Here is a 101,943-nt window from a genome sequence, read left to right on the forward strand (position 1 = left end):
TGGCGCACGGCGGGCTTCTCGCGGCCGGCTGGGCCGAGTCTCATCAGTTCCATGAACAGTCCTTCGGGTCGAGGGGACGGTGGCGTCCGGGCGGGACGGCCCGGGAGCGACGGGGTCAGGTGGCCGGGCGCAGCAGGAGGTCGTGCATGCCGCTGTCCACGGGCAGCGTGGTGCCGGAGGTCGAGCCGTTGGCGGGATCGGCCAGGAAGAGGATGGAGGCGGCGACCTCCTCCGCGGTGACGAGCCGCCCGTGCGGCTGCCGGGCCTCCAGGGCCTTCCGCTCGGCCACCGGGTCCGCGGCGGCCGCCAGCAGCCGGCCGACCCAGGGGGTGTCCGCGGTCCCCGGGCTGACGCAGTTCACGCGGATGCCCTCCCGCAGGTGGTCCGCGGCCATGGCGCGGGTCAGGGCCGCGACCGCCCCCTTGCTCGCCGAGTACAGGGCCCGGTCGGGCAGCCCGTGGGTGGCGGCGATCGAGGAGGTGTTGACGATCGCCGGGATCCGGGAGCGGCGCAGGTGCGGCAGGGCGGCGGCCGAGACGCGGGCGATGCCGGTGACATTGACGTCGAGCACGCGGGACCACTCGTCGTCGTCGTTGTCCTCCACCGTGCCCAGCGCGCCCACCGCGGCGTTGTTGACGACGACGTCGATGCCGCCCAGCGCCTCGGCCGCGGCCTCGACGGCTGACTGCACCGAGGACCGGTCGGCCACGTCGCACCCCAGCCCCACGGCCCCGTCCGGCAGGGTGTCGACATTGAGGTCCAGGACGGCGACGCGGGCGCCGCGGGCCAACAGCTCGGACGTGACGGCGGCGCCGATGCCGGAGGCCCCGCCCGTGACGATCACGCGCAGATCGGTGAAGGTGTTCATGCGTGCTCCTTGCTCGTTCCGTGGCCTGCTCAGGTCAGCCGGGCGGCCGTCGCCGGGCGGGGACCGGGATCGTCCTCCGCGGCGAACGCTCCGGCGAACCGGTGGTAGGCGCCCATGAGGTGCTCGTGCATGGCGTGCTCCGCCGCGTCGGGGTCGCAGTCGCGGATGGCCTCCACGATCGCCCCGTGCTCCTGGATGGTCTGCTCCCCGGACCAGTCCGCCGGGTAGAGGCGGAAGAGGTGCAGGTGGCAGTGCGTGGCCCGGATCGCCTGGTGGGCGAACTCGTTGTGGCCGGCGCCGAGGATCTGGTCGTGGAACTGCATGTCGTGGGCCACCAGCAGATGGCGGGTGCTGGCCTCGGTCGCGGTGCCGGAGATGAAGTTCTGCAGTCCGGCCGCCAGGGCACGGCCGGGGTTGCTCAGCCGGTTGACGGCCGCGGCCCGGGCCGCCCACGGTTCGATGAGCAGCCGCAGTTCGAACATCTCCCGCAGCTGGTCCATGTCGAGCAGGGGGGTGGTGCGGTACCCCTTGCCCGGAGTCTTGAGGATGAGGTTGTCACCCTCCAGCTGGTGCAGCGCCTCGCGCACCGGGGTCTGGGACACGCCCAGCTCCCGGGCGATGGCGTCGATGTTGACCTTGCTGTCCGGGGGCAGCTGGAGGTCCAGGATCCGGGCGCGCAGGACGGCGTAGACGTCCGTGCGCGCCCGGCCGGAGGGGGATGGGGCTTCGGTCATGAGCGGAGGGTTCCTTCGGGCAGAGAGTCGTCCCTGTCCACCCCTTCCGGTCGAGACCCGTGGGTGGACACGTAGTGCACGAGGCGCCCGATCCCGTAGGTCCACGGCTGCAGCTCTTCGGTCGGCGCCACGGTGTTGCTCAATGTTCCCAGGCGCGGGCTGCTGATCTCGACCACGTCGCCGTGCTGGTGCGTGAACCCCTTCCCGGGCTCGTCGCGGTCCTCCGTGGGAGCGAAGAGGGTGCCGGTGAACAGCACGAAGCCGTCCGGGTACTGGTGGTGGGCCCCGTGGGCGGCCCGGACCAGCTCCTCGAAGGGCCGGCTGAGGCGGGAGACGTTGTTCGTGCCGTGCAGCACGTAGCCGTCCGCGCCCCGCACGGTGAGCTCGATGGTCTCGGTCCGCGCGTCGTCGAGGGTGTAGGACTCGTCGAAGACCCGGACGAACGGGCCGATGGCGGCCGAGGCGTTGTTGTCCTTGGCCATGCCCAGCAGCAGCGCGCTGCGGCCCTCCACGTCCCGCAGGTTCACGTCGTTGCCCAGCGTGCACCCGCGCACGGTGCCCCGGCTGTCCACCACGAGCACCAGTTCCGGCTCCGGGTTGTTCCAGGAGGAGAAGGACGGGATCCCGATGCGGGCCCCGGCCCCGACGGCCGAGAGCACCGGGGCCTTGGTGAAGACCTCCGGGTCCGGGCCGATGCCCACCTCCAGGTACTGGGACCAGAATCCCTCCCGGAGCAGGACCTCCTTGACCCGGGCGGCCTCCGCCGAGCCCGGCTTCAGGCCGGCGAGGTTGCCGCCCAGGGCCTCGAGGACCTGGGCCCGGATCTGCTCGGCCTGGGCGAAGTCCCCGCCGCAGCGCTCCTCGATGACGCGTTCGATCATGGAGTCCACGAACGTCACCCCGCACGCCTTCACGGCCTGCAGGTCCACCGGGGCGAGCAGCGTCGCCTCCCCGGTCGAGCCGGCGGCGGTCGCGGCCAGGACCTCGGCCAGGTCCCAGCTGCGGGCCCCTCCGGTGGCCGCCGCCTCGAGCACGGCCGCGGGGTCGGCGGAGTCCAGCAGCTCCGCCACCGTCCGGGCGGCGGGGAACAGGTCCACGAGCCGATCTCCGTCCACCCGCACCGGACGCGGGCCTCCGGTCTCGGGGTCCCAGACCCGGCCCACCAGCAGCGCCCGCTCGTGGTCCCGCGGCAGCACGCTCGCCGGGTCGAGGCGGGGCGACGGGGCGGTCTCCGGGGTGCTGTGCTGCGGGCTCATGCGTGGGCTCCTTCGGTCGTGGCGGGTTCGAACCGCCCGTCCACCCGGCGGGCGATCCCCCAGGGATTGGCCTCCTGCAGGGCCGGCGGCAGCGCGGCGTCGGGCAGGTCCTGGTAGGACACCGGACGCATGAACCGCCCGATCGCGGCCGTGCCCACCGACGTGGTGTTCGACGTCGTCGCCGGGTAGGGCCCGCCGTGGTGCTGGGCGTAGGAGACGGTGACGCCGGTGGGCCACCCGTTCCACAGGACCCGGCCGGCCTTCCCGGCCAGGGTGTCCACCAGCGCGGCGCTGTCGTCGCCCTCGTCGCCGTGGACGGTGGCCGTCAGCTGCCCCTCCATCAGCTCCGCCAGCTCGGGCAGCTGGGCGGCGTCCCGGTAGCGGACCATGACCGTGGCCGGGCCGAACATCTCGCGGTGCAGCACCTCCGGGTCCTTGCGGACCTGCTCGGCGTCGACGGCCAGGACGGTCGGTGCGGGCACCTCCTCGTCGGAGCCTGGCACGAGTGTCTCCACGCCCTCGAGGGCGGCGACCTCGTCGCGGGCCTGGCCGAAGGACTCGCGCAGCCCCGGGGTGAGCAGCTTGGCCAGCGGGGCCTCGGCCAGGGCTCCGGTCAGGGTGTCGCGGACCTGCTCCGCGTCGCCCTCCTCCGGGACGAAGAGCACCCCGGGCTTGGTGCAGAACTGACCCATGCCCATGGTGAAGGACCCGGCGTAGCCCTTGAGGATCTCCTCGGAGCGGTGCTCCCAGGCCTCGGGCAGCACGAACACGGGATTGATGCTGCCCAGCTCCCCGTAGAAGGGAATGGGCTCGGGCCGGGCGGACGCCCGGTCGAAGAGCGCCCGGCCGCCGGCGGTGGAGCCGGTGAAGCCGATCGCCTTCACCAGGGGGTGGTCCACCAGCGCGGTGGCCGCCTCCCGGCCGTCGAGCACGGCGAACAGTCCCTGCGGGGCGCCCGCCTGCTCCAGCGCCTCGACGACGACCTCGGCGGTGCGCAGGCCGAGCCTCTTGTGCCCGCCGTGGATCTTGTGCAGCACGGCGCACCCGGCCGCCAGGGCCGAGGCGCTGTCCCCGCCCATGACGCTGAAGGCGAAGGGGAAGTTGGACGCGCCGAAGACGCCCACCACGCCCAGGGGGACGTTCACCCGGCGGATGTCCGGGCGCGGGCCCATCCCCCAGTCCGGGTCGGCGTGGTCGATGACGGCGTCCAGGGCCACCCCGGTGCGGACCTCCTCGGCGAAGAGGTCCAGCTGGAAGGCGCTGCGCTTGAGCTCCCCGCGCAGGCGCCCCTCGGCGAGATTGGTCTCCTCCGCGCCGATGCCGACGAGCTCGTCGTCGTGGGCGCGCAGGGCCTCGGCCAGGGCGGTGAGCCAGGAGGCCCGGGTGGCGGGCGTCTGGGCGGCGGAGATCAGGTACGCCTCGTGAGCGGCCCGGGCGACCCGGTCCACTTCCTCGGCGGTGGTGGCTGGGCTGACGGCGGTGTTCATGGTGCCTCCTTGAGAAGTGTCGGGATCAGCGGGCCAGGACGTCCTGCCATCCGGCGCCGGAGGAGAAGGTCCAGCGCTCGACCGAGGGCCGCAGCATCTCCGCGCCGTTGCCGGGCAGCGTGGGCGCCTGGTACCGGCCGTTGGACACCACCACGGGCTCGGCGAAGTGCTCGTGCAGGTGGTCCACGAACTCGATGACCCGGTTCTCCATGGACCCGGTGACGGCGGCGTAGTCGAAGAAGGAGAAGTGCTGGACCAGCTCGCACAGCCCCACTCCCCCGGCGTGCGGGCAGACCGGGACGTCGAACCGCGCCGCCAGCAGCAGGTTGGCGATGTTCTCGTTGACCCCGGCCACGCGGGTGGAGTCGATCTGCATCACGTCGATCGCCCCGGCCTGCAGCAGCTGCTTGAAGATGATGCGGTTGTGCACGGCCTCGCCGGTGGCGACCTTGACCGGGTGGACGCCCTTGCGGATGGCGGCGTGGCCCAGGATGTCGTCGGTGCTGGTCGGCTCCTCGATCCAGTAGGGCTGGAAGTCCTGCAGCTGGTTGACCCAGTCGATCGCCTCCTGCTCCTCCCAGCGCTGGTTGGCGTCGATGGCGATGCGCACGTCCGGGCCCACGGCCTCACGGGCGAGGCCCAGGCGGCGGCGGTCGTCCTCGATGCTGCCGGCCACCTTGAGCTTGATCATCCCGAAGCCGGCCTCGACGGCCTCCTTGGACAGGCGCACGAGCTTCTCGTCGCTGTAGCCCAGCCACCCGGGGGTGGTGGTGTAGGCCGGGTAGCCGTCCCTCTTCAGCTCGGCGATGCGCTCCGCCTTGCCCTCCTGGCCGCGCGCCAGGATCGCGGCGGCGTCCTCCGGGGTGAGGGCGTTGCGGATGTGGGTGAAGTCCACCGCGCTGATCAGTTCCTCGGCGGACATCTCGCTCAGCAGCAGCCACAGCGGCTTCTGCTCGCGGCGCGCCCGGATGTCCCACAGGGCGTTCACCAGGCCGCCGCAGGCCATGTGGGAGACGCCCTTCTCGGGGCCGAGCCAGCGCAGCTGCGAGTCGTGGACCAGCCGGCGGGACGCGTCGCCGAGGTTGTTGACGAGCTCGTCGGTGTCCCGCCCCACGAGCAGCTCCCCGTAGCTGTCCATGGCCGCGGTGATCAGCTCGTTGCCGCGGCCGCAGGTGAAGACGAGGCCGTGGCCGGTCTCGCCCTCGTCGGTGCTCACCTCGACGTAGGCGGCGGAGTAGTCGGGGTCCACGTTGACGGCGTCCGAGCCGTCGAGCTCGAGGGAGGTGGGGAAGCGGACGTCGGTGGTGCGGACGGAGGAGATCTTGGACATGAGGTGGTTCCTTATGTGGTCGAGAGGGGAAGGGGCTTACAGGAAGCCGAGGACCGTCGGCAGGCCGAGGGTCATGACGGGCAGGAAGGTGATGACCAGCAGGGTGACCACCATCGGGGCGAAGAAGGGCAGGATGCCCTTGATCACCGTGGGCACCGAGGCCTTGGTGACGCTCGAGAGCACGAACAGCACCAACCCCACGGGCGGGGTGATCAGCCCGATGAGCAGGTTGAAGATCACCATGATGCCGAGGTGGATGGGGTCGATCCCGAAGGTCTCGGCGACCGGGGCGAGCACCGGGACGAGGATCAGGATCGCGGCAGTGGGCTCGAGCACGCACCCCACGATCAGCAGCAGGACGTTGACCAGGATCAGGAAGACGATCGGCTGGTTGGTCAGGTCCAGGATGAGGTTCGCGGCGACCTGCGGGGCCTGCTCGCGGGCCAGGACCCAGCCGAAGAGCGCGGCCGCGGCCACGATCAGCAGCACGGACCCGGAGGTCTCCACTGTGGTGAGCAGGGTGCGGTACATCTTGCGCCAGGTCAGGGCCTTGTACACCAGGGCGAGGACGAGGATGTAGACGACCCCGATGCCGCTGGCCTCCGTGGGGGTGAAGATGCCGCTGAGGATGCCGCCCAGGATCACGACCGCGGAGCCCAGGGCAGGCAGTGCGGCGACCGCGGTCCTCCCGCGGGTGCCCCAGGTGGACCGGGGGAGCCGGAGCTGCTCCTGCTTGCGGGTCAGGAACCAGACCGTGACGCACAGGGCGGTCACCAGCACCAGCGCCGGGACGATGCCGGCCATGAACAGCGCACCGACCGAGACACCGGCGGTCACCGCGTAGATGATCGCGGGGATGCTCGGCGGGATCATCGGCGCGATGAGGCTCGAGGCCCCGGTCACCCCGAGGGCGAACTCCGGTGTGTAGCCGCGCCGGACCATTGCCGGCACCTGCACCCGGCCCATGGCCGCGGCGTCGGCGATGGCCGCGCCGCTCATCCAGGAGAAGCCGAAGCTCGTCGCCACGTTGACGTAGCCGAGGCTGCCGCGCAGGTGGCCGATGGCCGCCACGGCGGCGTCGTAGAGCTTGTCGGTGACCCCGGAGACGTTCGCGAGGTTGCCCAGCAGGATGAACATCGGCACGGCCAGGATCGCGAAGCTGTCCACGCCCGAGACCGTCTGCTGGACGGCGGTGCCCATGCTCAGGGCGGGGTCCGAGACCACGTAGACCAGGGACGGGATCAGCAGCGCGAAGGAGACGGGCACGCGCAGGGCGAGCAGCAGGAGCAGCCCGATCAGCATCAGCAGAAGAGTCATGGGGCCTACACCGCTTCCCGCTCGAGGTTTTCCATGGCGTCCGGCACTAGTTCCGGGTGGCGGATGTTCAGATAGACGTGCAGGACGGCGTGCAGACAGATCAGCCCAAAGCCCACCACCGCCGAGGCGTAGACCACGCTCATGGGCATCGAGGTCGCCGGAGCCGCGAGCCGGCCGGCGCCGGCGGCGAACCCCGCTCCGGCCCACGCCATCACCCCGGAGGTGGCGACCACCGTGACCAGGGCGAAGGTGTCCATCACGATGGCCCCCCTCCGGCCGAGCTTGCTGGCCACCAGGTCCACGGCGATGTGGATGCGCCGGGCCATGACGAAGCCGGCCGAGACGAACGCGAACCACAGCAGCGCGAAGCGCGCCAGTTCCTCGGTCCAGGTGAACGGCGTGTTGAAGACGTAGCGGCTGACGACCTGCACCATGATCAGGCCCAGCGTGGCCACCAGGAAGGTGCACGAGGCCGCGCGTTCGGCCACCACGAGCCAGCGGTAGACCCTGCTGCGCTGCTCCAGGTAGTCGGGCTCGTCCGGCTCCTGGGGCACGTGCAGGCCCGAGGCGAGGTTGTGCTCGTGCTGCTGCGGCGTGGGGTCCGCCCCTGCGCGCTCGCTCACTGCCGGTCCTGGATCCGCTGGTAGACATCGGCCCAGGGCTGCTCGCTCAGGGCCTCCTCGGCGGCGGCGGCGAACGCCTCCCGGTCGACGTTCTCGTTGACCTGGATCCCCTCGCCGTTCTTCCACTCCTCCAGCACGGACTGCTCCTGCTCCTCGATGCACTGGCGGGTGGCGTCCGCCGCGGCCCCCATCGCCGAGTCCAGCGCGGTGCGCTGCTCCTCGGAGAGGCCCTCGTAGACGGAGCGGCCGGTGGTGATGTGGACGCCCTGGACCATGTGGCCGGTGAGGTTGATGTAGTCCTGGACCTCGTTGAACTTGGCGGTGGCGATCGTCGGGATCGGGTTCTCCTGGGCGTCGATGACCCCCTGCTGGAGGGCCAGGTACACCTCGTCCAGGGCCATCGGCGTGGCGGTGCCGCCCATCGCCTTGATGTTCTCCAGGTACAGCGGCGCGTTGGGGGTGCGGATCTTCAGACCCCGGAAGTCCTCGGGGCCCGAGATCTCCTTGTTGGCGGTGACGTGGCGGGTGCCGTAGTACCAGCTGGAGAGCACCTTGATGTCGGAGGCCTCGTAGAGGTCGTCGAAGACGGTCTGCATCGCCTCGCCCTCCACCGCCTCCACGTAGTGGTCGGCGTCCTCGATGAGGTAGGCGGCATCCAGGACCTCGGCCGGCTTGTGCCACACGCCCAGGAAGGACGGGCCGGCAATGGCCATGTCGAGGCTGCCGTTCTCCACCTGCTCGAGGGACTCGGCCTCGCTGCCCAGCTGCGCGGCCGGGAAGCTGTCGACCTGCAGGCCGCTGCCCTGCAGCTCCTCGTTGAGCGTGCTGACGCCGCACTCCTCGACCGGGTGGCCGGCGTCGTAGACGTGCGCGAGGCGGAGGGTCGTGGCGTCGGGGTCGGCCGGCTCCACGGTGCTGCGGTCCACCGGCTCCCCGACCCCGCACCCGGTGAGCAGGAGGGTCGCGGTGGCGGCGACGCCGAGCGCGGCCGCCGCTCCACGTCGGGAGGTCGTCTGGCGGGTGCGCGAGGTCTTGCGGGTCATCGCTGGGTCCTTTCGGAGGAGGTGGCTGCTGAGGTGGGAACGGGCTGGATCGGGTCGAGTCCGAGCCGGGCGGCGAGCTCCGCCAGCTGGTCGGCGGTGGACGTGGGCAGGGAGACGGTGGCGGCGTGCTCCTGCTCGCGAAGACGTTCCGGGTCTCCCGGGGCCAGGACGGGGCGGCCACCGGGGCCGGAGCCGCGGACGCGCTCCTGCAGGGTCTGCACCCGCGTCTGCGTGTGCTCCCGGCCGCCGAAGGCCGCGGTGTCGAGGCCGATCAGCAGATGCCCGTTGTTCATCCGCGAAGCGGGATTGGACCAGATGTCCACGGTCTCGAAGGCATAGGTCGCGTCCGTCAGCGAGGCGGCGAACGCCTCGAGCAGCACGGCGACGGCGGATCCCTTGTGCCCGCCGAAGGGGATCATGGACCCTTCGGCCGCGGCCACGGGGTCCGTGGTGGGCCGGCCCTCGGAGTCGACGGCCCACCCCTCGGGCAGCTGCGTGCCCTCGTTGCGGGCCGCGATCACCTTTCCGTAGGCGCCGCTGCTGGTGGCGAGATCGGCGGTCAGCGGCCACTCCCCGGCGCTGGGAGCTCCCAGGGTCAACGGGTTCGTGCCCAGGACCTTCTCGATCCCGCCGTGCGGCGCCACGACCGGACCCGTGGTCGACGTGAGGACCGTCAGGAAGCCGGCAGCCGCCAGCTGGTCGCTCCAGAAGGCGCCGGCGCCGTAGTGGCTGCTGTTGCTGACGGCCACGGCCGCGATGCCGTGGGCGGCACCGCGCTCCAGGACGTGGTCCACGGCGGCCTGCATGGCCACCTGCCCCAGCGCCGCGTCCGCGTCCAGGGCGGCGACGCTGCCGGTGTCGCGGGTCCACGTCATGGACGGAGCAGCGTTGATCCCGCCCAGCCGGAGGGCCTCGGCGTAGAGCGGCAGCCGCAGAAGACCGTGGGAGTAGATTCCCCGCTGATCCGCCTGCACCAGCGATCGCGCGGTCAGCAGGGCATCGGCCTCCGGAACACCGTGGGCCGCGAGGACTTGGGAAGCCAGGCGAACGAGGCCTGGGACGTCGAACAGAGTAGATGCGGACATCGCCACCATCCTTACCTATATGGAATGTTTGAATCCTATATGTGATCTGCCTCATAGACAATGGTGTGACGCAAGATTGCTCCCTGCCGGCTTGCCGGTGGGGGCGAGTCGCCAGGGACCCGGAAAAACGTTGACCACGCCATTCCAGCTCTATAGGATTCGGACTATTCCTACAGGACGTGTGCCGTGGATCACAAGAATATGACGGTGACACTCGAGCCCACTGACTCCTAGAGAGGCACGCAGCATGCGAGCAGCCACCTACATCGGCAACAGCACCGTCGAGGTCACCACCCGGGATCCGCGCGCCCCCGGGGCGGGAGAGGTCCAGATCGAGGTCGCCTACACGGGGATCTGCGGCACCGACCTGCACGTGCTGCACGGCAGCATGGATGCGCGGGTCACCCTGCCGGCGGTCCTCGGCCACGAGATGTCGGGGCGGATCGCGGTGGTCGGCGAAGGAGTCGAGGACTGGGCGGTCGGAGATCCCGTGACCGTCATGCCCCTGGACTGGTGCGGGCGGTGCCCCGCCTGCCGGGCAGGCCACCAGCACATCTGTCAGAACCTCGACTTCATCGGCATCGACTCCCCGGGCTCCCTGCAGGGGCGGTGGAACGTCCCCGCCCACGTCCTGGTCCGGCTGCCCGAGTCCCTGCGCCTGGACCATGCGGCTCTGGTGGAGCCGGTGGCGGTGTCCGTCCACGACGTGCGGCGCTCCGAGCTGCGGCCGGGCGAGAAGGCCGTGGTCATCGGCGGCGGACCGATCGGGGTCCTCATCGCCACCACCGCCCGTCACCTGGGCGCCGACGTCGTGGTCGTCGAGCTCGACGCCGGCAGGCGCCGGATGATCCAGGAACTCGGCTTCGAAGTGCTCGACCCGTCGGCCCAGGACCAGGTCGAATGGGTCGAGGAGTGGACCGGCGGCGCCGGCGCCGACGTGGTCTTCGAGGTTTCCGGAGCAGCCGCCGCCGTCCTCGGCGCCACTGCGCTCGCCAAGGTCCGCGGACGGCTGGTCGTCGTGGCCATCCATCCGCAGCCCCGCCCGGTGGATCTCCAGCGGGTCTTCTGGCGCGAGCTGACCATTGTCGGAGCCCGCGTCTACGAACGGGCCGACTTCGAGACCGCCGTGGACATGCTCGCCGCCGGCGCCGTGCCCGCGGAGCAGCTGATCACGGCGATCCTGCCGCTGGCCGAGACCGCCGATGCCTTCGACAAGCTGGCCTCCGGCCAGGCCATGAAGGTCCTCATCGACTGCCAGGCGGGCGCGGAATGAGCCCGGACATGTTCGACCTCACCGGCAAGCTCGCTGTCGTCACCGGGGCCAAGCGCGGCATCGGCAGGGCGATGGCCGAGGCGCTGGCCGCCGCCGGGGCGGACATCATCGGCGTCAGCGCCACCCTGGAGCAGGAGGGCAGCGCCGTCTCGCGAGCCGTAGAGGCCCTGGGCCGGTCCTTCTCCGCCCGCACCGTGGACTTCACCGACCGCGGAGACGTCACGGCCCTGGGGCGAGAGCTGGCGGCGATGGAGCGGCCGGTCGACATCCTGGTGAACAACGCCGGGACGATCAGGAGAGCCCCCGCCGCGGAGCACCCCGACGAGCTGTGGGACGAGGTCATCCAGGTGAACCTCTCCTCGCAGTTCGTGCTCACCCGAGAGGTGGGCAGGGCGATGCTCGCCCGGGGCACCGGCAAGGTGATCTTCACCGCCTCCCTGCTGAGCTTCCAGGGCGGCATCAACGTCCCCGGCTACACCGCCTCCAAGTCCGGCATCGCCGGGCTGACCCAGGCCCTGTCCAACGAGTGGGCCGGCCGCGGGGTCACGGTCAACGCCATTGCTCCGGGCTACATCGCCACGGACAACACCCAGGCCCTGCGCGACGACCCGGACCGCTCCCGGGCCATCCTCGACCGCATTCCCGCCGGGCGCTGGGGCGCCGCGGAGGATCTTGCCGGAGCCACCGTCTTCCTCTCCAGCGCGGCCTCCGACTACGTCTCCGGCATCGTCCTGCCCGTGGACGGAGGCTGGCTGGGCCGATGAGCCGCCCGGGCCCTCGTGTCCGACGACCCGTCGGGCACGTCCGGTCATCTCCGTCCCGGCTTCGTGCCACGGCCTCCGAACTTCCCGGCCGTCAGTGAAAGGAAAACCCATGCTCCCCGTGCACGACCACGGCGGCACGTCCCGCCCGGCTCCCTCCTCCCTCCTGAGGACCACCAGGGTGGTGGCCGTGCTGCGAGCCGCCCACGCCCACGAGTACGCTCCGGTCATCGAGGCTCTGGAACGTGGTGGGGTGCGCAGCATCGAGCTCACCCTCAGCACCGCCGGCGTCTTCGAGGAGCTGCCCGTGCTGCTCGAGCAGTTCGGGTCCGCCGTGGAGATCGGCGTGGGCACCGTCACCTCGGTCCAGGAGGCCGAGGCCGCCCTGGACGGGGGCGCCGCGTTCATCGTCACCCCGACCACCGACCCTGCCGTCGTCACGACGTGCACCCGTCGCGCGGTGCCGGTCTATCCCGGCGGGCTCACCCCCACCGAGCTGCACACCGGGTGGCAGGCCGGGGCGACCGCGGTCAAGGTCTTCCCCGCCTCCGTCGTCGGGCCCGGTTACCTCGCCCAGTTGCGCGGTCCCTTCCCGGACCTGGAGATCGTGCCCTCCGGTGGGGTGAGCATCGACGACGCCCCCGCGTGGATCGCCGCCGGCGCCCTGGCCGTGAGCCTGGGCGGGCCGCTGCTCGGTGACGCCTTCGCCGGAGGGGACCTCGAGGACCTGACCGCCCGGGCTCGGCGGGTGCGCGCCCTCGTGGACCGAGCCGGGGAGGACCGGTGACCGTCCCGGGCACGCCCCTCCCGTACGTCGTCACCTTCGGCGAGACCATGGCGCTGATGCGCGCCGATCGGCCCGGGCCCCTGGCCCACTCCTCCAGCCTGAGCCTGAGCATCGGGGGGTCCGAGTCCAATGTCGCCATCGGTCTTCACCGTCTGGGCATTCCCGTGGCGTGGTGCGGACGCGTCGGCGACGACTCCCTCGGGATCCTGGTGGAACGGGAGATCCGCGCCGAGGGCGTGGACACCCGCGTCACCGTCGACCCCACCGCCCCCACCGGTCTGATGATCAAGGAGAGCCGCACGCCCTCGGTCCAGCGCGTCACCTATTACCGCAGCGGCAGCGCGGGATCGCGGCTGGCACCTCAGGACATCGACGAGGATCTCATTGCCGGGGCAGGGCTGCTGCACGTCAGCGGCATCACCGCCGCCCTGTCATCCCAATGCCAGGACACGCTTCGCCATGCCCTCGCCGTGGCGCGCGCAGCCGGAACCCTCGTCTCGTTCGACTTCAACTTCCGGGGCAACCTGTGGGACCGCGACACCGCCGGGGCGTTCTACCGGGACGTCATCGCCCAGACCGACATCGTCTTCGCCGGTGACGACGAAGCGGCCATCGCCGTCGGAGCCGGCACTGATCCGGCCGATCTCGCCGACCGGATCGCCGCCTACGGCCCCCGCCAGGTCATCATCAAACTGGGTGGCGAGGGTGCTGTGGCACTGATCGACGGGGAGCTTCTCCACCAGGCGGCCGTGCCGATCGAAGCGCTGGACACGGTCGGCGCCGGCGACGCCTTCGTGGCCGGCTACCTCGCCGAGCTGATCTCCGGCCGCCGGCCCAGCGAGAGGCTCGAGACCGCCGGGAAGACGGGAGCCTTCGCCTGCCTGGTCCCCGGCGACTGGGAGGGGTTCCCACGCCGGCACGAGCTGGGGATCCTCGACGCCCCGGAACCCGTCATCCGCTGATCCACCGACGCGGCCCGCATCACGGACTCGACCGCGCCGAGCACCCAGCAGCTCGCTGGGCCGCCGGACGCGCCACACCGACCAGGAGAGCACGACCCGATGAAGATCCTGATCCCCGACAGCACCGACATCGACCCGGGCGACCTCACCGACCACGAGGTGATCCGCTATCCGGCCGAGGATCCCGTCCCGCCGGAGCATGCCGATGCGGAAGCCGTCGTCGTCTGGGGCGCCCCCCTCGACGTCCTGCAGGAGTCGGCCCGCCGCCTCCACCGAGTGCAGCTCGTCCAAGCGCTGGCGGCCGGGCCGGACAGCGTGCTGAAGGCCGGGTTCCGTGACGAGGCGGTCATCTGCTCCGGCGTCGGCCTGCACACGCAGCCCGTGGCCGAGCACGCGCTGGCGCTGATCCTGAACCTGGTGCGCCGGCTGCCGGCCGCGGCCCAGCGCCAGCACGAGCGCCACTGGGACCCTCAGCTGGGCGGCCTGCAACCGTTGCACCCCGAGGACCGGGTCACCACACTCATGGACGCCCGCGTCCTCATATGGGGGTTCGGCGCCATCGGGCAGCACCTGGCGGACCTGTGCGGGGCTCTGGGCAGTCAGGTCACCGGCGTCGCCCGGAGCCCCGGCGAACGAGGCGGGCACCCGGTCATCACGCCGGAGCAGCTGCCGGAGCACCTGCCCGGGACGGACGTCCTGGTCCTCGTCCTGCCTCACGACCCGGCGACGGAGCGTGCGCTGAACCGCGAGAGGCTCGACGCCCTTCCGCAGCGCGCCCTCGTAGTCAATGTGGGCAGGGGTTCGACCGTCGACGAGGACGCTCTCGTGCACGCCCTCGAGACCGGGTCGATCGCCGGCGCGGCGATCGACGTCGCTGCCCAGGAGCCCCTGCCGGCGGAATCCCCCCTGTGGTCGGCTCCCCACCTGATCGTCACCCCGCACATGGCCGGTGGCCGGCCCATCGGGGCCGTGCACCTGCTCCGCGAGAACCTGAGGGCACTGGCCGAAGGGGGCGAGTTCACCAACCGCGTCGACCGATCGTGAGCCCGGCAGAACACGGCCGGTGTCGCAGAGCAGGCAGGCGGCGCCGCCGCTGAACGTGGGCAACGCACGCTCCGTTGCTAGAGCAGGCGGCTGTAGAAGACGGTGGGCAGCGGCGTGAACCCTCCGGCGGCGTAGGCGGCACGGGCGGCGGTGTGCGCCTCGTCGCCGCCGGTGCCCGCCCAGGCCACGACGCAGCCGGCAGCGCGCATCGCCTCGCAGGCCCCGTCGATCAGGGCGCGGCCGAGGCCGGCCCGCTGCTGCCGGGGGTCGACGGCGAGCAGCGTGATCTCTCCCTGCGGCCCGGCGGGGCCGGGGTGGGTGGTCCAGGCGGCGTAGCCGACGGGGGCGCCGCCGAGCTCGGCGACGAGAAACCGACCCTGGTTCTCCGGGCCGGTCAGCCCTCTCAGGGTGTCGCGGTAGTCCTGCCGCCACTGCCCGTTCTGCCGGGCGAACAGCTCGTCCCCCAGCTGGTGCCGGATGCCCTCCTGGATGGGCTCGAAGGCGCGGACGGTGAGGTCGACCAGCGCCTCGAAGTCGTCGGTGTTGAAGGTGCGAAGGAACATGGTCCGTCTCCTGGAACGTGGGGAACTCCGCGACCGGAAACAGGTCGCGGGATGGGCCCGTGTCCGAGGCACGAGGGCCTCGGGGCGTTCAGGAGCGGGTGCGCGCAGCGGCGGAACAGATCACGCCCCCACCATAGCCCGGCGACCGAGCAGTGACTCGGGTCAGAAGGCGCTCAGCACCGTCCGGAAAGGCTCTGCTCCGACGAGGAGGGTCAGCACAGCGGTGGTACCTCCGAACTGCCACAGCCCGCGCCGGAGTCGTGCGCTCCGCACCGACGCACGGAGCTCTGCGAAGCGCTCCTGCAGCTCCACCGGATCCTTGGGCGGCGCTGGGTTGTCGTGCCAAGTACCGGGGACCACGGCCGCGGCCGTGATCCGGGCGGCCTGTTGGGGTGTCAGGATGGGACGCCGCCGCTTCAGCCAGCGCAGCAGCTCCCGGTCGGTGACGACCCTGACGTCGGCGGGGCGCTGTTTGATCGTCAGCTGCTTCGGTCCGATCAGCACCAGCACCGGCGTGACGGGGACCGCCTCCCCCACTGCGGCGCTCAATCGCTTCGCCGCTCGGGATGCCTCGTGACGGGCGTGGCGCAGGTAGTGCTGCTTGTGCCCGTCGATCAGGATCGAGTGCTCCGCGAGCCACACCTTCTTGCCGGCGTGGTTCTTCGTGTTGAGCGTGAACACCCCTGCCGGGCCGATCAGCACGTGGTCGATGTCCGAGGTCCCGGCGCCGACGGGCACGGCGTGCAGCACCGTCCAGTCCGGGCCCAGACGGCCCAGGATCTGCCCGACGGCGATCTCCCCCACCGCGCCCCGGAACCACGAGGTGCTGTCGGCGCTGAGCGGGCTGGTCCCGACGAGACGACCCCACCACGAGCGGGGCGGATGCCCGTCCTGGATCCGCAAGGTCGCGGCGATCACCTCATGACCTGCTCCCCGGACCGCCAGAGATGACGGCGGTCGCGGTGCGCTCGCTCCGGCCGGCGAGCCGAGCAGCCGGAAGGCGGCGAACCCCAGGGAGCGGATCGGCGCAGCAGCCCCTGGCGGACCGACCTCGCCAGGGTGCTCGGAGGAGGTCACGGTCGGTCCTCGTGCGAAGCGGGAGCGGGCGGACATCGGCGGTCCCTCCGGTCGCAGGCTAGAGCCGGGCGTAGGCCACGAAGGACCCGCCCTGCGTGCGGGAGCAGGACCAGGAGGGCACCGTGGCGCCGCCCCGCTCGGCGGGCGCCCGGGTGCACTCGGTGTCGTCGAGGACCTGCGCATTACTGTCGGCCGGTGCGCCCCTGCCCTCGAGGAACGGCTGGAGCATCCCCTTGGCCTCCGGGCAGGTGAGGCCGTCGACCTCGGTGAACTCGTAGTTGATCCCCACGCAGTCGACCGCGGCCTCGACCACCTCCGCGGGCATCTGCTCATCGGAGCTGTCAGCGGAACCGGCCTCGACGTGGAGCAACGGGTGATCCGCCGTGATGATGGCCGGGTCGAGAAGGAACCGGACGTCCCCGGCGCCGTACACCCCACAGGCGTACATCGGATCATGATGCACCGTGGGATCGACGCCCTCACCGGCGCAGAAATAGCGGTCCGACGTCACAAAGTCCTCCCCCTCGGCACTCCCTTCGTAGGCGATCTCGTCCACGACGTCCTGCGCCTCGTCACAGCCCAGACCCTGCAAAGAGGTGTAGACGTAGTTGTCGTCCCGGCAGACGCTTCCCGTCACGGAAGTGTCCACGGTGAGACTGGAGATCATCGCGAGTACGGACCGTCCCTCGGCCGACGCCGTATACGCGGCCAGCTCCCGGCGGACCTCATCCTCCGACAGCTTCGTGGAGCCGTTGCCGATCTTCCGAGTTCCACCGAAGTAGAGGAAGGAGGCGTCCGCCGACCGCACCCGCCCGTAGTTGGCGGTGGGATCTCCGCCGTCCGCCAGGCCAGTGGCGATCGCCTCGCTGCCGATGCTGTGACCCGGGTACAGACCGACCGCCGCAGACATGGTTCGCCCCAGCGGACCGGCGAGGCCGGGCACCTCCACGGCGGTGTACGAGGAGAGGGGGTAGACCGGGCTGGCGACCGGGTCGGCCGCGCCATTGATGGCGAGTCCGGCCACGAGCTCCCCGTCGTCCCGACGGACGGCAAACACGCCGTCCTGAGACGGGTCCTCGGTCACCGTCCACCCGACGGGGTACTCGAAGCTGTAGGCGCCGTCCGGGGTGGTGAACGTCCTCGTCGCCGCCGGCTCGGGCGCGGCCACCGGCCGGGGAGCCACCGCGTCCGGCGACGGCGCGGGTGCCGCTGCGGCAGGAGCGCCCTGTTGCGGGGAATCGACCGCGACCTCCACGCTCGTGCACCCGGCCAGGAGCAGCGGGACGACGAGCGCCAGCACGCGCAGGCCGCGCCCCCGGCGAGAAGACGGGGCAGCCTCGGTGGCAGAACGGCGGATCATGGAACCTACTTCGGGTGGGGTTGCACAGGACGGCTGCGGAGAGCAACGGACGGCCGACCAGGAGCGTCGACAGCCGGGAACCGCTGCCGCCCGTCCGAGCACTGCCCGCGCCTCACGGGATGCCGTCCCTGCAGGAGTGAGGGGATCTCTCGGATCCTATGCAGATGCATTTGCTGTCGGAAATAGCCACTTGTGATGACAAACCCACCCCAGGGCGCCACACCGACCTCAGGCAGCCACCGGCAGGAACCGACTCCGAGGTCTCATGCGGTCCAGCCGAGGACCGATCCCCCGAACGTCATGAGCCCGAACCATGTCGCCATGGCCACGACGGGAACCAGCAGCACCAGATAGGACCGGCGCTGCACCAACCGGACCCCGATCAGCGTGAGCACCACCCACCACACACCCAGGAGCACGATGGCCCACAGCGGGGCCATCAGGCCGCTGGCCAGGTAGTAGAACCCCACCACCAGCTGGGCCAGGGCCGCGATCACCACGGCCACCACGAACCACGGACGCGTCGTCCTCATGCCCACACTGTGCGCTCCCGTGCACGCAACCGCAATAGCAAATAGACCTTCCCCGTGAAGCCGTCCGCACCGCCGAGACTGCCCCCGCTCTGCCTTCAGCGCCGAACGTGCCGCACCCCCGAAGTGGGGACACCAGCCTCCAAGGTGATTGCTTCTGCATGCATAAGCTGGAGGGGAACTGACGTTTTCCTGAAGGATTTCCGTGACGCCTCCCCCCGCCCCTTCCCGCCTGGGCGCCGCCGCGCTCGCCCTCCTCCTCCTGACCGGCTGCGGCGGAACGGCCGCGTCCAGCGACACGACGTCGTCGTCGAACGCCTCCTCGGCCGAGACGTCGGCCGCCCCGGAGCTGCGCGGCGAGCGCGCCGTGGTGGAGCGCGTCATCGACGGCGACACCGTGGACGTCCGGCTGGGCGGCGAGGTGGTGCGCGTGCGGCTGCTCAACATCGACACCCCGGAGACCAAGGACCCGAACGAGGTCGTCGAGTGCCTCGGCCCGGAGGCGACCGTGCTGCTGGAGGAGCTGCTGCCGCCGGGCACCGTGGTGGGCCTGGAGTACGACCAGGAGCGCACCGACTCCTACGGCCGCACTCTGGCCGGGGTCTTCCTGCAGGACGGGGCGCTGGTCAACGCCGAGATCGCCCGCCAGGGCCTGGGCACACCGCTCTACATCGCACCGAACGACCGGTTCCTGCCGCCCGTCGAGGAGGCCTTCGCCGAGGCCGAGCAGCAGCAGGCCGGCCTGCTCGACCCCGCCCACGGCTGCACGATCCCGGCGCAGCTCCAGCAGGCGACGAGTGCGCTGGCCGACGCCACGCCGGCGGATCTGGCCGACGCGGCCGGTGAGGCCGCGGCCGCCGTCGCGTTCCTGGCGGCCATGGACGCCGTCGACGGCGACGCGCACCCGCACGTCCGCCATGTGGTGGGCTTGCCCTCGCTCACGAGCGGGATCTCGGGCCTCCGCAAGGACGTGGCCGCCCTCCAGGAGCGTGCCGCGGAGCAGCGCCGCGCGGCGGAGGCGAAAGCCGCGCAGCGCGCGGAAGCCGAGGACCGGCGCCGCCAGGCGGAGGCTGACGCGGCACGTCAGGTGGAGTCCACCCGGCAGGCCGAACTGGCCCGCCAGGCGGAAGCGGCACAGCAGGCGGCGGCCGACGCCGCCCGCCGGGCGGTCGTACTCGCACCCGCGCCGGCCCCTGCACCGGAGCCCGCTCCCGCGCCAAGACCCGCGCCGGCCCCCGCCCCTGCGCCGGCGCCCGCCCCGAACCCGGGTGCCAACATCGTCAACCAGGCGCCTCCCGGGTACTACGCCGACATCCCCGGCTACACCGGTCCGCGCTGCTACGCGCCCGGCGGGAAGTTCTTCAAGCCCTGCTGAGCATGAGGGCGGAGCCGAGGTCCTTCACGGCCGACGCCGCTGACGTGCACCAGCCTGCGATCCCCACTCCGTGCGCAGCCCGAGGCATCAGCAGCACCGGCACGTGTCGCTCCAGCGGTCACCTGCGGTGCGCGCCAGATGCCACTGGGCGTTGCGGTCCCGGTCCCGGTCGACCAGAGCCGCGTAGGTGGTGGCGCCGGGCCTGGACCGGTGTGCGCACAGGCCCCCCGCTGCCGTGTCGGACGGGCCGAGGACCCTGGTGCCTGAGACGATCGTCGTTCCAGCAACCCCGAGGAGCCCGCCGTAGAGAAGACAGGACAGCCGGTCGAGGAGTACCTCGCCGGCGTCACGCCGAAGAGGCGGCGGGAGGACGCCGAGCGGCTCGTTCCGTGGTTCGCCCGGATCACCGGGCAGCCGGCGGAGATGTGGGGCACCGTCGTGGGCTTCAGCCAGTACCACTACCAGTACGCGAGCGGGCACGAGGGCGACGCCCCCGCGGCGGGCTTCTCCGCGCGCAAGGCGGCGACGACGATCTACGTGTACGACGGTGTCGACGCCCACCAGGAGAACCTGGCCCGGCTGGGCCCGCACACCACCGGCGTTGGCTGCATCTACATCAAGGACCTCGACGCGGTCGACCTGGACGTCCTCGAGCAGATCGTCGCCACCTCCTACGCCAGGCTCGGCGACGACCCGTGGACCTCCCGCGCCCGCGACGGCGCCCCGGGCTGAGCGGGCGCCACGGACACGGAAGCGACATGAGTCACGGGCCGGCGACGATCCGGCGGATTCCCTTGGGCGCACCGGCGCCGGAAGCCTACGGTCGGCACAGTCCCGGCCGAATCCGGCGGGACGGTCACGAGGGGACGGAACGATGCCGCTCTACCTGTCCAAGTTCAGTTACACCCCGGAGGCCTGGGCGCGGCTGATCGCCCACCCGGAGGACCGCCGCCAGGCGGCCCAGGACTACATCGAATCGGTCGGCGGGAAGCTGCACGGCTTCTGGTACGCCTTCGGCGAGCACGACGGCTACAACCTGTGGGAAGCACCTGACAACGTGTCCATGGCCGCGGTCGCCCTGGCCATCAGCGGGGGCGGCGCCCTGAGCTCCCTGGAGACCACGGTGCTCATGAGCGTCGAGGACACACTGGAGGCCCTGCACCGGGCCGGGCAGATCAAGTACCGGCCTCCCGGGAGCTGACGCGGTCCGAGCACTCACCCGGGTCCGCCGACGACACAACATCGCCCCGAGCAACGATCCGGTGTCACCGCGAGGACCCGGCGCACCGGAGTCCTACCGTGGAGGCACCCGGCCCGTCGCGCACCGGTGATGCCCGGGCCGTACCGCTCGGAAACAGCACGGAGGACCACCATGCAGACCCTGGGCCGCGCCGAGGAGTCCGTCCACGTCGAGGCGCCGCCGCAGGTGGTCTACGACCTCGTCGCCGACGTCACCCGCACCCCCGAGTACAGCCCCGAGGTCGACCAGGTCGTCTGGCTCGACGACGGTGGCCCCCGTGTCGGCGCACGCTTCCGGGCCCGCAACCGGGTGCCGGAGGACTCGAAGTTCTCCTGGCACAACAAGCCGGTCGTCATGGCTGCCGAGCCCGGCCGGGAGTTCGCCTTCGCCCGGACCGAGGCGTTCTTCGGCACGATCGTGTGGCGCTACCGGTTCGAACCCGAGGGCACCGGCACCCGGGTCACGGAGTCCTACGAGGTCGCCCGCCCGGTCGGGCGCGTCGGCTGGTTCGTCATCGGCACCCTGCTCCGGGACCCGGACCGGATGACCACGATGCGCGAGGGCCTCCGCGAGAGCCTGCACCGGCTCAAGCGCGTGGCCGAGGCCGACGCCGCGTCGTCGTCCTCCGCCTCGTGACGGACGGAGCGGAGCACCTTCTTCGTGCACCATCGTTTCGGTCCACCGAAACCGGCTGAACGAGAAACTGGATACGGTGAGGGAGTCGAAGGGGAGTAGTTCCCGCCACCTCCTGGGTGGATGCAGAGGCGTGTCGACATGCTGGTCTCCCCGGATGGGGGACCCGGCGCGCCACCCGGGCACCCGTGGTGTCGGGGCGAGCGAGACCTTCGGCCGGACACCGCTCCGGCCGACCTCTCCCTGCTCCAGGGCGCTGAGGCCGGGGCCCTGCCTCGAGGACCACCATGACTGCCCTCTCCGACACCCCAGCACCCCACGCCCCGACCCGGGCGGAGGTCCGCCGCTGGCGCCGCTACCTGGCCGACGAGCGCGCCGAGGCCGCCGTCTACCGCGACCTCGCCGCCCGGCGCACCGGCGAGGAGCGCGAGATCCTGCTGGGACTGGCCGAGGCCGAGGCCCGCCACGAGCAGCACTGGATCACGCTCCTGGGCCACCAGGTGGGGCATCCCCGCCGGGGATCCCTGCGGTCCCGGCTGCTGGGCTTCCTCGCCCGCCACTTCGGTTCCGTGTTCGTCCTGGCCCTGATGCAGCGCGCCGAGTCCCGCTCCCCGTACGAGGCCGAGGTCCACGCCACCGACGCGATGGCCGCCGACGAGCAGATCCACGAGGAGGTCGTCCGGGCCCTGGCCACCCGGGGGCGCAACCGGATGGCCGGCAGCTTCCGGGCAGCGGTCTTCGGGGCCAACGACGGGCTGGTCTCCAACCTGGCCCTGGTGATGGGCATCAGCGCCAGCGGGGTCTCCAACGCCATGGTGCTGCTCACCGGCATCTCCGGCCTGCTCGCCGGGGCCCTGTCCATGGGGGCCGGCGAGTACGTCTCCGTCCGGTCCCAGCGCGAGCTGCTGGAGGCCTCCACCCCCAACGCGGACACGCACCGGAAGGTGCCGATGCTCGACGCCGAGGCCAACGAACTGGCCCTGTTCTACCGCGCCCGCGGCATGGACCCGGAGGCGGCCGAGGCCAAGGCCGCCCGCGTCCTGCAGACTCCCCAGGCCGAGCCCACCGGCCCGGTCCCGGTGGTGGGGGCCGACGAGCACGAGGCCGTCGGCACCGGCCTGGGCGCGGCCGCGGCCAGTTTCTGCTTCTTCGCCTCCGGGGCGATCCTGCCCGTGCTGCCCTATCTCTTCGGCCTGGGCGGGACGCCCGCGGTGGTCGTCTCGGCCGTCGTCGTCGGCCTGGCACTTCTGGCCACCGGCACCGTGGTGGCCCTGCTCTCCGGCGGCTCCCCGCTGCGGATGGCGCTGCGGCAGCTGGCCATCGGCTTCGGCGCCGCGGGCGCCACCTACGCCCTGGGCCTGCTCTTCGGCACCGGCATCGCCTGAGCCGGGCCCCCCGTCTGGACCTCAGGGCGAGGGCACCGGCCTCGAGCGGCTCGAGCTCTACGAGGACGGGCTCGACGGGGACGGGCTCGGTGCGCTGCTGTCGTCGGCGCGGTCGGCGCAGGGGCGCCGGCCGTCTCCGGGCGGCCGCTGCTCGCCGACGGTTTCCCCGAGGGCGTCGACGGCGCGGATGAAGCCGAGGTGGCTGAAGGCCTGGGGGAAGTTCCCGGCGAGCCGGCCGGTGGCCGGATCGTACTCCTCGGCGTAGAGGCCGAGGTCGGTGGCGCAACCGGTCAGCCGGTCCAGCAGGTCCTGCGCCTCGGCACGGCGGCCGCTGTGGGCGTACTGCTGCACCAGCCAGAAGGAGCAGATCAGGAAGGGGTATTCCTTCCCCGGCAGCCCGTCCAGCCCGGCGGCAGTGCGGTAACGGTGCAGCAGTCCGGACCCGTCCAGCAGGTCCTCCTCGATGCGGGCCACGGTGCCGAGCATCCTGGGGTCGTCGTAGGCGACGAACCCGGTGTGGGGCAGCTGCAGCAGGGACGCATCGACCTCGGTGGTGGAGTACGTCTGAATGAAGCAGTTCCGCCGCTCGTCGAACCCGCGCTCCAGGACCTCTGCCCGCAACCGGTCCCGCAGGCCCCGCCACCGGTCCACCGGGCCGTCCAGGCCGTGGTCCTCGACGGCGCGCACGCCCTGGTCGAAGGCCGCCCACATCATGACCCGTCCGTGGACGAAGAACGCCGGCTCCCCGCGCATCTCCCAGATCCCGTGCCCCGGGCGGTTGTAGTTGGCCTCGGCGAAGCGCAGCAGGTTCTTCTGCAGCCCCCACGAGTACTCGTCCTCGGCCACCCCGGCCTCGCGCAGGGCGGCCAGGGCCAGCATGACCTCTCCGACGACGTCGGCCTGGTACTGCCCCGCCGCGCCGTTGCCGATGCGCACCGGGGTGGAGCCCTCGTAGCCGGCCAGGTGGCCGAGCTCGGTCTCGGGCAGCTGCCGCTCACCGGCGATGCCGTACATGATCTGCAGGTCCTCGGGGTCCCCGGCCACCGCGCGCAGCAACCAGTTGCGCCAGTGCAGCGCGCCGTCGGTGAAGCGGTGGGCGATGAGGGTCTCGATGGTCAGGGCGGCGTCCCGCAGCCAGGTGTAGCGGTAGTCCCAGTTGCGCACCCCGCCGAAGAACTCCGGCAAGGAGGCGCTGGGGGCGGCCACGATCCCGCCGGTGGCCTGGTGGGTCAGGGCCCGCAGCACCAGCAGGGACCGCAGCACCAGTTCGTCGTGGCCGTCGTGGACCTCCACCCGCCGGGACCAGTCCTGCCAGTAGGCCATCGTCCGCTCGAGCACCTGCCCGGCGTCCACCGGGGTGGGCGGGTACCGGTGGGACTTGTGCCAGGTGAGCACCCAGTCCAAGGACTCCCCGGCCGTCAGGTGGAAGACCCCGGTGAGCCGGTCGGAGACCGCGCCCTGGTAGTCGTCGGGATGGCCCTTCCGGGAGGCCTGGTGGCGGTCCTCCATGCCCTCCTGGGGCTCGGCCCGCTGGGCCTCGTGGGGGTGCAGCAGCGGCCCGGCCAGCAGCAGGGCGTTGGGCCCGGCGACCGACAGCAGCCCGTCCCGGGCGGTACCGCGCAGGTCCACCCGCCGGGTCCAGGGCTTGGACCGGTTGTAGTCGAAGCGGATCCGCAGGTCGTGCTCGACAGCCACCGTGCCCCGGGTGCACGTCACCTGGCGCACCAGGTCCGCCTGCCGGTCACTGGGAGGCATGAAATCGATGACCACCACGGTCCCCGTGGGGGTGGCCCAGGTGGTCTCGAGCACGAAGGTGCGCGGCAGGTACCGGCGGGAGACCACCGTCCCGTCCACGGCGAAGACCCGCCAGCGGCCGTCCTCCGGGCCCCCGAGCAGGGCCGCGAAGACGGACGGGGAGTCGAAGCGCGGGAAGCACAGCCAGTCGATGCTGCCGTCGCGGGAGACCAGCGGGCCGGTGTGCAGGTCGGAGAGCAGCGCATAGTCCTCCAGCGGAGTGGAGCGGGTCTCCGCCCGGTCGTCGCTCATGCGCCCATTCAACCAGCGACCGGCGTCCACCGGCAGGGCGGCTCAGCCCTGCGGGGTGCTCAGGTGCTTGAGGTGCGCGGCCTTGAGCTCGCGGTAGTGGACCATGAGCTCGGCCGGGGCGTAGGTGGCCGTGGCGGTCACCGGTGTGCCGGGATGGCCGTGCTCGGCCAGGATCTGCTGCAGTGCGGCCTCGTGCTGGGCGAGGATCGTCTGGTTGAAGTAGCCGTGGTGGAGCAGGGCGGCGATCCCACCGGCATAGGCCCAGGTCGGGGAGCCTTCTTCCATCGGCGCCCGAGGGTCGTCCCAGTCGGCGGGCCCGCCGGTGGAGGCCAGCTCGGAGGCCAGCACGTTGTGCAGCACCTCGTCCTGGAAGGACAGGGCGAGCTCGGCGACCTCGTCGACGATCTCGAACCGGTCCACACGTACCCCGGTCGGGGGCGGGGTCTGCACCAGGTCCTTGACGGCCTGCAGGATCTCGGGGGTGGTCATCGTCGTCTCGCTTCCTGAGAGAGGGGGGAGAAGCACAGTCGATGCGTTGTCATCAGCGTACTGGCTACCCGCGAGTCACAATCTGGCCGCCTTGTCCCCAAAAGGGGCTACGCCGGGCCGTCAGCAGCTCCATGGCGTTTCAGCGGCGACGTCCAGGCCGTCAGCAACCGAGGCCCGGTTCCACCGCCGGGAACGGCGGACCGGCCGACCGGACCCGTGAGCGGGAACAAGGTCCATCACGGTTGCAGCACAACCGGAGGGTAGGCGCGTCATGTGCTGGCGCCGAGGCCCGGGCGCGGCCCACCCTGTGGGCATGGACGCTCAGGACTACGGGCCGGTGGGCCCGGACGCAGGACAGGCGCACAACATCGGCGGCTTCGTGACCAACCGGACGCTGCTGCACGGGGACGCCACCGGTGGCCGGTTCTCCGTGGTGGAGACCCGCATCGAGCCGAGGCAGAGCGCGAACCCGCCGCACCGCAACAGCCGCGAGGACCTGTTCCTGGTCGTCGTCGAGGGCCGCGTCGGGGTCCAGCTCGGCGACGAGGTGTTCCAGGCCGGGCCCGGGGAGCTGGTGCGGATGCCGCGAGGCCAGTGGCACTGCTTCTGGAACGCCGGGGAGGAACCGGCGCGGGCCCAGGTGATCATCTCCCCGGCCGGGTACGAGACGTCCCTGGAGCAGATGGCCCAGCACATCCCCGAGGGCGCTCCCCCGGACATCGAGGCCGTGACCGCGATCGCCCAGGGGGCGGGGGTGGAGCTGGACGTGCCCGGCTGGATGCAGCTGGTCCAGCGGCAGGGGCTGGACCAGCCCCCCGGGTGGCCGGCCCCGCCGGCCTGAGCCGGAGCAGCCGCGGGTGCTGCCGGCGCCCGGTCCCGCGCCCTCCACCGGATGGCGGCCGGGCCCAGGAGCAGCGCCTTGCCCCGGTCAGCTCAGCCGGGCCGCCGCGGCGGCCACGGCGTTGCGCACGGGCAGCAGGTGCCGCGCCGTGCTCATGCTGTTGGCCACGCGCGCCAGGCGCACCGTGCGGATGGTTGGCCGGCGGCGTGCGGCGTCGTACCGGTGCAGGGCCCCCGGGACGTCGGAGGCCGCGCTCAGCGCCCCGACGAGGGCCGTGGCGTCGAGGAGGGCCTCGCAGGCGCCCCGACCGAGGTTGGGTGCCATGCCGTGGGCGGCGTCGCCGAGGAGCACGGTGCGCCCCTGGACGTAGGACGGCAGCGGGGGGACGTCGAGCAGCGTGCGCCAGTCGATCGGCGTGTTCCCGAGGGCGTCCAGGACCCGCCGCACCTCCGGGTGCCAGTCGCCGTAGAGCCGGCGCAGGACCTGCGGGTCGTCGTGCCCGGCCCCTGCCGAGGCGAGCACGTCGGAGCGGACGCTCGCGAACCAGTTGGTGCGCCCGGCGTCGTGCGGGGTGATGCCGAAGAGCCGGGCCGGTCCCCAGGTCTCCGTGGCGCCCTGCGCGGGCCCCGGCACGGTGCCGCGCAGGGCGACCGTGCCCAGCGGCCGCGGGGCGACGCCGAAGAGCGCGGCGCGGACGGGGCTGTGGACGCCGTCCGCGGCGACGACGACATCGGCCGCGGGCAGGGCGCCGTGGTCCGTCACCGCTGTGTTCCACGCGATGACGTCCGGGGGCAGGCCCTCGGCCAGCGCCGCCAGGAGCACCGGCCGTGGGACCAGCCGGACCGTGCGCCCGGCTCCGAGGTGGCCGATCTCGGTGCCGTCGGGCCGCAGGAGCCGCGCTCCGCGCAGCTCGACGGAACCGGCCCGGACCTGCTCGCCGGCGCCCAGCCGGTCGAGGGCTCGCATCGCCTCCGGCCACATGCCCAGTGCCGTGCCGGTGCCGGGCAGGCCCGGCGAGCGCTCGAACACGTGGACGGCCCAGCCCGCGCCGAGCAGGCCGCGGGCGGTGGCCAGCCCGGCGATGCCGGCGCCGATGATGACGGCTGAGCCGGGCATGGCGCCTCCTGTGGTCGGTGGTTCCCGGCACGCGTCCGGGGCGGGAGACCGTGTCGGCAGGGCGGTGGGCGTCCGTGGACTCCCTGCTCCCAGTGTCTACGCCCAGACAGTCCAGACAGTCCAGTGTCTACGCCCGGGCCGCCCAGACGGTACGGTCGGCCCGCAGACGCAGGTCCCGGCGGTGCTGCAGGGCGCCGGGATGCTCCGGGGTGAGGAGCTGGTCCAGGACGGCGCGGTCCTCGGCGGCCAGCCGGTCCCGGAGCGCCGGGCGCATGTGGGTGAGCCAGGCCTGGGCGTAGTGCGCCGTGACCTGCGGTTCGTGCTGCGCTGCGGTGCTGACGGTGTGCGGGCCGTGGACCTCGAACCCGGTCCGCTCCAGCAGGGGCCGCCAGTCCGGGTGGGCGTTCCATCCGGCGTCGGCCAGGGCCCGGTGGCACCGGGACTCCAGACCGGGGCGGCCGATGCCGAGGTCCTCGGGCAGGAAGCGGGGCAGACCGTCCATCTCGACGACCGCCAGCAGCCCACCGGGCCGCAGGGCGGCCCGGACGTCCTGCAGCACCGCGCCGGGATCGGCGACCTCGTGCAGGAACGAGGAGGCCCACACCAGGTCCGCCGCCCCGACCGCGGGCCAGGCCGTGTCCAGGTCCGCGTGCACGACGTGCACCCGCTCGCCCAGCTCCTGCTGCCGGGCCGCGGCCCGCACCCGGTCGAGCATCACCGGGGAGCGGTCGACCGCCACCACCTCCGCGGCGGGGAAGCGTCGGGCGAGGGCCAGGGCCCCGGCACCCGCACCGGTCCCCAGGTCGATGATCCGGCTCGGGCTGGCCACGGCGTACCGGGTGGCCCACGCGGCCACCTCCGCCCAGGAGGTGCGGGACATCGCAGCGTCCAGGTCCAGAAGTTCGGCCAGGCCTTCTTCGTGCCGGTGTCCGTGGGAGTGGCCCGGGACGGTTCGGGTAGGTGCGTGCTCGGTCATGCTCCCACCGTAACGGCGTACTGCTCTCCAGGCATGCGTTCTTGCCTCATAAGCAAGAATCACTGGGGACCAGGAAGGCGGACGGCCTGGCTACCCTGGTGACATGCCCGGCGCCGGGCGACCCGTCACGAGCACCGGCCTCGCCGAGACGGCCGGCTCGGCGAGGCCGGTGAGAACGGAGGTCACCGATGGACGAGCTGGAGCGGATCGCTGCGGCCTTCCCCGGTCTGACGTGGTCGAGGGCGCGGCGGATCACGGAGGGCTGGGACCACGTCGTCGTCGTCCTGGACGACGCCCTGGTGTTCCGCTTCCCGCAGGAGGAGCCCTACACGGAGGCGCTCGCCCGGGAGGTGGCGGTCCTGGACCACCTCGCCCCGCTGCTGCCCGTGCGGATCCCGCGCTACGACCGCGTGGCGCCGGACGGGTCCTTCGCCGGATATCCCCTCCTGCCCGGCCGCACGCTCGCCCCCGAGGTGCTGGCCTCCCTGGACGGGACGGCGCACGAGGCGCTCGTGGGGCAGCTGGCCGGCTTCCTCTCCGCCCTGCACACCGCACCGGTCCGCGGCACACCGCTGGAACGCGTGCCGGCGTCGTACCTGGCCGAGGACCAGGACGACGTCCGCCGCGCGGCCACCAGCCACCTGCCCGCCGTGCTGAGCCCGGAGGAGCTCGCCGAGGTGGAACGGATCCTCGCCGACGTCGACGTCCTCCTCGCCGCCGACCTTCCCCAGGTGGTCGTCCACAACGACGTCTACAGCCGGCACCTGCTCTGGGACGACGACGATGCCCGGCTGGGCGTGATCGACTTCAGCGACATGTGCCTCGGGGACCCGGCCGTGGACTTCGCGGAGCTGCACGAGTACGGCGAGGCCTTCGTCCGCGCGGTGTACGAGCGCTACACCGGCCCACGGGACGCCGGGCTCCTCGACCGGTCGTGGACCTACCAGCGCTGGATCGGGGTGTACATGCTCACCGACCACTTCGACGTCGGCAAGACCTCGTGGCAGGTCGCCCGGGAGACCTTCGACCGCGTCCGCCACGGCCGGCGCCGCCCCGCTCAGCACCGTCCAGCACCGCCCGGCACCGAGGAACGGCCATGACTGCCACCGCGTTCACGATCCGACCGGCGACGAGCGAGAGGTTCGACGACGTCGCCACCATCCTGGGCCCCCGGAACCCCGACTCGGCGGTCTGCTGGTGCCTCACCTACCGGCTCCCGTCCCAGCAGAACCGCGCGCTGAGCGCCCGGGAACGGGCTCAGACGGCCCGGGAGCTGTGCGCCCGGCCGATCCCCCCGGGCATCCTCGCCTACGACGGCGGAACGGTGGTCGGCTGGTGCGGCGTCGCCCCGCGGGCCGAGCTGCACGCCTTCACCCACGGGAGAACGATCCCCCACGTCGACGACCTCCCGGTCTGGGCCGTGTGGTGCTTCCGGGTGCGCGGCGGCCACCGGGGCCGGGGCGTGGCCCAGGCCCTGCTCGAGGGCGCCGTCGAGCACGCCCGCGGCCACGGCGCACCGGCCGTCGAGGGGTATCCCGTCGACAACGGGGACCGGAAGGTCGACACCACGATGGCCTATGTCGGCACCCGGGGCATGTTCGAGCACGCCGGCTTCACCAAGGCCGCCGACACCACCTCGACGCTCAACAGGTTCCCGCGGGTCCTCATGCGGCTGCCGCTGCGCTGAGCCGGGCCCGCGGACGCCCAGCAGCCCGGGCACAGGAGAGGACGGTCAGACGACGACGCGCAACCGTGATGCCTCGCGGCCGTAGGGCTGGACCTCGATCTCGAACTCGACCCGGGCGCTCTCCCCGAGCCCGCAGGACGCTCCGCCGTCGACGACCGAGAGGTTCACGAACACATCCTCGGATCCGTCGTCGGGCCGGACGAAGCCGAAGCCCTTCTCCTCGTCGAACCACGTCACGACTCCAGTCGCCATGTCGGCACCTGCTCTCTGCTCTCGGTCGGGTCGTCCCGGTCCTCGGTCGGCCCAGGAGGGGCCGACCGCCCCCGGACGGGACGCGGACGCACACCGATGCTCCTGCCCCGCCGCCCACGGTCCTGGAAGCACCCCACGGAGGACGAGATCCCGCACACCGTCCCCGTTCGGCGCCCGCTCCACTTGCCCGAGCCGGCATTGACAACCGCGAATGTGCGTTGGTGAACACCCCATCAGGGGACACCCGGCGGGCACAGCCCGCCCAAGGGGGGACAGACAAGCCCGCGGAGAACCCGTACAAGCCCCCTGCCCCGCGCCGCGGGCAGCACGGGCCGATCACGGCGGGGACATCACCTCGGCTGCCCTCCGGGCGAACACGAATCGCCGCGTGACCTGGTGCTTCGACGTCACATTGCGCTCCAGCAGGACCACTGGGTGTGAGAGTTCCCACTCGCGCTGGGCTTTCCCCGGTCGGTCCGGATAATGGGAAAGGCTGGCCCGAGCATCGTCGCGGGGACCAGCACCCCCTTCCCCGCAAGCGAAGCAGGACATCATGACTCTGGAAAAACCACGCACCGAGGCGTCCGCGCCCGACGACCACCCCCAGCCCGGCAAACCGGCCGAGGAGCAGACCGAGAAGAAGAGCTCGACCCTGAACATCCCCGGCCTGCTCGCCGGCGCCGCCACCGCCGCGACCATGTCCGTGATCGGTGGCCACCTCAGCGTCGTCGGCACCGTCCTCGGCGCCGCCCTGACGAGCATCGTCTCCGGTATCGCCGTGGTCATCTACTCGACCTCGCTCGAGAAGAGCCGCCGCGGCCTGAAGAAGGTCAAGACCACCGTGGCCCAGCACGTGCTCGCGCGCCCCGGCCTGGACGCGCCCGACTCGGACGGCAGCACGGCCGTGGCCACGGGCAGCCGCTGGAGCGCACTGCGCCCGCGCCTGAAGCCCGTACTGGTCAGCGCCGGCGCCATTCTCGGCCTCGCGGTCGGGGCGGTCTTCGGCATCCAGGCCCTCACCGGCACCGAGCTCTCCGGCGGCACGGGCACGATCCAGCGCACCGTGACCGGCAGCGAGTCGGTGTCCGTGCGCAGCGCGGTCACCCCTGTCCCGGCCGAGGACCCGGCCGCCGGAACCGGTGAGCTCGCCCCCGCCGAGGGGACCGTCCCGACCGCGGAGGTCACCGTGCCCGCCGGTGGCGTCGCACCGGAGGAAGTCGTCCCCACGAGCGGAGCGGTGACCGAGGGCGGCACCACGTCCGGCGGCGCGCTCCCCGACACGGGCGCGCCGCAGCCCGGCAGCGGCCAGGCGGGCGCGGGCCCGGCCGGGGCCGGCGGGGCCGCCCAGCAGGGCGTGACCGGCGCCGACGCCGGAGCGGTTCCCGCGGCACCGTAGGAGGGAGCACACCCCTGGGCAGGGGCGGGGACGTGGACACCACGTCCCCGCCCCTTCTCCGTGCCGGCACCGTCCGCCGGGTGCGGACGACGCCATCTTTCGTCATGTTGCCGTATTGCCCCTGACCAGGCCCGATGTCGGCGCACCCACGGTGAGGTCTGGACTTAAGTCGACTGACATATGTCCCGGACGGCACCTAACTTGGCCTCATCCCGGTTGCGGTCGCTGCCGGGCGTCGATCGACGAAGGGGATGACAGTGGCAGGGGTTCGAGAAGTTCGCGCAGATCAGGTGGCGCAGTGGCTGACGGTGGCGGCCGTGATGCTGTTCGTCGCCAACGGCGCCGTCCTGGCCCTGGGGTCCCACGCCTACGGGTGGGCCACGCTGCTGTTCGCGGCGGCCGCGTACTTCGCGGTCTCCACCGGGATCGTGGGACGCCCTCTGCGCCAGCACTGACCGACCGGCGGAGCGACGGCCCGGCACGCCCCTCGTGCCGGGCCGTCGCGCTGTCGTCGTCCCGGCGGTGGGCCCTGCAGCACGGGTGCCGCCGGCAGGAGTGACGACGGCAGGAGTGACGGCGGCGCCCGCGTCGATGTGCGCTCCGGCACCCGTGGCCCGGAGGGACGCGGCCCGGCTGGTATCGTCCCTGTGGTCCACCCCACACGTGCACCCAGCGAGGACCACCATGTCGCGCTCCCCTGCCCCGCGGACGATCTCCGCCGATGCAGCATCCGCCCACTCCCCGACCACCACGAACCCCGCCCTGGACCGCCCGGCCGCGGCACCCGATGCCCGGCAGCGGCCCTCCGCGGTCGACACCGGCTGGATGCTCGGCCTGTTCGGCACCGCCATCGGCGCGGGCATCCTCTTCCTGCCGATCAACGCCGGCGCCGGCGGCCTGTGGCCGCTGCTCGTCGTGACGCTCCTCATCGGGCCGATGACCTACCTGTCCCACCGGGCCCTCGCGCGCTTCGTGTGCGCCTCCCCGCGGAAGGGCGAGGACATCACGGTCGTGGCCCGCGACTACTTCGGGGAGGGCGCCGGGCGGGTCATCACCGTCCTGTACTTCCTCGCGATCTATCCCATCGTCCTGATCTACGGGGTGGGCATCACCAACACGGTCGAGAGCCTCATGGTCAACCAGCTCGGGCTGCCCCCGGTGCCCCGCGTGCTGCTCTCCGGGGTGCTGATCGCCCTGATGATGCTGGTCATGGTCGCCGGTCAGCGCCTCATGCTCGCCGTGACCCGCTGGCTGGTCTACCCGCTGATCCTCGCGCTGCTGGGGGTGACGATCTACCTCGTCCCCACCTGGCAGATCGGCGACCTCGCCGTGGTGCCGTCCGCCGGCGAGCTCACGCTGTCGGTCTGGCTGATCATCCCGGTGCTGGTGTTCGCGTTCAACCACTCCCCGGCCATCTCGCAGTTCTCCCTGGCGATGCAGCGCGAGCACGGGGCCCGCGCGCCCGAGGCGGCGTCCCGGGTGCTCCGCCGCACCACGGTCCTGCTGGTGCTGTTCACCATGGCGTTCGTCTGGTCCTGCGTCCTGTCCCTGGGCAGCACCGGGCTGCAGGAAGCCCGTGAGGCCAATCTCCCGGTGCTGTCCCACCTGGCCAACATGCACGGCAACCCCCTGATCGGCTACCTCGGCCCGGCCGTGGCGATCGTGGCGATCGTCTCCTCGTTCTTCGGCCACTACCTGGGGGCCGGCGAGGGCGCGGCGGGCATCGCGCGCAGCATGCTGCCCGCGCGGATCCGGCAGCCGCAGGACCGGACGCTGCGCCGGGGGATCGCGGTCTTCATCTTCCTCACCACGTGGGCGGCCGCGGTGCTCAACCCGAGCATCCTGTCCCTGATCGAGTCCCTGGCCGGGCCCGTCATCGCCGTGATCCTCTACCTCATGCCGATGTACGCCGTGCGCCGGATCCCGGCCCTGGCGCCCTACCGGGGGCAGCTGTCGAACGTGTTCGTGACCGTCGCCGGGCTCGTGGCCCTCAGCGGCATCCTCTTCACGCTCGTCCGCTGAGCTCCCGTCGCTGAAGCGCCGGCACGGTGATGTCGGCGCTTCAGCCCGCGAGCGCAGCCGCTCCCGGGCCGGTGAGCTCCTCCGGGCCGACCGGGCGTCCGGACACCGCCAGCAGCAGCGCGAGGGCGCTGCCGTGCACCTCCGGACCGGCCCCGGCGTCGAGCTGGGCGTCGGTGGCCACGAGCCGCAGTCCCGCGGCCCGCTCCCTGCCGCCGCCGACCTTCGTGCTGGTCCTCAGCTGGTGGCGCAGGGCCTCGGCGACCGGCCCGGTCGGACAGGCCCGGGTGAGCGAGAGCGGGCGCCGGATGTCCTGCCCGTGCACGAACGCCTCCACCAGCCGAGTGGCCGGGGGCGCCGGCGCGCTCGTCGTACGGCCGCTCACCGCGCGGAACGCGGCGAGCGTGTCCCGCGGATCCGCGCGGCGCTCCCGCGCGATCCCCCGGGCGTTGCAGCGGTCGAAGTCGAAGCCAGCGGCCGCGAGGCGGCGGAGGAAACCCAGGCGCGTGGTCCTCGCGTCGTCGACGAGGTGGGCCAGGACGTCGTGGACGTCCCAGCCGGGGCACAGCGAGGGCCTGGCCCACTGCTGCGCCGGCAGGCCCTCCAGGTCACGGATCAGCGCCTGGCGCTCGGCGTGGACCACGGGCCAGATCTCGGTCATGCGAACTCCTGGGCTCTCGGCCGGGCGGCGCCCTCCGGCGACACGCACTCGATCAGCGGGGTCGGCAGGAACTGCCGGCAGGTCCTCGGCCGTTGGCAGCGTCGAGGAGATGGACGAAGCCTCGCACACCTCGCCGGGCACGCCGGCGGTCGAGGAAGTGTCGGGGACTCCGGTGCCGCGCTCACGAGGTGGCGGGCACCGGGCTCCTGTGCTGCGGCAGCCGCAGCAGGAACGTGGTGGTCGGGGTGGACTCCAGGGTCAGGCTGCCGCCCAGGGACTCGGCCAGTTCGGCGGCCACGGTCAGCCCGATGCCCTCGCCGTCGTCGCCGGCGCTGACGTGGCGGTCGAAGATGCGCCGGTCGGCGGGCCGGGGGCCGTCGTCCTGGACCGTGATCGCCCAGTGGGTGCGCGCGTCGCGGGCCCGCACGCGCACAGCCCCGCGGCCGTGCCGCAGGGCGTTGTGGATCAGCACGTCCAGGATCTGCTGCAGCAGCCCGGGGTGGGTGCGGACGCGGGCTGGACGCGGTGCCATGGCGGTGACGGTGCGGCCCTGGGCACCGGCCTGCCGGTGCCAGCGCTCGGCGGTCTCGGCGGTGAGCAGGGCCAGGTCCACGGGCACCGGGCGCTCCAGGCGGCGGCCGCGCGAGTGCTCCAGCAGCTCGGTCACCGTCCCGCCCAGCCGGTCCAGTTCCCGCAACGCCCGGTGGAGCTGGTCGCGCACCGCAGGGGTGGTCCCGGGCCAGTAGGTCAGGTCCTCGAGCTCCAGGCGCAGGGCGGTGAGCGGGGTCCGCAGCTGGTGGGACGCATTGGCCGCGAACTGCCGCTCGCGGTGCAGCAGGGCCTCGAGCTGCCGCGAGCTGGCCTGCAGGGCGGCTCCGATCGCCCGGGCCTCGGGCAGCGAGGAGTCCAGCGGCGGCAGGGTGAAGGTCCCGTCCCCCAACCGGCGAGCGGCGTCGGCCAGCCGCTGGAAGGGCTGCGCCAGCCGGCGGGCCAGCACCACGGCGGCCAGCACGGCGAGGACCACCACTCCCAGACCGATGAGCACGATGGGCATCACGGCTTCGGTGATCCGCTCGGTCACCGCCGCACCGGTGCGGGTCAGTTCCAGGGTGCTGCCGTCCGGCAGCCGGCGGGTCGCGACCACGTCCGCGGCGTGGCCCTCGGCCTCGCCCGCCGAAGCCAGCACCTGGCCGGAGGCGTCCCGGTGGACCAGCACCTCCCCTCCTTCCACGAGGGAGGTCAGGTCCTCGCCGGCGGGACCGCCGCTGCGCAGCCGCTCCGTGAGCACGGCCGCCATCAGGTCCGCGGAGCGCTCGGTCTGCTCGACCGCGGTGGACTGTGCCCCCTCGGCGACCAGGTAGGCCCGCGGGACGCCGTAGAGGGCGATCACGGCGATCGCCAGACCGACGAGCACCGTGATCAGCCGATCACGCATCCGGCGGGCCGTCCTCGAGCCGGAAGCCGATCCCGCGCACCGTGACGATCTGGGCCGGGGCGCCGGCGGTGACCAGCTTGTGCCGCAGGCGGGCCACGGTGACGTCGAGGGTCTTGGTGGAGCCGAACCAGTTCTCGTCCCACACCCGGTCCATGAGGTGCTCGCGGGTGACCACGCTGCCGCGGACGCCGTCGAGCTCCGCCAGGACGTCGAACTCCTTGGCGGTCACCGGCAGGACGATGTCCGCCACGAAGGCCTGCCGGGACTGCGGGTCCACGCGCAGTCCCGGGGCGGGCAGCGGCACGGGGGCGGTGTGCGGGCCTGCCTGCCGGCGCAGCAGCGCCCGGACGCGGGCCAGCAGCTCGGCGAGGCTGAAGGGCTTGGCCATGTAGTCGTCGGCGCCGACGTCGAGACCGACCACCCGGTCGATCTCCGAGCCGCGGGCGGTGAGGATGAGCACGGCCCCGGTGTAGCCGTCCTCCCGGGCCTGCCGGCACACGTCCAGCCCGTCCCCGTCCGGCAGCCCCAGGTCGAGGACGACCAGCGGGAACCGCCCGGTGGCGGTGCTCGCAAGGGCGGCCTGACCGGTGCTCACTCGCTCCACGGCGTACTGCTCCCGCTCGAGGGCGCGGGTCAGGGGGAGGGCGATGCCGTCGTCGTCCTCCACCAGGAGGATGCTGGGGACCATTGCAAAAGCATATCCATTGTCATGGAGCTGCCCGCCGTCCTGCGCCATGTGTCGACCGCAGGCCCAGCACGACGACGACGGCACCGAGCATCGCCGCGGCCCCCGTCACGGTGAGGCCGGTCCGGGCGGCGGCGTGACCGAGCCCGGGCAGGCCCAGCGCCACCAACAGTCCCTCGCCGAGCAGCGTCGGCGCCGCCACGAGCACCAGCGCGAATCGGGACGCGAAGCAGCCGCGGAGCCGGAGGCACACGGTGGCCGCGGCGCCCAGGCCCGCTCCGGCGAGGAGCAGCACACTCAGGTACGCGGCCTCCTCCCGCAGCAGGACGGCCTGGACGCCCAGGACGGCGGCGAGCAGTGCCGCCGCCGGGACGGCCACCCGGACTCGGGGGGTCCCGGACATCAGAACTCCCGGTCCAGGATCCCGGTCTCGGTGACCGAGCTCGTCGAGCAGGGCTTGCCGGCGAGGTCGACGACCGCCGCCGAGGGCGCCCAGACCATGGACGCCGCCGTGGACGTCGTCCGCAGCTGGCCGGCGCCGCTGGTGGCCGCTCCCAGGGTGACGGTGAACGTGCTGCGGGTCACGCCGTTGACCACCACCGTGCTCGTGGTCATGGTGGCGTCGAACGTGGCGGTCCGGCCGTTGCGGATGTAGGTCTGGCGCAGGTTCACCGAGCCCAGGTTCACGGCGCCGCCGGCGCGGCCGATGGCGAGAACCGACCCGTTGGCGGTGCCGTTGAGGGTCACCACCACGGGCAGGGCCTGCGTGCCGTCCCAGCCGGGGGCGACCGAGGACGGGACGACCTGTCCCGTGTACGTGTAGGTGATGCTGTCCCGGGCGTCGAGCCGGCCGACCGTGGTGCCGCCGTTGGCGGTCTGCACGTCGGCCCCGCGCAACGGGGCGTTGTCCACGTGCCGTGCGGCCACGACCGCGGAGGTGGTCGTCTTGCCGCTGCCGTCCGTGAGCACGGCGCGCAGGTCGTAGGATCCGTCGGCCACCGCGGTCGTCGTCCAGTCGCAGGTGTACGGGGCGGTGCTGCCGGTGCAGATCGTGGTGAAGGTGCTGCCACCGGCCGGCGCGTACTCGATCTGCACGGACTGGACGCCCGCGGTGGAGTTGGCAACGGCGGTCAGCGTCTCGACGCCGCTGAGATAGGCTCCCGGGTCCTCGAGCGAGACGGAGGAGACGGTGTTGTCGACCGTGCGGTTGGTGACTGCGGCCGACGTCGTGGTGTTGCCGGCGGCGTCGGTGGTGACCGCCCGAAAGCTGTAGCTGCCGTTGGCCAGGCGCGTGGTGTCGTAGCGGCAGCTGTAAGGCTCCCCGGTGACCGCGCACAGCTGCTGATAGCTGGTGCTGCCGGTGGGGGCGTACTGCAGGACGACCTGAGCGATCCCGGAGTGCGCGTCGGTGGCGGTCGCGGCGAAGGTGCGGGTACCGCTGAGCGGCGTCCCGGGGTCGGTCATCGTCACCGCCGGAGCGGTGTTGTCGACGAGGACGTCCGCGCGGGTCACGGAGTAGCTGGTCGTGCTGGTGTTCCCGGAGCCGGACACGGCCACCGCGCGCAGGTCGTAGTCACCGCTGGTCACGGTGGTGGTGTTCCAGGAGCAGGAGTACTGCCCGGTGGGAGCGGTGCACGCCGTGGTCCACTTGGCGCCGGCCACGCCGGCCGCGATGTACTCGAAGCGCACGGACGGGGCGGTGCTGCCGGCGTGGAGGACCGTGGCGGTGAGCTGCACGGTGCCGCGCAGGACGTCCCCCGGGTCCGTGAGGAACACGGTGGACCTGTTGGCCACGATCGTGCTGACGCTGCTCGAGACGGCGCTGTAGCCGGCCCTGTCCGTGGCCACCGCCCGAAGGGCGTAGGTGCCGTCCTCCACGGCCGTGGTGTTCCAGCCGCAGCTGTACGGCGTGGCGGTGACCCGGCAGACGGTCTCCCACGTCCCGCCGGCGGCGGGCTGGGCCTGGATCTCCACGGCGGCGATCCCGGACTCGGCGTCCGCGGCGGACGCGGTGAGGGTGACCGTGCCCGTCACGGTCGATCCCGGAGCGGTCAGGGACACGGTCGGGGCGGTCCAGTCCGCGGCGGCCCGGACGGTGCTCTGCGGATTGGCCGAGCGGCTGGTGAAGGCCGCGGAGGAGAACTCGACGGTGCTGCTGAGGCCCAGGAGCAGACCGAGCACGACGACGAGAACGGCGGTCGCGGCGGTTCGTGCGGTCATGGCGGTCAGTGGCTCCCGGAACGTGGGTCGAGGTCGGCGTGGGCGAGGTCTGGGGGGTCGGTTCCCACGCTAGAGAGCCGGTGGCAACAGCTCGGGAACAGCGGCGGCTCGCAGCCCCACAGTTCGGCAACACCTCCGCGGCACGGCGTGCGCCGTGCCGCGCCCCACGGGTCAGACCGCGGCGGCGGTCCTCCGGCCCGGGCCGGTGCGCCTCGGCGGGCCCTCGGGACGCTTCCGCGCCGTGGCGGCACGCGGCTGCGCGGTCTCGGCGCGGGTCCGGGGTCGGCGCAGGACCTGCACGACCTCGATCGCGCAGCGGAGGGCGACGAGTCCGGCCGGCACGCCGATGACGAGCTGCCGGACCTGCGGGTCGGACAGGGCGATGAACGCCCAGCCGAGATGGGGGACGGCGTGGTCCAGGCGGGCCTGGGTCGGCCCGGGCAGCTGGAAGGTCCACGGGTCGGCGTCGGCGTTGGCATCGCCCTGGGTGCGGAACACGGGCCCGGTCTCCGACGCCTCGACGGACAGGATGCGGTGGGTGACCAGCTCCGTGAGCCCGGAGTCCGGCGGCGGCAGATAGGTGATGACGTCGCCGACCACCAGGTCCGTCACCGGCACCGCGCTCTCGATGGCCAGGGTGCCCTTCTCGAAGGTCCCGGACATCGACGCGCCCGTGATGACGTAGCGCTCGTAGCCCATGGCGCCGGGCACGAGCATGGACAGCGCCAGGGCCAGCACCACGAGCGCCGTCAGGTTCAGCACCACCCGGACGACCGTCCGGGCCACGGTCCGCGCAGCACGCACGGTCTCCTCCTGCTGCGGGCGCACGCCCGCGGTCGTGTCGAGCAGAGACGGCGGGGCCGGCCCGTCAGGACCGGCCCCGCCGGGTGGATCACTGGTTGGTGGTGGTGGTGCCCGCGACCTGCACCGCGTCCCAGCGGTAGCTGGCGGTGGCGGCCTTGCCCTGCTCGGTGTTGTCGGCGCCCTGGGCCAGCGTGACGCTGAAGACGAACGTCTTGGCCTGGCCCGGGGCCCAGTCGCCCAGCGCCAGCGGACCGGCGGCGGTGAGCTCGCCGAAGGTACCGGTCCACACCGGGGCGCTCGCGCCGGACTCGGTGATGGAGAGCTTGAGGTTGGACTTGGTGGTGAAGCCGTTGGTGGCGGTCTCCGTCAGCGTGAAGCCGGCCCCCAGGCTGCCGGAGTTCGTGATGGTCACCGAGCCGTTGAGGGTGTCCCCGGGCTTCATGTTGTCGAGGTTGAACACCGCGCTGTTGGCCTTGGAGTTCGTCTGGGTCAGGGTGCCGGTGGTGAAGGCGTTGGCCGAGTTCACCGAGTTGGAGGTGAAGTCCGCACCGGAGCCCACTGCGAGCGCGGCGGCGGCGGCGAGGCCGGCCAGCGGGACCAGGACGCGGTAGCGGCGGGGGCGGGAGACGGTGGCGACGGCGGTGGCGGTCATGGGAGGAGCCCTTCGTTCGTTGGTGCGCTGCGGCGATCTGTTGTCCCCGACGCTACGGAGCGCCGTTCCACCGTCCGGCCACAGTTCTGCCTCCGAGAGGCCGCAGTTCCACCACGCCCTGCCCCGCGCGCGGCCATTTCCTACACCTTGGTAACAAGGCGGGGCGAGAAGCATCCCCCCTGTGGGCGGCTCGGGGGACAGCCGTCGCCGGCTACCGGACGTGCTCGTTCAGGAAGGCGACCGCACGCTCCCAGGCCTCGGCCGCGGCCTCGGGCCGGTGGTTCGGCCGGTTCCGGTCGTTGTGGAAGGCGTGCGGGGCGTCGTAGTAGTGGAACTCCACCAGCGGCGCGGCGGACTCGCGGCGGAGCTGCTCCTCGAGCGCTTCGGCCCTGTCCACCGGGTAGGAGGTGTCCTGCCGGCCGTAGTGGCCCTGCACCGCCGCCCGCACCCCGTGGCAGGCGTCCGGCACGCCCTGGCCGACCCCGTAGAACGGCACCGCGGCACCGATCCGCTCGCCCTGATCGGCGGCCAGGGCCAGGACGAAGCCGCCGCCCATGCAGAAGCCGATCGCCCCCGCCGTGGAGCTGGTGACCGCCTCGTGCTCGAGCAGGAAGTCGACCGATCCGGCGAGCAGCCGCACGCCCTCGTCCTCGGGCAGCCGGGACATCATCTCGGCGGCCTCCTCGCCGTCGTGGGTGACGGACCCGCCGTAGAGGTCGGGGGCCAGCGCCACGAAACCCTCGGCGGCGAGCCGGTCGGCCACGTCCCGGATGTGGTCGGTGAGCCCCCACCACTCCTGGATGACGATCACGCCGGGGCCGCGGCCGGTGGCCGGCAGCGCCAGGTAGCCGTGGGCCCGGCCCCCGGCCGAGGGAAAGGTGACGTTCTGGTGCGGGGTGGTCTGCACTGCGGTGCTCCTTCGGGTCGGGGCTGCATCGGGGCTGCGTCGGGCCAGTGTAGGCAGGAGTGTGGACGGGCGCGCCGCCGTCACAGTGCTGCGGAAAGGCGCCCGCCATGGTTTGCTTTCGTACACTTCAGTACGACCTGCGCGACCGCCCGATCCAGCACAGAAGCCAGGAACCATGCACCAGCCCGGTGGCACCACGCCGCATCGGGGAGCGTCGCCCCGGACCCGCGACGAGCACACCGCCGCCGTGCGCCCCAAGAGGTCGCCGAGCGGCCGGATCCCGCAGTGGGCGCTCGACGACGCGCTGGAGGAGCATCGACAGGTCCGCCTGCGCCCGGGCGAACAGCGCCGCCGGGCCCGGTCTGCCGCCCGGGCGACCCGGAGATCCGCCCGCCGCTGGGCGACGGCCCCCCGCAGGCGCGGCAGGGCGTGGCGGGCGACGCCGGCCGTGGGGGTCGTGGTGCTGCTCATGCTGTGGCTCACCCCAGGGCTCTTCCAGGACTACGCGCTGCCGGCCCTCCGCCCCTATCTGCCGAACACGTCGGCGCCCCCGCCCGGGGTCGGGGCCGCCCCGGCTCCGCTGGGCACGCCGCCGGTGGTCGAGGACCTCGGCGGCTACCGGTTCATGGACTCCCCGGACCCCGGCCAGCCGATGGTCGCCTACGACCCGTGCCGGCCGGTGCACTACGTCGTGCGCCCGGACGGCGGCCCGCCGGGCGGCGGGCAGCTCATCGAGGAGGCGGTCGCCGAGATCTCCTCGGCCACCGGCCTGCGGTTCGTCCCCGGCGGGACGACGACGGAGGCGCCCGCCGAGCAGCGCGCGCCCTATCAGCCGGAGCGGTACGGCCGGCAGTGGGCACCCGTGCTCATCACGTGGTCCGACGAGACCGAGGTGCCGGGTCTGGCCGGGGACGTCGTGGGCCTCGGCGGCAGCACGGCCCGGCAGGCGCCCGGGCGGCCGTTCGTCTACGTCACCGGCCAGGTCACCCTCGACGCCCCCGGCCTGGCGCGGGTGCTCGACCACCCGGACGGAGCGGCCCACGTCCGCGCCACCATCATCCACGAGCTGGCGCACGTGGTGGGGCTCGCCCACGTGGACGACCCCGCACAGATGATGCACCCGGCGGGCGGGTCCACGGTGCTCTCGGCCGGGGACCGGGCCGGCCTGGCGAGGCTGGGCGCCGGGGAGTGCGTGCCGCAGCTCTGACCCGGACCACCCGCGGCACCCCGGTCCGGGCCGGAACTGCCGGGGACCGCCCGGCCGCACCGGGCGGTCCCGGCCGATTCCCGGCGGTTCCTGGGCGATTCCGGGCGGTCGCTGGGCGGACCGGCCCGTCAGGGGCTGCGCTCGCCCGCGTCGCCGCGGCCGAGGTCGAGACCGCCGGCCGGCCCCGGCCGTCGCCGGGAGATCCCGACGAGCACCGAGGCCGTCGCCGTGATCGCCACCGCGAGCACGCCGACCCGGATCGCCACGGACCCGTAGCCGCCGGCCGACCCGTTCGGGTCCAGGAAGGGGTAGGGATACCACCAGGAGTTGCCGGTGCCCTCGTCCACCCCCTCCGGTGCCGCAATCTACCGTTCCGGGCTGACCTGCGAGAATAGGACCTCCGAGAGACCACCGGTCGGAGCGGAGGCAGCACCGTGCGCAGGTTCGAGTCACCGCAGCACCGTGCGCGGCGGACGGTGCCCGTCCTGCTCGTGCTCGCCCTGGGCGTCCTGACCGGGTGCACCCCGCAGGCCGGAGAGGGCGACTCCCCCGCCGCGCGGGCACTCGCGGCCCTGCCGGTCGAGGACCCCGGAGACGGCGAGGACTACGACCGGCTCGCCCTGTTCGGGGACTGGGCGGATCCCGACGGCAACGGCTGCGACGCCCGCAACGACATCCTGGCCCGGGACCTGACCGGCGAGGTCCTCGACGACGACGGGTGCAGGGTGCTCTCCGGGATCCTCGAGGACCCCTACACGGGGCGGACGATCGCGTTTGAGCGCGGACCGCTGACCTCCGCCGACGTGCAGATCGACCACGTGGTGGCGCTGAAGAACGCGTGGGTCTCCGGGGCCGACCGGCTCGCCCCGGACGAGCGCACGGCCCTGGCCAACGACCCCCTGAACCTGCGGGCCGTGGACGGGCCGGTCAACGGGGAGAAGTCCGCCGCCGACGCCGCCGAGTGGCTGCCGCCGAACGAGTCCTTCCGGTGCGAGTACGTGGCCACCCAGATCGCGGTCAAGACCCGCTACGAGCTCTCCGTGACGGCTCCCGAGCGGGACGCCATGGTGGACGTGCTGGCCGGCTGCCCGGGCCAGGACGTGCCCGGTGACATCGCGCCCGCCGGGAGCGCCCCCGCCGCGAGGCCGTCCGCCGTGCGGTCGTCCTCCGCGGGCGAGGTGTACTACGCCGACTGCGCCGCCGTGCGCGCGGCCGGCGCGGCTCCCCTACGCTCGGACCAGCCCGGCTACCGCCCGGCGCTGGACCGGGGCGGGGTCGAGGGCCTGGCCTGCGAGTGACCGCGGACACGGGTCGCGGCCCTCTCGCCGCGCCCGCTCACCCGCCCTGCGCCGTGGCGCGCAGGTGCTCCCGGCCGACGCGGCGGACGCACTCGGTGATGCGGTGCAGCCGCGCGGAGTCCAGCGTCCAGCTCTGCCAGTAGAGCCCGACGTCGTGGTGCCCGTGGTCCTCGAGCAGGTCCAGGGACCCGTCGGCGAGGTCCGTGCCCAGCTGCAGCTCCGGGAGCATGCCCCAGCCCAGTCCGGCCCGTACGGCGGCGAGGAACCCTTCGGCGGACGGGACGGTGTGGGTGGGCGGGGACCGGTCGACGCCGCGGGCGCGCAGGGCGTGCTGCTGCAGGTCGTCCTTGGCGTTGAACCGGAGCACGGGCATCTCCGCCCAGTCGACGCCGCCCCCGGTGCTGAACCGCCGGCGCAGGTCCGGGGCGGCCACGGGGACGTAGCGCATGAAGCCCAGCCGCTCGAGCCGGCACCCGCTGACGGGGGCGGGATCCCCGGTGACGGCCCCGATGACGTCTCCCTGGCGCAGGAGCCGGCTGCTGTGGTCCTGGTCCTCCACGTGCAGGTCCAGGGTGGTGTCCGACCAGCCGGCGGCCTCGGCCAGGACGGGCACGAACCACGTGGCCAGGGAATCGGCGTTGACGGCCACCGGGGTCACCGTCCGGGAGGAGAGCCCGTGGCCGAGGGCGTGCAGCGCCTCCGCCTCGAGGACCTGCACCTGGCGGGCGGTGCGCAGCAGCACGGCCCCGGCCTCCGTGGGGACGCAGGGCACGCCGCGGCGCACCACGACCTGCCCCACGGAGGTCTCCAGGGCCTTGATCCGCTGGCTGACCGCCGAGGGACTGATCCCCAGGGCGTCCGCGGCGGCCTCGAAGGTTCCCTCGTCGACGATCGCGGTGAGGGCGCGCAGCTGCTCGAAGTGCATGAAGCAAAACTAACCCAGCCGTCGATCCTTTCGTTTGTCTGCATCACCGGGGCTGGCTAGCGTCGAGGCCATGTGGAGCATCTGGGGTACCGGGTTGATGAGCGGGCTGGCACTGATCGTCGCCCTCGGCGCGCAGAACGCGTTCGTGCTGCGGCAGGGCATCCGCCGCGAGCACGTGGGCGTGGTGGTGGCGCTGTGCGCGGTCAGCGACGCGGTGCTCATCCTCGGCGGCACGGCTGGGATCGGGGCGCTCGTCTCCCGCTTCCCCGAAGCCCTGGACGTGCTGCGGTGGGGTGGCGCCGCCTACCTGACGTGGTGGGCGGTGAGATCCTTCGTCTCGGCCCTGAGGCCGTCGTCCCTGACCGCCGAGGCCCCGCGGTCCCGCGGATCGGTCATCGCGACCACCCTGGCCCTGACCTATCTCAACCCCCACGTCTACCTGGACACCGTGGTGCTGCTGGGCAGCCTCGCCAACCAGCACGGCCCCGACGCCCGGTGGATCTTCGCCGGCGGGGCCGTGCTGGGCAGCGTCGTGTGGTTCTCCGCCCTGGGCTACGGCGCCCGGGCGCTGTCCGGGGTGCTCAGCAGCCCGCGCACCTGGCGGGTGGTGGACCTCGTGATCGGCGTGGTGATGCTGGCCCTGGCCGTCAGCCTGGTCCGGGGCTGATCCCGCGGCCGTTCACCACGGCCGGGTCCGTCCCGGCGTGCTCGAGTGGGGCTCCGGACCGGACCGCGCCCGGACCGGGTCGCTCTCCGCCGGGATCGATTCCTCGACGGGCGGCTCCTCAACGTCCGTTTCCTCGGTGACCGGCTCCTCGGTGACCGGTTCCGGCGGCGTCGCCCCGGCCCAGGAGGCCCCGGGATCTCGGGGCACCCCGGCGGCGAACGCCCGCCGGACGGCCTCGGCCTGCTCCTCGGGGCCGGCGTGCTCGGCGGCGGCGATCACCGTGGCGAACGCCTTCGTGTCCTGGACGAGCTCGGTGATGGTCTCGGGCGAGTCGACGCACCAGGCGTAGGCGGTCGCGTAGTCCACGGGGCGCCCGCCGGCGGTCACGGTCCCGTGCTCGTCGATCTCCAGGCTCATGCGTCCTCCTCCGTCGGGGCTCCGGCTCCGGGGCGGGCCGGGCGTACGGTGAGACTACCCGCGCCCGGCAGGACAGGACCGGAGGAGCCCCCCTGCGCCCCGGATCCGGCCCGACCGGACGTGCCCTGTCCCGGAATGACAACCTGTCGTCAGCGGTTGTCGGGCCCCCTCCTTAGACTGGGCGGGTGCAGGCCTGGCTGGAGTCCCTCCCCCTCGGGGCCGCGATCCTGTTCTTCTGGGCCGGGGCCATCGTGCGGACCACCACCATCTTCGCCCTGGGCCGTGCCGCCGCCGCCGGTGGCAGCCGGCGCTCCGACCGCGTCCGCGGGCTCATGGACACCGCCGTCTACCGGCGGGCCCAGCGGCTGGTGCACCGCTGGGGCGTCCTGGCCGTCCCCGCCTGCTTCCTGACCGTGGGTCTGCAGACCGCCGTCATCCTCACCACCGCCGTCACGGGCATGCCCCTTCGCCGGTGGATCCCCGCGATGCTCGTGGGCACCCTCATCTGGGGCGTCATCTACGGCACCGTGGGCATGGCGGTCGTCTGGGCGTGGCTGGAGCAGCCGTGGGTGGTCGCGCCGGCTGTCGTCGTCGTGCTCCTGCTGCTGCTCGGCCGCAGGGTCCGCCGAGCCCGCAGCGAGAAGCTGCCGATCTCCCGGTGACGGCCCCCGGAGCTGCGGACTCCGTCCGGCCCGCCGGCCGATCTCAGCGAACTCATATGAACAACGAGTAACATTCCGGCAGTGATGTCCATGATGAACGCCCCCGTCCCCCACATGTTCGCCGCGCCCCTCTACGCCGCCGAGCGACTGCTCGCCGAGGCCATCCACGACGAGCACGTCAGCGTCGACGCCGTGGTCGTTCTCGACGCGCTGGCCGAGCACGTCACGGCCGAGGAGGCCCCCGCCCTCGAGACCGTCGCCGAGGACGCCCAGCTCAGCTGCGAGGAGCTCGCCGCCGCCCTGGGCGACCTCGACGACCTGGGCTACCTCCAGGAGCTGGCCGAGCACGCCCCGCCCCTGTCGGAACTGCGCGCCTCCCTCTTCGGAAAGGCCGCCTGACCCCAGCAGTGCGCGCAGGCGGGCTCCGAGCTCAGTCCTGCTGGTCGGACTCCTCGTTCTTGGCGTCCCCGTACTCGTGCGGGATCGGGGTCATCTCGGTGGTCTGGTCGGCGTCGTCGTTGGAGGCCGCATCCTCGATGGGATCCGGGCTGGAGGTGGGCTGCTGGCTCACGGGGTGCTCCTTCGTCGGGAGGGCTGGTGCCCTCAGCCTACGGCCCCGGCCGGAGCCGGGGACAGCAGCCGCACCGCCTCGCGGGCGGCCGCCCGCCCCGCGCGGGTGGCGCCGAGGGTCGAGGCCGAGGCGCCGTAGCCGACCAGCAGCACCCGCGGGTCCCGGAGCACCCGCACCCCGTCCGTCCGGATGCCGCCACCCGGTTCGCGCAGCCCCAGGGGAGCCAGGTGGTCCAGGGCGGGGCGGAACCCGGTGGCCCACAGGATGGCGTCCGCCCGCACCTCCCGCCCGTCGGCGAGCCGGACGCCCTCGGGCGTCACGGCCCGCAGTGGCCCGGCCGAGACGAGGATCCCGTCCTCGATCCCGGCCCGGTACTGCGCGGTGAGGGGCAGCCCGGTGGCCGAGACCACGCTGGCGGGCGGGAGCCCCGCGCGGGTCCGCTCGTCGACCCGGCGCTCGACGTCCCGCCCCCAGTCCGGGTCGAACTCCCGGTCCGTGAAGCGCGGGGGCCGGCGGGTGACCCACGTGGTGGTGGCGCCCGCGGCGGCGAGCTGGAGCAGGAACTGCACGGCCGAGGTGCCGCCGCCCACGACCACCACGTGCCCGCCGCGGAAGTCCTCCGCCGCGCGGAAGTCGTGGGTGTGCAGCTGCCGCCCCCCGAAGGACTCCCGCCCGGGGTAGTACGGCCAGTACGGGCGGTCCCAGGTGCCGGTGCCGTTGATCACCAGCTCCGCCCGCCAGGTGCCGGCGTCCGCGACCACGTCGAGCGGTCCGTCGTGGGAGTCCGCCTCGACCCGGCGCACCGCGACGGGCCGGTGGACCGGCAGCCCGAAGCGGCGCTCGTACTCGCCGTAGTAGCGGGCGACGACGGCGGAGGCCGGCTCGGCCGGGTCCGGCACGCCGAGCGGCAGTCCGGGCAGGTCGTGGATCCCGTGCGCGCCGCCGAAGGTGAGCGAGGGCCAGCGGTGCCGCCACGCTCCCCCGGGACCGGGATTGGCGTCGAGGACCACGAAGTCCTCCTCGGGAGCCAGTCCCCGGCGGCGCAGGTGGTGGGCCGCGGACAGGCCGGCCTGTCCCGCCCCGATGACCACGACCTTCATGCCCGCTCCTTTTTTGGTTGATGTATCACCAATTGCGGAACGGCCGGGGGCGCCGGGCTATTCCGGGGTCCGCCCCGCCTCCGGCGCGTGCCCCCGGAGCAGTGAGCGCACGTGCCGGACCGCCCGGCGGGCCTCCGGCGTCCACCAGGCCCCCACGTAGACGTGGAAGGCGCCGGGCTCGTAGAGCAGCTTCCCCGGGTTGCCCGCCCGCGCCAGGTCCCGGGCGAAGGCCAGGGCGTCGGCGGCCAGGATGTCCTTGCCGCCCTGGACCACGTGCACGGGCGGAAGCCCGGCCACGTCCCCGTAGAGCGGGCTGACCAGGGGGTCGGTGAGCTCGCGGTCCCGCGCCCAGGCCGCGGCCATGGGCACCACCCGGTCGGTGCTCAGCATGGGGTCGTGGGGGTCGATCTCCCGCACGGCCGGGTGCGTGGCGGAGACGTCCACCGCCGGGGAGAAGCCCACCACGTGGTCGGGCAGCCGCTGCCCGGCGTCCCGCAGGCGCATGGCCAGCCCGATGGCCAGGCACCCGCCGGCGGAGTCCCCGGCGACCACGATCCGCTCGGCGGTGGGCCGGGCCACGAGGTCGGCCCAGGCGGCGGCGAGGAAGTCGTAGCCCTCGTCCACGTGGCCCTCCGGGGCCAGCCGGTACAGCGGGACCGTGACCGTGGTCCCGGTGTCCTTCACGAGCTCGCGGACGATCCACCAGTGCGCCGGCAGCAGCGGGTTCACGAACGCCCCGCCGTGCAGGTAGATCAGGTGGGACCCGTCCGCCCCGGCGCGCGGGGTCAGGCGCAGCAACGGGCGCCCGGCCACCTCGGTGCGCTCCACGGCGTGCGAGCGCCGCAGGTCCGCGGGGATCCTGGCCGGCTCCGGATACCGGCGCCCGTGCAGCTGCTCCACGGGGGTCCACGGCTGCAGGTGCGCCCGCAGGCGGACCGCCTGGGACGTCACGGCCATGCTGAAGCTCATCCGCTCGCCTTCTCCTCGGACCGGGCTCAGGCCAGCTGCACGGTCGTGAGGCAGGTCGGGCTGTCCGGGGTGGTCGCGAACCCGGACTCGGCACGGCCCTGCTCCGAGCTGATCTCGAGCGTGCCGGTGATGTCCTTGGGCAGCCAGAAGCCCACGAACCCGTTCTCGTAGCTGGTCACGGTCTCGTCCACGAGCACGGCCCCGGTGTCATCGGTGATCCGCACGTCGAAGTCCTCGCCCACGAGCTCGCCCTGGCACCCGGAGAGGCTGTGGAAGAAGCACTCGTGGGTGGTGCTGGTCCACGGGGCGACCGCGAGGTAGAAGCGGTCCTCCGGCATGGGCAGGGTCGTCTCGGTGGTGCCGTCGTCGAGGACCACCTCGTCGTAGGTCACGGAGCCGGCGAGCCCGTCGTCGCGGTCCTCGTGCGTGCGGTCGAGCCGGTCGACGACCTCCTGCGTGCTCGCGCCCTCGAGCCCGTGCGCCCGCAGCAGGGCGTCCTGCTCGGAGCTCCCGCCGGCGCAGCCGGTGGCGAGGAGGAGGGCGGCGGCGGACACGGACAGCGCGGCGGATCTCATGGGTCCAGGGTATCGGGGGGCGCCCCCGGCGCCCGGCCGGGGCCGAGCAGGCCGGGACGCCGCTGCGCGAGCAGGGCCGTGCCGGCGAGGCCCACGGCGAACGGCACGGTCCCGAGCACCAGCAGCACCGCGAGCCGGGGCGCCTCGACCACGAGCACCTCGCCGGGCAGGACCAGCTGGGCGACGGTCTGGAACGCGAGGTGGAAGCCCGCGCCGGCCCAGATGCCGCCGGTGACCGCCCGCAGGTATCCGAACCCGAGTCCCATCGCCAGGAACAGCCCGAGGTCTTCGGCGCCGGTCCCGCCGTGCAGCGCGGTGGCGAAGGCGGCGAACAGGAGGGTCTGGCCGAGGATCACCGGCCAGCCGCGGAGCCGCTCCGCGAGGACGGCCGTGGCGTGCCCGCGGAAGACCAGTTCCTCGGGCCACGCCTCGAACAGCAGCACGCGCAGCGCCGTGAGCGCCACCGCGATGGCGAGCTCGGCCGGCGGCACCTGCGCCCGCAGCGGGACGCCGAGGGCCGCCAGGAGGGCGAACCCGGCGGCAGCCGGCAGCGACCACGCGAGCGCGCCGACCGCGAACTGGCGCCCGGCCCGCGGCACCACGACCCCGAGCGCAGGACGTCCGCCCCGGGCCCGCCGGCGGAGGAGCACGACGACGCCGGTCGTCACCCCGGCGACGGCGAGCCCGGCCAGGACCTCACCGGCCGGGGACGCCCCGGCGCGCCCGAGCACACCGGTGGCGGCGAGGAGCAGCCCGCCGAGCACGGCGGCGGGCACCAGGGCGCGGACCAGCACCGACGGCGCCGAGCTCGGGGGCGGGACGGAGGCCTCCATGCCCCGCACCTTAGCGAGTGCCTCGAGACGCCGGAATGTTCCCCGCAGACCGGTCACAGGGCCCGCGCCGGCGGCTAGAGTGGATGTCCAGTGGTGTGAGGGTTCGGGAGGATCCGCCATGAAGAACACCGAGAACAACGACGTCTCCGGGATCGTGCTCCTCATCGCCGGAGCGGTCGTCCTGTCCGTGGTCTCCTTCGTCCTCACCCACCTGGGCACGATCCTCCTGCTGCTCCTGGCCGTGGCCGTCCTGTGCCTGCTCGGCGTGTGCGTGCGGTCGTTCGCCCGCTCCCTGACGGAGCGTGCGGGCGCAGCGCGGCGGGGCGCGCCGCGGACAACCGGGCGGACCACGGCGCGGACCGCAGCGCGGACCGTGGAGCAGGTCCGGCGGGCCGCCGCGGAGGACATGCGCACGGCCTGGATCCGGTGGCAGCTCGGCGTCCTGCCGCCGCAGCAGCGGCACGGGGACGCGACCTTCATCGCGGGCCGGCTGGCCGAGACCCCGCGGGCCGACTGGGACGCGACCCGGCTCCGGCGGCACGGCCAGGCCCTGTGGTCCGTCCGGGACGCAGCCGCCAGGACGCCCCTGCACGGGGAGGTCGAGGCCCGCCTGGACCAGGTGGCCGCCATGCTCTCGGAGCTGACCGACGAGGAGTTCGACACCCATCGCGGCCAGACCGACGACCGCTGTCTGTACCACCCGGACCGCGAGGTCCGAGCCGCCTACCTGGCGGGCGGGTCGCAGGGCGTCGAGGCCATCATGGCCACCATCACCGCCGCCCGCGCCCAGGTGCGCGAGGACGCCGCCGCCCGGGCGGCGGCGGACTCCCTGGCGCGCGAGCGCAACGCCGCGCTCCGGGCCCTGCGGGAGACCCGCCGGCCGGCCCGGGCGCGGGACGCCCACGCGGCCTGGGAGGCGCAGGCCCAGCAGATCGGCCGGTGAGCCGCAGCGCTCCCGGCCCCGGGGATCGGCCGACGACCTGGGAAGGCCCTCCCGGCAGCGGCGGTGGATTTCCACCGGATCCTTCGCTCTGCCCTCGACCGGGGGCTCACCCCGGCGCTGGGCCGACCGGCCAGGACAGCGCGCCGGGCAACGCATGCCGAGACGGCCCGCCCATCAGGGCAACCGATTCCCGAGGACGTCCGCACGGCCGCTCGTCACTCCAGCAGTCCCAGGACCTGGGGCAGGCCCAGGGAGAGGGCGGGCAGGTAGGTGACCGCGAGCAGCACCAGGATCAGTACCACGAAGTAGGGAATCAGTCTGGGGGCGACCTGCTCGATCGTGACCCCGCTGACGCCGCAGGAGACGAACAGCACGGAACCCACCGGCGGCGTCATGGTGCCGATGCACATGGCGAGGATCAGCACGATGCCGAAGTGCACGGGGTCCATGCCGAGCTCGGTGACGACCGGCAGGAAGATCGGGGTGAAGATGAGGATCGCCGGCGTGATGTCCAGGAACGTGCCGACCACGAGCAGGACGACGAGCATCAGCAGGAAGATGACGAACCGGGTGTCCGAGATCGAGAGCACCGCGCTGCTGATGGCGCCCGGGATGCCGGTGTAGGCCATCACCCATGACATCGCTGAAGACGCGGCGATCAGGAACATGACCACGCCCGTGGTGGAGACGGTTCGGATCATCACCTGCCGGAAGTCCGCCCAGGACATGCTGCGGTAGGCCAGCGCGAGCAGCAGGGTGTAGAGAACCGCCACTCCTGCACCCTCGGTCGCGGTGAAGACACCGAAGACGATGCCACCGACCACGACCACGATGAGCAGCAGACTGGGGATGGCCCGCAGCAGGATCTGCAGCGCGAGGCGCGCGCTGGTCCTTCCGGAGACGGAATAGCTGTGCTTGCGGGCATACAGGAACGCGGTCGCCATGACGGCGAGACCCATGAGGATGCCGGGCCCGTAGCCGGCCATGAACAGGGCCGAGATCGAGACACCGCCGGCGATCGTCGAGTAGACGATGACTGCGGCCGTCGGTGGGATGAGCAGGCCGGTGGGTGCGGACGCGATGTTGACCGCCGTGCTGAAAGCGGGGTCGTATCCCTCGTCCTTCTGCCGCTGGTGCAGAGTGCCCCCGACGGCGGCGGCGGCGGCCACCGCCGAACCGGACAGGGAGCCGAAGAGCATGTTGCCCAGCACGTTGGTGTGCGCCAAGGAGCCGGGAATGCGCCCGGCCAGCACCTGAGCGAGGTCGATCAGACGCCGGGCGATCCCGCCGTTGTTCATGATGTTGCCCGCGAAGATGAACAACGGCACGGCCAACAGCGAGAAGCTCTCGGTGCCGAGGTTCATGCTCTGCATGACGACGAAGGTCGACTGCTCCCAGGACAGGAAGAAGAGCGCCGTCATCATGGACGAGATCGCGATGGACACCGAGATCGGTATGCCCGCGAACAGCAGCAGAAAGAAAACGCCGAACAGCACGGCAATGGCCAGGGCGACGCTCACTGGTCGGCCTCCTTCGTGGTCTTCAGTTCGATGCCCGTGACGTCCTGCCAGATGTTGAGGAGTTGGGCAACCATGATGGCGAGGCCGGCGGCTGGGGCCACCGCGTACACCACGGCACGCGAGATGCCCAGCAGGGCGGAGTAGTCCTCGCTGGCGCTGATGGCCAGCCGGATCCCCCCCACGGTCATCACGAGCAGGGCGAACACGAGGACCAGCACGTCGATGGCCACCATCAGGACCTTCCTCTTTCCCGGGGAGAATCTGTCCCGCACGAAGGTCAGGGCCATGTGGTGCCGATTCAGGAACGCATAGGCGGCACCGATGAAACCGGTCCAGACGAGGAAGTATCGGACGAGTTCCTCGGTGAAGCCCGCGGGGCTGTTGAGCACGTACCGGGTGAAGACCTGGTACAGCACGAGCAGCGTCATGACCACCAGGAGCGTCCCCGTGGTCCACAGCAGGACGGCATCCATGATGCTCTTGATCTTGTTGAGGCGTCTTTCCATGGCGATGCTGGTCCTCACTTGGTCCCACCTGCCGCATCGATGATCTCGAGAACTTCGGCGACTTCGGGGTATTCGGCGGCATACTCGTCGACCAGGGGCCGGGTGTCCTCCTGGAACGCCTCGATGTCGACGTCGGTGACGAAGGTGACACCCATCTCCTTGGCCGCGGCGACGGCCTCGTCGATGCTCTCGGCCCAGGCACCCTTGTGGCTCTCGGTCGACTCCTCCGCCGCGTCCACGAGCAGCTGCTGGTCCTCCGGTGACAGCCGCCCCCAGGCATCGGAGCTGATGACGAGCATGTCCGGGATCCGGGTGTGCTCGCTGACCGAGAACGTCTTGGCGACCTCGCCGTGCTTGCTCTGCGTCAGCGCTGTCTCGTTGCTCTCGGCGCCGTCGATCATTCCGGTCTGGAGAGCGGTGTAGATGTCGCCGAAGGCCATGACGACGGGTGTCCCGCCCAGGGTGTCGAGCAGCCCGGTCTGGGAGCGCATGTCCTGCACCCGGATCTTGAGGCCGCGGAGATCCTCGGCCGTGCGGATCGGGGTGTCCGTGGTGTAGAACGAGCGGGCGCCCGACGTGTAGTAGGTCAGCCCGACGAAACCCTCGTCCTGCGTCGACTGGAAGTACTCCCGCATCTCGGGGGAGTCCATGGCCTGGTAGTACTCCTCCTCGCTCTCGAACACGTAGGGGAGGCCGAACGCGTGGTAGCCCTGGTCGTAGCCGGCCAGCCCGGGTGAGCTCACGCGCGTCATGTCGATGATTCCCTGGGTGAGCTGACCGAGCACCTGGGTCTCGGAGCCCAGTTGCCCGTTCCCGTAGATGTCGACGACGATGCGTCCTTCGCTGCTCCGGGCGACGTCCTCGGCGAACGCCGTCAGCGCCTGTGACGTGACATGGGTGTCGCTGAGGTTGTGCGCGAGCCGGAGCACCATGGGATCCTCCCGGGTCGCCTCCTGGCTGACGTCGCCCTTCTCGGCCGAGCAACCGGTCAGCGCGGACAACGCCAGCGTTGCCGTGAGCAGGCCCGATAAAGTCTTTTTCACTCTGTGTCCTCGAGGTGGTGGTCAGATGCCGATCATGTCGAACTGTTCGAACGAGACGGTGATGCGGAAGTCGCCGCTGGGGTACGGGAGCTTGATCAGCACCGACTTGAGCGACTGGGAGTAGTGCCACCCGGTCTCGGCGCGTTCGAAGCGTTCCGCGTTCAGGTGGTGCGGGAGCACGGTGTCGCCGACCGAGACCCAGAACGGCGCCTTCTCCGGGTGGACCACGTCCACCAGGAGATCCCGGACCGGGCTTCGGAAGTCTCCCTGCCGTGCGAAGTCGAGGACCGTGTGCTCCCCGGCGGTCATGGTGATCTCGGTGCGCAGCGACTCGCCGTTCTCGTGCTTGCGGCTCACCCCGTCGTCCTCGTACAGGGTGAAGCGGCCGTCACGGTCGGGCGCGCAGACGAGGCGCAGCCCCATGACGTCCTCCTGCGCGAGATTGCGCATCTGGTTCGAGGCCAGGGGGACGATCCCGCCGCCCCGGATGAACAGGGGGGTGCTGCTCAGGTCCACCGGGATGTCGACGGCCTGTCCCCCGGCGCACGCCTCGCGGGTCGCGAAGTCGTAGAACGTCTCCCCCTCCGGGAGGTAGACCCGCCGGGTCGAGGCGCCCCGCTCCACGACGTTCGCCACGAGCAGCGCGTCGCCCAGCATGAAGTCGACGCCTTCCTCGTCGCACGCCGGATCGTGCTGGAAGGCACTGCACATGGGCTCCGTGATCGGCAGGCCCGTGCCGTGCGCCCGCGCCATCAAGGAGTACAGGTAGGGAAAGAGACGGTAGCGGAACTGGATGGCGTCGCGCACGAGATGGGCGACCTCGCCGTACATCCAGGGCTCGGTGACGGTGTTGTCCGTGTTCACCGAATGGATGGAGAACCGGGGCTGGAAGGCCCCGTGCTGGACCCACCGCACCAGCAGCTCGGCCTCCGGCGCCGGTCCGTAGAAACCACCGATGTCGGTTCCCTGGTTCGCCACCCCGGACAGGCTCATGCCCAGCATCGTGGCGACGTTGTGCGCCAGCGAATCCCAGGACGTGCTGTTGTCACCGGCCCAGGTCTGGGCGTACCGCTGGATCCCGGCGTGTCCGGAACGGCACACGATGAACGGCCGGGCGTCGTCCGCCGCCTCGGTGATGGCCTCCTGCGTCACGTGGCACATGAGGTTCGGCATCACCGCTTTGAGCCGGCCGATGGTTCCGCCGTTCCCGTCGAACGCGCAGCGGGCGTCCTTGTCGACCAGGCCGTCGTACTCGCAGTTGTCGTTCCACACCGATGTGGTCCCCATGTCGAGGACGTCCCGGGTGAGCCGGTGCTTCCACACCGCCCGGGCCTCGGGGTTGGTGAAGTCCACGAAGTGGCCCTTGCCGCCCCACCAGGTGCCCACAGCCCAGTCGTCGCCGTTGCTGTTCCTGACGAAGACCCCCTCGGCTCTCAGCTCCTCGACATCGGGGTGGACCGTGAGGACGCCGGGCTTGACGTTCGGCGAGACAGTGACGCCGCGCCGCGCCATGTCGGAGAAGAAGCCGGCCGGGTCGGGAAATCGCTGCTCGTTCCAGGTCAGGACACAGCGCTTCAAGCCGGCCGAGGTCTCCTGCTGGGTGTATCCGGACGAGAGCTGGAACCCGTCCATCGGGATGTCCTGCTCCTGCGCGATGTCCATGAACTCGGCGATCGCCTTGTCGCAGTCGGAGGACAGTTCCGGGTAGTACATGGACGAGCCGAGGTAGCCGAGGGCCGTCTTCGGCAGCATGGCAGACCGGCCCGTCAGCGCCGTGTAGCGCTGCACCACGTCCCTGATGGCCGGGCCGGCGATCAGGAAGAGGTCGATGTCCCCGCCGTCGGTGCGGTAGCGGCTGTGCGCGGGCCAGTAGTTGCTCTTCTCCCGCCCCATGTCGAAGTCGCAGTCGTAGGTGTTGTGGTAGAAGTACCCGACGGCCTGCCGGGTGGCGCGGCCGAGCTTGATGTAGAACGGGATGTGCTTGTACAGCGGATCGGTCTCCCGGGGGTCGTACCCCATGGCGTCCTTCGGGCTCATCGTGACGAGCTTCTGGGACTTGTTCAGCGGACCGGTCGTCTCGCCGAAGCCGTAGAAGCGGTCGTCACCCGCGATCTCACTGGTGTGGATGCGCCGCCGGTTGCTGTCCTCCAGGTAGCCGAGGTCCACCACGTCGGCGTGCAGGAGCGTGCCGTCGAGGTCGTACACGCAGATGCGGAAGGGATCCTTCTCGATCTCGATCCGCAGTCTGCGTCCCGTGACGACGGCCTTCACGGGGCCGTCCGCCAGGTCCGCGGCGGCCGGTCGGAGGCGCGTGCGCTGGTCGCCCATGAACTCGTCGAGCCGGTCCGGCCAGGCGGTCGTCACCAGGGTGTAGGACTCCTCCGTGAAGTCGGGGTCGAATCCGGCGCGGATGCGAACGACATCGTCGGTCACGAGGAGAACCCTGATCTCGATGCTGTTCGTGCCGACACAGATCCAGTCCCCCACCCGCTCTATCCGCTCGACTCTCGTACACAGACGCATACGTGACCTCCTCCTCCGCCGGGTATCCCGCCGCTTCGCTCATGGATCGATGGAACTGATCCGACCGTGCCGGCCGGGCGGCAACCGGTGCCGTTCGTCGGATCGATGGTGTTCGCGTCGCCTGACAACTCCGTCAGGGCGACGGCGAACAGGGGCCGGAGTCCCGTGGGTTCTTGGAAAGGCCGCCCCAGGGACGACATGTCCTCAAGTGTGATGGGGAGCACGGAGCTGTGCGCGGTGGTTGCCTCTTGTTGCCACACCCCGGAGCGCACGTGGAGAATCGGGGCTCATGAGCACAGGGCACGACAACGACGTCCCCGGCCCCACGGCCCGGTCGGGCCCGGCCAGGCCCGCCGGCCCCACCATCTACGACGTCGCCCGCGCCGCCGGAGTGGCCCCCTCGACCGTCTCCCGGACGTTCGCCCGCCCGGGGCGCGTGTCCTTCGAGACGGCGCAGCGGGTCCGGGACGCGGCCGAGGCGCTGGGGTACCGCTCGACGTCCGTGTCCCGGTCCGGCACGGAGCGGGACCGGCGCACGAACATGATCGCCGTGGTCGTCTCGGACATCTCCAACCCCGCCTACTTCGACCTGATCCGCGGGGCGGAGGAGGCCGCCGCCGAGGCCGGGTACATCGTCCTGCTGGCCCACACCCACGAGTCGGACCGCAAGGAGCGCGAGGCCCTGGAGCGGACCCTGCCCCTCGTGGACGGCGTCCTGCTCACCAGCTCGCGGATGTCGGACTCCGCGATCCGCATGATGGCCAAGCAGAAGCCCACGATCGTGGTGAACCGCGCGGTCAACGGGGTGGCCTGCGTGGTCCCCGACAATTCGCGAGGCATGCGCCGCGCCGCCGAGCACCTGGCCGTGGCCGGGCACCGCTCGATCCTCTACGTGGCCGGCCCGGAGGCCTCGTGGACGGACGGCACGCGGTGGCGGGCGCTGCGCGAGTCCGCCCTGGAGCTCGAGCTGAAGGCGCACCGGCTGGGTCCCTTCGAACCGACCTCGGAGGGCGGCCGACAGGCCGCGGCCCGCTGGCTCGAGCACCGGGTGTCGGCGGTGGTCCTCTACAACGACCTGATGGCGATGGGCTTCCTGCGGGAGCTGCGCCGGCAGGGGGTGCGGGTCCCGCAGGACGTGGCCGTGGTCGGCTTCGACAACATCCAGGGCCTCGACTTCATCAGCCCCTCGCTGACCTCCGTGGCGGCCCCGATGCAGGCGCTGGGCGCCACCGCGGTGAACAACCTCCTGGCCATGACCCGCGGGGCGTCCCCCACCTCGAACCGGCCCATGGTGCTGCCGACCCGGCTCGTGGTGCGGGAGTCCTCGGTCCGGTCACCAGCAACAGACGGCAACTCGTTGTCCTGATCGCCGCGGCGGGGCTCTCATGAGAGTCATGTCAGCGTCGATAGCAGCCCACCCCGACCGCCTCCTGCCGGCAGATCCAGGCACCCGGTCCATCGCCCGGGCCCTCCTCGCCCTGGTCGAGGACCTCCCGATCGTCTCCCCGCACGGTCATGTGGACGCGCGGGTCCTCGCCGAGAACACACCCTTCCCGGATCCGACCGGGCTGCTGATCAGCCCCGACCACTACGTCACCCGGCTGCTGCACGCCAACGGCGTGGCCCTGGCCGACCTCGGCGTGGGCGGCGCGCCGGACACCGACCCCCGCGAGGCCTGGCGGATCTTCTGCCGGCACTGGGGCCTCTTCGACGGCACCGCTTCGGGCTACTGGCTGCGCTCGGAGTTCGTCAACGTCTTCGGCATCGACGACGCCCTGATCGGTGCGGAGCACGCCGACGAGCTCTACGACCGGCTCCAGTCGCTCGTCGGGCAGCCCGAGTTCCGGCCGCGGGCGCTGTTCGAGCGCTTCGGCCTCGAGGTCATGGCCACCACCGACGACCCGCTGGACGACCTCGCCGCCCACGCCCGCCTCGCCGCGGACCGGACGTTCGCCGGGCGGGTGCTGCCGACCTTCCGCCCCGACGCGTACGTGAAGTTCTCCGGGGCCGGCTTCGCCGAGAAGGCGCACCGGCTGATCGACACCGCCGGCGACGGGAGCACGGGCTACGCGGGCTACCTGCACGCCCTGCAGAACCGGCGGGCGCACTTCCTCGCCCACGGCGCGGTGTCCGCCGACCACGGCACGCTGACCGCCCGCACCCTGAAACTGGACGCTGCCGAGGCGGGCCGCCTGTTCGAGAAGGGCCTCCGCGGGGAGGCCACCGCGGAGGAAGCGGAGGCGTTCGAGGCGAGCATGACCTACCAGTTCGCCCGGATGGCCGTCGAGGACGGCCTCGTCATGACGCTGCACCCGGGCGTGCACCGCAACCACTCCCCCGAGACCTTTGCGCGGCACGGGGCGGACTCCGGCCACGACATCCCCTTCGCCATGGAGTACACCCGGGCCCTGCAGCCGCTGCTCGCGGACTTCGGCACGGCCGAGAACTTCCACCTCGTGCTGTTCACCATCGACGAGACCGTCTTCTCCCGTGAGATCGCCCCGCTGGCGGGCTTCTACCCCTCGGTCTACGTGGGGGCGCCCTGGTGGTTCATCGACGAGCCCGACGCGATGCTCCGCTTCCGCTCCGCCGTCACGGGCACCGCGGGCTTCTCGCGTTCCTCCGGGTTCATCGACGACACCCGCGCGTTCTGCTCCATCCCCGCCCGCCACGACGCCTCCCGCCGGACCGAGGCGTCCTTCCTGGCCCGGCTCGTGGCCGAGCACCGGATTTCCGAGGAACGGGCCGCCGAGATCATCGTCGACGTCGTCGACGCCGCACCCAGAAGGGCTTTCAAACTGTGAGCACCCCCCTGAACCGCGCTGCCCTGGGCCTGCCCATCCCCCCGGTGCGTCTCGTCCATCTGGGCCTGGGCGCCTTCTTCCGCGCCCACCAGGCCTGGTACACCCAGCACGCCGAGACGGACCCGGCCGACCCGCAGTGGGGCTACGCCGCCTTCACCGGGCGCAGCCCCGTGATGGCCGAGCTGCTCGCGGCGCAGGACGGGCTCTACACCCTGGTGGAGCGCGCCGGCGACGGCGACCGCCACGAGGTGATCGGCGCGATCGCCGAGGCCCGCGCCGCGGAGGACGTGGACCGGCTCCGCGAGCTGCTCGCCGCCCCCGGCACCGCCGCAGTCACCATCACGGTCACCGAGGCGGCCTACCACCTGGGCGCGGGGCTGGCCTTCGACCCGTCCGTGCCCGCGGTCGCCGCCGAGCTGGAGCGGCTGCGCACCGGCGCCGGGGCGCCCGCGACGATGGCGGGGCGGCTGGTCGCAGGCCTCGACGCGCGCCGCCGTGCCGGCGCCGGGCCGATCGCCGTGGTGCCCTGCGACAACCTCCCCGCCAACGGCACCGCCGCCCGCCACGCCGTGCAGGGCCTGGCCGCCGCCGTGGACCCCCGGCTGGGCCGCTGGGTCGAGGAGCACGTCTCCTTCGTGTCCACCTCCATCGACCGGATCACCCCGCGCGCCGAGGACGAGCTGGCCGAGACCGTGGCCCGCGAGACCGGCCGCACCGACCGCGCCCCCGTGGTCACGGAGCCGTTCAGCAGCTGGGTGCTCTCCGGGGAGTTCCCCGCCGGCCGGCCCGCCTGGGAGCGCGCCGGCGCGGTGTTCGTCGACGACATCGAACCGTTCGAGAACCGCAAGCTGTGGCTGCTCAACGGCGCCCACTCCCTGCTGGCCTACGCCGGGCAGCTGCGGGGGCACAGCACCGTGGCCGAGGCCCTGGCCGACCCCGACTGCCGGGACGCGGTCGAGGCGTTCTGGGACGAGGCGTGCGCGCACCTCACCGCCCCGGGCCTGGCCCTGCTCGACTACCGGGAGGCCCTGCTCGAGCGCTTCGCCAATCCGCGGATCGCCCACCACCTGGCCCAGATCGCCGTCGACGGCTCCGTCAAGCTGCCGATGCGCGCCGTGCCCGTGCTCACCGCCGAGCGGGCCGCGGGCCGGGACGGCAGGGCCGCCGCCCGGATGATCGCCGCCTGGGTCGCCTTCCTCGACGGGCGGACCCAGGTCCAGGACACCGCCGCCGAGCAGATCCTGGCCGCCGACGCCGGACCGGACCGCGTCCGCGCACTCCTGGGCCTGCTGGACCGGGAGCTCGCCGGGCAGGACGACGTCGTCGACCTCATCACCCGGCTCGCCGCCGGACTCGCTCCCACGACCCGCTGACACGGCGCCGCCACCCTCCCCACGAAAGGAACACCATGAAGATCACCGAGGCCAAGGTCATCGTCACCAGCCCCACCCGCAACTTCGTGACCCTGAAGATCACGACCGACGAGGGGATCACCGGGATCGGGGACGCCACCCTCAACGGCCGCGAGCTGTCCGTGGCCACGTACCTCTCGGACCACGTGGTGCCGCTGCTCATCGACCGCGATCCGGCGAACATCGAGGACACCTGGCAGTTCCTCTACCGCTCCGGCTACTGGCGCCGCGGCCCGGTCACCATGGCCGCGATCGCCGCGGTGGACATGGCCCTGTGGGACATCAAGGGCAAGGTCGCCGGGCTGCCGGTGTACCAGCTGCTCGGCGGCGCCTCCCGCCGCGGACTGGCCACCTACGGGCACGCCTCCGGGCGGGACCTCGAGGAGATCTTCGACTCCATCCGCTCCGAACAGGAGCACGGCTACACCGCGATCCGCGTGCAGTCCTCGGTCCCGGGCATCACCGCGCTCTACGGCGTGGCCGCCCAGCCGCAGGCCTCCGGCGAGCGCTACGACTACGAGCCGGCCCAGCGCTCGGCGCTGCCGGCCGAGGAGGACTGGGACACCCGCGCCTACATGCGCCACATCCCCACCGTCTTCGAGGGCGTGCGCAACGAGTTCGGCCCCGAGATGATGCTCCTGCACGACGGCCACCACCGGATGACCCCGCTGCAGGCCGCCAGGCTCGGCAAGTCCCTGGAGCCCTACGACCTGTTCTGGCTCGAGGACTGCACCCCGGCCGAGAACCAGGAGGCCCTGCGCCTGGTCCGCCGGCACACCACCACGCCCCTGGCCATCGGCGAGGTCTTCAACACCGTGTGGGACATCAAGGACCTCATCCAGGAGCAGCTCATCGACTACGTCCGGTGCGCCTCGACCCACTTCGGCGGCATCTCCCCGCTCAAGAAGGTCATGGACCTCGCAGCGCTGTACCAGATCAAGTCCGGCTTCCACGGGCCCACCGACGTCTCCCCGGTGGGCCTGGCCGCGCAGATGCACGTGGGCATGGCGATCCACAACTTCGGTCTCCAGGAGTACATGCCGCACTCCGAGCGGACCAACACCGTGTTCCGGCAGAACATGACCTTCCAGGACGGTCTGCTGCACCCCAGCGACACCCCGGGCCTGGGCGTGGAGATCGACGAGGACGAGGCCGCCAAGTACGACTACGAGAACGCCTACCTGCCGTACAACCGGCTGGCCGACGGCACCGTCCACGACTGGTGAGCGCCCACGACCACGCCCGCGCCGGCGCCCCGCTCGTGGTGGTCATGGGCGTCTCCGGGTCCGGCAAGACGACCGTCGGTGCCCTGGTGGCCCACGGGGCCGGGGTGCCGTTCCTCGACGCCGACAGCCTGCACCCGCTGGCCAATGTGCGGAAAATGGCGTCGGGCACGCCCCTCGAGGACGCCGACCGCCGGCCGTGGCTGGACACCGTCGGTGAGCGGTTGCGCGAGGCGGACCGGGACGGCACCGGTCTGGTCCTGGCGTGCTCCGCGCTCCGGCGCCGCTACCGGGACCACATCCGCCGCGCGGCCCCCGGCACGGCGTTCCTGCACCTGCACGGGACGCCCGACGTCCTGGCGTCGCGGCTGGAGGGCCGCAGCGAGCACTTCATGCCCGCGGCCCTGCTGGCCTCCCAGCTGGGCACGCTCGAGCCGCTGGGCCCGGACGAGCCCGGCTACGCCCTCGACATCGACCAGCCGGTCGAGGACATGGTCGCCGAGGCCGTCGTCGCGCTGCAGGGGCGCCCCGCGACGCCCTCCGGGTGAGCGGGGCACGCACCCGCTGAGCGGTGCGCCTCATCGCTGGGTGGAGCCACCCTCCCGCCCCGCGTTCCTCGGCCCCGCGGGCGGGCGCTACGCCAGGTGCTCCTCCGGCTCGCCCTGGAACTCGCGGACCTCCACCGGGAGGGTGGTCGCCCGCGCAAGTTTCCGGCCCCACTCGATGGCGGCGTCGTAGTCCGGCGCGGCCACGATGCAGATGCCCCCGGCGTGCTCGTCCTCGCGCTCGTAGGGGCCGTCCGTGGTCACCACGTCGTCGCCGTGGAAGCGCACGACGACGGACGCCTCCGCCCGGTCCAGGCCCCCGGCGAAGACCCACGCCCCGGCCGCCCTGAGCTCGTCGTTGAACGCGGCGACGTCCCGCATCACGGGTTCGAGGATCTCCGGGTCCGCCGGTCCGCCGTCGGGCTGTTCGATGCTGAGCAGGTAGTGCTTCATGGTGGAGGAGCCTCCCTGGGCGTCGGATGGTCCTCGGAGTCTACGGTCGCGGCGGCCCGCCGAAACAGAGCTGGACCTCCACGGCCCGGCGGGTCGTGGGCGCGGATCTCGCTGCGCGCGTCCCGGCGGCGGTCCCGGCGTGCCCGGACTCCGCCGGATGCGGGATCATGGGAGGTCCGAGGGACCGCCGACGCGTCCGTCCCCGCCCGTCAGGAGGATCCGTGCCCAAGAGCAAGCCCCGCAAGAAGGCCGCCGCCAAGAAGAAGCAGCAGCGGCGGGAGTTCCACGCCGCGGCCGGAGCCCGCACCGTCGACATCGAGGGCGCCGCTCAGGGCACGTGGGACGACGACGCCCACGAGCTGCTGGTCGCCCGCGGCTGGGTGGCCTACCGGGACCTGGAGATGGACCAGCTCGGCGACGGCTGGGAGTGGCTGCCGTCCCAGCTGCCCCTCGACGCCGGCGTGGGCGGGGAGCCCGGGCCCACCACGGTGTTCGCGGCGGCCGAGGGCGGCTACGACGTCGAGCTGGCCAACCCGAACGGCTCCGTGGACCCGGACCGCGCGGGCCACTACGACACCCTCGAGGAGCTTACGGCGGACCTGGACAGCCTCGAGGCGTGGCGCGTGCCGGCCGACGAGTACGTCCTGCCCGACGTCCCCACCTTCTCGGCGGACACCCCGTGGGAGATCTGCCAGCTCTGGGCCGGCGGGATGATCGACCACTGGGAGCTCGCGGCGGACCTGATCCACTTCCCGTACGAGGAGACCGAGGAGGGCTTCGACGCGGTCGAGCGCGCCCACCGGACAGGGCTGATCCCCGCGCAGCTCTTCGCCGCGATCCTCGCCGGCCGGGCCGCGTAGCGGGATGCCCTTGTCGGGGCCCCGGGCCCGGCGTAGCGTGAACCGCGACCATTACCCTGCTGAGCACATGAGGAGCGGAATGAGCGAGACGACCCCGGACCCCGCCGAGAACAAGCCGTCGCAGGCCGAGGGGGACGTCCCCGAGGACCAGAACGTGCAGTCGGCCGTCCACCCGGACGACAACAAGCCCTCCCAGGCCGAGGGGGACGCACCCGAGGACGCACCGGGCGACGACTGAGCCCTGTCCACGAGAACCCCGGGCGCCCCTGGATCGCGGGCGGCCGGGGTTCTCGTGCGCAGGCTGCGGGCGGTCACTCCGTGGGCACCGTCCTCGCCCGGCCCAGCGCCTCGACGAGCCCCACGGCCACGAGGGCTCCCGCGGCCAGGATCGCCGCGAGCACGACCAGCTGGAACCGCCCCGCCTCCAGCGGCGACGCCCCGGCGAAGACGGCGCCCACGAACGCCCCGGGCAGGACGACCATCCCGGTGGTGCGCGTCTGGTCGACCGACGGGACGAGCGCCTCGAGGACGGCCTGCCGGGCGATGTCGAGCGTCGACTGCCGCGGCGTGGCCCCCAGCGCCAGCCAGCCCTCCACCTCCGCGCGCCGTTCCACCACGTCCGCGCGGAACCGCCGGCCCGTGAGCGTGGCGATGCTCATCGTGTTGCCGATGACGATGCCTCCGACGGCCAGGACGTTCTGGGGTGCGACCGCGATCGCGCCCGTCAGGAACACGATGGCCAGGGTCGCCGCCGCGGCGAGCAGCATGACCGCCCCCAGCCACAGCAGCGACCGCGCGCCCGCGTGCAGGCGCCCACCCGCGGTCAGCACCGCCGCCACGAACATCACGCCCAGGGCGAGCCAGACCCACAGGAGGTTCTCGATCACCGACGAGAGCACCAGGCTGAGCGCGGCGAGCTGGGCGGCCGCGCGCAGCACGGCGAGCCCGGGGGCGGACCAGCGGGGCACGCCGCGGGCTGCGAGCGCCGCGGCGGTGACGGCGACCAGGAGGCCGATGCCCAGCAGGGTCGGGAGGGCCGCTGCGTTCCAGGTCATGCGGCGAGTCTAGGTTCCCACGGGCGCCGAGCGTCCGGGGTCAGCGGCGGGTCAGTCCCCGGTCGTCCCTGACCGAGGCGTTCTTCGGCGCCCACTCGGTCAGGCCGAGGAGGTCGGACACCTCGCGGTAGTGGCTCGTGGAGAGGATCCCGAAGCCGACCTCGACCGCGCGTCGGTAGTAGTGCACGTCGAGGGCGTCGGCGGGCAGGTTCTCGTCGTAGCGGTGCAGCTCGAGCCGCATGGGCACGTTCCAGCTCCGCATCCGCAGGCTCTCCTCCATGTCCGGGACGTAGTGGCCGGCGAAGCCGATCACCCGGCGGAGGTCGGGCACCTCCCGCCGGACGTCCTCGACCGTGGGCAGGCCGTCCTCGTGGGTCGGGACGAAGTAGACGAGGTCGGGGGCGATCCTGCGGTAGACGGCCAGCTCCGTCAGGCCGCGCACGCCGACCACCACCTGGCTCTCGGCCCGGTGCGTGCGGACGAGCTCGACGACGGCCTCCGGGGTCACGTTCTTGACGTCGAGCCACAGCACCGCGCCGGCGAGCACCGCCCAGGTGAGGAACTCGCCGGCCTCCCGGACGGGGAACCGGGTGACCTCGCCGTAGTTGTCCACCAGGTGCTGGCTGAGCACGTAGTCGGCCGACTGTTCGCTCACGGGGCCGGCGCCTGTGCTCCCGTGTCCCATGACGGCCTCGTGCAGGACCACGCACCGGCCGTCGACCGTGGCGCGCAGCTCGATCTCGATCATCGTGCGCGCCCGGGTGGCCAGCACGTTCTGGGCGGACTCGAGCGCCGAGCAGGGCCACGGCCCGTCGGGGTGGTACCCGGCGCGGCGGGCCAGCAGGAGGGGGCCGGTGCCGGCCAGGCGGTCGTGGCGGGTGTAGGCGGCCAGTTCGGCCGGCGAGTCGAAGACGATCGAGTGCCCTGCTGCTCGCGACGGCACGTCGGCGGCGACGTGGCGCGGCGGGTCCGGGCGGCGGTGGTCGTTCGGCATGGGAACTCCTGGGGGGATGGGAGCGCGGACAGCGGCCGTGGGGGGACGGCCTGCGGGCGGGCAGCGGGGAACGACCCGCCCACGTGCTCAGGGGCCCTCGGCCACCCGTGCACGCTCCAACTCTTCCACGTCCGAGGCCGAATACGTGGCTGCGATCTGCATGTCGTTGCCTCCGCGCAGGACATTGCGGGTGCTGAGACCCCGGAAGAGCATCCGGGGAATGGGCCGGTAGGCGGTTCTGCCGTCGCCGACGGGCCGGATCCCGGTCCCGTGGCGCAGCGCCACGGCGTGCAGCCACACGTCGTCGGCCATCGGCGCGCACACGGTGAACGCGGCGCCGAGCTCGCGCAGGGCGTCGAGCAGGTGCGGCGGGTAGAGCACGCCGGAGGAGCCCGTGGCGAAGGTGCGGACGGAGGCCTCCGCCGGGGCGCCGGGGCGCCACGTGGCGTAGGGCAGGATCCGTCCTCCGTCGACGCGGATCCGGTGGGTGCGGTGGGCGACCACGTCGTGGGGGTGCTGCGCGTGGACCGCCAGCAGCTCCTCGAGCCAGGTCTCGCCGTAGAGCACGTCGTCGTCCGCGATGACCAGCGGCAGCTCGTGCCTCGTCCGGGACCGCACGTACGGGTAGTACTTCTGGTGGGGGCCCCAGTCCTCGGTGCACCGCAGCTCGAGGCCCCGGCGCACCAGCCGGGCCAGCGGCGCGGGCGGGTCGGCCACGACGTCGGCCTCCCGCAGCCACAGGATCAGCCGCTGCGGGCGCACGGTGCCGTGCGCCATCGACTCGACGGCCAGGTGCACCGCGCGGATCCGGTTCCCGTAGGAGGTGAGGCTCACGACCACGGGCGCGTCCCCCCGCACGGGCGCGGCCGAGAAGCGGTTCCGGAACCGGAAGTACAGGGCGCTGCGGCTGGTCCGGAACGAGCGCAGCCAGTCGCGGACCAGCTCCCGGGACAGCACCCAGCGCAGCGGGTGCGGGTGCCTGCCGCCCGGCCGGGGCGTCATGGCGCCCGGTCCAGGGCGGCCCGCGCGGCCTCGCCGCCGAGCTGCAGGACGCCGGCGTCGGTCGTGACGGCGATCCAGGAGAAGCCCTGCGCCCGCAGCGCGGCGGCCCGCTCCGGGGCGCCGGCGTAGGCGCCCGCCAGGACACCGGCCTCCCGGCATGCGCGCACGATCGTGGGCAGGGGCGCGTCCGCCGAGGTGTCCGCGAGCAGCTCGTCGACGTCCCGGCCCAGGGCGAGCGCGAGGTCGAAGGGCCCCACGAAGACCATGTCCAGGTCCGGGACCGCCGCGATCGCCCGGACCGCGGCGACCGCGGGCGCGGTCTCCACCATCACGGCGCACAGCGGCCGGGGCGCGGCCGCCGCACCGGCGGCGGGGTCCCGCGTGCCGGGCAGCGGCCCCCAGCTCCGGGCGCCCCGCGGCGGATAGTGGGCCGCGGCGACCGCGGCCTCGGCCTGCTCCGCGTCCTGGACGAGCGGCACGACGACGCCGTCGGCGCCGGCGTCCAGCGCCCGGCCGATGAGCGTGGGGTCGTTGGCGGCCACCCGGACCAGCACCGGGGCGGCCGGCGCACGCCGCAGGGCGAAGAGGCCGCGGACGGCGGCGTCGTCGAAGTGGCCGTGCTGGGCGTCGACGCCCACCCAGGCGAAGCCCGCGCGCTCGAGGGCGAGCGTGGTCCGGGCGTCCCCGAGCGTGGCCCACACCCCCGCACGCACCCGGTCGCCCCCGTAGTCGTCCCCGTAGTCGTCGCCGTTGCCGGTCGGTTCTGCCTCGGTCATGGCCTCATTCTGGCAGGAGCCGCGGCGGGCGGGGCCGCACTCAGATCTCCGCGGTGGCCAGCACGGGCAGGGTGGGCGTCTCGGAGCCACCGGCGGGCTCCACGGTCATGGCCACCGCCCCGGCCTGCCCGATGTCGCCGTCCAGCCAGACCTGCACCTGTCCTCCGCCGAAGTGCACGTCCGGCACCGGGGTCTCGCCCTGCACGAGCCACAGCTGATACTCCCGGCCCTCCCCCGGCCCGGCGAGATCGGCGGCGACGAACAGGGCCTCGTCCTCCTCCGCCGAGACCACCAGCGTGGCCGGGCGGCCGCCCACCTCGAGCTGACGGGTGGTGACGTCCGGAGCGCTCAGCAGCCGGTTCTGCCGGTCCTGCTCCTCGGCCACGAGCTGCTGCTGCTCCCGCTGCTCCGTCTGGGTGCCGACGGCCCAGCCGCCCAGGGCGGCGCCGGGCAGGAGCACGGCGGCCGCGGCGGCGGCCAGCCAGCGGCGCCGGGGTCGGCGCCGCTGCGCCAGGGACACGGGCGTGGCCCCGGCCCGGTCCTCCGCCCGCTGCTCCTGCCGCGTCCCGCGCACGGCCGCGAGCACGTTCTCGCGCAGCGCGGCCGGCGGCGGCTCGGCGACGGCGGCCGCCAGGTGCGCCCCGACCTCCCCGAACGCGGCCACCTCCTCCTGGCAGGCAGGGCAGCCGCGCAGGTGGAGCTCGAACGCCGCTCGCTCGCCGGGCTCGAGGGCGTCCACGGCGTAGAGCGCCGCGTCGGCGTGGACGTCGCCGGCCCGGCCGTCCCCCTGGATGTCCTTCACTGCCGCACCCCCAGTGCCGATCTCAGATTGTTGAGCCCGTCGCGGATCCTGGCCTTCGCCGTGCCCAGCGGGACGTCCAGGTGCTCCGCGACCTGGCGGTGACTGTATCCCCGGTAGTACACCAGGCAGACGGCCTCCCGCTGGAGCGGGCTGAGCGCACCGAGCTGCGCCCGCACCTCCCCGGAGTCCAGGGACTGCTCGACCTCGTGCCAGGTGGAGTCCGACGGGGTCTCGGCCTGCCGGACCTCGTACTGCTGGTCCCGGTCCCGCTCCCGCTGGTCGTGCCGGATCCGGTCGACCGCGCGGCGGCGGGCCATGGTGCACAACCAGGCCAGGACCGTGCCGCGGCCGGCGTCGAAGCGCTCCGCCTGCTGCCAGGCCATCAAGTAGACCTCCTGGACCACCTCGGCGGCCAGCTCCGGGGCGCGGAGCAGCCGCAGCACGAGTCCGTGAACCGTCGCCGACGTCGCGTCGTACAGCTCGGCGAAGGCGTCCTCGTCCCCACCTGCCGCGCGGCGCAGCAGAGCGGCCTGCTCCTCGGCCCGCCCGGGAGCGGGCATCGGGGCGCCGGCACCACGGCTGTGGCCGGCCGGTCCTTCGCTCACACGATCTCGCTGTTCACTCGGGGAGCAGCACCTCGCCCGGGGCCCGGACGAGAGCAGTGTCGATCTGCACCCTGCCACACCGGGTGCGGGTGGTGCCGTCGACACACGCGCGGTCTCCATGACTGCTGTTCGTCGCGGGACCTGCGGCGGACGGGTCCGCCGGCCGTTGCGGCGCGCCGGGAAGTTTTTTCTCCTCCCCACCCGTCCGGGTCCCGTCCGGCGGCGAACTCCCCGTGCACACATCGAAAGTGCGCACACGGCACGACCCCCGGTACGACACAGGAGAGAATCTGATGCGCAAGTCCATGCTCCTCACAGTCCCCACCCTGGCCCTCGGCGCCCTCACCATGGCCGCCGCCCCCGCCGCCGCCCACGAGGGCGACATGTGGTCGGCCCAGGCCGCCCTGAGCACCCTCAACGGCTCCGGCACCACCGGCGACGTCATGGTGGACGTCCACGGCACCGAGGCGACCGTCACGATGAACGTCTCCGGCGCGGCCGAGACGTTCATGGACGGCCCGTTCCCGCACGCCCAGCACATCCACATCCACGGCCAGGGCACCTGCCCGGGCCCGGAGGCCGACACCGACGGCGACGGCGTGGTCAACACCACCGAGGGCCACCCGTTCTACGGTATGATCGGCACCTCGCTGACCACCGAGGGCGACACCAGCCCCGACTCCGGTCTGGCCGTGGAGCGCTTCCCGGGCGGGTCCGCGTACAGCTACGAGCGGACCCTCCAGCTGGACGAGGCCACCGCCGAGTCCCTGCAGAACGGCACCGCGGTCGTCGTGGTCCACGGCGTGGATCCGGCGAAGATGCCCGCTGCGGCCGCCGAGAAGATGAGCGACCTCGACCCGGCGCTGCCCGCGGCCGCGACCCTCCCGGCCGCCTGCGGCACCCTGACGGCCTCGCAGATGGGCGCGATGCCCGAGGGCGGGGCCGACACCGGGGTGGGGACCGCCACCGGCAGCGGTGCTGCCGCCGGCTTCGCGGTGGCCGGTGCCGGGGCCCTGGCCCTGGCCGGTTCCGCGCTGGTGGCCCGCCGCCGCGCCCGCGCCTGAGCCCCGCTCGGCCGATCCCAGCTGATCCGAGGCTCCGGTCCCCATGACGGCATCCCGAACCGGTCGCCGCGCAGGCTCCACCGTCTGCGCGGCGACCGCCGCCCTCCTCCTGCTCACGGCGTGCACCGGCACCGCCGGCCCGGAGGCCGGGGCCACCGGCTCGTCGCCGGCGGCCACGGCGAGCCCGCCTGCCACCAGCGCCGCCGGCGCCGCCCCGACGACCATCCCGGCGCCGGCCACCCGGGCGCCGACCGCCCCGAGCCCGACGACGGTGGCGGCGGCGACCCCCACGCCGGCACCGCTGCCGGCCGCCGCCGACCCGGTGTCCCTGGCGATCCCGGCGATCGGTGCCGAGTCCGAGCTGCTGCACCTCGGTCTGCGGGACAACGGCTCGCTCGAGGTCCCGCCCGAGAGACCCGGTGCCCCGGCGAGCTGGTACGACGACTCGCCCGCCCCCGGGGAGCAGGGACCGGCCGTGCTGCTGGGCCACGTCAACGCCACCGGCGGCGGCGCCGGGGTCTTCGCCGATCTGCGCCGGCTCATCCCCGGGGACAGGATCGAGGTGGCCCGGGCGGATGGGTCCACGGCCGTCTTCGCCGTCGACCGCGGGGAGCAGTACGGCAAGGACGACTTCCCCACCCTCGAGGTCTACGGCAACACGGCGGGCTCCGAGCTGCGGCTGATCACCTGCGACGGCTACGACCCGGCCACCGGGGAGTTCGACGACAACTACGTGGTCTACGCGTCCCTGGTGCGCTGAGACGTCCCCCGCGGGGGCGGCCCCGGGCAGCACCGCCCGGGACGACGACGGACCCCGCCTGCCGGGCGCTCGGTGCGCGGCGGGCGGGGTCCGACCCGGTCCTGGGGCCCGGGTCCCGCTCAGTGGCGGGGGCCCGGTCCTTCGCCGCCCGGTCCGTCACCGGGCCGGTCGGTCGCAGCCGGTCCTCCCGTCCGCCCGTCCGGGCGCTCACCGGCCGTCGGGCCGCCCGTGGCCGGGCCGCCGGGCGTCCGGCCGTCGGGCGTCCGGCCGCCGGAGGCGTGGCCCCCGCCGAGGAACTGCCGGGCCTTCTGCTGGACCGTGTCCACGTGGCGCTCGTACTTGCGCCCGGTCCGCTTGTCCACGAAGCTGCCGGCCTGGTCGAGGACCTTCTCGACCTTGTCCGGGTTGCGCTGGGCGAGCTGCTTGGCCTTGGCCGTGAGCCCCTTGAAGTTCACCATCACCTCTCCTTCCGAAAGTGCCCACCGCGCGGGTCCGCCGCGGTGCTGCCACGAGTCCATCATGCGGAGCTGTCCGCCGGCTGTCCGGTCAGCGCTCCTGTCCCACCACGTGCTGGAAGCGCAGCAGGTTGTCCGGGTCGTAGAGCGCCTTGGCCCGGACCAGACGGGCGTAGACCTCCTCGGACCACGCCCGGGCGTGCTCGCTCTCCCCGCCCGGGACCCCGTGCATGTTCACGAACGCCCGTCCCGTGGACCACGGGGCCATGGCCTGCAGGATCTCGGCGAGCGCCCGGGGCGTCGCCTCGGCCACGTGGGGTGCGAGCCAGCCGATGAGCTCCAGGAAGAACGCCGCGTCCCGCCCCGAGACCGCGTCCTGGATGCCGTCCGTCCGGGTGAAGGCGCCACCCATCAGGCGGATCCCCACCTCCGGCAGCGGGCACCGGCTGCCGGGCCCGGCGCGCTGCAGCAGCGTCATGACCGCGGCGGCGTCGAACTCCCGCAGGAACTCGCCCGTGAGCACGTAGAGACCCGGCTCGGTGGCGTCCATGTGCACCTGGTCGATGTCCCGGTAGTCCATCGGTCCCGCGAGGTCCAGGACGGGCCGGGCGACCTCCCGCATCGGCGCGAGGACCCGGGCCCCCTCGTCCTGCGGGCCCACCCAGCAGAAGCGCAGGTGCACCAGCATCTGCTTGTGCAGCTGTTCGGGGACGGTCGGATCGTGCGGCATCCAGCGCAGGGCCACGGACGTCGAGGCCTGCTCCGGCAGGGTGGGCGCCCACCGGCTGAACGCGCTCAGCACCTCCTGGGCATCCGCTCCGGGGTAGAAGATCCCGCCGCCGTAGAGCTCCTCCAGCGGGACGAGGTCGAGGGTCATGGAGGTGACGAGGCCCAGGTTCCCCTTGCCCCCGCGCAGCAGGGCGAACAGCTCCGGCTCGTGCCGGGCGTCCACGTGGCGCAGCCGTCCGTCGGGGGTCACCACCTCGAGGCACAGGAGGTGGTCGGCGGCGAAGCCGAAGACCCGGCCGAGCACCGGCAGCCCGCCGCCCAGGGTGTAGCCGACCGCCCCGGCGTCGCTGGCCGAGCCGTTGAGGACCGCGAGCCCGTGCGGTGCGACCGCGTCGATCACGCGTCGCCACCGCACGCCGGCGCCGATCCGCGCCGTCCGGCGGCGGGGGTCGACCTCGAGCTCCTGCATCCGGTGGGTCGTGACGAGCAGCCCGCCCTCCATGGGCTGGTCCGCGCCGTGGCCGGTGGACTGGACCCCCACGGGCTCGTGGTGGGCGGCGGCCCACTGCATCACGGCCACCACGTCGGCGGTGTCGACCACGCCGGCCACCACGTCCGGGTGGTGCACGGCGGCCAGGTTGAAGCCGGCGACCTCCTCCGCGAAGCCGTCCTCGTCCGGCAGCAGGACCGGTCCGCGGACCCACTGGTGGAGTTCTTCCACGTCCGCTCTCGAGATCATGGCGGGCCCCCTCGGCACCGACGATCCGCGGGCGGGGCCGGACGGTCCCGCCCGTACACAGGACGGGTCCATTGTCCCACGCAGGCCCGCCGATGCGCCTCCCGGGCGTGCACGGAGTCGTCCCGGGACGCCGGGCGGGGCAGGACCGGCCGGCGGAGCGGGGGCGGGACCGCCGGGACGGTCAGCCGCGCTCGAGCGGCAGGGCGGGCGCCAGCCGGCGCAGGGACGTGAACGTGGGCACGAGCGCCTCGTAGAGCTGCTCGAACACCGGCTGCAGGGACGCGTGGACCGCGGCGTCGGCGGGGTCCGGGCGCACGACCGACTCCACCTCCACCAGGTCCGCGGCCACGTCGACGGACTCGATGAGCCCGAGCGCCTGCATCCCGAGCAGCGCGGCGCCGAACCCGGAGCCCTCGTGGCCCGAGGCGAAGGAGATGTCCGTGCCGAGGACGTCGGCGAGCAGCTGCCGCCACAGCGGGCTGCGGGCGAAGCCCCCGGTGGCGCGGATCTGCTCCACGGTCAGGCCGGCCGCGCGCATCGACTGCAGGACCAGCCCGAGCTGCTGGCACACCCCCTCCAGGGCCGCGCGCACCAGGTGCTCACGGCGGTGGGCGCGGGTCAGCCCCACGTAGGCGCCCCGGGGCAGGGAGCTCCAGTGCGGGGCGCGCTCGCTGAGCAGGTAGGGCAGCATGAGCAGCCCCCCGGACCCGGCCGGGACGCTCGCCGCGAGCGCGAGCAGCTCCTCTTCCGGCTCCTCCCCCAGGTCGGGGGCGAGGGCGTCCCCGGCCCAGCCCAGGACCACGCCGCCGTTGTTGATCGCCCCGCCGACCACCCAGCGCCCCGGGGTCAGGGCGTAGCAGAAGACCCGCCCCAGCGGGTCCACCACGGGGCGGTCGACGACGACGCGCAGCGCGCCGCTCGTGCCGATCGAGCAGGCTGCGACCCCGGGCCGGACCGCACCCAGGCCGAGGTTGGCCAGCGGCCCGTCGCTGGCCCCCACCACCACGGGCGTGGTGGCGGGCAGCCCGGTGGCCCGGGCGCCCTCGTCCGTGAGCCCGGGCAGGACGTGGGTGGTGGGCACGAGCTCGGGTAGCTGCTCGGGCAGGATCCCGGCGCGGCCGAGGGCCTCGGCGTCCCAGGCGAGCTCGTGGATGTTCATGAGGCCGGTGGCCGAGGCCACCGAGTGGTCCACCACGAGCGCGTTGCACAGCCGCAGCAGCACGAACTCCTTGACGCCGGCCCAGAACGCGACGCGCTCGCACAGCTTGGGCTCCTGGTCGTGGAACCACACGAGCTTGGGCAGCGGGGACATCGGGTGCACCGGGGTGCCCGTGCGCCGGTGCAGCGCGAGCCCGCCCGCGCTCGCGCGCAGTCGTTCCGCCTGGACGCCGGCCCGGGTGTCGGCCCAGGTGACGAGCGGGGTGAGGGGCTCGCCCTCGGGCGAGAGGCCGAGCAGGCTGTGCATCGCGGCGCTGAAGGACAGCCCGGCCACGCGCTCCGCCCCCACCTCGTAGACCACCGCGCGGACGGTGTCCAGCACCGCCCGCAGGATCAGCTCGGGGTCCTGCACGGCGTGGCCGGGATGCGGCTCCTCCAACGGGTAGCCGGCCGAGGAGGCGGCGAGCTGCTCCCCGCCCACGGCGAAGGCCACCGCCTTGGTGCTCGTGGTGCCGATGTCGACGCCCACCACCACGGGGTCCGGGTGCCCGGCTCCGGCCGACCCGGGCATCAGCGCCCCTGCAGGTGGGCCAGGCAGACCAGGACCTTGCCGGAGACGGCCGAGTCCCGGGCCGTGGCGAAGGCCTCGGTGGCGCGGTCGGCGGGGAACTCGTGCGTGATCACGTCCTCGATCCCGGGGCGCGCGGCGAGCAGCTCGACCGCCTCGTCGATCTCGTCGTCGAAGCGGAAGGACCCGCGCAGCTGGAGCTCCTTGGAGACCAGCGGGGCCAGGTTCACGGGCCGCGCCTCGTCCGGCACCATCCCCACCTGGACCACGACGCCGCCGCGGCGGGCGCCCCGCAGCGCGGGGCTGACGGCCGCGGGCACGCCGGAGCACTCCAGGACCACGTCGAACGCCTCGGGCGGGATCTGCTCGGCCCCCACCCGGACGGTGCCGTGCACGCCGATCCCGCGCGCCCGCTCGAGGGGGCCCTCGAGGACGTCGGTGGCCACGACCTCGGCCGCGCCGCGGGCCAGGGCCGCCGCGGCTGCGAGCAGGCCGATCGGCCCGGACCCGGAGACGAGCACGCGCCGGCCGGTCACGTCCCCGGCCACGGTGAGCCCGTGCAGCGCCACGGCCAGCGGCTCGGCCAGCGCGGCCCGGCGCAGGGGCAGACCGGCCGGGAGCACCCGGACCATGTCCCGGCGGACCAGCAGGTGCTCGCTCATCCCGCCCTGGGTGTGCGGCCAGGTGGAGGCGCTGCCCAGGTAGGCCCCGCCGGGCCACAGGTGGCGCCGGTCCTCGATCCCGGGCTCGGGGGTGCCGAAGGTGGCCGGGTGGACCGTCACCGGGGTGCCGGGCGCCAGCTCACCGGAGGGGTCGAGGTCCACCGTGCCGGAGACCTCGTGGCCGGGCACGAGGGGCTCCCGGACCACGTACTCGCCGTTGGCGCCCTCGGCCCAGTAGTGCAGGTCCGACCCGCACACCCCGCCGTAGGCGATCCGGAGCCGGACCTGGCCCTCGGCGGGCTCCGGGGTGGGGACCTCCTCGACGCGCAGGTCGTCCTTGCCGTGGATCACGATGGCCTTCATGAGCTCTCTTCCTGGTGCGTGCGGGTCGGGCGGGGTGGTGCTGCGGGTCAGAGGACGGAGGTCATGCCGCCGTCGACCAGGACGTTGTGCCCCGAGACGAAGCTGGAGGCGTCCGAGCACAGGTAGACCAGCGTGCCCACGAGCTCCTCGACCTGTCCCCAGCGCCGGGCCGGGGTGCGCTCGACCACCCAGCGGTTGAACGTCTCGTCCTCGATCAGCGCCTGGTTCATCTCGGTGGCGAAGTACCCGGGCGAGATCGCGTTGACCTGGATGTTGTGCCGGGCGAGGTCCGCGGCCATCCCCTTGGTGAGCATGACCACCCCGCCCTTGGTGGCGGAGTACGGGGCGATGGTCTGCCGGGCGAGCACCGACTGCACGGAGCCGATGTTGACGATCTTGCCCGAGCCGCGCTCCTGCATGCCGGGGACCACGGCGCGGGACACGTGGAACACGCTCGAGAGGTTCGCCGCGACGATGTCCTCCCAGTCCTGGGCCGCGAACTCGGCGAAGGGGGCGCGGCGCTGGATCCCGGCGTTGTTCACCAGGATGTCCGGGACGCCGTGCTCGGCGAGGACCGCGTCGATCCCCGTCCGGACCGCCTCGGCGTCGGTGAGGTCGAAGGCCGCCGTGACCGGGGCCGTGCCCGTGCCGTCGGCGATCTCGTCGCGCACCCGGGCGAGGACCTCGGCGTCGCGCCCGTGCAGGACCACGCGGGCGCCCGCCTGGGCGAGTCCCGTGGCCAGGGCCCGCCCCAGCCCTCGGGAGGAGCCGGTGACGAGGGCGAGCCGGCCGGTGATGTCGAAGATGTTGCGCACTGGGGACCTCACGCGATGTAGAAGATGACGAGGACGATGGCGAAGCCGACGACGGACTCGAGAGCCTGCTGGACCGTCCAGGTCTTCAGCGTGGTCTTGACGTCCATGCCCATGAGCCGGCCCACGAGCCAGAACCCGGAGTCGTTGACGTGCCCGGCGAAGACCGAGCCGGCGGCGGTGGCCAGGACCACGGCCGCGACCTCCACGGAGTTGAAGCCGCCCGCGGCCACGGCCGGGGCCATGAGGCCGGCGGCGGTGACGAGGGCCACCGTGGCCGAGCCCTGGGCCAGGCGCAGGACCACGGCGATGATGTAGGCCGCGAAGATGACGGGCAGCCCGATGCCGTCCAGCGAGGACGCGAGGGCGTCGCCGATGCCCGAGGCGCGCAGGATGCCGCCGAACATGCCGCCGGCGCCGGTGATGAGGATGACGGAGGCGACCGGGCCCAGGGAGGAGTCGATGACCTTCTCCAGGGCGGTGCCGCGCTCGCCGCGGCGGGTGCCGAGGACGAACAGGGCCACGAGGACCGAGATCAGCAGGGCGACCGGGGACGCCCCGAGGGCGGAGAGCACCTGGAACCACTCGGCGTCCTCGGAGACCGCCCCGGCGGCGCGCAGGAAGTCCAGTCCGGTGTTCATGAAGATGAGCACGAGGGGCAGCAGCAGCAGGGCGATGATCGTGCCGACCCGCGGCGGGTTGGCGGGCTGGTCGGGATCGACGTCGCCGAAGAAGCCCGGGACGGGCAGGACGTACTTGGTGCCCACGCGCTTCCCCCACAGGTAGGCGGAGACGTACCAGAGCGGGAAGGCCAGCAGCAGGCCGATGAGCAGGACCATGCCGAGGTCGGCACCGTAGAGCTCGGTGGCGGCCACGGGACCGGGGTGCGGCGGCACGAAGACGTGCATGACCGAGAACGCGCCGGCGGCGGGGATGCCGTAGAGCAGTACGTTGTTGCCGCTCACGCGGCGGGCGACCGCGAAGATGATCGGCAGCATGACCACGAGGCCGGCGTCGAAGAAGATCGGGAAACCCATGATCAGGGAGGCGATGCCGAGCCCGAAGGGCGCGCGCTTCTCACCGAAGATGTCCACGAGCTTGTCGGCGAGCACCCGGGCGCCGCCGCTGTGCTCCACGAGCTTGCCGAGCATGGCGCCGAGACCGATGAGCAGGGCCACCGAGCCGAGCGTGCCGCCGAAGGCAGTGACCGCGGTGTCCACGATCATTCCCGTGGGGATGCCGGTGGCGAACGCCGTCAGCAGCGCCACGAGGATCAGGGTCAGGAAGGCGTGCAGCTTGAACTTGATCACCAGGACCAGGATCAGTGCGATGGCCGCTGCTGCGATCGCCAGCAGCGGCGCGGTGCCGAGGGTCTGTGTCCAGTCTTCCACTGCGTTTCTCCGTTGGTCTCGTGCCTGTGCGCAGGCCATGGGGTCTCGTCGTGAGCCACGACACACGATAGGCTGACAGAAAGATCATACTTTTGGCAACAGGGTCGGCGCGGCTGCGCCGCACATGACGGACGGAGCGCCGATGCACGGGGTGGAGCAGCACAGCGGGGTGCTGGACCGGCTCGGCGAGAGCATCGCCTCCGGAGCGCGGGCGCCGGGCACCGTCCTGACGCTCGCGGTCCTCGAGAAGGAGTTCGGGGTCTCCCGCACGCTCGTGCGGGAGGTGGTGCGCGTGCTCGAGTCCATGGGCATGGTGGAGGCCCGGCGGCGGGTCGGTGTCACCGTCCGTCCGCCGCGGGACTGGAACCCGTTCGACCCCCGGCTGATCCGGTGGCGGCTCGGCGGCCCGGGGCGGGACGAGCAGCTGCGGAGCCTCACGGAGCTGCGCACCGCGATCGAGCCCGTGGCAGCCCGCCTGGCCGCTGTCCGCGCCGACGAGTCCACCCGCCGGCGCCTGGTGGAGCTCGCCGCCCGGCTGCGGGAGCTCGGCGAGGCCCGCCGCGGCACGGATCCCGAGTACCTGCAGGTGGACACCGCCTACCACGCGCTGCTGCTGGAGGCGAGCGGCAATCCGATGCTCGCCGCCCTGCAGGGCGTGGTGGCCGAGGTGCTCTCCGGCCGCACGGCACTGGGGCTCATGCCCCGCTCCCCGGATCCCGGGGCGCTCGGGGACCACGTGGCCACGGCCGCCGCCGTCGCCTCCGGGGACGCGGCAGCGGCCGAGACCCGGGCGCGCGCCGTGGTGATGGAGGTGCTCGAAGGGGTCGTCGAGGGGACGGACGAACATGACGGCCGGCCCTGACGGGCGGCCGGGACGGCGCCGGTCCGACCGAGCGGACGGGGCCGGCCCGACGTGACCCGGCGGACGGGACCGGTCCGAGGCGGTGGGCGGAGTGCGGTGGGCGCTCCCGGGCAGATGTCCCGGGCCGGCCCGCGGGCTCCGGCGCGCCGCCGCCCGTAGGCTGGTCCCATGGGCATCTCGGAGACCGACCGCCGACACCTGCGACGCTGCGTGGAGCTCGCCCGCGAGGCCCTCGACGCCGGGGACGAGCCGTTCGGCTCGGTGCTCGTCTCGGCCCCGGGGGAGGTCCTGTTCGAGGACCGCAACCGGGTGGCCGGCGGTGACGCGACCCGGCACCCCGAGTTCGAGATCGCCCGATGGGCGGCCGCTCACCTGACCCCGGAGCAGCGCGCCGCGGCCACGGTCTACACCTCGGGCGAGCACTGCCCCATGTGCTCGGCCGCGCACGCCTAGGTGGGGCTGGGCCGCATCGTCCACGCCTCCTCGTCGGCGCAGCTCGGCCGGTGGTTGCACGAACTCGGCGCCCCGCCCGCCCCCGTCGCGGCGCTGCCGATCTCCCAGGTGGCCCCAGGGGTGCCCGTGGACGGCCCGTGCCCCGAGCTGGCTCCCGCGGTGCGCGAGCTGCACCGGAGGCGGTGGCGGGCCTGACGCGCGAGGTTGCGGCTGACGGCGACGCCGCCGTGCCGGGTCGCCGCCAGCCGCGACCTCGGCGCAGGGGGGAGCAGCGGGGGCGGGGATCAGGCCAGGGCGGCGGCCAGGTAGGGAGCCGTGCGGCTCGCCGGGCACGCGGCGACCTCGGCCGGGGTGCCCGCGCACACGATCCGCCCGCCGGCCGCACCGCCGGACGGTCCCATGTCGATCACCCAGTCCGAGGACGCCACCACGTCCATGGCGTGCTCGACCACCACCACGGTGTTGCCGGCGTCCACCAGCCGGTTCAGCTGGCGCAGCAGCAGCTGCACGTCCTGCGGGTGCAGTCCGGTGGTGGGCTCGTCCAGGAGGTACAGGGTGTGGCCGCGCCGGGCCCGCTGCAGCTCCGTGGCCAGCTTGATCCGCTGCGCCTCGCCCCCGGAGAGCTCGGTGGCCGGCTGACCGAGCCGCAGGTAGCCGAGCCCCACGTCGAGCAGGGTGCGCAGGCTGCGCGCGGCGGCCGGGACGTCCGCGAGGAACTCCGCGGCGGTCTCCACGCGCATGCCCAGGACGTCGGCGATGCTCCGGCCCCGGTGGGTGACCTCCAGCGTCTCGGGGTTGTAGCGGGCGCCCCGGCAGTCGGGGCAGGGCCCGTAGGTGCCGGGCAGGAACAGCAGCTCGACGGCCAGGAAGCCCTCGCCCTGGCACGTCTCGCACCGGCCGCCGGTCACGTTGAAGGAGAACCGCCCGGGCCCGTAGCCGCGGGCGCGGGCCTCGTCGGTGGCGGCGTAGAGCTTGCGGACCGCGTCGAACAGCCCCGTGTAGGTCGCCAGGTTGGAGCGCGGGGTCCGGCCGATGGGCCGCTGGTCCACCCGGATCAGCCGGTCCAGGTGCTCCAGGCCTTCGACTCCGCCCACCCGGGCCCCGGCGGCGAGCCCGGCGTCGCCCCCGGGTCCGGCGGACTCCGGGTCGGCGGGCTCCGGGGGCGCCTCGCCGTGCACGTGCCGGCCGACCGTCTCCGCCAGGACCTGGCTGACCAGCGTGGACTTGCCCGAGCCGGAGACCCCGGTGACAGCGGTGAGCACGCCCAGCGGGATCTCCGCGTCGAGGTCCACCAGGTTGTGGCGGGTGACCCCGCGCAGCCGCAGCCGCCGCTCGACCGGGCGGGGCGCACGCCCCGCCGCCGTCTCCCGGGACCCGTCCGGAGAGCCGTCCGGGGAGCTGTCCGGGAACAGGAACGGGCGCGTGGCGGACTCCGCCACGTCGGCCAGGCCGGGGACGGGCCCGCTGTACAGCACCGAGCCGCCGCGGTCCCCGGCCTGGGGTCCCACGTCCACGACCCAGTCGGAGCGCCGCACCACGGCCATGTCGTGCTCCACCACGAACACCGAGTTCCCGGAGGCCTTCAGCTCCTCGAGCACGGCCAGCAGCGGCTCGGCGTCGGCCGGGTGCAGGCCCGCCGAGGGCTCGTCCAGCACGTAGACCACGCCGAAGAGCCCGGAGCGCAGCTGGGTGGCGATCCGCAGCCGCTGCATCTCCCCCGGGGAGAGCGTGGGCGTGGACCGGTCCAGGCTCAGGTAGCCCAGGCCCAGGTCCAGGAGCACCTGCAGCCGGGCGAGCAGGTCCTTGGCGATGGTCACCGCGGCCTCGCTGCGCTCCCCCGAGGACACGGCCCGGGAGGCGGTGCCGGCGTGCTCGAGGGCGGCCGTGGGCCGGACCACCTCGGCCAGCTCGCCCAGCGACGCCCCGTTGAGCTCGGCGATGCTCCGGCCCGCGAAGGTCACGGCGAGCGCCTCGGGGCGCAGCCCGCTGCCGGCGCAACCGGGACAGGGCCCCGTGACCACGTACTGCAGCACGCGCTCGCGCATCTGCTGGCTCGCGGAGTCCGCCAGGGTGTGCAGGACGTAGCTCCTGGCGCTCCAGAACCGGCCCTTGTACGGCTTCGCCACCCGGTCCCGCTGCGGGGTGACCTCCACGACCGGCTGCTCCTCGGTGAACAGGATCCAGTCGCGCTCCTCCCGCGGCAGCTCGCGCCAGGGCACGTCGACGTCGTGGCCCAGGTGGCTCAGGATGTCGCGCAGGTTCTTGCCCTGCCAGGCCCCGGGCCACGCCGCGATGGCCCCGTCCCGGATGCTGAGCGCCGGGTCCGGGACCAGGGAGGACTCGGTGACGTCGTGCACGGTGCCCAGGCCTGAGCACCGGGGGCAGGCGCCGGCGGCGGTGTTGGGCGAGAAGGCGTCCGAGTCCAGGCTCCCGGCGGCCGAGTCCGGGTAGGTGCCCGCCCGGGAGTAGAGCATGCGCATCGAGTTGGACAGGGTGGTGAGGGTGCCCACCGTGGAGCGCGAGCTGGGCGCGCCGCGCCGCTGCTGCAGCGCGACGGCCGGCGGCAGCCCGGTGATCGCCTCCACCGCGGGATTGTGCCCCTGCTGGATCAGGCGCCGGGCGTAGGGCGCCACGGACTCGAGGTAGCGCCGCTGCGCCTCGGCGTAGATGGTACCGAAGGCCAGGGAGGACTTGCCGGACCCGGAGACCCCGGTGAAGGCGACGATCGCGTCGCGGGGGACGTCCACGTCCACGTGGCGCAGGTTGTGCTCGGAGGCTCCTCGGACCCGGACCATGCCGGTGCGGGCGATGTCGGGGACGGGGGCCGGGGCGGTGTCAGGGTGGGTGCTCACCGCCACCACCCTAGCCACCGGCGGGGCCGGGCGGGGACTCAGCGGGCGAGGTGGTGCTCCCGGCCGACCGACCACGCCGTGTCCGCGGGCGCCGGGTCCACGCTCCAGGCGGACCACTCGCCCAGGCCGGTGAACCAGCGGGCCCCGTCCCGGCCGGCGACCACGAGGGCCGTGGCGAGCACCCCGGCCAGGCGCGCGTCCGGGCCGACGACCGTCGCGGACCGGGCGCCCGTCGCGGGCCGGCCGGTGCGCGGGTCCACGATGTGCGCGGGGCGCTCGGTGGTGCCCGAGGTCGAGACCGCGCCGTTGCCGGGCAGCACCGTCCCGGTGACGGCGCCGGCATCGTCCGGGTGGCGGATCCCGACCGCCCAGGGCGTCCCGGGCGCGGCGGAGCCCCGGGTGACGACGTCCCCGCCCGCGTCCACGCAGACGTTCGCGCACCCGGCGCGGACCAGGTCGTCGGCGATCCGTTCCACGGCCCACGCCGTGACGTAGCCGGAGGGGTCGAAGCCGCCGCGCACCGCCCACGGGTCGAAGCAGCCGTCGGTCAGCTGCCGGGCCTCCCGGCAGCGCTGGAGCACGTCCAGCAGGGCGCCCTGGGCGGCGTCCCAGCGGCTGAGCCGGCGCTCGTCGAGCAGACCGGAGCGGAGCGCCGTCACGAGCGAGTCGGGGCGGTAGGTGGAGAAGACGGCGTCGACCCACCGCATGTTGGCCACGGCCGTGTCCAGCGCGTGCTGCACGGCGGGCCCAGGGGGCAGGCCCTCCTCGCCGGCGCGGACGTCGAGGGTCACGGAGGTGCCCCAGACCATCTCCCGGTGGCGGTGCCACCGGCCCTCGGGGCGGCGCAGCTCGACGGCGGGGGCACTCACAGTCCGGCCCTCTCCAGGAGCTCCCGGCAGACCGTGCGGTAGCCCTTCACGGCGGGGTCTGCGCGGCTCACGGCGTCGACCCGCGCCGGCTGCCTCGTGAGGGTCTCCTCGTGGAGGACGGGGACGGCGCGGTCGTCGAGCCACTGCGGGGGGCGTGGGGGGAGAGATGTGCGGTCGATGCTTTTGACTATAGAACTGGGGGTCCCGGTGGGCACTGGACTTTCGGGCAGTGTTGCTTTCGGGCTGTGTTCCCGGGGCGGAGACGTGGAGCGGCCCCGTCCCGCGCAGGGACGGGGCCGCTCGCGGCTGGCCTAGGCGGCCGGGTCCGGGTCCTCGTCACTGATCTGGATGACCTGCAGCGGCAGGTTCGTGCCCGTCCCGCAGAACTCCGTCTCGCACTCCTGGATGAATCCGGAGATCACTGCAGGCCCCTCGTCGAAGGCCATGTTGAAGGCCACGGCCTGGTAGTCCAGCTCGACCTCGCCACCCTCGCAGACCCACTGCTTGAAGTAGCTGCCGTTGGCGATCCGCCCCTCGGAGACCCGCTGGGTCACGTTGAGGGAGACGAAGACGTTGCTCCCGGCCGTGCACGTGACCGTGTAGGTGCCCTGGACGGCCGCCCCCTCGGCGATCCGCGTGGCGTCGCTGATGTCGTAGATCTCCATCGCCTGCGCCGGTGCGGCGGCAACGAGACCGACTCCTGCCGCGAAGGCGGCGGCCGTGACTGCCCTGGTGGTTCTTCTCATGGTTCTGTCCCATCCGGTGGAGAAGCGAGGACCGCTTCGCGACTGGTGCCGGCCCGCGGCGCGTTCCCCCGAACGCCTCCCGAGCCCCGTGCTGGTGCAACGTCACCAACGTAAGCGCAGGTCAGGGCTCATTGGCCAACATGGGCGAAGATGACGGACACGATTCGGACACGGCGGCGGCGCGGACGCGGCGATCGCACCGGCCCGGAACGGGCCGCCGCTCAGAACGGGACGCCGCTCAGAACGCGTCGTCGATCGGCACCGGGCGGCCGTGCCGGTCGTAGTAGTAGACCCCCTGCGTCTCCGGCGCCTCGTCGGCGGGATCCTCCGGGCGGCCCGCCGGGAAGGGTCCGCCGTCCTGCCGGCCGCCGAGCCCGAGCACAGCGACGGACACGACCAGCAGCAGCGCCACCGTGACCAGGGGCCCTACCGGCACGGCGCGGACGAGGACGGCCAGGACCACGGTGAGGGCGAGGAGCAGCAGCAGGGCGCCCGTGGCCGCCGGCTCGAACGGACGGCGGGGATGCGCACTCCCCGGCTCGGCCGGGGAGCGGCCGGAGAGCCGGGGCAGCTCGGGAACGGCTGGAGTGGTCACGGCGGGCCTTTCGCGTGCGGCTCCCCCCGGCGGTACGGCAGCCAGGAGCGAGCGGCTCCGGAAGCGACCTCGACCGGAGTCCCCCGGTCGCTCCTGCAGGAGTTGGTTCCATCCTGGACCGTCCGCCGGCCCGGTGGCTGCCCACTCTTGTGGGGCTGACAGCCATCGGACAGCGCGGCCGGCCCGGATCGCCCGAGGACGGCGGCCGGGGGTGTGCGGGCGGACCCGGCTCAGGACCTGCGCACCGACCGCCCGGTGACCCGGCGGGGCGGACGGATCCCACCGCGAGCCCCCGGACGGCGCCGCCGGCCGGGGGCTCACCGGGTCAGCGCTCGCCCTCCTCGTGGTTCTCCTCCGCGGGGTGCTCGCCCTCTGTGGGGCCCTCACCCTGGGTCGTGGCGTTCTCCTCGATCGCGTCGGTGGCCTCGCCGCCGGCGGTCTCCTCGCCTCCGGCGGGGGCCTCCTGCTCCGTGCCCTCCTCGCCGCCGGTTCCGGAGTCGTCGCACCCCGCGAGCCCCAGGGCGGCGAAGGACAGGAACCCGGCCGCCAACATTTTCCGCCACCAGTTCCCGCCTGCAGCTGCAGACATGACTCCTCCTCCGTGGTTCTGCGTGGACCTCAAAGGTAAGCGCGCTTTCCATTTCGGGGCAAGAGCGGAGGACAGGATTGCCGGAACATGCTCAGGCCGATCTCGGGACGGCGCCGGCACGGACGGAAGATCGAGGCGTACGTGCGCGAGGACACCGCCGCCCCCGGCCCGCGGCGGCACCGTAGGCGGGCGTCGGGGGCGCTCAGTCCGCCCCGGACCGCACGGGGAGGACCCGGCCCCGCCAGCGCCGCCGGACCCACCGGTCGTGCGTGGCCAGCACCACCGTGCCCGGGTAGTCCTCCAGCGCCCGCTCGAGCTCCTCGGCCAGGGCCAGCGACAGGTGGTTGGTGGGCTCGTCCAGCAGCAGCAGCGGGGCGGGCTCCGCGACCAGGGCCGCGAGCGCGACCCTCCGGCGCTGGCCGGGGGAGAGCTCGCCGAGGGGGCGGGAGGCGTCGCCGTCGCGCAGCAGGCCCAGCTCCGCCAGCGTCGGGGCGCGGTCCCCGGCGCGCAGCCGGGAGCGGAAGGCCGCCTCGGCCGGGCACGACAGGTCCGGCCAGGAGTCGTCCTGGGCCAGGCGGCCGACGGCGACGGAGCCCTGCCGCTCCACGGCCCCGCCGTTGGGACGCAGCTCCCCCGCCAGCACGGCGAGCAGCGTCGACTTCCCGCTGCCGTTCGGACCCTCGACCAGCAGCCGGTCACCGGCGCGCAGCTCGAGGTCGGTCGGCGCCAGGCGTCCGGCGACCCGCGCCCCGCTCAGCCGGACCAGCGGGAGGTCGGCGTCGATCGCGGGCTCCGCGCCCCGGTCGAACCCCGCGAAGCTCAGGGGTTCCGGCGGGGCGCCCACCGCGGTCCGCTCGAGCGCGTCCAGCCGGTGTCGGGCCGAGCGCACCCGGCCGCCGACGGTCTTGGCGGCGCGGTCGCTGTAGAACTTCCGGGTGATCCGTCCCTCCGACTTCGGGGCCGTGGTGTGGAAGATCTCCCGGCCGGAGACCTCGGCGATCTCCTGCAGCCGCTCCCGCTCCTGACCCTGGGCGGCGAAGCGCTCGGCCCAGCGGCGGCGGGCGAGCTCCCGCTGCGCGAGGTGGGCGCTGTAGCCACCCGTGGAGGAGGTGCCCTGCCGGGGCGGTCCGCCCGCGGACTCGTCGGGACCCATGGCGGGGTCGAGGTCGACCACCCCGGTGGCCACCTCGTCCAGGAACCAGCGGTCGTGACTGGCCAGGAGCACCGGGCCCCGCCAGCCGGCCAGCTCGTCGGCGAGGAAGTCGACGGCGTCGTCGTCGAGGTGGTTCGTCGGCTCGTCGAGCAGCAGTGCCGTGGGGCGGGCCAGCAGCAGCGCCGCGAGCGCGAGCCGGCGGCGCTGCCCGCCGGACAGCTCCCCGACCGCCCGGCTCCTCGGCAGCCGGGCCAGGCCCATCCCGCCCAGGACCGTCTCGATGCGGGCCTCGAGGGCCCACAGCCCGTGGCGCTCCGCGTCCCGGAGCACGGTGTCGTAGGCGTCCGCCGTCGCGGCGTCGTCGGGAGCCTCGGCGATGCCGGCGGCGAGCGCGGTGAGCCGGTGCTCCAGGGCGCGGACCTCCACGACGGCCTGCTCGACGACCTGGGCCAGGGTGGTGGTGGCGGGGAGCTCCAACTCCTGGCGGAGCAGCCCGGTTCGCTCCGGGCGGCGCACCGTGCCGGTGCCCGGCACCAGGAGGCCGGCGGCCACGTGCAGCAGGGTGGTCTTGCCGGCGCCGTTCTCCCCGATCAGGCCGATGCGCTCGCTGGTGGCGACGGTCAGCGACACGTCGGTGAGGACCCGGCGGCCGGGGTGGCTGACGCCGATGCCGTCCAGGCGCAGGTGGGCGGAGCGGTGCGGGGCGGCGGTCGCCGCCGAGGACGCGGTGGAGGTCACGGTGGAGTCCTGTCGATGCGGGAGGTCGGGCCCACCGGGCGAGTGCGGCACCGGATGCGCGGAGCCCCCTGGGCTCGGATCGACGGTGCCGGCCGCGGACGCGGGCCGGGGCATCAGGACAGGAACATGACCACCAAGCTACGCCCGCGCCCGCCCTCCGGCAAGGGCTCCGGCAAGGGCTCCGGCAAGGGCTCCGGCAAGGGCTCCGGAGCGCAGCACGCATCCGGGGCCGCCCCCCCGGACGAAGGCCTCGGCGGACGGCCCCGGGCTCCCGCCGCGGACACCGCCCCGCTCACGACCGCGGGCGGCCCGGCCCGTCCGGGTCCGCCGCCAGCACCTGCTCGGCGCGGGCGACGACGGCGTCCAGGCGCCCGGCGTGGGCTCCGCGCCAGTACGCCCGGCCGCAGCCCGTGCACCGGGAGAACTCCCGGTAGGCCCGGCGGGTGCGCGGCAGCAGCTGGTCGGCGACGTCCTCCGCGCTCGCTGCGGCGAGCGGGGCGCCGCAGCGCAGGCACCGCGTCCACGGCGCCAGGGGCGGGGCGAAGCGCTCCAGGACGTCGGCCAGCTGCTCGTCGGCGTCCCCGCCGCGCACGAGGGCGCCCTCCGGCAGGGCGCCGCGGTGCAGCAGGCCCCGGTCCTCGGTCAGCAGCACCCGCTGTTCCCGGGCGGCCCGCTCCACGAGGTGGGCGTCCTCGGCGTCGGGCTCCCACGCGGCGTCGAGCCCCAACAGGCGGAGCCGGCGGGCGAGGGGACGCAGGTGGACGTCCAGCAGGAAGCGTGGCGGCGTGTGCCGGGTGGGCTGGGGCCGCTGACGGGGACGGACGCCCAGCACGGGGGCCGTGCCGGGGGGCGACCCGGCGGTGGGACGGGCCTCCAGTCCCACGGGACGCCCGTCGAGGCGCAGCGGGCCGACCTCGGTCGGCGGGATGCCGACCATGCGCACCACGTGACCGACCGTGTCCGTGCCGGGCACGTCCACCGTGAAGCGCGGGCTCCGGCGTCGCGGCGACAGCAGGAACCACAGGACGGGGTCGACCTCCAGGACCAGGTGCGGCACTCTCCCAGGATGCCGCACTCCCCGCCCGCCGTCACCGGCCGTGCTCCCGGGTCAGCGGGGCGCTGCTCCCCGTGGCCCGGCCTGGCACGCCCCCGGCCCCGGGCGGGCCGGCCCACGGTCGACTCCGTCCGCGGTCGGGCGTAATCTGCGGACCATGGACTCCCAGGTGCAGCGGTCCCACTTCGCCACCCGAGACCTGGCCGAAGGCATCGCGGTGCTCGACGAGGTCTACGCCCTCCGGGGAGTGCGCCGGTCCCCGGAGGGCGATTTCGACATGACCCTGGCCACCACCGGGATCGGGCCCGTGGCTTACGAGCGCGTGCGGTTGATGGGCTCCTCGTGCACCGGCAGGGCGGACGGCGCGGGCGTCCTGCGGGTGTGCCACGTGACGGCGGGCACTCTGAGCGCCACCAGCGCCGGGGACCGCTTTCCCCGCTCCGGGCCCTTCCTGTTCCCGCAGCGCACCTTCAGCACCTGGTGGGAGGACCTCGAGGCGACCACCGTGTCCCTGGACCCCTCGGCGGTGCAGGACCACGCCCGGCTGCTGCTGGGGAACGAGAGCTTCCGGCTGGAGTTCACGGGGACCCACCCGGTGTCGCCGGCCATGATCCAGTACTGGCGGGGGACGGTCTCCCACCTGGCCCGAGACCTCCTGCCCGACGACCGGGCGATGAGCAGCCCCCTGATCCGGTCCGAGGCCGCCCGATCCCTCGTCACCGCCCTGCTCCACACCTTTCCGGGCTCCTTCCTGGACCGCCAGGAAACGGCTCCCGGGCAGTCCCGCCCGGCTCCGGCCGGGGTGCGGCGGGCCGTCGCCTTCATCGAGGAGCACATGGCCGCCGACATCGGCCCGGCCGACATCGCCGCGGCCGCCAGGATGAGCGTGCGCGGGCTCCAGGCGGCCTTCCGCCGGGAACTGGGGACCACCCCGACCGCCTATCTGCGCGCCCTCCGGCTCGACGCCGCCCACCGGGAGCTGCTGGCGGCCGACCCCACCACCGGATCGACCGTGGAGGCGGTCGCGGCGCGCTGGGGCTTCGCCCACCGCGGACGCTTCGCCGCCGCCTACCGGGACCGGCACGGGCAGTCCCCGGCCACCACCCTGCGGAGCTGACCGGAATGCCCCACGAGACGCAGACGCCGCCGGAGACGCCGCTCCACCTGCACGTGGCGACCACCGACCCTGAGGTGGCCAACGAAGCGCTGCAGCAGATCTACACCAGTGCGCGGATGGGCACGGTCGAGGACCGGTCGTCCTTCCTCTACCGCCAGGACGTCCGGGGCGATCCCGACCTCAATCTGGGCCGGCTCACCTTCCGCGGGAGCATCGCCGGCCGGATGGTGCTCGACGAGATCTTCTCGGTGGTCCTGCCGCGCGCGGGGGGCGTCGACTGGAGCATCGACGGCCGGATGGGCACCGGGCTCGGGGTGTTCCTGCTGCAGCCGGAGCAGGAGTACTACGGCGAGGTGGACCAGCTGCTGGTCGACTCGGTCAACATCGGCCGGGACACGCTGCAGGAGACCGCCCGGACGGTCTACGGGGACGAGACGCTCGAGGTCGCCTTCCACGACCCGCGCCCGCGCTCCCCCGCGCGGGAGAGGCACTGGAGGAGCACCTTCGCGTTCGTGCAGCAGGTCCTCGCCGACCCCGAGGTCGCCTCCGTCCCCCTGCTGCGCGCCGATCTGCGGCGGCGGATGTCGGTCGCGACCCTGGAGGCGTTCGCCTTCACCGGGGAACCCGGGGCCCGGCGGGCGTCGACCGCCGGGCAGCACACGGCCTACCGGCGCGCCGTCGAGTTCCTGCACGCCGCCGCGTCCTCGCCGATCACGGTGGAGAACGTCGCCCGCCACGCGGAGGTGAGCACCGTGGAGCTCAACCGGGCCTTCCGCTCCCACGCCGGGACCACGCCCGCCGCCTATCTGCGCGAGCTGCGGTTGGTGGCCGCCCACGACGACCTGGTGCTGGGCGATCCGGCCCGCGGCGACACCGTGCGCAGCATCGCCCTGCGCTGGGGCATGGCCCACCCCGGCGAGTTCGCCCGCCGCCACCGGCAGGCCTACGGCGAGAACCCGTCCACCACCCTGCGCCGCTGAGCACTGCGCCGGGCCGCCGCCGCTAGGCGGTGCCGCCCGACGGTGCCGCGGCCGCCGGGGCGCCGCCGTGGTCGGCCGCACCCGTGGTCCGCGGGTGCGGGGCGTGCGGCTCGCGGTCAGAGCAGCGGCCAGGGGATCCGGCGGCCGGTGACGTCGACCGGCAGGACCGCCTCGTCGAGCAGCCGGCGCACCCGGCGCCGCAGCGCGGCCACCTCCGTGGCGTCGAGGAGCTCGGCGAGCTCGTCCGGGACGTCGTCGGCCAGCGGCGCGATGTCCCGGAGCAGGTCCTCGGGGACGGGTTCGCCGGAGAAGTCCCAGACGACCGTCCGCAGCTTGAACGCCGCCGCGAAGCACAGACCGTGGTCGATCCCCCAGATCCGGCCGTCGGCGCCCCGCAGCACGTGGCCGCCCTTGCGGTCGGCGTTGTTGGCCACCAGGTCGAACAGCGCGATCCGGCGCAAGGCGTCGTGGGTGTCGGGCGCGGCGTCGTAGAGGGTGAAGTAGTGCTGCAGCGGGTCGTGCTCGACGAACCGCTGCAGGGACCCCGGGCCGCACGGGCCGTCCTGCCGCAGGACGGTGGGCGGGACGAGACCCCAGCCCAGGTGCTCGCTCAGCACGTACGCGGCGCGCTCCCGCCGGTGCAGGCCCGGACGGAAGTCGATCAGCGGCCGCTCGCCCTCGAGGGGCTTGTAGATCCCCCAGACCGTCTCCTGCTCGAGGGTGACCTCGACGAGCAGCGCCGAGTTGCTGCTCTCCCGGATCAGTCCGAGGAGCTCCATCCGGCCCTCCGTCAGGAGTACGAGCTCGCTCATCAGCGTCCGCTCACGACGCCCTCAGGCCGGCCAGCGGCTCGCCGGTGGAGTTCACCGTGAGCACGACCGGCGCCTGCCCCGGCGGGTACGAGACCGCCGAGACCGAGCACGGGTCGACCACGATGCGCTGGAACAGGTCCAGGTGCGTGCCCAGGGCGTGGGCGAGCGCCGCCTTGATGGGGTCGGCGTGCGAGAAGCACACCACCACACCGCCCTCGTGGGCGGCGCGCACCCGGTCCACGGCGCCCACCGTGCGCGCCTGCATCTCGGGGAAGCTCTCGCCGCCGGGGAACCGGAAGGTCGAGGGCGCCCGCTGCACGGTCGACCAGGCCTTGAGCCGGGAGAGGCGCGAGAGCTCCGCGCCGGTCCACTCCCCGAAGTCGCACTCGAGCAGCCCGGGCTCCACCACGGCCTCCCGGCCGGTCCGGGCCTCGGTCGGCGCCGCGGTCTCGCGCGTGCGCTCGAGCGGGGACGTGTACACCGCGTCCACGCGCACCCCCGCGAGCCGCTCCGCCACCCGGTCCGCCTGTGCCCGGCCGCGCTCGGACAGGTGCAGGCCGGGGGCCCGCCCGGGCAGGACCTTGCCCGTGGTGGGGGTCTCCCCGTGCCGCACGAGCAGGACGAGGGTGCTCCGTGGTGTCTTGCGAGTGACCATGATGCACCAGCGTACTGGCGGGGACCCCACGGCCACAGGGGCAGCCGTCGGACAAGGTCGGGCGCCGTCGGGCACCGCCCTCGACGCCGCCGGGGCACTGCGCACGGACGCCCTCTTGACGCCGGGGTTAAGTTGGCGCTGTGACTGATCGCAACGATCACCCTGACATCCGCACGCTCGGCGAGCTCCGCGCCGCCGGCGTCGCCCACCGGACGCTGCGCGAGGAGATCCGCGAGAACCTCCTGCGCACCCTGGCCGAGGGCGGTGACCCCTGGCCGGGCCTGCACGGGCTCGGGCGCACGGTCCTGCCCCAGCTCGAGCGGGCCCTGCTCGCCGGCCACGACGTCGTGCTGCTGGGCGAGCGCGGCCAGGGCAAGACCCGCCTGCTGCGCACCCTCGCCGGCCTGCTCGACGAGTGGTCCCCCGCCATCGAGGGGTCGGAGCTCAACGAGCACCCCCTGGAGCCGCTGACCGAGGCGTCGCGGCGCCGGATCCTGCTCGAGGGCGACGAGCTGCCCGTGGTCTGGCGGCACCGCTCGGAGCGTTACGTCGAGAAGCTCGCCACCCCGGACACGTCCGTGGCGGACCTCATCGGGGACGTCGACCCGATGCGCGTCGCCGAGGGCCGCCGGCTCGGGGACCCGGAGACCATCCACTACGGGCTCGTGCCCCGATCGCACCGCGGGATCGTGGCGATCAACGAGCTGCCCGATCTCGCCGAGCGCATCCAGGTGGCCATGCTCAACGTCATGGAGGAGCGCGACATCCAGATCCGCGGCTACGTCCTGCGGCTGCCGCTGGACGTGCTCGTGGTGGCCACGGCCAACCCCGAGGACTACACGAACCGCGGCCGGATCATCACGCCGCTCAAGGACCGGTTCGGCGCCGAGATCCGCACCCACTACCCGCTCGAGCTCGAGGACGAGATCGCCGTGATCCGCCAGGAGGCCGAGCTGATCGCCGAGGTCCCGGAGACGATCCTCGAGACCCTGGCCCGGTTCACCCGCCTGTTGCGGGAGTCCTCCGCGGTGGACCAGCGCTCGGGGGTGTCGGCGCGCTTCGCCATCGCCGGCGCGGAGACGGTCGCGGCGGCGGCGCTGCGGCGCGCCACCATCCGGGGCGAGGACGAGGCCGTCGCGCGGATGGTGGACATGGAGACGGCCACCGACGTCCTGGCCGGCAAGATCGAGTTCGAGTCCGGCGAGGAGGGCCGCGAGCGAGTGGTCCTCGACCACCTGCTCCGCCGGGCGACCGCCGAGACCGTCCGCGGCCGCTTCCGCGGCCTCGACCTCGGGCCGGTCGTGGAGGCCTTCGACGGCCGCACGACCGTGTCCACCGGCGACGACGTCTCCGCCCACGACTTCCTCGCCGCGCTCCCCGAGCTGACGAGGGACGACGACGGGGCCGCGACCGCCTACGACGAGATCGCGGCACGCCTCGGGGCGACCACCCCGGGGCAGCGGGCCAGCGCGATCGAACTGGCCCTCGAGGGCCTCTACCTGGCCCAGAAGATCTCCAAGGACGCCGACGCGGCCGGCACCGTCTACGGCTGACCGCACGGCCCGGCCCCAGCACCCGCACCGGGACACAGAGAAGACACAGAGGGGGCATCATGCCCGCACACCACCGGTCCTCGAGGTACGGCCGGTACACCGGAGGACCCGATCCGCTGGCCCCGCCGGTCGACCTGTCCGAGGCGCTCGAGGCCGTCTCCGAGGACGTCATGGCCGGGTACTCGCCGGAGCACGCGCTGCGCGAGTTCCTCCGGCGGGGCGGCCGCGGCCGCGACGGCCTGGACGACCTGTCCCGGCGCGTGCAGCAGCGGCGGCGCGAGCTCCTGAAGCGCCACAGCCTCGGCGGCACGCTCGAGGAGGCGAAGAAGCTGCTGGAGAAGGCGCTGCGCCTGGAGCGCGAGCAGTTCCTGCGGGACGCCCGGATGGACCCGATGGACCGCTCCTTCCGGGAGCTGCAGCTCGACGGCCTGCCGAGCTCCACGGCCGCCGCCGTCAACGAGCTCGCGTCCTACGACTGGCAGTCCCCGTCCGCGCGGGAGGCGTACGAGCAGATCAAGGACCTCCTCGGCCGCGAGCTGCTCGACCAGCGCTTCGCCGGCATGAAGCAGGCCCTGGAGAACGCCACGGACGCCGACCGGGAGGCCGTGGCGGAGATGCTCCGGGACCTCAACGAGCTGCTGGAGAAGCATGGGCGGGGCGAGGACACCGACGAGGACTTCCAGGACTTCATGGCCAAGCACGGGGACTACTTCCCCGAGAACCCGCAGTCGGTCGAGGAGCTGATCGACGCCATGGCCCAGCGCGCCGCGGCGGCGCGGCGGATGCTGAACTCGATGTCCCCGGAGCAGCGCCAGGAGCTGATGCAGCTCTCCGCCCAGGCGTTCGGGTCCCCCGAGCTCATGGACCAGCTGGGGCAGCTCGACGCCAACCTGCAGGCGCTGCGCCCCGGTGAGAACTGGGGCGGGTCGGAGGACTTCGAGGGCCAGGAGGGCCTGGGGCTCGGCGACGGCACGGGCGTGCTCCAGGACATCGCCGAGCTCGACGTGCTCGCCGAGCAGCTGGCACAGCACCACCGGGGCGCCAACCTGGACGACATGGACCTCGACGCGCTCGCGCGCCAGCTGGGCGAGGACGCCGCCGTATCGGCCCGGACCCTCTCCGAGCTGGAGCGGGCGATGCGGGACAGCGGATACCTGCAGCGCGGCGCCGACGGGGACCTGCGGCTCTCCCCCCGGGCCGTACGGCGGATCGGCCAGGCACTGATGCGGGATGCCGCGCAGAACCTGTCCTCCCGCACCGGTCAGCGCGACACCCGCCTCGCCGGAGCGGCCGGCGAGCCATCGGGCGCCACCCGGGAGTGGCAGTTCGGGGACGCCGAGCCGTGGGACGTCACCCGCACCGTGACCAACGCGATCCGGCGCACGGCCGCCGAGGGCGGCGACGCCCGGCGGGGGCTGCGCCTCGACGTCCGCGACATCGAGGTGGCGGAGACCGAGGCGCGCACGCAGGCCGCCGTCGCCCTGCTCGTGGACACCTCGTTCTCCATGGCCGCCGAGGGGCGCTGGGTGCCCATGAAGCGCACGGCGCTGGCGCTCCACCACCTCGTCTCCACCCGGTTCCGGGGTGACCAGCTGCAGATCGTCGCGTTCGGCCGCTACGCCCGCGCGCTGCCGGTCGACGAGCTCACCGGGCTGCCGCCGGTTCGGGAGCAGGGCACCAACCTGCACCACGCGCTGCTGCTCGCCACGCGGTTCTTCCGCAAGCACCCGTCGATGCAGCCCGTGCTGCTCGTGGTCACCGACGGGGAGCCCACGGCGCACCTGCTGCCCGACGGCGAGAGCTGGTTCTCCTGGCCCACGGAGCCGGAGACCCTGCGCGCCACGGTCGAGGAGCTCGACCGGCTGGGGCGCCTGGGGACGCAGGCGACGTTCTTCCGGCTCGGCGACGACCCGGGGCTCGAGCGGTTCCTGCGGCGGATGGCCGAGCGGATCGACGGGCGGGTGGTGGCGCCGGACCCCGGGGACCTGGGCTCCGCCGTCCTGCAGGAATACCTGGATGCGCGTGCGCAGGACGCCGGGGACGCCGACCGGTAAGGCGGCGTCCCTCACGGTCGTGACCGGGGGCGATCACGATGCCGGCCGGAGGTGCGTCACGTTTCCCGCCGCGCATCCCCGGCAACCGCGGATTCGACCCCAGAACGGGCGCCTGCGTCTTTCCACACCGTGTAGCCCACCCACGCGAGCCCGAGGCCGAACACGGGCATGCCGACGTAGAAACCCCACTCGGTGGTGACCGGTTCCGGCTCGAAGAAAGCACCGGTGACCATGTCGACTACGAGCGACCCGACCAGACCGACGAGCATGAGGACGCCCGAGGCCACCGGCAGCACCTTCGCCCTGACGACCCCGAGCGCGAACAGGATCACCCCGATCACGAAGGCGACGAAGCCGATCAGCCAGATCACCTCCACCAGGACAGGCCCCTCGTCGGGAACGTCACCCACGGCTTCCCACAGGAGGGATACGAGCCCGAGCAGGACCAGGGCGGCACCGCCGTAGCGGATCAGCACGGCGCCCCAAGTCCCGAGCGCACCGTCGGCCGGCGCCTGGTACCGGTGGACGCCGGGTATCCCGTAGATCAGACCCAGGAAGCCGATCAGCACGGCGATCCACAGCCCGTCGAGGACCGCGCTCCCTGCCGCCCCGATGATGATGGCGATGCCCGCGATCAGGACCGCGAGACCCGAGCTCTTGTTCCGTGTTCGTGGAGTGTTGGTGGTGGAGTTGGTGGTGTCCATGACCCTGCCCCTTAGACTCGAGTCTCCCCGATGTCAACGATAGGCTCGGCATGCCCCGCACTCCATGGACCCCGCGGCCCCGGTCGCAACTATCGCGTCCGTGACGCAGGAACGCTCAGACCTCGGGGCGGCGGTGCGGCGGCGCCCCTTGCTTGCCGTGGGGCTCGTCGGTGGTCTGCGCGTCGTCCTTCCCGTGGGCGGCCTGCTCGGCGCCGTGCTCGCCCTTGCCGAAGGGCAGCAGTTCCCACACCAGCACCAGGACGGCGCCCCAGGCCAGGCCCAGGACCGCGGAGAAGAAGGTGTTCGTGAGCCAGGCGAGCGCCGCGCCGAGACCGCCGGGCACGGCGTCGTGCACGAGGGACTCGACGTGGTGGACGGCCTCGTACGGCGCGTGCCAGCCCAGCTCGTCCAGACCGACGAGGATGATGTGCCCGCCCACCCAGAGCATGGCGGCGGTGCCCACGACCGAGATGACCGTGAGCAGCCCGGGCATGCCCTTGACCAGGCCGTGGCCGATCTTCTGCGTGGTCGGGGAGGACCGGCCGGCCAGGTGCAGACCGAGGTCGTCCATCCGGATGATCAGGGCCACCACCCCGTAGACCAGGACGGTGATGCCGACGGCCACGACCACCAGGATGGCCGCCCGCGAGAGCAGCGGCTCACCGGCCACCTCGTTGAGGGAGATGACCATGATCTCGGCCGAGAGGATCAGGTCGGTGCGCACTGCGCCGCCGACCATCGTGTCCTCCGCGGTCTTGCCCTTCTCGACCACCGGGGTCTTGGTCTTGGCACCGTGGCCCGAGACCTTCGACCAGATCTTCTCGGCGCCCTCGAAGCACAGGTAGCTGCCGCCGACCATGAGGATCGGGGTGAGCAGCCACGGCGCGAACTGACTCAGCAGCAGTATGACCGGGAGGATGAAGATCAGCTTGTTGCGCAGCGAGCCCTTGGTGATGCGCCAGATGATGGGCAGTTCGCGCACCGGGGAGACGTCCTGGACGTACTGCGGGGTCACGGCGGTGTCGTCGACGACGACGCCGGCGGCCTTCATGCTCGCCCGGCCCGCGGCCGCGCCGATGTCGTCCACGGAGGCGGCGGTGACACGGGCCAGGGCGGCGACGTCGTCCAGCAGGGCCATCAGACCGCCGCTCATCGGAGGACCTCCGGCGCGGTCTCAACAGGGGCGGGCGGAGCCGCGGTGGTGATCAGCATGATGACAGAGTAGAGCTTCGGACGCCCGGACGCTCCCGTACGGGAGGAACGGGCACCGATGTCTTGTCGTTCCGCGGAGCCGGTGCTGCTCTCCCGGTGGCCGGGGTCGCTCCGGCGCGGGGCCGGCCACCGCCGGTCAGGGAGCACGGACCGGGAAGCACCGACCAGGAAGCACCGACAACAAGGACAGACCAGGAAGCACCGACCAGGAGGCACGCGCATGAACCCTGTTCCCCCGGCCGCCGGGGCCGCGAGCGCGGAACCGCCCGCGACGTCGCCCGCTCCGCACGTCGTCGTCCTCCCCGGTGGCGGCTACGCCCGGCACGCGGACCACGAGGGCGAGCCGGTGGCCGAGTGGCTGCGTGCCCTCGGCCTCTCCGCCGGCGTCCTCCGCTATCCCGTGCGCGCCAGGCACCCCGCCCCCGTGGACGCGGTGCGCGCCGAGGTGCGCCGGGTCAGGGCGGCCGGGGCCCGGCGGGTCGTCCTGCTGGGCTTCTCCGCCGGCGGGCACCTGGCCGGGCACACCGCGCTCGCCGCACCGGCCTCGGAGCCCGAACGGGTCGACGCCGTGGTTCTCGGCTACCCGGTGGTGTCCATGCAGCTCGACTCGCACCGGGGGTCGCAGGAGGAGCTGCTGGGCCCGGACCCCTCGGCCGAGCTGCGGGCGGCCACGTCCCTCGACCGGTTGGTGACCCGGGCCGCTCCGCCCTTCTTCGTGTGGCACACCGCCGACGACGCGTCCGTGCCGGTGGAGCACTCCTACCTGCTGGCCCAGGCGCTGGCGCGCCACGGCGTGCCCCACGCCCTGCACGTCTTTCCCCGCGGACCGCACGGTCTGGGGCTGGCCGCCGGCACCGGGGCGCCCGCGTCCTGGCCGGCGCTGTGCGCCGCGTGGCTGGCCGGTCTCAGCGGTCCGTCCGTGGCCCCCTGACGACGGCCCCGGGCGAGGCGCTGGAGGGCCCTGCTCTGTGCAGCGATGAGCTGCACCGGTCCTCGGCACCGTTCCCTCGCCCGGCCCGGGGCCCGTACGGGAACCGTAGCCGCGGCTACAGCGCAGGATCGATCATGGTCATGCCGGCGACCGTCGCGGCGTCGAACACCGGAAGCAGCGCCGCCGCCTCGTCGAGCCCGATGGTGCGTTCGATGAGCCTCTGGGGCTGCAGAACCCCCTGCTCGATCAGCGACATCATGGCCGGATAGTCGGCCGCCGCCATGCCGTGGCTGCCGAGCACGTCGAGCTCCCAGCCGATGACCCGCGCCATGGGCACCCGCGGGTGGCCCTCGACGGGCGGCAGCAGGCCGATCTGGACGTGCCGCCCGCGTCGGCGAAGGCTCAGGACGGCATCCGTGCAGGTCTGCTCGTGGCCCACGGCGTCGACGGCGACGTGGCTGCCACCGCCGGTGAGCTCGGCCACGGCCCCCGGGATGTCGGCCCCGTCCGCGCGCAGCGTGTGCTCCGCCCCGAGCTCGCCGGCGACGGCGAGCGCCTCCGGGCTGCGGTCGACCGCGATCACCCGCCCGCCCAGGGCCCGGGCGATCATCACCGCGCTGAGCCCCACTCCGCCGGCCCCGACCACGGTCACCCACTCTCCCTCGGTGACGCGCGCCCGGTCGGCCAGGGCCCGGTACGCCGTGGCGAACCGGCACCCCAACCCCGCGGCGGTGGCGAAGTCGACGTGCTCGGGGACGGCCACGAGGTTCGTGTCGGCGCCGTGCAGGGCGACGTACTCGGCGAAGGATCCCCAGTGGGTGAAACCCGGCTGCTCCTGCTGGGGGCAGACCTGCGCGTTCCCGGACCGGCACCAGCCGCACCGGCCGCAGCCGCAGACGAACGGGACGGTCACCCGGTCGCCGGTCCTCCACCGGCGCACGCCGGCGCCCACCGCGACGACCACCCCGGCCAGCTCGTGCCCGGGGACGTGGGGCAGCACGATCTCGTCGTGTCCCGCCCAGGCGTGCCAGTCGCTGCGGCACAACCCCGTGGCCATCACCTGGACGACCACGCCGTGCGGCGGTGCCGTGGGCTCGGGCACATCACGGACCTCGGGCTGACCCCGGACAGCATCGACGACCACGGCACGCATGCCCCCTACTCTCCCACGCCCGGGCGGCGCCGGTGGGTCAGAGCCGGTCGAGGAAGTCCCCGATGTTCTCCCACGTCCACGACTCGCAGCGCGCCGGGCCCATCTCGTCCGGCTTCCACCGGTGCTCGCTCTCCACCCACAGGCCGAGCAACGGCTTGCCCTCGGTCACGGCGCACCGGATCTGCCACAGTGCCGCGGCCGAGGCCGGTGTGGATCCGCCGATCAGCGCGATCACCCCGTCACAGTCGCGGATCCGCTCCCGCACGTGTTTCTTCCACTCCTCCGGGCACGTCCCGTCACCGAGTGCATCCAGAAAGCGGGCCTGGTCCCCTGCCCGGGCCCACTGGGTGGTGAACAGGTCCCGGAACAACTCGTCCTGCTCCGCGAAAGCCAGAAAAACCGTCTTCGGCGCCATTGCCGTCAACTCCCCTACACATCGAACACGCGTGCCAATGGGAGCCACCCTATGGTCCAGGGCCGTCCGGCGGCCTGCCCCGAGCAACATGCCTTAACGAACCACCCCGGCAGGAGGGCACCACGGGCACCGCTCCTGCCGGGGTCCCGGTGACACCGACGGCCGGCGGCCGGTGACGCCACCGCCGCTGCCGGCAGCACGCTCGGCGGACCCGCAGCGCGCCGTCACGCCCCCGCAGCGACGCCCCGGGCGGGGGATCCTGCGAGGTGGCGTCACGGCGGTCGCCGGACGGTTCCGCAGGTCGACGGCAGACCACCCGACCTGCGCAACAGGCAGTAGACTGATCGGCAAGAGGGAGTCGTTAAGACGAAGCGCTTTCTTCGCTGACGGTCGCGGCAGCGACCGTCGTGTCATCCCGACCACCCCTGCTGAACGGCGCACACCATGTTCCCTGACCCCTCCTCCGGTGGGACCTCTCCCGGCGAGCTGACCACCGTCTTCGCCCAGCTGCACGGGATGCTCCTGAGCCAGGACGATGCCGATGCCGCGGTGCGACAACTGGCCCGGGTGGCGCAACAGATGATCCCGGGCGCGACCGGTGCCGGGGTGTCCCTGCTGGACGAGGACGGCAGCCGCACCTCCACCGCGTCCACCGACCCGGCCGTCGAGGCCGCCGATGCCCTGCAGTACGAGCTGGGAACCGGCCCGTGCCTGAGCGCATGGGCCACCGGCCAGACCCAGTGGGTCGAGGACACCGCCGTCGATCCCCGGTGGGCGTCCTGGTCGTCGGCGGCGGCGGAGGCGGGGATCCGCTCGGTGCTGAGCGCTCCCCTGATCCACCGGGGCCGCGCCCTGGGGGCGTTGAAGATCTACGCCACCACCCCTTCCGCCTTCGGGGACGCGGAACAGCAGCGGCTGGGCCTGCTGGCCGATGCCGCGGCGACCCTGCTGAGCTCCGCCCAGCCGGTGGAGGCCCCGGTGCGCCTGAGCGAGTCGCTGAGAGCCGCGCTGGCCTCGCGGGAGACCGTCGCCCTGGCCACCGGGGTGCTGATGGCCCGGGAGCACCTCGCTCCCGAGGCCGCCCGATCGGTGCTGCTCGAGAGGGCACGGGCCCAGGGCCGGCACCTGGCCCAGGTGGCCGTCGATGTACTGGAAGCCGCGTAGGGCGGCAATGGGACACACAGGGACGACCAGGAGGTGCGCAGGTGGTGACGCCGATGGATGACGGGGCCGTGGGTCGCGAGCAGGCCCGCCGACTGCGGATCACGATGATGGCCGCCGGGATCGACCGGGCACGATTGTGGCTGTACTACTTCGGCATCGGCGGGGAGGTCAGCGAGTTCGAGGTCGACGCCTACCTGCACCAGTCCTTGACCCTGCCCGCGCTGCAGCGGGACCTGCTCGCCCAGGCAGCCAACGAGATCCTCATCGACCTGGCCCCGCCCAAGGCGCCCTACACGGCCGACCTGGCCGAGGGGCACACCTCCCCGGCCCAGGGCGGGGAGGTGCACGACCGCGAGGACCCGGGGACACCCCGCTGCTGAGGGCCAGGACCTCCAGCACCCGGACGCCCTCCGGCACAGCGTCGGGGTGCTCATCGAAGCGAGACGAAGGAGTCGACCATGAGCGAGCACGGAACCGGTGGCCCCGCCGGGGCGGAGCTCCAGGAGCTGTTGCTGGCCTCCGAGGACATCAGCGGGTTCCTCGACGCCTTCACCACCACCATCGCCCAGGCGCTGTCCGCCGACGGGGAGGAGGTGTGGTGCGCCGTGACCCTGCTGCGCCCTCGGCGCTCCATCACCGTGGCCTCCTCCAGCCCGCAGGCCGAGGCCCTGGACGAGATCCAGTACCACTACGGCGACGGCCCGTGCCTGACGGCCGCCCGGGAGCACCGGGTGGTCTACCTGCGGGACACCCGCACCGATCCGCGATGGCCGGCCTACGGGCGCGCCGCCGCCGAGAACGGGATCCTCTCGGCGTTGGGGGTGCCCTTAGACCTCGGTGGGGAGGCCAGGGCGGGCCTGAACGTCTACGCCGACGTCCCGGACGCCTTCGACCAGGCGGTGCTGGAGGTCGTCGAGCGCCAGGTGGCGGAGGCCTCCGCCGTCCTGCGCCTGGCCGTGCGCCTGGCCCGCCACCGCGACGTCGAGGCCGATCTGCGGACCGCGATGGAATCCCGGACTACCATCGACCTGGCCGTGGGGATCATCATGGGCCAGAACCGCTGCAGCCAGGAAAAAGCGTTCGAGATCCTGAGGGCGGCCTCCAGCCACCGCAACGTGAAGCTGCGCGACCTGGCCGCCGAGCTCGTCGGGACGGTCGGCCGGGGCCCGGCCACCACCCACTTCGACGGCTGACGGGGAGTCAGATCCCACGTCATTTGATCAGCAAGCTTCCATTTTTCCGCGTCAATCACTAGCGTGGGAGGCAGAGCCGGTGACGGAGGACGCGGTGTCCCGCGCCACCGCCGGTCAGTGCACTCGATGACGGAGGTCAGCATGTTCACGCACAGCCAGACGCTTCAGTACCGGGCCAC

The 101,943-nt window shown here is 73.2% G+C and carries 103 protein-coding genes and 2 pseudogenes; 41 read left to right on the plus strand and 64 right to left on the minus strand.

The genetic code is table 11. The features are described from left to right. Positions 1 to 115: 115 nt before the first annotated feature. Genes ABD220_RS10780 through ABD220_RS10820 form a run of 9 tightly spaced genes read right to left on the minus strand, consistent with a single transcriptional unit; the run spans position 116 to position 9,743 of the window. The gene (locus tag ABD220_RS10780; RefSeq protein WP_344122432.1) at positions 116 to 868 is read right to left on the minus strand and encodes an SDR family NAD(P)-dependent oxidoreductase; all 753 of its coding nucleotides are present in this window, start codon (positions 866 to 868) and stop codon (positions 116 to 118) included. Between the two features lie 29 nt (positions 869 to 897). Then, entirely contained in the window at positions 898 to 1,602 is a 705-nt protein-coding gene (locus tag ABD220_RS10785) for a GntR family transcriptional regulator (RefSeq protein ID WP_344122434.1), read from the minus strand. After that, positions 1,599 to 2,858 carry a fumarylacetoacetate hydrolase family protein gene (locus ABD220_RS10790; protein ID WP_344122436.1) on the minus strand — a complete coding sequence of 420 codons (1,260 nt, stop codon included), beginning with the start codon at positions 2,856 to 2,858 and terminating at the stop codon, positions 1,599 to 1,601. Before ABD220_RS10790 ends, ABD220_RS10785 begins: the two co-directional genes overlap by 4 nt. Further along, positions 2,855 to 4,345: an aldehyde dehydrogenase (NADP(+)) gene (locus ABD220_RS10795; protein ID WP_344122438.1), complete on the minus strand. Its 1,491-nt coding sequence runs from the start codon at positions 4,343 to 4,345 to the stop codon at positions 2,855 to 2,857. Before ABD220_RS10795 ends, ABD220_RS10790 begins: the two co-directional genes overlap by 4 nt. Positions 4,346 to 4,370: 25 nt before the next feature. Further along, positions 4,371 to 5,675 (minus strand): enolase C-terminal domain-like protein, encoded by a 1,305-nt coding sequence (locus ABD220_RS10800; protein ID WP_344122440.1) that lies wholly within the window; start codon positions 5,673 to 5,675, stop codon positions 4,371 to 4,373. A 36-nt stretch (positions 5,676 to 5,711) separates the two neighbouring features. Further along, a complete protein-coding gene (locus tag ABD220_RS10805) occupies positions 5,712 to 6,992 on the minus strand; it encodes a TRAP transporter large permease (RefSeq protein ID WP_344122442.1) in 1,281 nt (426 codons plus the stop codon). Between the two features lie 5 nt (positions 6,993 to 6,997). Continuing rightward, positions 6,998 to 7,615 carry a TRAP transporter small permease gene (locus ABD220_RS10810; RefSeq protein WP_344122444.1) on the minus strand — a complete coding sequence of 206 codons (618 nt, stop codon included), beginning with the start codon at positions 7,613 to 7,615 and terminating at the stop codon, positions 6,998 to 7,000. After that, on the minus strand, positions 7,612 to 8,658 hold the full coding sequence (locus ABD220_RS10815) for a sialic acid TRAP transporter substrate-binding protein SiaP (RefSeq protein ID WP_344122446.1): 1,047 nt from the start codon (positions 8,656 to 8,658) through the stop codon (positions 7,612 to 7,614). Before ABD220_RS10815 ends, ABD220_RS10810 begins: the two co-directional genes overlap by 4 nt. Next, positions 8,655 to 9,743, minus strand: coding sequence for an Ldh family oxidoreductase (locus tag ABD220_RS10820; RefSeq protein WP_344122448.1), 1,089 nt, complete (start codon positions 9,741 to 9,743; stop codon positions 8,655 to 8,657). The genes ABD220_RS10815 and ABD220_RS10820 overlap by 4 nt, the downstream gene beginning before the upstream one ends. Positions 9,744 to 9,990: 247 nt before the next feature. On the opposite strand from ABD220_RS10820, the gene ABD220_RS10825 reads away from it, so the two are divergent. The 5 genes from ABD220_RS10825 (at position 9,991) to ABD220_RS10845 (ending at position 14,570) form a co-directional block, all read left to right on the plus strand. Then, positions 9,991 to 11,016: a zinc-dependent alcohol dehydrogenase gene (locus ABD220_RS10825; RefSeq protein ID WP_344122450.1), complete on the plus strand. Its 1,026-nt coding sequence runs from the start codon at positions 9,991 to 9,993 to the stop codon at positions 11,014 to 11,016. Positions 11,017 to 11,024: 8 nt separating this feature from the next. Then, the gene (locus tag ABD220_RS10830) at positions 11,025 to 11,780 is read left to right on the plus strand and encodes an SDR family NAD(P)-dependent oxidoreductase (protein WP_344122452.1); all 756 of its coding nucleotides are present in this window, start codon (positions 11,025 to 11,027) and stop codon (positions 11,778 to 11,780) included. A 109-nt stretch (positions 11,781 to 11,889) separates the two neighbouring features. Beyond that, positions 11,890 to 12,564, plus strand: coding sequence for a bifunctional 4-hydroxy-2-oxoglutarate aldolase/2-dehydro-3-deoxy-phosphogluconate aldolase (locus ABD220_RS10835; protein ID WP_344122454.1), 675 nt, complete (start codon positions 11,890 to 11,892; stop codon positions 12,562 to 12,564). Beyond that, complete coding sequence (locus tag ABD220_RS10840; protein WP_344122456.1) at positions 12,561 to 13,526, plus strand: sugar kinase; 966 nt, start codon at positions 12,561 to 12,563, stop codon at positions 13,524 to 13,526. Before ABD220_RS10835 ends, ABD220_RS10840 begins: the two co-directional genes overlap by 4 nt. 99 nt (positions 13,527 to 13,625) lie before the next feature. Continuing rightward, positions 13,626 to 14,570, plus strand: a complete 945-nt coding sequence (locus tag ABD220_RS10845) for an NAD(P)-dependent oxidoreductase (RefSeq protein WP_344122458.1) — start codon at positions 13,626 to 13,628, stop codon at positions 14,568 to 14,570. Between the two features lie 77 nt (positions 14,571 to 14,647). On the opposite strand, the gene ABD220_RS10850 is transcribed toward ABD220_RS10845, so the two are convergent. The 4 genes from ABD220_RS10850 to ABD220_RS10865 all read right to left on the minus strand — a co-directional run bounded on the left by ABD220_RS10850 (position 14,648) and on the right by ABD220_RS10865 (position 18,103). Then, entirely contained in the window at positions 14,648 to 15,133 is a 486-nt protein-coding gene (locus tag ABD220_RS10850; protein WP_344122460.1) for a GNAT family N-acetyltransferase, read from the minus strand. 162 nt (positions 15,134 to 15,295) lie between these two features. After that, complete coding sequence (locus tag ABD220_RS10855) at positions 15,296 to 16,051, minus strand: nuclease-related domain-containing protein (RefSeq protein ID WP_344122462.1); 756 nt, start codon at positions 16,049 to 16,051, stop codon at positions 15,296 to 15,298. Between the two features lie 217 nt (positions 16,052 to 16,268). Further along, the gene (locus ABD220_RS10860; protein WP_344122463.1) at positions 16,269 to 17,570 is read right to left on the minus strand and encodes a DcrB/PsbP domain-containing protein; all 1,302 of its coding nucleotides are present in this window, start codon (positions 17,568 to 17,570) and stop codon (positions 16,269 to 16,271) included. Between the two features lie 263 nt (positions 17,571 to 17,833). Beyond that, positions 17,834 to 18,103 carry a hypothetical protein gene (locus ABD220_RS10865; protein WP_344122464.1) on the minus strand — a complete coding sequence of 90 codons (270 nt, stop codon included), beginning with the start codon at positions 18,101 to 18,103 and terminating at the stop codon, positions 17,834 to 17,836. Positions 18,104 to 18,305: 202 nt separating this feature from the next. On the opposite strand from ABD220_RS10865, the gene ABD220_RS10870 reads away from it, so the two are divergent. From ABD220_RS10870 to ABD220_RS10890, 5 genes and pseudogenes are all read left to right on the plus strand, one after another. Next, entirely contained in the window at positions 18,306 to 19,475 is a 1,170-nt protein-coding gene (locus ABD220_RS10870) for a thermonuclease family protein (protein WP_344122466.1), read from the plus strand. A 372-nt stretch (positions 19,476 to 19,847) separates the two neighbouring features. After that, positions 19,848 to 20,207 (plus strand): annotated as a pseudogene (locus ABD220_RS10875) (DUF1801 domain-containing protein); the annotation flags it as partial. A gap of 142 nt (positions 20,208 to 20,349) precedes the next feature. Continuing rightward, complete coding sequence (locus ABD220_RS10880) at positions 20,350 to 20,676, plus strand: GYD domain-containing protein (RefSeq protein WP_344122468.1); 327 nt, start codon at positions 20,350 to 20,352, stop codon at positions 20,674 to 20,676. Between the two features lie 171 nt (positions 20,677 to 20,847). Beyond that, positions 20,848 to 21,351: an SRPBCC family protein gene (locus ABD220_RS10885; RefSeq protein ID WP_344122470.1), complete on the plus strand. Its 504-nt coding sequence runs from the start codon at positions 20,848 to 20,850 to the stop codon at positions 21,349 to 21,351. 284 nt (positions 21,352 to 21,635) lie between these two features. Then, on the plus strand, positions 21,636 to 22,733 hold the full coding sequence (locus ABD220_RS10890) for a VIT1/CCC1 transporter family protein (protein WP_344122472.1): 1,098 nt from the start codon (positions 21,636 to 21,638) through the stop codon (positions 22,731 to 22,733). Positions 22,734 to 22,790: 57 nt separating this feature from the next. On the opposite strand, the gene ABD220_RS10895 is transcribed toward ABD220_RS10890, so the two are convergent. Next, positions 22,791 to 24,779 (minus strand): glycoside hydrolase family 15 protein, encoded by a 1,989-nt coding sequence (locus tag ABD220_RS10895; RefSeq protein ID WP_344122473.1) that lies wholly within the window; start codon positions 24,777 to 24,779, stop codon positions 22,791 to 22,793. Between the two features lie 42 nt (positions 24,780 to 24,821). After that, the gene (locus tag ABD220_RS10900) at positions 24,822 to 25,268 is read right to left on the minus strand and encodes a hypothetical protein (protein ID WP_344122475.1); all 447 of its coding nucleotides are present in this window, start codon (positions 25,266 to 25,268) and stop codon (positions 24,822 to 24,824) included. A 313-nt stretch (positions 25,269 to 25,581) separates the two neighbouring features. On the opposite strand from ABD220_RS10900, the gene ABD220_RS10905 reads away from it, so the two are divergent. Then, positions 25,582 to 26,109 (plus strand): cupin domain-containing protein, encoded by a 528-nt coding sequence (locus tag ABD220_RS10905; protein ID WP_344122476.1) that lies wholly within the window; start codon positions 25,582 to 25,584, stop codon positions 26,107 to 26,109. An 87-nt stretch (positions 26,110 to 26,196) separates the two neighbouring features. On the opposite strand, the gene ABD220_RS10910 is transcribed toward ABD220_RS10905, so the two are convergent. Beyond that, complete coding sequence (locus ABD220_RS10910) at positions 26,197 to 27,225, minus strand: FAD-dependent oxidoreductase (RefSeq protein WP_344122477.1); 1,029 nt, start codon at positions 27,223 to 27,225, stop codon at positions 26,197 to 26,199. A 127-nt stretch (positions 27,226 to 27,352) separates the two neighbouring features. Beyond that, positions 27,353 to 28,201 carry a class I SAM-dependent methyltransferase gene (locus ABD220_RS10915; protein WP_344122479.1) on the minus strand — a complete coding sequence of 283 codons (849 nt, stop codon included), beginning with the start codon at positions 28,199 to 28,201 and terminating at the stop codon, positions 27,353 to 27,355. Between the two features lie 188 nt (positions 28,202 to 28,389). Between ABD220_RS10915 and ABD220_RS10920 the strand changes: the two genes are divergently transcribed. Next, entirely contained in the window at positions 28,390 to 29,301 is a 912-nt protein-coding gene (locus ABD220_RS10920; RefSeq protein WP_344122480.1) for a phosphotransferase family protein, read from the plus strand. Next, positions 29,298 to 29,888, plus strand: coding sequence for a GNAT family N-acetyltransferase (locus ABD220_RS10925; RefSeq protein WP_344122482.1), 591 nt, complete (start codon positions 29,298 to 29,300; stop codon positions 29,886 to 29,888). Before ABD220_RS10920 ends, ABD220_RS10925 begins: the two co-directional genes overlap by 4 nt. 45 nt (positions 29,889 to 29,933) lie before the next feature. On the opposite strand, the gene ABD220_RS10930 is transcribed toward ABD220_RS10925, so the two are convergent. Continuing rightward, on the minus strand, positions 29,934 to 30,140 hold the full coding sequence (locus tag ABD220_RS10930; RefSeq protein WP_344122484.1) for a cold-shock protein: 207 nt from the start codon (positions 30,138 to 30,140) through the stop codon (positions 29,934 to 29,936). Between the two features lie 553 nt (positions 30,141 to 30,693). Between ABD220_RS10930 and ABD220_RS10935 the strand changes: the two genes are divergently transcribed. The 3 genes from ABD220_RS10935 (at position 30,694) to ABD220_RS10945 (ending at position 33,558) form a co-directional block, all read left to right on the plus strand. Further along, positions 30,694 to 31,536: a hypothetical protein gene (locus ABD220_RS10935; RefSeq protein WP_344122486.1), complete on the plus strand. Its 843-nt coding sequence runs from the start codon at positions 30,694 to 30,696 to the stop codon at positions 31,534 to 31,536. 290 nt (positions 31,537 to 31,826) lie between these two features. Beyond that, positions 31,827 to 31,991: a hypothetical protein gene (locus ABD220_RS10940; RefSeq protein ID WP_344122488.1), complete on the plus strand. Its 165-nt coding sequence runs from the start codon at positions 31,827 to 31,829 to the stop codon at positions 31,989 to 31,991. 229 nt (positions 31,992 to 32,220) lie between these two features. Continuing rightward, complete coding sequence (locus tag ABD220_RS10945; RefSeq protein WP_344122490.1) at positions 32,221 to 33,558, plus strand: SLC5/6 family protein; 1,338 nt, start codon at positions 32,221 to 32,223, stop codon at positions 33,556 to 33,558. Positions 33,559 to 33,598: 40 nt separating this feature from the next. Here ABD220_RS10945 and ABD220_RS10950 read toward each other — a convergent pair whose 3' ends face one another. From ABD220_RS10950 to ABD220_RS10985, 8 genes are all read right to left on the minus strand, one after another. Then, a complete protein-coding gene (locus ABD220_RS10950) occupies positions 33,599 to 34,216 on the minus strand; it encodes a maleylpyruvate isomerase family mycothiol-dependent enzyme (RefSeq protein ID WP_344122492.1) in 618 nt (205 codons plus the stop codon). Between the two features lie 181 nt (positions 34,217 to 34,397). Further along, positions 34,398 to 35,651 (minus strand): sensor histidine kinase, encoded by a 1,254-nt coding sequence (locus tag ABD220_RS10955; protein ID WP_344122495.1) that lies wholly within the window; start codon positions 35,649 to 35,651, stop codon positions 34,398 to 34,400. Further along, on the minus strand, positions 35,644 to 36,339 hold the full coding sequence (locus ABD220_RS10960) for a response regulator transcription factor (protein ID WP_344122496.1): 696 nt from the start codon (positions 36,337 to 36,339) through the stop codon (positions 35,644 to 35,646). The genes ABD220_RS10955 and ABD220_RS10960 overlap by 8 nt, the downstream gene beginning before the upstream one ends. A gap of 19 nt (positions 36,340 to 36,358) precedes the next feature. Beyond that, complete coding sequence (locus ABD220_RS10965) at positions 36,359 to 36,739, minus strand: hypothetical protein (protein WP_344122498.1); 381 nt, start codon at positions 36,737 to 36,739, stop codon at positions 36,359 to 36,361. Beyond that, on the minus strand, positions 36,739 to 38,556 hold the full coding sequence (locus ABD220_RS10970) for an Ig-like domain-containing protein (RefSeq protein ID WP_344122500.1): 1,818 nt from the start codon (positions 38,554 to 38,556) through the stop codon (positions 36,739 to 36,741). The genes ABD220_RS10965 and ABD220_RS10970 overlap by 1 nt, the downstream gene beginning before the upstream one ends. 171 nt (positions 38,557 to 38,727) lie before the next feature. Then, entirely contained in the window at positions 38,728 to 39,360 is a 633-nt protein-coding gene (locus ABD220_RS10975; RefSeq protein WP_344122502.1) for a signal peptidase I, read from the minus strand. Between the two features lie 88 nt (positions 39,361 to 39,448). Beyond that, positions 39,449 to 40,012 (minus strand): TasA family protein, encoded by a 564-nt coding sequence (locus ABD220_RS10980; protein WP_344122505.1) that lies wholly within the window; start codon positions 40,010 to 40,012, stop codon positions 39,449 to 39,451. Between the two features lie 211 nt (positions 40,013 to 40,223). Continuing rightward, positions 40,224 to 40,919, minus strand: a complete 696-nt coding sequence (locus ABD220_RS10985) for a dienelactone hydrolase family protein (protein ID WP_344122507.1) — start codon at positions 40,917 to 40,919, stop codon at positions 40,224 to 40,226. Between the two features lie 175 nt (positions 40,920 to 41,094). Here ABD220_RS10985 and ABD220_RS10990 point away from each other — a divergent pair, with 175 nt between their 5' ends. Further along, positions 41,095 to 42,126 (plus strand): zinc metalloprotease, encoded by a 1,032-nt coding sequence (locus ABD220_RS10990; protein WP_344122509.1) that lies wholly within the window; start codon positions 41,095 to 41,097, stop codon positions 42,124 to 42,126. A 128-nt stretch (positions 42,127 to 42,254) separates the two neighbouring features. Here ABD220_RS10990 and ABD220_RS10995 read toward each other — a convergent pair whose 3' ends face one another. Continuing rightward, positions 42,255 to 42,473, minus strand: a complete 219-nt coding sequence (locus tag ABD220_RS10995) for a Pr6Pr family membrane protein (protein ID WP_344122511.1) — start codon at positions 42,471 to 42,473, stop codon at positions 42,255 to 42,257. A gap of 87 nt (positions 42,474 to 42,560) precedes the next feature. On the opposite strand from ABD220_RS10995, the gene ABD220_RS11000 reads away from it, so the two are divergent. Then, positions 42,561 to 43,424 (plus strand): GmrSD restriction endonuclease domain-containing protein, encoded by an 864-nt coding sequence (locus tag ABD220_RS11000; protein ID WP_344122513.1) that lies wholly within the window; start codon positions 42,561 to 42,563, stop codon positions 43,422 to 43,424. 37 nt (positions 43,425 to 43,461) lie between these two features. Here the strand turns inward: ABD220_RS11000 and ABD220_RS11005 are convergent, their stop codons facing one another. Continuing rightward, on the minus strand, positions 43,462 to 44,349 hold the full coding sequence (locus ABD220_RS11005; RefSeq protein WP_344122515.1) for a LysR family transcriptional regulator ArgP: 888 nt from the start codon (positions 44,347 to 44,349) through the stop codon (positions 43,462 to 43,464). A 70-nt stretch (positions 44,350 to 44,419) separates the two neighbouring features. Between ABD220_RS11005 and ABD220_RS11010 the strand changes: the two genes are divergently transcribed. After that, the gene (locus tag ABD220_RS11010; protein ID WP_344122517.1) at positions 44,420 to 45,016 is read left to right on the plus strand and encodes a LysE/ArgO family amino acid transporter; all 597 of its coding nucleotides are present in this window, start codon (positions 44,420 to 44,422) and stop codon (positions 45,014 to 45,016) included. 12 nt (positions 45,017 to 45,028) lie between these two features. Here the strand turns inward: ABD220_RS11010 and ABD220_RS11015 are convergent, their stop codons facing one another. Beyond that, complete coding sequence (locus ABD220_RS11015; protein WP_344122519.1) at positions 45,029 to 45,433, minus strand: hypothetical protein; 405 nt, start codon at positions 45,431 to 45,433, stop codon at positions 45,029 to 45,031. 185 nt (positions 45,434 to 45,618) lie between these two features. Here ABD220_RS11015 and ABD220_RS11020 point away from each other — a divergent pair, with 185 nt between their 5' ends. After that, positions 45,619 to 46,095, plus strand: coding sequence for a hypothetical protein (locus tag ABD220_RS11020; protein ID WP_344122521.1), 477 nt, complete (start codon positions 45,619 to 45,621; stop codon positions 46,093 to 46,095). A gap of 90 nt (positions 46,096 to 46,185) precedes the next feature. Beyond that, positions 46,186 to 46,494, plus strand: coding sequence for a hypothetical protein (locus ABD220_RS11025; protein WP_344122523.1), 309 nt, complete (start codon positions 46,186 to 46,188; stop codon positions 46,492 to 46,494). 31 nt (positions 46,495 to 46,525) lie between these two features. Here the strand turns inward: ABD220_RS11025 and ABD220_RS11030 are convergent, their stop codons facing one another. From ABD220_RS11030 to ABD220_RS11050, 5 genes are read right to left on the minus strand one after another with little or no spacing between them, the layout of a single operon-like run. Beyond that, entirely contained in the window at positions 46,526 to 46,666 is a 141-nt protein-coding gene (locus ABD220_RS11030; protein WP_344122525.1) for a hypothetical protein, read from the minus strand. Positions 46,667 to 46,698: 32 nt separating this feature from the next. Continuing rightward, positions 46,699 to 47,766, minus strand: coding sequence for an FAD-dependent oxidoreductase (locus ABD220_RS11035; protein ID WP_344122526.1), 1,068 nt, complete (start codon positions 47,764 to 47,766; stop codon positions 46,699 to 46,701). Between the two features lie 57 nt (positions 47,767 to 47,823). After that, positions 47,824 to 48,735, minus strand: a complete 912-nt coding sequence (locus ABD220_RS11040) for an alpha/beta hydrolase (RefSeq protein ID WP_344122527.1) — start codon at positions 48,733 to 48,735, stop codon at positions 47,824 to 47,826. 26 nt (positions 48,736 to 48,761) lie between these two features. Beyond that, on the minus strand, positions 48,762 to 49,310 hold the full coding sequence (locus ABD220_RS11045; protein WP_344122529.1) for a CueP family metal-binding protein: 549 nt from the start codon (positions 49,308 to 49,310) through the stop codon (positions 48,762 to 48,764). Then, the gene (locus ABD220_RS11050) at positions 49,307 to 50,143 is read right to left on the minus strand and encodes a CPBP family intramembrane glutamic endopeptidase (RefSeq protein WP_344122531.1); all 837 of its coding nucleotides are present in this window, start codon (positions 50,141 to 50,143) and stop codon (positions 49,307 to 49,309) included. The genes ABD220_RS11045 and ABD220_RS11050 overlap by 4 nt, the downstream gene beginning before the upstream one ends. 118 nt (positions 50,144 to 50,261) lie before the next feature. On the opposite strand from ABD220_RS11050, the gene ABD220_RS11055 reads away from it, so the two are divergent. Beyond that, a complete protein-coding gene (locus ABD220_RS11055; protein WP_344122533.1) occupies positions 50,262 to 51,086 on the plus strand; it encodes a hypothetical protein in 825 nt (274 codons plus the stop codon). 215 nt (positions 51,087 to 51,301) lie between these two features. On the opposite strand, the gene ABD220_RS11060 is transcribed toward ABD220_RS11055, so the two are convergent. Genes ABD220_RS11060 through ABD220_RS11075 form a run of 4 tightly spaced genes read right to left on the minus strand, consistent with a single transcriptional unit; the run spans position 51,302 to position 56,678 of the window. After that, on the minus strand, positions 51,302 to 52,606 hold the full coding sequence (locus ABD220_RS11060) for a TRAP transporter large permease (protein ID WP_344122535.1): 1,305 nt from the start codon (positions 52,604 to 52,606) through the stop codon (positions 51,302 to 51,304). Beyond that, on the minus strand, positions 52,603 to 53,130 hold the full coding sequence (locus ABD220_RS11065) for a TRAP transporter small permease (protein ID WP_344122537.1): 528 nt from the start codon (positions 53,128 to 53,130) through the stop codon (positions 52,603 to 52,605). The genes ABD220_RS11060 and ABD220_RS11065 overlap by 4 nt, the downstream gene beginning before the upstream one ends. Then, entirely contained in the window at positions 53,127 to 54,155 is a 1,029-nt protein-coding gene (locus tag ABD220_RS11070) for a TRAP transporter substrate-binding protein (protein WP_344122539.1), read from the minus strand. Before ABD220_RS11070 ends, ABD220_RS11065 begins: the two co-directional genes overlap by 4 nt. A 21-nt stretch (positions 54,156 to 54,176) precedes the next feature. Beyond that, entirely contained in the window at positions 54,177 to 56,678 is a 2,502-nt protein-coding gene (locus ABD220_RS11075) for a glycoside hydrolase family 31 protein (protein WP_344122541.1), read from the minus strand. A gap of 289 nt (positions 56,679 to 56,967) precedes the next feature. Here ABD220_RS11075 and ABD220_RS11080 point away from each other — a divergent pair, with 289 nt between their 5' ends. From ABD220_RS11080 to ABD220_RS11100, 5 genes are read left to right on the plus strand one after another with little or no spacing between them, the layout of a single operon-like run. Continuing rightward, complete coding sequence (locus tag ABD220_RS11080; protein WP_344122543.1) at positions 56,968 to 58,044, plus strand: LacI family DNA-binding transcriptional regulator; 1,077 nt, start codon at positions 56,968 to 56,970, stop codon at positions 58,042 to 58,044. A gap of 28 nt (positions 58,045 to 58,072) precedes the next feature. Then, entirely contained in the window at positions 58,073 to 59,482 is a 1,410-nt protein-coding gene (gene uxaC, locus ABD220_RS11085) for a glucuronate isomerase (RefSeq protein ID WP_344122545.1), read from the plus strand. Then, the gene (locus ABD220_RS11090; protein WP_344122547.1) at positions 59,479 to 60,855 is read left to right on the plus strand and encodes a mannitol dehydrogenase family protein; all 1,377 of its coding nucleotides are present in this window, start codon (positions 59,479 to 59,481) and stop codon (positions 60,853 to 60,855) included. Before uxaC ends, ABD220_RS11090 begins: the two co-directional genes overlap by 4 nt. A 35-nt stretch (positions 60,856 to 60,890) precedes the next feature. Next, positions 60,891 to 62,120 carry a D-mannonate dehydratase ManD gene (gene manD / locus ABD220_RS11095; protein WP_344122549.1) on the plus strand — a complete coding sequence of 410 codons (1,230 nt, stop codon included), beginning with the start codon at positions 60,891 to 60,893 and terminating at the stop codon, positions 62,118 to 62,120. After that, complete coding sequence (locus ABD220_RS11100; protein WP_344122551.1) at positions 62,117 to 62,665, plus strand: gluconokinase; 549 nt, start codon at positions 62,117 to 62,119, stop codon at positions 62,663 to 62,665. Before manD ends, ABD220_RS11100 begins: the two co-directional genes overlap by 4 nt. 87 nt (positions 62,666 to 62,752) lie before the next feature. Here the strand turns inward: ABD220_RS11100 and ABD220_RS11105 are convergent, their stop codons facing one another. Then, positions 62,753 to 63,115 (minus strand): YciI family protein, encoded by a 363-nt coding sequence (locus ABD220_RS11105; RefSeq protein WP_344122553.1) that lies wholly within the window; start codon positions 63,113 to 63,115, stop codon positions 62,753 to 62,755. Positions 63,116 to 63,336: 221 nt separating this feature from the next. Here ABD220_RS11105 and ABD220_RS11110 point away from each other — a divergent pair, with 221 nt between their 5' ends. Next, complete coding sequence (locus tag ABD220_RS11110) at positions 63,337 to 63,975, plus strand: hypothetical protein (protein ID WP_344122555.1); 639 nt, start codon at positions 63,337 to 63,339, stop codon at positions 63,973 to 63,975. A gap of 79 nt (positions 63,976 to 64,054) precedes the next feature. After that, positions 64,055 to 64,213, plus strand: a complete 159-nt coding sequence (locus ABD220_RS11115) for a hypothetical protein (RefSeq protein ID WP_344122556.1) — start codon at positions 64,055 to 64,057, stop codon at positions 64,211 to 64,213. Between the two features lie 73 nt (positions 64,214 to 64,286). Here the strand turns inward: ABD220_RS11115 and ABD220_RS11120 are convergent, their stop codons facing one another. The 6 genes from ABD220_RS11120 to ABD220_RS11145 all read right to left on the minus strand — a co-directional run bounded on the left by ABD220_RS11120 (position 64,287) and on the right by ABD220_RS11145 (position 69,164). Next, positions 64,287 to 65,030, minus strand: a complete 744-nt coding sequence (locus ABD220_RS11120) for an ABC transporter permease (RefSeq protein ID WP_344122558.1) — start codon at positions 65,028 to 65,030, stop codon at positions 64,287 to 64,289. Positions 65,031 to 65,070: 40 nt separating this feature from the next. After that, entirely contained in the window at positions 65,071 to 66,024 is a 954-nt protein-coding gene (locus ABD220_RS11125; RefSeq protein WP_344122560.1) for a hypothetical protein, read from the minus strand. Between the two features lie 87 nt (positions 66,025 to 66,111). Beyond that, the gene (locus ABD220_RS11130; RefSeq protein WP_344122562.1) at positions 66,112 to 67,026 is read right to left on the minus strand and encodes a hypothetical protein; all 915 of its coding nucleotides are present in this window, start codon (positions 67,024 to 67,026) and stop codon (positions 66,112 to 66,114) included. Further along, complete coding sequence (locus tag ABD220_RS11135; RefSeq protein WP_344122563.1) at positions 67,023 to 67,802, minus strand: aldolase/citrate lyase family protein; 780 nt, start codon at positions 67,800 to 67,802, stop codon at positions 67,023 to 67,025. The genes ABD220_RS11130 and ABD220_RS11135 overlap by 4 nt, the downstream gene beginning before the upstream one ends. A gap of 40 nt (positions 67,803 to 67,842) precedes the next feature. Beyond that, on the minus strand, positions 67,843 to 68,604 hold the full coding sequence (locus ABD220_RS11140; protein WP_344122564.1) for an anti-sigma factor: 762 nt from the start codon (positions 68,602 to 68,604) through the stop codon (positions 67,843 to 67,845). Further along, positions 68,601 to 69,164: a sigma-70 family RNA polymerase sigma factor gene (locus tag ABD220_RS11145; protein WP_344122566.1), complete on the minus strand. Its 564-nt coding sequence runs from the start codon at positions 69,162 to 69,164 to the stop codon at positions 68,601 to 68,603. Before ABD220_RS11145 ends, ABD220_RS11140 begins: the two co-directional genes overlap by 4 nt. A 338-nt stretch (positions 69,165 to 69,502) precedes the next feature. Between ABD220_RS11145 and ABD220_RS11150 the strand changes: the two genes are divergently transcribed. Then, on the plus strand, positions 69,503 to 70,273 hold the full coding sequence (locus ABD220_RS11150; protein WP_344122567.1) for a hypothetical protein: 771 nt from the start codon (positions 69,503 to 69,505) through the stop codon (positions 70,271 to 70,273). Positions 70,274 to 70,316: 43 nt separating this feature from the next. Beyond that, on the plus strand, positions 70,317 to 71,033 hold the full coding sequence (locus ABD220_RS11155; RefSeq protein WP_344122569.1) for a class F sortase: 717 nt from the start codon (positions 70,317 to 70,319) through the stop codon (positions 71,031 to 71,033). Positions 71,034 to 71,152: 119 nt separating this feature from the next. On the opposite strand, the gene ABD220_RS11160 is transcribed toward ABD220_RS11155, so the two are convergent. The 6 genes from ABD220_RS11160 to ABD220_RS11185 all read right to left on the minus strand — a co-directional run bounded on the left by ABD220_RS11160 (position 71,153) and on the right by ABD220_RS11185 (position 77,910). Then, complete coding sequence (locus ABD220_RS11160; protein ID WP_344122571.1) at positions 71,153 to 71,491, minus strand: antitoxin; 339 nt, start codon at positions 71,489 to 71,491, stop codon at positions 71,153 to 71,155. An 88-nt stretch (positions 71,492 to 71,579) separates the two neighbouring features. Further along, positions 71,580 to 72,956 carry an FAD-binding oxidoreductase gene (locus ABD220_RS11165; RefSeq protein WP_344122573.1) on the minus strand — a complete coding sequence of 459 codons (1,377 nt, stop codon included), beginning with the start codon at positions 72,954 to 72,956 and terminating at the stop codon, positions 71,580 to 71,582. A 181-nt stretch (positions 72,957 to 73,137) separates the two neighbouring features. Further along, positions 73,138 to 74,685: a gluconokinase gene (locus ABD220_RS11170; RefSeq protein WP_344122574.1), complete on the minus strand. Its 1,548-nt coding sequence runs from the start codon at positions 74,683 to 74,685 to the stop codon at positions 73,138 to 73,140. Next, a complete protein-coding gene (locus tag ABD220_RS11175; protein ID WP_344122575.1) occupies positions 74,685 to 75,707 on the minus strand; it encodes a zinc-binding dehydrogenase in 1,023 nt (340 codons plus the stop codon). The genes ABD220_RS11170 and ABD220_RS11175 overlap by 1 nt, the downstream gene beginning before the upstream one ends. A 47-nt stretch (positions 75,708 to 75,754) precedes the next feature. Continuing rightward, entirely contained in the window at positions 75,755 to 76,522 is a 768-nt protein-coding gene (locus tag ABD220_RS11180; protein ID WP_344122576.1) for an SDR family oxidoreductase, read from the minus strand. Between the two features lie 8 nt (positions 76,523 to 76,530). Continuing rightward, positions 76,531 to 77,910, minus strand: a complete 1,380-nt coding sequence (locus ABD220_RS11185) for a GntP family permease (RefSeq protein ID WP_344122578.1) — start codon at positions 77,908 to 77,910, stop codon at positions 76,531 to 76,533. 142 nt (positions 77,911 to 78,052) lie between these two features. Here ABD220_RS11185 and ABD220_RS11190 point away from each other — a divergent pair, with 142 nt between their 5' ends. Both ABD220_RS11190 and ABD220_RS11195 read left to right on the plus strand, forming a co-directional pair. Next, the gene (locus ABD220_RS11190; RefSeq protein ID WP_344122579.1) at positions 78,053 to 78,772 is read left to right on the plus strand and encodes a FadR/GntR family transcriptional regulator; all 720 of its coding nucleotides are present in this window, start codon (positions 78,053 to 78,055) and stop codon (positions 78,770 to 78,772) included. A gap of 168 nt (positions 78,773 to 78,940) precedes the next feature. After that, a pseudogene (locus ABD220_RS11195) lies at positions 78,941 to 79,420 on the plus strand (nucleoside deaminase). Positions 79,421 to 79,509: 89 nt separating this feature from the next. Here ABD220_RS11195 and ABD220_RS11200 read toward each other — a convergent pair. The 7 genes from ABD220_RS11200 to ABD220_RS11230 form a co-directional block, all read right to left on the minus strand. After that, positions 79,510 to 82,020: an excinuclease ABC subunit UvrA gene (locus tag ABD220_RS11200; RefSeq protein WP_344122619.1), complete on the minus strand. Its 2,511-nt coding sequence runs from the start codon at positions 82,018 to 82,020 to the stop codon at positions 79,510 to 79,512. A 95-nt stretch (positions 82,021 to 82,115) separates the two neighbouring features. Next, a complete protein-coding gene (locus ABD220_RS11205; RefSeq protein WP_344122581.1) occupies positions 82,116 to 82,946 on the minus strand; it encodes an FAD:protein FMN transferase in 831 nt (276 codons plus the stop codon). Positions 82,947 to 83,257: 311 nt separating this feature from the next. Further along, positions 83,258 to 83,692 (minus strand): hypothetical protein, encoded by a 435-nt coding sequence (locus ABD220_RS11210; protein ID WP_344122583.1) that lies wholly within the window; start codon positions 83,690 to 83,692, stop codon positions 83,258 to 83,260. 238 nt (positions 83,693 to 83,930) lie between these two features. Beyond that, positions 83,931 to 84,287, minus strand: coding sequence for a hypothetical protein (locus ABD220_RS11215; RefSeq protein WP_344122585.1), 357 nt, complete (start codon positions 84,285 to 84,287; stop codon positions 83,931 to 83,933). Positions 84,288 to 84,612: 325 nt separating this feature from the next. Beyond that, the gene (locus tag ABD220_RS11220; RefSeq protein ID WP_344122586.1) at positions 84,613 to 84,876 is read right to left on the minus strand and encodes a hypothetical protein; all 264 of its coding nucleotides are present in this window, start codon (positions 84,874 to 84,876) and stop codon (positions 84,613 to 84,615) included. Between the two features lie 202 nt (positions 84,877 to 85,078). Further along, positions 85,079 to 86,767 carry an ATP-binding cassette domain-containing protein gene (locus ABD220_RS11225; protein WP_344122588.1) on the minus strand — a complete coding sequence of 563 codons (1,689 nt, stop codon included), beginning with the start codon at positions 86,765 to 86,767 and terminating at the stop codon, positions 85,079 to 85,081. Positions 86,768 to 87,059: 292 nt separating this feature from the next. After that, entirely contained in the window at positions 87,060 to 87,824 is a 765-nt protein-coding gene (locus ABD220_RS11230; RefSeq protein ID WP_344122590.1) for a Mut7-C RNAse domain-containing protein, read from the minus strand. A gap of 154 nt (positions 87,825 to 87,978) precedes the next feature. Here ABD220_RS11230 and ABD220_RS11235 point away from each other — a divergent pair, with 154 nt between their 5' ends. Continuing rightward, positions 87,979 to 88,938: an AraC family transcriptional regulator gene (locus tag ABD220_RS11235; protein WP_344122592.1), complete on the plus strand. Its 960-nt coding sequence runs from the start codon at positions 87,979 to 87,981 to the stop codon at positions 88,936 to 88,938. A 5-nt stretch (positions 88,939 to 88,943) separates the two neighbouring features. Next, a complete protein-coding gene (locus ABD220_RS11240) occupies positions 88,944 to 89,918 on the plus strand; it encodes an AraC family transcriptional regulator (protein ID WP_344122594.1) in 975 nt (324 codons plus the stop codon). Positions 89,919 to 90,034: 116 nt separating this feature from the next. On the opposite strand, the gene ABD220_RS11245 is transcribed toward ABD220_RS11240, so the two are convergent. Both ABD220_RS11245 and ABD220_RS11250 read right to left on the minus strand, forming a co-directional pair. Then, positions 90,035 to 90,730 carry an SCO1664 family protein gene (locus tag ABD220_RS11245; RefSeq protein WP_344122596.1) on the minus strand — a complete coding sequence of 232 codons (696 nt, stop codon included), beginning with the start codon at positions 90,728 to 90,730 and terminating at the stop codon, positions 90,035 to 90,037. A gap of 10 nt (positions 90,731 to 90,740) precedes the next feature. Beyond that, positions 90,741 to 91,385, minus strand: a complete 645-nt coding sequence (locus ABD220_RS11250) for an MSMEG_4193 family putative phosphomutase (RefSeq protein WP_344122598.1) — start codon at positions 91,383 to 91,385, stop codon at positions 90,741 to 90,743. A gap of 140 nt (positions 91,386 to 91,525) precedes the next feature. On the opposite strand from ABD220_RS11250, the gene ABD220_RS11255 reads away from it, so the two are divergent. Continuing rightward, a complete protein-coding gene (locus ABD220_RS11255; RefSeq protein WP_344122600.1) occupies positions 91,526 to 92,938 on the plus strand; it encodes a magnesium chelatase ATPase subunit I in 1,413 nt (470 codons plus the stop codon). A gap of 59 nt (positions 92,939 to 92,997) precedes the next feature. Then, entirely contained in the window at positions 92,998 to 94,992 is a 1,995-nt protein-coding gene (locus ABD220_RS11260) for a vWA domain-containing protein (RefSeq protein ID WP_344122602.1), read from the plus strand. A gap of 56 nt (positions 94,993 to 95,048) precedes the next feature. Here ABD220_RS11260 and ABD220_RS11265 read toward each other — a convergent pair whose 3' ends face one another. Then, positions 95,049 to 95,696: a hypothetical protein gene (locus tag ABD220_RS11265; RefSeq protein WP_344122605.1), complete on the minus strand. Its 648-nt coding sequence runs from the start codon at positions 95,694 to 95,696 to the stop codon at positions 95,049 to 95,051. A 115-nt stretch (positions 95,697 to 95,811) separates the two neighbouring features. Next, complete coding sequence (locus ABD220_RS11270; RefSeq protein WP_344122607.1) at positions 95,812 to 96,849, minus strand: DUF808 domain-containing protein; 1,038 nt, start codon at positions 96,847 to 96,849, stop codon at positions 95,812 to 95,814. 279 nt (positions 96,850 to 97,128) lie between these two features. Here ABD220_RS11270 and ABD220_RS11275 point away from each other — a divergent pair, with 279 nt between their 5' ends. Continuing rightward, entirely contained in the window at positions 97,129 to 97,839 is a 711-nt protein-coding gene (locus ABD220_RS11275; protein WP_344122609.1) for an alpha/beta hydrolase, read from the plus strand. A 115-nt stretch (positions 97,840 to 97,954) separates the two neighbouring features. Here ABD220_RS11275 and ABD220_RS11280 read toward each other — a convergent pair whose 3' ends face one another. Beyond that, on the minus strand, positions 97,955 to 98,992 hold the full coding sequence (locus ABD220_RS11280; protein WP_344122611.1) for a zinc-binding dehydrogenase: 1,038 nt from the start codon (positions 98,990 to 98,992) through the stop codon (positions 97,955 to 97,957). A 37-nt stretch (positions 98,993 to 99,029) separates the two neighbouring features. Next, positions 99,030 to 99,407: a TIR domain-containing protein gene (locus ABD220_RS11285; RefSeq protein WP_344122613.1), complete on the minus strand. Its 378-nt coding sequence runs from the start codon at positions 99,405 to 99,407 to the stop codon at positions 99,030 to 99,032. Between the two features lie 444 nt (positions 99,408 to 99,851). On the opposite strand from ABD220_RS11285, the gene ABD220_RS11290 reads away from it, so the two are divergent. From ABD220_RS11290 to ABD220_RS11300, 3 genes are all read left to right on the plus strand, one after another. Next, positions 99,852 to 100,571, plus strand: coding sequence for a GAF and ANTAR domain-containing protein (locus tag ABD220_RS11290; RefSeq protein ID WP_344122615.1), 720 nt, complete (start codon positions 99,852 to 99,854; stop codon positions 100,569 to 100,571). Positions 100,572 to 100,624: 53 nt separating this feature from the next. After that, positions 100,625 to 100,951, plus strand: a complete 327-nt coding sequence (locus ABD220_RS11295; protein WP_344122621.1) for a hypothetical protein — start codon at positions 100,625 to 100,627, stop codon at positions 100,949 to 100,951. Positions 100,952 to 101,029: 78 nt separating this feature from the next. After that, on the plus strand, positions 101,030 to 101,764 hold the full coding sequence (locus tag ABD220_RS11300; protein ID WP_344122617.1) for an ANTAR domain-containing protein: 735 nt from the start codon (positions 101,030 to 101,032) through the stop codon (positions 101,762 to 101,764). The last annotated feature ends 179 nt before the right edge of the window (positions 101,765 to 101,943 follow it).

The organism is Kocuria aegyptia, assembly GCF_039530085.1.
GTDB lineage: Bacteria > Actinomycetota > Actinomycetes > Actinomycetales > Micrococcaceae > Kocuria > Kocuria aegyptia.

Coding starts and splice junctions, on each gene's coding strand:
- ABD220_RS10780 (WP_344122432.1), bottom strand. CDS start 868: ATGAACACCTTCACCGATCTGCGCGTGATCGTCACGGGCGGGGCCTCC.
- ABD220_RS10785 (WP_344122434.1), bottom strand. CDS start 1,602: ATGACCGAAGCCCCATCCCCCTCCGGCCGGGCGCGCACGGACGTCTAC.
- ABD220_RS10790 (WP_344122436.1), bottom strand. CDS start 2,858: ATGAGCCCGCAGCACAGCACCCCGGAGACCGCCCCGTCGCCCCGCCTC.
- ABD220_RS10795 (WP_344122438.1), bottom strand. CDS start 4,345: ATGAACACCGCCGTCAGCCCAGCCACCACCGCCGAGGAAGTGGACCGG.
- ABD220_RS10800 (WP_344122440.1), bottom strand. CDS start 5,675: ATGTCCAAGATCTCCTCCGTCCGCACCACCGACGTCCGCTTCCCCACC.
- ABD220_RS10805 (WP_344122442.1), bottom strand. CDS start 6,992: ATGACTCTTCTGCTGATGCTGATCGGGCTGCTCCTGCTGCTCGCCCTG.
- ABD220_RS10815 (WP_344122446.1), bottom strand. CDS start 8,658: ATGACCCGCAAGACCTCGCGCACCCGCCAGACGACCTCCCGACGTGGA.
- ABD220_RS10820 (WP_344122448.1), bottom strand. CDS start 9,743: ATGTCCGCATCTACTCTGTTCGACGTCCCAGGCCTCGTTCGCCTGGCT.
- ABD220_RS10825 (WP_344122450.1), top strand. CDS start 9,991: ATGCGAGCAGCCACCTACATCGGCAACAGCACCGTCGAGGTCACCACC.
- ABD220_RS10830 (WP_344122452.1), top strand. CDS start 11,025: ATGTTCGACCTCACCGGCAAGCTCGCTGTCGTCACCGGGGCCAAGCGC.
- ABD220_RS10835 (WP_344122454.1), top strand. CDS start 11,890: ATGCTCCCCGTGCACGACCACGGCGGCACGTCCCGCCCGGCTCCCTCC.
- ABD220_RS10845 (WP_344122458.1), top strand. CDS start 13,626: ATGAAGATCCTGATCCCCGACAGCACCGACATCGACCCGGGCGACCTC.
- ABD220_RS10850 (WP_344122460.1), bottom strand. CDS start 15,133: ATGTTCCTTCGCACCTTCAACACCGACGACTTCGAGGCGCTGGTCGAC.
- ABD220_RS10860 (WP_344122463.1), bottom strand. CDS start 17,570: ATGATCCGCCGTTCTGCCACCGAGGCTGCCCCGTCTTCTCGCCGGGGG.
- ABD220_RS10865 (WP_344122464.1), bottom strand. CDS start 18,103: ATGAGGACGACGCGTCCGTGGTTCGTGGTGGCCGTGGTGATCGCGGCC.
- ABD220_RS10880 (WP_344122468.1), top strand. CDS start 20,350: ATGCCGCTCTACCTGTCCAAGTTCAGTTACACCCCGGAGGCCTGGGCG.
- ABD220_RS10885 (WP_344122470.1), top strand. CDS start 20,848: ATGCAGACCCTGGGCCGCGCCGAGGAGTCCGTCCACGTCGAGGCGCCG.
- ABD220_RS10890 (WP_344122472.1), top strand. CDS start 21,636: ATGACTGCCCTCTCCGACACCCCAGCACCCCACGCCCCGACCCGGGCG.
- ABD220_RS10895 (WP_344122473.1), bottom strand. CDS start 24,779: ATGAGCGACGACCGGGCGGAGACCCGCTCCACTCCGCTGGAGGACTAT.
- ABD220_RS10900 (WP_344122475.1), bottom strand. CDS start 25,268: ATGACCACCCCCGAGATCCTGCAGGCCGTCAAGGACCTGGTGCAGACC.
- ABD220_RS10905 (WP_344122476.1), top strand. CDS start 25,582: ATGGACGCTCAGGACTACGGGCCGGTGGGCCCGGACGCAGGACAGGCG.
- ABD220_RS10910 (WP_344122477.1), bottom strand. CDS start 27,225: ATGCCCGGCTCAGCCGTCATCATCGGCGCCGGCATCGCCGGGCTGGCC.
- ABD220_RS10915 (WP_344122479.1), bottom strand. CDS start 28,201: ATGACCGAGCACGCACCTACCCGAACCGTCCCGGGCCACTCCCACGGA.
- ABD220_RS10920 (WP_344122480.1), top strand. CDS start 28,390: ATGGACGAGCTGGAGCGGATCGCTGCGGCCTTCCCCGGTCTGACGTGG.
- ABD220_RS10925 (WP_344122482.1), top strand. CDS start 29,298: ATGACTGCCACCGCGTTCACGATCCGACCGGCGACGAGCGAGAGGTTC.
- ABD220_RS10930 (WP_344122484.1), bottom strand. CDS start 30,140: ATGGCGACTGGAGTCGTGACGTGGTTCGACGAGGAGAAGGGCTTCGGC.
- ABD220_RS10935 (WP_344122486.1), top strand. CDS start 30,694: ATGACTCTGGAAAAACCACGCACCGAGGCGTCCGCGCCCGACGACCAC.
- ABD220_RS10945 (WP_344122490.1), top strand. CDS start 32,221: ATGTCGCGCTCCCCTGCCCCGCGGACGATCTCCGCCGATGCAGCATCC.
- ABD220_RS10950 (WP_344122492.1), bottom strand. CDS start 34,216: ATGACCGAGATCTGGCCCGTGGTCCACGCCGAGCGCCAGGCGCTGATC.
- ABD220_RS10955 (WP_344122495.1), bottom strand. CDS start 35,651: ATGCGTGATCGGCTGATCACGGTGCTCGTCGGTCTGGCGATCGCCGTG.
- ABD220_RS10960 (WP_344122496.1), bottom strand. CDS start 36,339: ATGGTCCCCAGCATCCTCCTGGTGGAGGACGACGACGGCATCGCCCTC.
- ABD220_RS10965 (WP_344122498.1), bottom strand. CDS start 36,739: ATGTCCGGGACCCCCCGAGTCCGGGTGGCCGTCCCGGCGGCGGCACTG.
- ABD220_RS10970 (WP_344122500.1), bottom strand. CDS start 38,556: ATGACCGCACGAACCGCCGCGACCGCCGTTCTCGTCGTCGTGCTCGGT.
- ABD220_RS10980 (WP_344122505.1), bottom strand. CDS start 40,012: ATGACCGCCACCGCCGTCGCCACCGTCTCCCGCCCCCGCCGCTACCGC.
- ABD220_RS10990 (WP_344122509.1), top strand. CDS start 41,095: ATGCACCAGCCCGGTGGCACCACGCCGCATCGGGGAGCGTCGCCCCGG.
- ABD220_RS11005 (WP_344122515.1), bottom strand. CDS start 44,349: ATGCACTTCGAGCAGCTGCGCGCCCTCACCGCGATCGTCGACGAGGGA.
- ABD220_RS11010 (WP_344122517.1), top strand. CDS start 44,420: ATGTGGAGCATCTGGGGTACCGGGTTGATGAGCGGGCTGGCACTGATC.
- ABD220_RS11015 (WP_344122519.1), bottom strand. CDS start 45,433: ATGAGCCTGGAGATCGACGAGCACGGGACCGTGACCGCCGGCGGGCGC.
- ABD220_RS11025 (WP_344122523.1), top strand. CDS start 46,186: ATGATGAACGCCCCCGTCCCCCACATGTTCGCCGCGCCCCTCTACGCC.
- ABD220_RS11035 (WP_344122526.1), bottom strand. CDS start 47,766: ATGAAGGTCGTGGTCATCGGGGCGGGACAGGCCGGCCTGTCCGCGGCC.
- ABD220_RS11040 (WP_344122527.1), bottom strand. CDS start 48,735: ATGAGCTTCAGCATGGCCGTGACGTCCCAGGCGGTCCGCCTGCGGGCG.
- ABD220_RS11045 (WP_344122529.1), bottom strand. CDS start 49,310: ATGAGATCCGCCGCGCTGTCCGTGTCCGCCGCCGCCCTCCTCCTCGCC.
- ABD220_RS11050 (WP_344122531.1), bottom strand. CDS start 50,143: ATGGAGGCCTCCGTCCCGCCCCCGAGCTCGGCGCCGTCGGTGCTGGTC.
- ABD220_RS11055 (WP_344122533.1), top strand. CDS start 50,262: ATGAAGAACACCGAGAACAACGACGTCTCCGGGATCGTGCTCCTCATC.
- ABD220_RS11075 (WP_344122541.1), bottom strand. CDS start 56,678: ATGCGTCTGTGTACGAGAGTCGAGCGGATAGAGCGGGTGGGGGACTGG.
- ABD220_RS11080 (WP_344122543.1), top strand. CDS start 56,968: ATGAGCACAGGGCACGACAACGACGTCCCCGGCCCCACGGCCCGGTCG.
- uxaC (WP_344122545.1), top strand. CDS start 58,073: ATGTCAGCGTCGATAGCAGCCCACCCCGACCGCCTCCTGCCGGCAGAT.
- manD (WP_344122549.1), top strand. CDS start 60,891: ATGAAGATCACCGAGGCCAAGGTCATCGTCACCAGCCCCACCCGCAAC.
- ABD220_RS11105 (WP_344122553.1), bottom strand. CDS start 63,115: ATGAAGCACTACCTGCTCAGCATCGAACAGCCCGACGGCGGACCGGCG.
- ABD220_RS11115 (WP_344122556.1), top strand. CDS start 64,055: ATGAGCGAGACGACCCCGGACCCCGCCGAGAACAAGCCGTCGCAGGCC.
- ABD220_RS11120 (WP_344122558.1), bottom strand. CDS start 65,030: ATGACCTGGAACGCAGCGGCCCTCCCGACCCTGCTGGGCATCGGCCTC.
- ABD220_RS11125 (WP_344122560.1), bottom strand. CDS start 66,024: ATGCCGAACGACCACCGCCGCCCGGACCCGCCGCGCCACGTCGCCGCC.
- ABD220_RS11130 (WP_344122562.1), bottom strand. CDS start 67,026: ATGACGCCCCGGCCGGGCGGCAGGCACCCGCACCCGCTGCGCTGGGTG.
- ABD220_RS11135 (WP_344122563.1), bottom strand. CDS start 67,802: ATGACCGAGGCAGAACCGACCGGCAACGGCGACGACTACGGGGACGAC.
- ABD220_RS11145 (WP_344122566.1), bottom strand. CDS start 69,164: ATGCCCGCTCCCGGGCGGGCCGAGGAGCAGGCCGCTCTGCTGCGCCGC.
- ABD220_RS11150 (WP_344122567.1), top strand. CDS start 69,503: ATGCGCAAGTCCATGCTCCTCACAGTCCCCACCCTGGCCCTCGGCGCC.
- ABD220_RS11155 (WP_344122569.1), top strand. CDS start 70,317: ATGACGGCATCCCGAACCGGTCGCCGCGCAGGCTCCACCGTCTGCGCG.
- ABD220_RS11160 (WP_344122571.1), bottom strand. CDS start 71,491: ATGGTGAACTTCAAGGGGCTCACGGCCAAGGCCAAGCAGCTCGCCCAG.
- ABD220_RS11165 (WP_344122573.1), bottom strand. CDS start 72,956: ATGATCTCGAGAGCGGACGTGGAAGAACTCCACCAGTGGGTCCGCGGA.
- ABD220_RS11170 (WP_344122574.1), bottom strand. CDS start 74,685: ATGCCCGGGTCGGCCGGAGCCGGGCACCCGGACCCCGTGGTGGTGGGC.
- ABD220_RS11175 (WP_344122575.1), bottom strand. CDS start 75,707: ATGAAGGCCATCGTGATCCACGGCAAGGACGACCTGCGCGTCGAGGAG.
- ABD220_RS11190 (WP_344122579.1), top strand. CDS start 78,053: ATGCACGGGGTGGAGCAGCACAGCGGGGTGCTGGACCGGCTCGGCGAG.
- ABD220_RS11200 (WP_344122619.1), bottom strand. CDS start 82,020: ATGGTCCGGGTCCGAGGAGCCTCCGAGCACAACCTGCGCCACGTGGAC.
- ABD220_RS11210 (WP_344122583.1), bottom strand. CDS start 83,692: ATGAGAAGAACCACCAGGGCAGTCACGGCCGCCGCCTTCGCGGCAGGA.
- ABD220_RS11220 (WP_344122586.1), bottom strand. CDS start 84,876: ATGTCTGCAGCTGCAGGCGGGAACTGGTGGCGGAAAATGTTGGCGGCC.
- ABD220_RS11235 (WP_344122592.1), top strand. CDS start 87,979: ATGGACTCCCAGGTGCAGCGGTCCCACTTCGCCACCCGAGACCTGGCC.
- ABD220_RS11240 (WP_344122594.1), top strand. CDS start 88,944: ATGCCCCACGAGACGCAGACGCCGCCGGAGACGCCGCTCCACCTGCAC.
- ABD220_RS11245 (WP_344122596.1), bottom strand. CDS start 90,730: ATGAGCGAGCTCGTACTCCTGACGGAGGGCCGGATGGAGCTCCTCGGA.
- ABD220_RS11250 (WP_344122598.1), bottom strand. CDS start 91,385: ATGGTCACTCGCAAGACACCACGGAGCACCCTCGTCCTGCTCGTGCGG.
- ABD220_RS11260 (WP_344122602.1), top strand. CDS start 92,998: ATGCCCGCACACCACCGGTCCTCGAGGTACGGCCGGTACACCGGAGGA.
- ABD220_RS11265 (WP_344122605.1), bottom strand. CDS start 95,696: ATGGACACCACCAACTCCACCACCAACACTCCACGAACACGGAACAAG.
- ABD220_RS11270 (WP_344122607.1), bottom strand. CDS start 96,849: ATGAGCGGCGGTCTGATGGCCCTGCTGGACGACGTCGCCGCCCTGGCC.
- ABD220_RS11275 (WP_344122609.1), top strand. CDS start 97,129: ATGAACCCTGTTCCCCCGGCCGCCGGGGCCGCGAGCGCGGAACCGCCC.
- ABD220_RS11280 (WP_344122611.1), bottom strand. CDS start 98,992: ATGCGTGCCGTGGTCGTCGATGCTGTCCGGGGTCAGCCCGAGGTCCGT.
- ABD220_RS11285 (WP_344122613.1), bottom strand. CDS start 99,407: ATGGCGCCGAAGACGGTTTTTCTGGCTTTCGCGGAGCAGGACGAGTTG.
- ABD220_RS11290 (WP_344122615.1), top strand. CDS start 99,852: ATGTTCCCTGACCCCTCCTCCGGTGGGACCTCTCCCGGCGAGCTGACC.
- ABD220_RS11295 (WP_344122621.1), top strand. CDS start 100,625: ATGGATGACGGGGCCGTGGGTCGCGAGCAGGCCCGCCGACTGCGGATC.
- ABD220_RS11300 (WP_344122617.1), top strand. CDS start 101,030: ATGAGCGAGCACGGAACCGGTGGCCCCGCCGGGGCGGAGCTCCAGGAG.